The 108,379-nt window shown below is 63.7% G+C and carries 118 protein-coding genes, 3 tRNA genes, 2 rRNA genes and 4 pseudogenes (2 of these 127 cut by a window edge); 81 read left to right on the forward strand and 46 right to left on the reverse strand.

Features of this window, described 5'->3' with window-relative positions; translation table 11 throughout:
* The 6 genes from G7077_RS07870 to G7077_RS07895 all read left to right on the forward strand — a co-directional run.
* A 23S ribosomal RNA gene (locus G7077_RS07870) occupies nt 1-1,050 on the forward strand (it extends 1,743 nt beyond the left edge of the window).
* 111 nt (nt 1,051-1,161) lie between these two features.
* Nucleotides 1,162-1,276 (forward strand): 5S ribosomal RNA (gene rrf / locus G7077_RS07875).
* A gap of 113 nt (nt 1,277-1,389) precedes the next feature.
* A tRNA-Met gene (locus tag G7077_RS07880) sits at nt 1,390-1,466 on the forward strand.
* 95 nt (nt 1,467-1,561) lie between these two features.
* On the forward strand, nt 1,562-3,421 hold the full coding sequence (locus G7077_RS07885) for an ABC-F family ATP-binding cassette domain-containing protein (RefSeq protein WP_166411217.1): 1,860 nt from the start codon (nt 1,562-1,564) through the stop codon (nt 3,419-3,421).
* A 35-nt stretch (nt 3,422-3,456) separates the two neighbouring features.
* The gene (locus tag G7077_RS07890; protein WP_166411218.1) at nt 3,457-4,473 is read left to right on the forward strand and encodes an ATP-dependent DNA ligase; all 1,017 of its coding nucleotides are present in this window, start codon (nt 3,457-3,459) and stop codon (nt 4,471-4,473) included.
* The gene (locus G7077_RS07895) at nt 4,470-5,069 is read left to right on the forward strand and encodes an alpha-ketoglutarate-dependent dioxygenase AlkB (RefSeq protein ID WP_246167109.1); all 600 of its coding nucleotides are present in this window, start codon (nt 4,470-4,472) and stop codon (nt 5,067-5,069) included. Before G7077_RS07890 ends, G7077_RS07895 begins: the two co-directional genes overlap by 4 nt.
* Here the strand turns inward: G7077_RS07895 and G7077_RS07900 are convergent.
* The gene (locus tag G7077_RS07900; RefSeq protein ID WP_166411220.1) at nt 5,054-5,929 is read right to left on the reverse strand and encodes an arginase family protein; all 876 of its coding nucleotides are present in this window, start codon (nt 5,927-5,929) and stop codon (nt 5,054-5,056) included. The genes G7077_RS07895 and G7077_RS07900 overlap by 16 nt on opposite strands.
* A gap of 39 nt (nt 5,930-5,968) precedes the next feature.
* Here G7077_RS07900 and hutI point away from each other — a divergent pair, with 39 nt between their 5' ends.
* From hutI to hutH, 5 genes are read left to right on the forward strand one after another with little or no spacing between them, the layout of a single operon-like run.
* Nucleotides 5,969-7,174: an imidazolonepropionase gene (gene hutI, locus G7077_RS07905; RefSeq protein ID WP_166411221.1), complete on the forward strand. Its 1,206-nt coding sequence runs from the start codon at nt 5,969-5,971 to the stop codon at nt 7,172-7,174.
* Nucleotides 7,167-7,772 carry a Pr6Pr family membrane protein gene (locus G7077_RS07910; protein WP_206367606.1) on the forward strand — a complete coding sequence of 202 codons (606 nt, stop codon included), beginning with the start codon at nt 7,167-7,169 and terminating at the stop codon, nt 7,770-7,772. Before hutI ends, G7077_RS07910 begins: the two co-directional genes overlap by 8 nt.
* Nucleotides 7,772-9,430, forward strand: coding sequence for a urocanate hydratase (hutU, locus tag G7077_RS07915; RefSeq protein WP_166411222.1), 1,659 nt, complete (start codon nt 7,772-7,774; stop codon nt 9,428-9,430). The genes G7077_RS07910 and hutU overlap by 1 nt, the downstream gene beginning before the upstream one ends.
* The gene (locus G7077_RS07920; protein WP_166411223.1) at nt 9,427-10,122 is read left to right on the forward strand and encodes an SDR family NAD(P)-dependent oxidoreductase; all 696 of its coding nucleotides are present in this window, start codon (nt 9,427-9,429) and stop codon (nt 10,120-10,122) included. The genes hutU and G7077_RS07920 overlap by 4 nt, the downstream gene beginning before the upstream one ends.
* 31 nt (nt 10,123-10,153) lie before the next feature.
* Nucleotides 10,154-11,659: a histidine ammonia-lyase gene (gene hutH / locus G7077_RS07925; protein WP_166411224.1), complete on the forward strand. Its 1,506-nt coding sequence runs from the start codon at nt 10,154-10,156 to the stop codon at nt 11,657-11,659.
* Here hutH and G7077_RS07930 read toward each other — a convergent pair.
* On the reverse strand, nt 11,656-12,054 hold the full coding sequence (locus G7077_RS07930) for a DUF2147 domain-containing protein (protein ID WP_166411225.1): 399 nt from the start codon (nt 12,052-12,054) through the stop codon (nt 11,656-11,658). The two genes, hutH and G7077_RS07930, sit on opposite strands and share 4 nt — an antisense overlap.
* 470 nt (nt 12,055-12,524) lie before the next feature.
* Here G7077_RS07930 and G7077_RS07935 point away from each other — a divergent pair, with 470 nt between their 5' ends.
* The 4 genes from G7077_RS07935 (at nt 12,525) to G7077_RS07950 (ending at nt 14,940) form a co-directional block, all read left to right on the forward strand.
* Complete coding sequence (locus G7077_RS07935) at nt 12,525-12,683, forward strand: Flp family type IVb pilin (protein WP_166411226.1); 159 nt, start codon at nt 12,525-12,527, stop codon at nt 12,681-12,683.
* Between the two features lie 132 nt (nt 12,684-12,815).
* On the forward strand, nt 12,816-13,223 hold the full coding sequence (locus G7077_RS07940; protein WP_246167110.1) for a BLUF domain-containing protein: 408 nt from the start codon (nt 12,816-12,818) through the stop codon (nt 13,221-13,223).
* 96 nt (nt 13,224-13,319) lie between these two features.
* On the forward strand, nt 13,320-14,216 hold the full coding sequence (locus G7077_RS07945) for a hypothetical protein (protein WP_166411228.1): 897 nt from the start codon (nt 13,320-13,322) through the stop codon (nt 14,214-14,216).
* Between the two features lie 145 nt (nt 14,217-14,361).
* Nucleotides 14,362-14,940: a DUF3732 domain-containing protein gene (locus tag G7077_RS07950; RefSeq protein WP_166411229.1), complete on the forward strand. Its 579-nt coding sequence runs from the start codon at nt 14,362-14,364 to the stop codon at nt 14,938-14,940.
* A 20-nt stretch (nt 14,941-14,960) separates the two neighbouring features.
* On the opposite strand, the gene lepA is transcribed toward G7077_RS07950, so the two are convergent.
* Nucleotides 14,961-16,796, reverse strand: a complete 1,836-nt coding sequence (gene lepA, locus G7077_RS07955; RefSeq protein WP_166411230.1) for a translation elongation factor 4 — start codon at nt 16,794-16,796, stop codon at nt 14,961-14,963.
* 158 nt (nt 16,797-16,954) lie between these two features.
* Here lepA and G7077_RS07960 point away from each other — a divergent pair, with 158 nt between their 5' ends.
* The 5 genes from G7077_RS07960 (at nt 16,955) to G7077_RS07980 (ending at nt 23,040) form a co-directional block, all read left to right on the forward strand.
* Nucleotides 16,955-17,743 (forward strand): CsgG/HfaB family protein, encoded by a 789-nt coding sequence (locus tag G7077_RS07960; protein ID WP_166411231.1) that lies wholly within the window; start codon nt 16,955-16,957, stop codon nt 17,741-17,743.
* Nucleotides 17,744-17,756: 13 nt separating this feature from the next.
* Nucleotides 17,757-18,980, forward strand: coding sequence for a hypothetical protein (locus G7077_RS07965; protein WP_166411232.1), 1,224 nt, complete (start codon nt 17,757-17,759; stop codon nt 18,978-18,980).
* A 98-nt stretch (nt 18,981-19,078) separates the two neighbouring features.
* Nucleotides 19,079-21,928, forward strand: a complete 2,850-nt coding sequence (locus G7077_RS07970; RefSeq protein WP_166411233.1) for a M16 family metallopeptidase — start codon at nt 19,079-19,081, stop codon at nt 21,926-21,928.
* A 90-nt stretch (nt 21,929-22,018) separates the two neighbouring features.
* A complete protein-coding gene (locus tag G7077_RS07975) occupies nt 22,019-22,267 on the forward strand; it encodes a hypothetical protein (protein WP_166411234.1) in 249 nt (82 codons plus the stop codon).
* A gap of 158 nt (nt 22,268-22,425) precedes the next feature.
* The gene (locus G7077_RS07980) at nt 22,426-23,040 is read left to right on the forward strand and encodes a PEPxxWA-CTERM sorting domain-containing protein (protein ID WP_246167111.1); all 615 of its coding nucleotides are present in this window, start codon (nt 22,426-22,428) and stop codon (nt 23,038-23,040) included.
* Here the strand turns inward: G7077_RS07980 and G7077_RS07985 are convergent.
* Entirely contained in the window at nt 23,037-24,098 is a 1,062-nt protein-coding gene (locus tag G7077_RS07985; RefSeq protein ID WP_166411235.1) for a 5-(carboxyamino)imidazole ribonucleotide synthase, read from the reverse strand. The genes G7077_RS07980 and G7077_RS07985 overlap by 4 nt on opposite strands.
* Nucleotides 24,095-24,580 carry a 5-(carboxyamino)imidazole ribonucleotide mutase gene (purE, locus tag G7077_RS07990; RefSeq protein ID WP_166411236.1) on the reverse strand — a complete coding sequence of 162 codons (486 nt, stop codon included), beginning with the start codon at nt 24,578-24,580 and terminating at the stop codon, nt 24,095-24,097. Before purE ends, G7077_RS07985 begins: the two co-directional genes overlap by 4 nt.
* A gap of 140 nt (nt 24,581-24,720) precedes the next feature.
* Here purE and G7077_RS07995 point away from each other — a divergent pair, with 140 nt between their 5' ends.
* Nucleotides 24,721-25,302 (forward strand): GGDEF domain-containing protein, encoded by a 582-nt coding sequence (locus tag G7077_RS07995; protein WP_166411237.1) that lies wholly within the window; start codon nt 24,721-24,723, stop codon nt 25,300-25,302.
* Here G7077_RS07995 and gpmA read toward each other — a convergent pair.
* The gene (gene gpmA / locus G7077_RS08000) at nt 25,299-25,988 is read right to left on the reverse strand and encodes a 2,3-diphosphoglycerate-dependent phosphoglycerate mutase (RefSeq protein WP_166411238.1); all 690 of its coding nucleotides are present in this window, start codon (nt 25,986-25,988) and stop codon (nt 25,299-25,301) included. The genes G7077_RS07995 and gpmA overlap by 4 nt on opposite strands.
* Nucleotides 25,988-27,121, reverse strand: coding sequence for a M14 family metallopeptidase (locus G7077_RS08005; RefSeq protein ID WP_166411239.1), 1,134 nt, complete (start codon nt 27,119-27,121; stop codon nt 25,988-25,990). The genes gpmA and G7077_RS08005 overlap by 1 nt, the downstream gene beginning before the upstream one ends.
* Nucleotides 27,122-27,275: 154 nt before the next feature.
* Here G7077_RS08005 and galE point away from each other — a divergent pair, with 154 nt between their 5' ends.
* From galE to G7077_RS08025, 5 genes are all read left to right on the forward strand, one after another.
* Entirely contained in the window at nt 27,276-28,286 is a 1,011-nt protein-coding gene (galE, locus tag G7077_RS08010) for a UDP-glucose 4-epimerase GalE (protein WP_166411240.1), read from the forward strand.
* On the forward strand, nt 28,283-28,600 hold the full coding sequence (locus G7077_RS14145) for a hypothetical protein (RefSeq protein WP_246167112.1): 318 nt from the start codon (nt 28,283-28,285) through the stop codon (nt 28,598-28,600). The genes galE and G7077_RS14145 overlap by 4 nt, the downstream gene beginning before the upstream one ends.
* A gap of 8 nt (nt 28,601-28,608) precedes the next feature.
* The gene (locus G7077_RS08015; protein WP_246167113.1) at nt 28,609-29,892 is read left to right on the forward strand and encodes a M20/M25/M40 family metallo-hydrolase; all 1,284 of its coding nucleotides are present in this window, start codon (nt 28,609-28,611) and stop codon (nt 29,890-29,892) included.
* 111 nt (nt 29,893-30,003) lie between these two features.
* Nucleotides 30,004-30,129, forward strand: coding sequence for a type B 50S ribosomal protein L36 (gene ykgO, locus G7077_RS08020; protein ID WP_118857849.1), 126 nt, complete (start codon nt 30,004-30,006; stop codon nt 30,127-30,129).
* A gap of 265 nt (nt 30,130-30,394) precedes the next feature.
* A complete protein-coding gene (locus G7077_RS08025) occupies nt 30,395-30,853 on the forward strand; it encodes a PilZ domain-containing protein (RefSeq protein WP_166411241.1) in 459 nt (152 codons plus the stop codon).
* A 19-nt stretch (nt 30,854-30,872) separates the two neighbouring features.
* Here the strand turns inward: G7077_RS08025 and G7077_RS08030 are convergent, their stop codons facing one another.
* Both G7077_RS08030 and G7077_RS08035 read right to left on the reverse strand, forming a co-directional pair.
* Complete coding sequence (locus tag G7077_RS08030) at nt 30,873-32,981, reverse strand: putative bifunctional diguanylate cyclase/phosphodiesterase (RefSeq protein ID WP_166411242.1); 2,109 nt, start codon at nt 32,979-32,981, stop codon at nt 30,873-30,875.
* 691 nt (nt 32,982-33,672) lie between these two features.
* Nucleotides 33,673-34,161 (reverse strand): helix-turn-helix domain-containing protein, encoded by a 489-nt coding sequence (locus G7077_RS08035; protein WP_166411243.1) that lies wholly within the window; start codon nt 34,159-34,161, stop codon nt 33,673-33,675.
* A gap of 1,621 nt (nt 34,162-35,782) precedes the next feature.
* Here G7077_RS08035 and G7077_RS08040 point away from each other — a divergent pair.
* Both G7077_RS08040 and G7077_RS08045 read left to right on the forward strand, forming a co-directional pair.
* Nucleotides 35,783-35,859 (forward strand) — tRNA-Arg (locus G7077_RS08040).
* 122 nt (nt 35,860-35,981) lie between these two features.
* Nucleotides 35,982-36,506 (forward strand): hypothetical protein, encoded by a 525-nt coding sequence (locus G7077_RS08045; protein ID WP_166411244.1) that lies wholly within the window; start codon nt 35,982-35,984, stop codon nt 36,504-36,506.
* A gap of 174 nt (nt 36,507-36,680) precedes the next feature.
* On the opposite strand, the gene G7077_RS08050 is transcribed toward G7077_RS08045, so the two are convergent.
* Together G7077_RS08050 and G7077_RS14515 are read right to left on the reverse strand one after the other, a co-directional pair.
* Complete coding sequence (locus G7077_RS08050; protein WP_166411245.1) at nt 36,681-37,055, reverse strand: hypothetical protein; 375 nt, start codon at nt 37,053-37,055, stop codon at nt 36,681-36,683.
* A gap of 346 nt (nt 37,056-37,401) precedes the next feature.
* Entirely contained in the window at nt 37,402-37,875 is a 474-nt protein-coding gene (locus tag G7077_RS14515; RefSeq protein ID WP_166411246.1) for a PilZ domain-containing protein, read from the reverse strand.
* A 114-nt stretch (nt 37,876-37,989) separates the two neighbouring features.
* Here G7077_RS14515 and G7077_RS08060 point away from each other — a divergent pair, with 114 nt between their 5' ends.
* Entirely contained in the window at nt 37,990-38,190 is a 201-nt protein-coding gene (locus G7077_RS08060; protein WP_166411247.1) for a hypothetical protein, read from the forward strand.
* Between the two features lie 94 nt (nt 38,191-38,284).
* The gene (locus tag G7077_RS08065) at nt 38,285-38,905 is read left to right on the forward strand and encodes an SOS response-associated peptidase (protein WP_166411248.1); all 621 of its coding nucleotides are present in this window, start codon (nt 38,285-38,287) and stop codon (nt 38,903-38,905) included.
* On the opposite strand, the gene G7077_RS08070 is transcribed toward G7077_RS08065, so the two are convergent.
* The gene (locus G7077_RS08070) at nt 38,902-39,111 is read right to left on the reverse strand and encodes a hypothetical protein (protein ID WP_166411249.1); all 210 of its coding nucleotides are present in this window, start codon (nt 39,109-39,111) and stop codon (nt 38,902-38,904) included. The two genes, G7077_RS08065 and G7077_RS08070, sit on opposite strands and share 4 nt — an antisense overlap.
* Nucleotides 39,112-39,521: 410 nt before the next feature.
* Between G7077_RS08070 and G7077_RS08075 the strand changes: the two genes are divergently transcribed.
* From G7077_RS08075 to G7077_RS14315, 7 genes and pseudogenes are all read left to right on the forward strand, one after another.
* Nucleotides 39,522-39,764 (forward strand): helix-turn-helix domain-containing protein, encoded by a 243-nt coding sequence (locus tag G7077_RS08075; protein WP_166411250.1) that lies wholly within the window; start codon nt 39,522-39,524, stop codon nt 39,762-39,764.
* Between the two features lie 205 nt (nt 39,765-39,969).
* The gene (locus G7077_RS08080) at nt 39,970-41,010 is read left to right on the forward strand and encodes a glucokinase (RefSeq protein WP_166411251.1); all 1,041 of its coding nucleotides are present in this window, start codon (nt 39,970-39,972) and stop codon (nt 41,008-41,010) included.
* A 531-nt stretch (nt 41,011-41,541) separates the two neighbouring features.
* Nucleotides 41,542-41,679, forward strand: a pseudogene (locus tag G7077_RS14520) (hypothetical protein); the annotation flags it as partial.
* A gap of 188 nt (nt 41,680-41,867) precedes the next feature.
* On the forward strand, nt 41,868-42,137 hold the full coding sequence (locus tag G7077_RS08095; protein WP_166411253.1) for a TetR-like C-terminal domain-containing protein: 270 nt from the start codon (nt 41,868-41,870) through the stop codon (nt 42,135-42,137).
* A gap of 124 nt (nt 42,138-42,261) precedes the next feature.
* Entirely contained in the window at nt 42,262-43,224 is a 963-nt protein-coding gene (locus G7077_RS14305) for a CSS-motif domain-containing protein (RefSeq protein ID WP_281347064.1), read from the forward strand.
* A complete protein-coding gene (locus tag G7077_RS14310) occupies nt 43,164-43,769 on the forward strand; it encodes an EAL domain-containing protein (RefSeq protein ID WP_281347065.1) in 606 nt (201 codons plus the stop codon). The genes G7077_RS14305 and G7077_RS14310 overlap by 61 nt, the downstream gene beginning before the upstream one ends.
* The gene (locus tag G7077_RS14315) at nt 43,769-43,891 is read left to right on the forward strand and encodes a hypothetical protein (RefSeq protein WP_281347024.1); all 123 of its coding nucleotides are present in this window, start codon (nt 43,769-43,771) and stop codon (nt 43,889-43,891) included. Before G7077_RS14310 ends, G7077_RS14315 begins: the two co-directional genes overlap by 1 nt.
* 287 nt (nt 43,892-44,178) lie before the next feature.
* On the opposite strand, the gene G7077_RS08110 is transcribed toward G7077_RS14315, so the two are convergent.
* Genes G7077_RS08110 through G7077_RS08120 form a run of 3 tightly spaced genes read right to left on the reverse strand, consistent with a single transcriptional unit; the run spans nt 44,179 to nt 46,548 of the window.
* Nucleotides 44,179-44,745, reverse strand: a complete 567-nt coding sequence (locus tag G7077_RS08110) for a DUF5681 domain-containing protein (RefSeq protein WP_166411256.1) — start codon at nt 44,743-44,745, stop codon at nt 44,179-44,181.
* Complete coding sequence (locus tag G7077_RS08115; protein ID WP_166411257.1) at nt 44,738-45,271, reverse strand: DUF5681 domain-containing protein; 534 nt, start codon at nt 45,269-45,271, stop codon at nt 44,738-44,740. Before G7077_RS08115 ends, G7077_RS08110 begins: the two co-directional genes overlap by 8 nt.
* A complete protein-coding gene (locus G7077_RS08120) occupies nt 45,268-46,548 on the reverse strand; it encodes a site-specific DNA-methyltransferase (protein WP_166411258.1) in 1,281 nt (426 codons plus the stop codon). The genes G7077_RS08115 and G7077_RS08120 overlap by 4 nt, the downstream gene beginning before the upstream one ends.
* Nucleotides 46,549-46,718: 170 nt before the next feature.
* On the opposite strand from G7077_RS08120, the gene G7077_RS08125 reads away from it, so the two are divergent.
* The 4 genes from G7077_RS08125 to G7077_RS08140 all read left to right on the forward strand — a co-directional run bounded on the left by G7077_RS08125 (nt 46,719) and on the right by G7077_RS08140 (nt 49,325).
* Nucleotides 46,719-47,624 carry a YqaJ viral recombinase family protein gene (locus G7077_RS08125; protein WP_166411259.1) on the forward strand — a complete coding sequence of 302 codons (906 nt, stop codon included), beginning with the start codon at nt 46,719-46,721 and terminating at the stop codon, nt 47,622-47,624.
* On the forward strand, nt 47,621-48,406 hold the full coding sequence (locus G7077_RS08130; RefSeq protein WP_166411260.1) for an ERF family protein: 786 nt from the start codon (nt 47,621-47,623) through the stop codon (nt 48,404-48,406). Before G7077_RS08125 ends, G7077_RS08130 begins: the two co-directional genes overlap by 4 nt.
* Nucleotides 48,381-48,710, forward strand: coding sequence for a DUF968 domain-containing protein (locus G7077_RS14650; RefSeq protein WP_484592835.1), 330 nt, complete (start codon nt 48,381-48,383; stop codon nt 48,708-48,710). The genes G7077_RS08130 and G7077_RS14650 overlap by 26 nt, the downstream gene beginning before the upstream one ends.
* Nucleotides 48,711-49,037: 327 nt before the next feature.
* On the forward strand, nt 49,038-49,325 hold the full coding sequence (locus tag G7077_RS08140) for a hypothetical protein (RefSeq protein ID WP_166411262.1): 288 nt from the start codon (nt 49,038-49,040) through the stop codon (nt 49,323-49,325).
* Here the strand turns inward: G7077_RS08140 and G7077_RS08145 are convergent.
* Nucleotides 49,322-49,708: a hypothetical protein gene (locus G7077_RS08145; RefSeq protein WP_166411263.1), complete on the reverse strand. Its 387-nt coding sequence runs from the start codon at nt 49,706-49,708 to the stop codon at nt 49,322-49,324. The two genes, G7077_RS08140 and G7077_RS08145, sit on opposite strands and share 4 nt — an antisense overlap.
* A 98-nt stretch (nt 49,709-49,806) precedes the next feature.
* On the opposite strand from G7077_RS08145, the gene G7077_RS08150 reads away from it, so the two are divergent.
* A complete protein-coding gene (locus G7077_RS08150) occupies nt 49,807-50,703 on the forward strand; it encodes a peptidylprolyl isomerase (RefSeq protein ID WP_166411264.1) in 897 nt (298 codons plus the stop codon).
* A 1-nt stretch (nt 50,704) separates the two neighbouring features.
* On the opposite strand, the gene G7077_RS08155 is transcribed toward G7077_RS08150, so the two are convergent.
* From G7077_RS08155 to G7077_RS08165, 3 genes are all read right to left on the reverse strand, one after another.
* The gene (locus G7077_RS08155) at nt 50,705-50,959 is read right to left on the reverse strand and encodes a hypothetical protein (RefSeq protein ID WP_166409927.1); all 255 of its coding nucleotides are present in this window, start codon (nt 50,957-50,959) and stop codon (nt 50,705-50,707) included.
* An 87-nt stretch (nt 50,960-51,046) separates the two neighbouring features.
* The gene (locus G7077_RS08160; protein WP_166411265.1) at nt 51,047-51,364 is read right to left on the reverse strand and encodes a PilZ domain-containing protein; all 318 of its coding nucleotides are present in this window, start codon (nt 51,362-51,364) and stop codon (nt 51,047-51,049) included.
* Nucleotides 51,365-51,377: 13 nt separating this feature from the next.
* A complete protein-coding gene (locus tag G7077_RS08165; protein WP_166411266.1) occupies nt 51,378-51,683 on the reverse strand; it encodes a PilZ domain-containing protein in 306 nt (101 codons plus the stop codon).
* A 199-nt stretch (nt 51,684-51,882) separates the two neighbouring features.
* On the opposite strand from G7077_RS08165, the gene G7077_RS08170 reads away from it, so the two are divergent.
* A complete protein-coding gene (locus tag G7077_RS08170; RefSeq protein WP_166411267.1) occupies nt 51,883-53,142 on the forward strand; it encodes a L,D-transpeptidase family protein in 1,260 nt (419 codons plus the stop codon).
* A gap of 81 nt (nt 53,143-53,223) precedes the next feature.
* Here the strand turns inward: G7077_RS08170 and G7077_RS08175 are convergent, their stop codons facing one another.
* Nucleotides 53,224-53,850 carry a murein L,D-transpeptidase catalytic domain family protein gene (locus G7077_RS08175; RefSeq protein WP_246167115.1) on the reverse strand — a complete coding sequence of 209 codons (627 nt, stop codon included), beginning with the start codon at nt 53,848-53,850 and terminating at the stop codon, nt 53,224-53,226.
* A 342-nt stretch (nt 53,851-54,192) separates the two neighbouring features.
* Between G7077_RS08175 and rpsU the strand changes: the two genes are divergently transcribed.
* On the forward strand, nt 54,193-54,399 hold the full coding sequence (gene rpsU / locus G7077_RS08180; RefSeq protein ID WP_166411269.1) for a 30S ribosomal protein S21: 207 nt from the start codon (nt 54,193-54,195) through the stop codon (nt 54,397-54,399).
* A gap of 30 nt (nt 54,400-54,429) precedes the next feature.
* Nucleotides 54,430-54,933, forward strand: coding sequence for an FKBP-type peptidyl-prolyl cis-trans isomerase (locus G7077_RS08185; protein WP_166411270.1), 504 nt, complete (start codon nt 54,430-54,432; stop codon nt 54,931-54,933).
* 3 nt (nt 54,934-54,936) lie between these two features.
* On the opposite strand, the gene G7077_RS08190 is transcribed toward G7077_RS08185, so the two are convergent.
* From G7077_RS08190 to pyrE, 5 genes are read right to left on the reverse strand one after another with little or no spacing between them, the layout of a single operon-like run.
* Entirely contained in the window at nt 54,937-56,058 is a 1,122-nt protein-coding gene (locus G7077_RS08190; protein ID WP_166411271.1) for an AI-2E family transporter, read from the reverse strand.
* Complete coding sequence (lepB, locus tag G7077_RS08195) at nt 56,058-56,987, reverse strand: signal peptidase I (RefSeq protein ID WP_425505274.1); 930 nt, start codon at nt 56,985-56,987, stop codon at nt 56,058-56,060. Before lepB ends, G7077_RS08190 begins: the two co-directional genes overlap by 1 nt.
* Nucleotides 56,988-57,395: a holo-ACP synthase gene (gene acpS / locus G7077_RS08200; RefSeq protein ID WP_166411272.1), complete on the reverse strand. Its 408-nt coding sequence runs from the start codon at nt 57,393-57,395 to the stop codon at nt 56,988-56,990.
* A complete protein-coding gene (locus tag G7077_RS08205; protein ID WP_166411273.1) occupies nt 57,392-58,117 on the reverse strand; it encodes a pyridoxine 5'-phosphate synthase in 726 nt (241 codons plus the stop codon). The genes acpS and G7077_RS08205 overlap by 4 nt, the downstream gene beginning before the upstream one ends.
* A complete protein-coding gene (gene pyrE, locus G7077_RS08210; protein ID WP_166411274.1) occupies nt 58,114-58,698 on the reverse strand; it encodes an orotate phosphoribosyltransferase in 585 nt (194 codons plus the stop codon). Before pyrE ends, G7077_RS08205 begins: the two co-directional genes overlap by 4 nt.
* A 169-nt stretch (nt 58,699-58,867) precedes the next feature.
* On the opposite strand from pyrE, the gene coxB reads away from it, so the two are divergent.
* Complete coding sequence (gene coxB / locus G7077_RS08215; protein WP_166411275.1) at nt 58,868-60,040, forward strand: cytochrome c oxidase subunit II; 1,173 nt, start codon at nt 58,868-58,870, stop codon at nt 60,038-60,040.
* 15 nt (nt 60,041-60,055) lie between these two features.
* The gene (gene ctaD / locus G7077_RS08220; protein ID WP_166411276.1) at nt 60,056-61,744 is read left to right on the forward strand and encodes a cytochrome c oxidase subunit I; all 1,689 of its coding nucleotides are present in this window, start codon (nt 60,056-60,058) and stop codon (nt 61,742-61,744) included.
* 59 nt (nt 61,745-61,803) lie between these two features.
* Here ctaD and G7077_RS08225 read toward each other — a convergent pair whose 3' ends face one another.
* Genes G7077_RS08225 through G7077_RS08235 form a run of 3 tightly spaced genes read right to left on the reverse strand, consistent with a single transcriptional unit; the run spans nt 61,804 to nt 64,389 of the window.
* Nucleotides 61,804-62,397, reverse strand: a complete 594-nt coding sequence (locus G7077_RS08225) for a peptidylprolyl isomerase (RefSeq protein ID WP_166411277.1) — start codon at nt 62,395-62,397, stop codon at nt 61,804-61,806.
* A 42-nt stretch (nt 62,398-62,439) separates the two neighbouring features.
* Entirely contained in the window at nt 62,440-62,853 is a 414-nt protein-coding gene (gene mce / locus G7077_RS08230) for a methylmalonyl-CoA epimerase (protein ID WP_166411278.1), read from the reverse strand.
* A 9-nt stretch (nt 62,854-62,862) separates the two neighbouring features.
* Nucleotides 62,863-64,389, reverse strand: a complete 1,527-nt coding sequence (locus G7077_RS08235) for an acyl-CoA carboxylase subunit beta (RefSeq protein ID WP_166411279.1) — start codon at nt 64,387-64,389, stop codon at nt 62,863-62,865.
* A gap of 305 nt (nt 64,390-64,694) precedes the next feature.
* On the opposite strand from G7077_RS08235, the gene G7077_RS14160 reads away from it, so the two are divergent.
* The 5 genes from G7077_RS14160 (at nt 64,695) to G7077_RS08260 (ending at nt 70,802) form a co-directional block, all read left to right on the forward strand.
* Nucleotides 64,695-65,780, forward strand: coding sequence for a glycosyltransferase (locus tag G7077_RS14160; RefSeq protein ID WP_246167116.1), 1,086 nt, complete (start codon nt 64,695-64,697; stop codon nt 65,778-65,780).
* Nucleotides 65,777-66,949, forward strand: a complete 1,173-nt coding sequence (glf, locus tag G7077_RS14165; protein WP_166411281.1) for a UDP-galactopyranose mutase — start codon at nt 65,777-65,779, stop codon at nt 66,947-66,949. Before G7077_RS14160 ends, glf begins: the two co-directional genes overlap by 4 nt.
* Before the next feature lie 52 nt (nt 66,950-67,001).
* A complete protein-coding gene (locus G7077_RS08250; RefSeq protein ID WP_206367607.1) occupies nt 67,002-69,110 on the forward strand; it encodes a family 1 glycosylhydrolase in 2,109 nt (702 codons plus the stop codon).
* Nucleotides 69,111-69,171: 61 nt separating this feature from the next.
* A complete protein-coding gene (locus G7077_RS08255) occupies nt 69,172-69,936 on the forward strand; it encodes a histidine phosphatase family protein (protein ID WP_166411282.1) in 765 nt (254 codons plus the stop codon).
* A complete protein-coding gene (locus G7077_RS08260) occupies nt 69,933-70,802 on the forward strand; it encodes an NAD(P)H-hydrate dehydratase (protein ID WP_166411283.1) in 870 nt (289 codons plus the stop codon). Before G7077_RS08255 ends, G7077_RS08260 begins: the two co-directional genes overlap by 4 nt.
* On the opposite strand, the gene pyk is transcribed toward G7077_RS08260, so the two are convergent.
* Nucleotides 70,788-72,266, reverse strand: coding sequence for a pyruvate kinase (gene pyk, locus G7077_RS08265; protein ID WP_166411284.1), 1,479 nt, complete (start codon nt 72,264-72,266; stop codon nt 70,788-70,790). The two genes, G7077_RS08260 and pyk, sit on opposite strands and share 15 nt — an antisense overlap.
* A gap of 125 nt (nt 72,267-72,391) precedes the next feature.
* On the opposite strand from pyk, the gene G7077_RS08270 reads away from it, so the two are divergent.
* Genes G7077_RS08270 through G7077_RS08315 form a run of 10 tightly spaced genes read left to right on the forward strand, consistent with a single transcriptional unit; the run spans nt 72,392 to nt 79,250 of the window.
* Nucleotides 72,392-72,634 (forward strand): DUF2312 domain-containing protein, encoded by a 243-nt coding sequence (locus tag G7077_RS08270; protein ID WP_166411285.1) that lies wholly within the window; start codon nt 72,392-72,394, stop codon nt 72,632-72,634.
* Nucleotides 72,635-72,643: 9 nt separating this feature from the next.
* Complete coding sequence (locus G7077_RS08275; RefSeq protein WP_166411286.1) at nt 72,644-73,387, forward strand: YebC/PmpR family DNA-binding transcriptional regulator; 744 nt, start codon at nt 72,644-72,646, stop codon at nt 73,385-73,387.
* Nucleotides 73,384-73,881, forward strand: coding sequence for a crossover junction endodeoxyribonuclease RuvC (gene ruvC / locus G7077_RS08280; RefSeq protein WP_166412407.1), 498 nt, complete (start codon nt 73,384-73,386; stop codon nt 73,879-73,881). The genes G7077_RS08275 and ruvC overlap by 4 nt, the downstream gene beginning before the upstream one ends.
* Nucleotides 73,878-74,474, forward strand: coding sequence for a Holliday junction branch migration protein RuvA (gene ruvA, locus G7077_RS08285; RefSeq protein ID WP_166411287.1), 597 nt, complete (start codon nt 73,878-73,880; stop codon nt 74,472-74,474). The genes ruvC and ruvA overlap by 4 nt, the downstream gene beginning before the upstream one ends.
* Nucleotides 74,471-74,866, forward strand: a complete 396-nt coding sequence (locus G7077_RS08290; protein ID WP_166411288.1) for a GFA family protein — start codon at nt 74,471-74,473, stop codon at nt 74,864-74,866. The genes ruvA and G7077_RS08290 overlap by 4 nt, the downstream gene beginning before the upstream one ends.
* Entirely contained in the window at nt 74,866-75,897 is a 1,032-nt protein-coding gene (gene ruvB, locus G7077_RS08295; RefSeq protein ID WP_166411289.1) for a Holliday junction branch migration DNA helicase RuvB, read from the forward strand. Before G7077_RS08290 ends, ruvB begins: the two co-directional genes overlap by 1 nt.
* A gap of 2 nt (nt 75,898-75,899) precedes the next feature.
* The gene (locus G7077_RS08300) at nt 75,900-77,036 is read left to right on the forward strand and encodes a DUF3089 domain-containing protein (RefSeq protein ID WP_166411290.1); all 1,137 of its coding nucleotides are present in this window, start codon (nt 75,900-75,902) and stop codon (nt 77,034-77,036) included.
* Nucleotides 77,033-77,485, forward strand: coding sequence for a YbgC/FadM family acyl-CoA thioesterase (locus tag G7077_RS08305; RefSeq protein ID WP_166411291.1), 453 nt, complete (start codon nt 77,033-77,035; stop codon nt 77,483-77,485). Before G7077_RS08300 ends, G7077_RS08305 begins: the two co-directional genes overlap by 4 nt.
* A 2-nt stretch (nt 77,486-77,487) precedes the next feature.
* Nucleotides 77,488-78,780: a Tol-Pal system beta propeller repeat protein TolB gene (gene tolB / locus G7077_RS08310; protein WP_166411292.1), complete on the forward strand. Its 1,293-nt coding sequence runs from the start codon at nt 77,488-77,490 to the stop codon at nt 78,778-78,780.
* Between the two features lie 2 nt (nt 78,781-78,782).
* Nucleotides 78,783-79,250, forward strand: coding sequence for an OmpA family protein (locus G7077_RS08315; protein WP_166411293.1), 468 nt, complete (start codon nt 78,783-78,785; stop codon nt 79,248-79,250).
* Here the strand turns inward: G7077_RS08315 and G7077_RS08320 are convergent.
* Together G7077_RS08320 and panC are read right to left on the reverse strand one after the other, a co-directional pair.
* A complete protein-coding gene (locus G7077_RS08320; protein WP_166411294.1) occupies nt 79,247-79,552 on the reverse strand; it encodes an SEL1-like repeat protein in 306 nt (101 codons plus the stop codon). The two genes, G7077_RS08315 and G7077_RS08320, sit on opposite strands and share 4 nt — an antisense overlap.
* 75 nt (nt 79,553-79,627) lie before the next feature.
* A complete protein-coding gene (gene panC, locus G7077_RS08325) occupies nt 79,628-80,461 on the reverse strand; it encodes a pantoate--beta-alanine ligase (protein ID WP_166411295.1) in 834 nt (277 codons plus the stop codon).
* Nucleotides 80,462-80,552: 91 nt separating this feature from the next.
* On the opposite strand from panC, the gene G7077_RS08330 reads away from it, so the two are divergent.
* The 3 genes from G7077_RS08330 to G7077_RS08340 all read left to right on the forward strand — a co-directional run bounded on the left by G7077_RS08330 (nt 80,553) and on the right by G7077_RS08340 (nt 83,528).
* Complete coding sequence (locus tag G7077_RS08330) at nt 80,553-81,341, forward strand: division plane positioning ATPase MipZ (protein WP_166411296.1); 789 nt, start codon at nt 80,553-80,555, stop codon at nt 81,339-81,341.
* Between the two features lie 33 nt (nt 81,342-81,374).
* Nucleotides 81,375-82,754 (forward strand): phosphoglucomutase/phosphomannomutase PgmG, encoded by a 1,380-nt coding sequence (gene pgmG, locus G7077_RS08335; RefSeq protein ID WP_166411297.1) that lies wholly within the window; start codon nt 81,375-81,377, stop codon nt 82,752-82,754.
* 84 nt (nt 82,755-82,838) lie between these two features.
* Nucleotides 82,839-83,528: a DedA family protein gene (locus G7077_RS08340; RefSeq protein ID WP_206367608.1), complete on the forward strand. Its 690-nt coding sequence runs from the start codon at nt 82,839-82,841 to the stop codon at nt 83,526-83,528.
* Here G7077_RS08340 and G7077_RS08345 read toward each other — a convergent pair.
* The 5 genes from G7077_RS08345 to G7077_RS08365 form a co-directional block, all read right to left on the reverse strand.
* The gene (locus G7077_RS08345; RefSeq protein WP_166411298.1) at nt 83,525-83,665 is read right to left on the reverse strand and encodes a hypothetical protein; all 141 of its coding nucleotides are present in this window, start codon (nt 83,663-83,665) and stop codon (nt 83,525-83,527) included. The genes G7077_RS08340 and G7077_RS08345 overlap by 4 nt on opposite strands.
* 15 nt (nt 83,666-83,680) lie before the next feature.
* Complete coding sequence (locus G7077_RS08350) at nt 83,681-83,821, reverse strand: hypothetical protein (RefSeq protein WP_166411299.1); 141 nt, start codon at nt 83,819-83,821, stop codon at nt 83,681-83,683.
* Entirely contained in the window at nt 83,818-84,375 is a 558-nt protein-coding gene (locus tag G7077_RS08355; RefSeq protein WP_206367609.1) for a hypothetical protein, read from the reverse strand. The genes G7077_RS08350 and G7077_RS08355 overlap by 4 nt, the downstream gene beginning before the upstream one ends.
* A 13-nt stretch (nt 84,376-84,388) precedes the next feature.
* Nucleotides 84,389-85,528: a zinc-dependent alcohol dehydrogenase gene (locus tag G7077_RS08360; RefSeq protein ID WP_206367610.1), complete on the reverse strand. Its 1,140-nt coding sequence runs from the start codon at nt 85,526-85,528 to the stop codon at nt 84,389-84,391.
* A 91-nt stretch (nt 85,529-85,619) separates the two neighbouring features.
* Nucleotides 85,620-86,609 carry a ligase-associated DNA damage response exonuclease gene (locus G7077_RS08365; protein WP_206367741.1) on the reverse strand — a complete coding sequence of 330 codons (990 nt, stop codon included), beginning with the start codon at nt 86,607-86,609 and terminating at the stop codon, nt 85,620-85,622.
* Between the two features lie 60 nt (nt 86,610-86,669).
* Between G7077_RS08365 and G7077_RS08370 the strand changes: the two genes are divergently transcribed.
* From G7077_RS08370 to pdeM, 5 genes are read left to right on the forward strand one after another with little or no spacing between them, the layout of a single operon-like run.
* On the forward strand, nt 86,670-86,858 hold the full coding sequence (locus G7077_RS08370) for a hypothetical protein (protein WP_166411302.1): 189 nt from the start codon (nt 86,670-86,672) through the stop codon (nt 86,856-86,858).
* Nucleotides 86,812-89,271, forward strand: a complete 2,460-nt coding sequence (locus G7077_RS08375; RefSeq protein ID WP_166411303.1) for a ligase-associated DNA damage response DEXH box helicase — start codon at nt 86,812-86,814, stop codon at nt 89,269-89,271. Before G7077_RS08370 ends, G7077_RS08375 begins: the two co-directional genes overlap by 47 nt.
* Before the next feature lie 44 nt (nt 89,272-89,315).
* Nucleotides 89,316-89,573 carry a hypothetical protein gene (locus tag G7077_RS08380; RefSeq protein ID WP_166411304.1) on the forward strand — a complete coding sequence of 86 codons (258 nt, stop codon included), beginning with the start codon at nt 89,316-89,318 and terminating at the stop codon, nt 89,571-89,573.
* Nucleotides 89,574-90,026, forward strand: coding sequence for a hypothetical protein (locus tag G7077_RS08385; protein ID WP_166411305.1), 453 nt, complete (start codon nt 89,574-89,576; stop codon nt 90,024-90,026).
* Nucleotides 90,027-90,054: 28 nt separating this feature from the next.
* Entirely contained in the window at nt 90,055-90,717 is a 663-nt protein-coding gene (gene pdeM / locus G7077_RS08390; protein WP_166411306.1) for a ligase-associated DNA damage response endonuclease PdeM, read from the forward strand.
* Here the strand turns inward: pdeM and G7077_RS08395 are convergent.
* Entirely contained in the window at nt 90,714-90,959 is a 246-nt protein-coding gene (locus tag G7077_RS08395; protein WP_166411307.1) for an aminotransferase class IV, read from the reverse strand. The two genes, pdeM and G7077_RS08395, sit on opposite strands and share 4 nt — an antisense overlap.
* A gap of 83 nt (nt 90,960-91,042) precedes the next feature.
* On the opposite strand from G7077_RS08395, the gene G7077_RS08400 reads away from it, so the two are divergent.
* From G7077_RS08400 to G7077_RS08425, 6 genes are all read left to right on the forward strand, one after another.
* On the forward strand, nt 91,043-91,708 hold the full coding sequence (locus G7077_RS08400; protein WP_166411308.1) for an MBL fold metallo-hydrolase: 666 nt from the start codon (nt 91,043-91,045) through the stop codon (nt 91,706-91,708).
* A gap of 134 nt (nt 91,709-91,842) precedes the next feature.
* Complete coding sequence (gene rpmF / locus G7077_RS08405) at nt 91,843-92,022, forward strand: 50S ribosomal protein L32 (protein ID WP_166411309.1); 180 nt, start codon at nt 91,843-91,845, stop codon at nt 92,020-92,022.
* Nucleotides 92,023-92,048: 26 nt separating this feature from the next.
* Nucleotides 92,049-93,104 carry a phosphate acyltransferase PlsX gene (gene plsX / locus G7077_RS08410; protein WP_166411310.1) on the forward strand — a complete coding sequence of 352 codons (1,056 nt, stop codon included), beginning with the start codon at nt 92,049-92,051 and terminating at the stop codon, nt 93,102-93,104.
* Nucleotides 93,101-94,060 carry a beta-ketoacyl-ACP synthase III gene (locus G7077_RS08415; RefSeq protein ID WP_166411311.1) on the forward strand — a complete coding sequence of 320 codons (960 nt, stop codon included), beginning with the start codon at nt 93,101-93,103 and terminating at the stop codon, nt 94,058-94,060. The genes plsX and G7077_RS08415 overlap by 4 nt, the downstream gene beginning before the upstream one ends.
* Nucleotides 94,061-94,166: 106 nt before the next feature.
* Nucleotides 94,167-94,496 (forward strand): integration host factor subunit alpha, encoded by a 330-nt coding sequence (locus G7077_RS08420; protein ID WP_166411312.1) that lies wholly within the window; start codon nt 94,167-94,169, stop codon nt 94,494-94,496.
* A gap of 7 nt (nt 94,497-94,503) precedes the next feature.
* On the forward strand, nt 94,504-94,866 hold the full coding sequence (locus G7077_RS08425; protein WP_166411313.1) for a MerR family transcriptional regulator: 363 nt from the start codon (nt 94,504-94,506) through the stop codon (nt 94,864-94,866).
* Here G7077_RS08425 and G7077_RS08430 read toward each other — a convergent pair.
* Nucleotides 94,804-97,523, reverse strand: a pseudogene (locus G7077_RS08430) (ATP-dependent DNA helicase). The gene G7077_RS08425 and the pseudogene G7077_RS08430 sit on opposite strands and share 63 nt — an antisense overlap.
* A gap of 71 nt (nt 97,524-97,594) precedes the next feature.
* On the opposite strand from G7077_RS08430, the gene G7077_RS08435 reads away from it, so the two are divergent.
* The 3 genes from G7077_RS08435 to G7077_RS08445 all read left to right on the forward strand — a co-directional run bounded on the left by G7077_RS08435 (nt 97,595) and on the right by G7077_RS08445 (nt 101,293).
* On the forward strand, nt 97,595-99,145 hold the full coding sequence (locus tag G7077_RS08435; protein WP_246167526.1) for a lysine--tRNA ligase: 1,551 nt from the start codon (nt 97,595-97,597) through the stop codon (nt 99,143-99,145).
* Nucleotides 99,146-99,155: 10 nt separating this feature from the next.
* A complete protein-coding gene (locus tag G7077_RS08440) occupies nt 99,156-100,193 on the forward strand; it encodes a glycoside hydrolase family 43 protein (protein ID WP_166411315.1) in 1,038 nt (345 codons plus the stop codon).
* Between the two features lie 77 nt (nt 100,194-100,270).
* Complete coding sequence (locus G7077_RS08445) at nt 100,271-101,293, forward strand: hypothetical protein (protein ID WP_166411316.1); 1,023 nt, start codon at nt 100,271-100,273, stop codon at nt 101,291-101,293.
* 120 nt (nt 101,294-101,413) lie between these two features.
* On the opposite strand, the gene G7077_RS08450 is transcribed toward G7077_RS08445, so the two are convergent.
* From G7077_RS08450 to G7077_RS08475, 8 genes and pseudogenes are all read right to left on the reverse strand, one after another.
* Nucleotides 101,414-103,243, reverse strand: a complete 1,830-nt coding sequence (locus G7077_RS08450; protein ID WP_166411317.1) for a DUF885 domain-containing protein — start codon at nt 103,241-103,243, stop codon at nt 101,414-101,416.
* 97 nt (nt 103,244-103,340) lie between these two features.
* The gene (locus G7077_RS08455; RefSeq protein ID WP_166411318.1) at nt 103,341-104,147 is read right to left on the reverse strand and encodes an RcnB family protein; all 807 of its coding nucleotides are present in this window, start codon (nt 104,145-104,147) and stop codon (nt 103,341-103,343) included.
* 17 nt (nt 104,148-104,164) lie between these two features.
* Nucleotides 104,165-104,686, reverse strand: coding sequence for a (2Fe-2S)-binding protein (locus G7077_RS08460; RefSeq protein ID WP_166411319.1), 522 nt, complete (start codon nt 104,684-104,686; stop codon nt 104,165-104,167).
* A 43-nt stretch (nt 104,687-104,729) separates the two neighbouring features.
* The gene (locus G7077_RS14170) at nt 104,730-105,113 is read right to left on the reverse strand and encodes a UDP binding domain-containing protein (RefSeq protein WP_246167530.1); all 384 of its coding nucleotides are present in this window, start codon (nt 105,111-105,113) and stop codon (nt 104,730-104,732) included.
* Between the two features lie 96 nt (nt 105,114-105,209).
* Nucleotides 105,210-105,308 (reverse strand): annotated as a pseudogene (locus G7077_RS14175) (hypothetical protein); the annotation flags it as partial.
* A 94-nt stretch (nt 105,309-105,402) separates the two neighbouring features.
* A pseudogene (locus G7077_RS14180) lies at nt 105,403-106,011 on the reverse strand (nucleotide sugar dehydrogenase); the annotation flags it as partial.
* A gap of 69 nt (nt 106,012-106,080) precedes the next feature.
* A tRNA-Ser gene (locus G7077_RS08470) sits at nt 106,081-106,173 on the reverse strand.
* Nucleotides 106,174-106,232: 59 nt separating this feature from the next.
* Nucleotides 106,233-107,117: an aldose 1-epimerase gene (locus G7077_RS08475; protein WP_166411320.1), complete on the reverse strand. Its 885-nt coding sequence runs from the start codon at nt 107,115-107,117 to the stop codon at nt 106,233-106,235.
* 133 nt (nt 107,118-107,250) lie between these two features.
* Here G7077_RS08475 and G7077_RS08480 point away from each other — a divergent pair, with 133 nt between their 5' ends.
* On the forward strand, nt 107,251-107,514 hold the full coding sequence (locus G7077_RS08480) for a hypothetical protein (protein ID WP_166411321.1): 264 nt from the start codon (nt 107,251-107,253) through the stop codon (nt 107,512-107,514).
* Between the two features lie 19 nt (nt 107,515-107,533).
* Nucleotides 107,534-108,379: the 5' portion of a TonB-dependent receptor gene (locus G7077_RS08485; protein ID WP_166411322.1), read on the forward strand. It continues 1,167 nt past the right edge of the window; 846 of the gene's 2,013 nt are visible here — the first part of the coding sequence; the start codon lies at nt 107,534-107,536; its stop codon lies beyond the right edge, outside the window.

Here is a 108,379-nt window from a genome sequence, read left to right on the forward strand (position 1 = left end):
CTGACGCCTGCCCGGTGCCTGAAGGTTAAGAGGAGGAGTGCAAGCTCCGAATTGAAGCCCAGGTAAACGGCGGCCGTAACTATAACGGTCCTAAGGTAGCGAAATTCCTTGTCGGGTAAGTTCCGACCTGCACGAATGGCGTAACGACTTCCCCACTGTCTCCAGCACATGCTCAGCGAAATTGAATTCTCCGTGAAGATGCGGAGTACCCGCGGTTAGACGGAAAGACCCCGTGCACCTTTACTGCAGCTTCAGAGTGGCTGTGGGAAACAATTGTGTAGAATAGGTGGGAGGCTTTGAAGCTCGGGCGCCAGCTCGGGTGGAGCCGCAATGTGAAATACCACCCTGTTGTTTTCTACAGTCTAACCTCGCACCGTTATCCGGTGCAGGGACCCTCTGTGGCGGGTAGTTTGACTGGGGCGGTCGCCTCCTAAAGAGTAACGGAGGCGCGCGATGGTGGGCTCAGGACGGTTGGAAACCGTCTGTTAGAGTGCAATGGCATAAGCCCGCCTGACTGCGAGACTGACAAGTCGAGCAGAGACGAAAGTCGGTCATAGTGATCCGGTGGTCCCTCGTGGAAGGGCCATCGCTCAACGGATAAAAGGTACGCCGGGGATAACAGGCTGATAACCCCCAAGAGCTCATATCGACGGGGTTGTTTGGCACCTCGATGTCGGCTCATCACATCCTGGGGCTGGAGCAGGTCCCAAGGGTTTGGCTGTTCGCCAATTAAAGTGGTACGTGAGCTGGGTTCAGAACGTCGCGAGACAGTTTGGTCCCTATCTGCCGTGGGCGTCGATACTTGAGAGGAGTTGACCCTAGTACGAGAGGACCGGGTTGAACATGCCTCTGGTGGACCTGTCGTGGCGCCAGCCGCGCAGCAGGGTAGCTATGCATGGACGGGATAACCGCTGAAAGCATCTAAGCGGGAAGCCTCCCTCAAGATAAGGTATCATCGAGCCGTGGAAGACCACCACGTTGATAGGCCGGGTGTGGAAGCGCAGTAATGCGTGGAGCTAACCGGTCCTAATTGCTCTGTTCGCGCTTGAGAGTCCCACCATCATCGACAGCTCTGCTGCCGATTGGTTGGTTCTCAGCTAGATGACGCCAGTAAGGTCAAAAGCACGGTTTCTAGATCTCTTGTTTGCGCCGTCACCATAGCTTGGTGGCCATAGCGTCTGTGACCCACCCGATCCCATCCCGAACTCGGCCGTGAAACCAGACAGCGCCGATGGTACTACTGCTTAAGCAGTGGAAGAGTAGGTCGTCGCCAGGCTTTGCTGGCGGCGTAAGCAAGAACCCATTCACAGTTTCAAAAAGCCGCTGCCGGCCTAGCCGAGCGGCGGCTTTTTCTTTTTCATCGAAGTTCTACTTCGGTGAAGACGGTGACGCGGGATGGAGCAGCCCGGTAGCTCGTCAGGCTCATAACCTGAAGGTCGTAGGTTCAAATCCTACTCCCGCAACCACCACAACAGCCCGCCTAACCGGCGGGCTTTTTTGTATCTGGCGTCTGCGCATCGCCGCCTTGGGCGCGCCGCATTCCGCTGCTAAGGGCGCGCTTATGCTTTCGATTAGCGGCATCACGGTTCGCCTTGGCGGGCGAACGATCCTCGACCGCGCATCCGCGGCCATCCCGCCGGGCAGCAGTGTCGGGCTGATCGGCCGCAACGGGGCGGGCAAGTCGACGCTGATGAAGGCCATCATCGGCCAGATCGAACCGGACGGCGGTTCGATCGACATGCCTAAGCGAACCCGCCTCGGCTATATCGCGCAGGAAGCGCCGAGCGGCACCAGTACGCCCTTCGAGACGGTTCTTTCAGCGGATACCGAGCGCGCCGCGCTGATGGCGGAGGCAGAAAGCTGCGAAGATCCGGACCGTCTGGGCCATGTCTACGAGCGGCTGATCGCCATCGATGCCTACACGGCCGAGTCCCGCGCCGCGCGCATCCTCCTCGGCCTCGGCTTTGACGAGGAAATGCAGGCCCGGCCGCTCGACAGCTATTCCGGCGGCTGGAAGATGCGCGTTGCGCTCGCCAGCCTCTTATTCTCCGGTCCCGACCTCCTGCTGCTCGACGAGCCTTCCAACCACCTCGACCTCGAAGCGACGCTGTGGCTCGAGAATTTTCTGAAGAGCTATCCTGGCACACTGGTGGTGATCAGCCACGAGCGCGACCTGCTCAACAATGTCGTCGACACGATCCTCCACCTCGAGGGCGGCAAGGTGACGCTGTACAGCGGCGGCTACGACAGCTTTGAGCGGCAACGGGCCGAGCGGGCCGCTCAGATCGCGGCGGCGCAGGCTGCGCAGGATGCCCAGCGTGCCCGGCTTCAGGATTATGTCGCCCGCAACAGCGCCCGCGCTTCGACCGCCAAGCAGGCGCAGTCCCGCGCCAAGATGCTGGCCAAGATGCAGCCGATCGCGGCGCTTGCGGAGGATCCGAGCCTCAGCTTCGATTTCCCAAGCCCGTCCGAGCTACGCCCGCCGCTGATCACGCTCGATATGGCGTCCGTCGGTTACGGCGACACACCGATCCTGCGCCGCCTCAACCTGCGCATCGATCCCGACGACCGCATCGCTTTGCTCGGCCGCAACGGCAACGGCAAGACGACGCTTGCCCGCCTGCTTGCCGCCCAGCTCGCCCCCATGGAGGGGGAAATGCACGCAACCGGCAAGATGAAGGTCGGCTATTTCACCCAGTACCAGGTGGAGGAACTGCACGGCGACGAAACACCGCTGCAGCACATGATGCGTGCAATGAGCGGCGCGACGCCCGGCGCCGTGCGGGCGCAACTCGGCCGCTTCGGCTTTTCCGGCGACAAGGCGACAACCTTGGTCGGCAAGCTGTCGGGCGGCGAGCGCGCCCGGCTGGCGCTGGCGCTGATCACCCGCGACGCGCCCCACCTCCTGATCCTTGACGAACCGACCAATCACCTCGACGTCGACAGCCGCGAGGCGCTGGTTCAGGCGCTCAACGGCTATGACGGTGCGGTGATCATCGTCAGCCACGACCGCCACATGGTCGAGCTGACCGCCGACCGGCTGGTGCTGGTGGACGGCGGCGCTGCCACCGAATTCACCGGCAGCATCGACGATTACATCGACTTCGTCCTCGGCCGGGGCCAGCCGTCGGAAGCCAAATCGAAGGGGGCCAAGCAGGATCGCAAGGCTGCCGCCAAGGATCGCGAGGACGCCCGCGCCCTCAAGAAGGCCGCTGCCGAAGCCGAAGCGGAAAGCGCTCGGCTGGCGGAGCAATGCTCGGCACTGGACCGAGCAATGTTCGACCCCAAGTCGGCGCCGCCGGAACTCGCCGAACTGCCGATGAGCGAGCTCAGCCGCCGCCGCGCCAAGCTCGCGGCGGCGCTGGAAGAGGCCGAGGCGCGCTGGCTGGAGATGAGCGAGCGCTTCGAACAAGCGGCCTGACGGAACAGGGCGCCCGGCGGGCGATTGTTTCCGCCATGTCGGATGACGTCCCCGCACCGATGGAAGCCCTACTCGCCGCCGAACTGCCGGATGGCGAAGGCTGGCAGTTCGAACCGAAATGGGACGGCTTCCGATGCCTCGCGCGCCGGCAAGGCCATGAGGTGACCCTCACCTCGAAGTCCGGCAAGCCGCTCGCCCGCTACTTTCCTGAAGTCATTGCGATGCTTGCGGCTCTAAAGGACGACGACTTCCTCCTCGACGGCGAACTGATCATCCCCGTTGGCGACGCCCTGTCCTTCGACGCGCTTCAACTCCGCCTCCATCCAGCCGAAAGCCGCATCCGCAAATTGTCGCAGCAGACGCCCGCCGAGCTGATGTTGTTCGATCTTCTGTTGCTGGATGGCGAATCGTTTACGGACGAACCCCTTTCCAAACGGCGCAATGCGCTGGAGCAGTTCCACAAGCGCAATCCTGCAAAGTCGCTGCACCTGTCGCCGCTCACCCACGATCGCCAAACCGCGGTCGGATGGCTTCAACGCAGCGGCGGTGCGCTCGACGGCGTCATCGCCAAGCGCACCGATCAGGACTATCGCTCGGGTGAGCGGGCGATGGTCAAGGTCAAGCAGATCCGCACTGCCGACTGCGTAGTCGGCGGCTTCCGCTACGCCGAGAAGAAGCGAGAGGTGGGGTCGCTCCTGCTCGGCCTCTACGACGACGAAGGATTGCTCCACCATATCGGCTTTACCTCCGCGCTCAAGGCGGAGGACCGTCCCGAACTTACCGCCAAGCTGGAGAAGCTGATCCAGGCACCCGGTTTCACCGGCGACGCACCCGGCGGGCCAAGCCGCTGGGCCAACGCCCGCTCGGCCGAATGGCAGCCGCTCAGCCCCGAGCTGGTGGTGGAGGTGAAGTACGACCAGGTCACTGGCCGCCGCTTTCGCCACGGCACCGGCTTCGTCCGCTGGCGCCCCGACAAGGCGCCGCGGCAATGCACCTTCGACCAGCTCGCCCCCGAACTGCGGCCGTCCGAGCTGAAGGAGCTGTTCGGGTGACGGCCACGGGCGACCTGTTTGACGAGCCCCTGCTTGCGGGCCTCCAGTACCAAGCCGACCTGCTTACCCAAGACGAGCATGACGCGCTGATCGCGCAAATGTCCGCAATCGACCTGCCGCCCTTCATGTTCCAAGGTTGGGAGGGCAAGCGCCGAACTCAAAGCTTCGGCTGGCGATACGATTTCAACGACGCCAGCTTCATGCGCGCCGACCCGTTCCCCGATTGGCTTGTCGCGGTGCGCGACAAGGCGGCGGCGTTCGCAGGCCTGTCATCCGACGCCTTCATTCATGCTTTGCTCGCCCGCTACGATCCCGGCGCCGGCATCGGCTGGCACCGCGACCGGCCGGTGTTCGAGCAAGTGGTCGGTATTTCGCTTGGTTCGCCGGCGACGCTGCGCTTCCGTCAGCGCACCTCGACTGGGTTCAAGCGCGCGAGCCTGCACGTGGCCCCGCGCTCCTCCTACCTCCTCTCCGGCCCTGCGCGCCATGAATGGGAGCACAGCATCGTGCCCGGCGAGCTTCAGCGTTTCTCCATCACGTTCCGGACCATGTCGGCGCTCGGCCGCCGCAAGGCTGAGGCTCAGCGCATTTCGTAACCCGCGAGGCACTCCGCAAACCAGCGCGCCGCCGTAAGCGCGCTGAGGTCGCCGGCATCCAGCGACGGGTCCCATTCCACCAGGTCCATCACCCGCACGCGCGGGCCGGACGCCAGCTTGCGGACTGCCCAGAAGAAGTCGTCGACCGCCATTCCGCCGGCGCGTGCGCCCGGTGCGCCTGGAAACTGCGCCCGATCGATCACGTCGATGTCGCAGTCGATCACAAGTGCGTCGCAATGGGCGACATGGTCGAGGGCTCGGGCGACCGCATGTTCGATCCCGGCCCGCCGCACGTCGCCGATCGTCACAACACAATTACCTGCATCGATCGCGTCGCGGTGCATCGCTTCGCTGTTCGCGAATGGCGCCAGTCCAATTTGGACGACGTTCGCGCCCGGCAATCCATCCGTGATCAGCGCCCGCACCGGATTGCCGTTGCTGAGGCCCGCATCCAAGTCGCGCATGTCGAAGTGGGCGTCCAGCGTGATCAGTCCCACCGTCGACAGGTCGCCGCCGACCGCCAGCACCCCTGGCCGGGTCACGGCATTGTTGCCGCCGATCAACAGGGTCAGCCCATGCGCCTCGACTGACGCCGCTGCCGCCTCGCGGATCGGCGCCGTCGCCTGCTCAATCGTAAGCCCCTCAAGCGCAATGTCACCGCGGTCGGCGACCCGCGTGCTCAGCGACCGCCTGGTCTCGACATCGTACAGCCCGATCCGCGCAAGCGTCCGCCGAAGCATTGCTGGCGCCAGATCGCATCGCCCATTCGTCACCGACCCGGCGGCCAGAGGCGCACCGAGCAGTGCCACGGGTGCGTCACCACTCGTCAGCAAGTCCGCAAGGTTCGGCCAACCGCCCATGGCTGGACCCTACACTCGGGCCGTCCTAAGCCCAAGCCGATGTGGGATCGCCTGCTTACCGACTGTCACGTCGCCACGCTGGAGCCCGTCGGCGACGGCCCGCTCGGGATCATCACCAACGCTGCGATCGGCATCCAGGACGGGCGCATCGTCCGCGTCGGGCGGCGCGCCGAGCTGGCCGGCTACCGCGCGCAGGAGGTAGTGCCGCTGGGCGGCGCCTGGGTCACGCCAGGCCTGATCGACTGTCACACCCATCTCGTCTTCGGCGGCACCCGTGCCGACGAACATGCCATGCGCCGCGCCGGTGCGAGCTACGAAGAAATCGCGCGCGCCGGTGGCGGCATCGCTTCGACGGTCGAGCGCACACGCGCATCGTCCGCGACCGAACTGCTTGAGTCCGCGCGCCGGCGCCTACGCGCCCTGATGGCGGGCGGCTGCACCACGGTGGAGGTCAAGTCCGGCTACGGCCTCGACACCCGTGCCGAGCTTCGCCTGCTCAATGTCGCCAAGGCACTTGGGAGCAGCGAACCGGTTCGCATCGTCGGCACCCTGCTCGCCCTTCATGCCATGCCGCGCGGTAAGGACCGCACGGCCTTCGTCGACGAAGCAATCGACGAGATGCTGCCCGCCGTGGCCAAAGCCGGGCTCGCCACCAGCGTCGACGCATTCTGCGAAGGCATCGGCTTTCTTCCGCACGAGGTCGAGCGCCTGTTCGATGCCGCCCAAAACCACGGGCTGGAAGTTCGCCTTCACGCCGAACAGCTCAGCAACCGGGGCGGCGCCAAGCTGGCCGCCCGCTACCATGCGCTATCGTGCGATCACCTCGAACATGTGGACGAGGATGGCATCGCGGCGATGGCTGAAGCGGGCACGGTTGCCGTGCTCCTCCCCGGCGCCTTCTACGCGCTCCAGGAAACCCGCAAGCCGCCAATCGACCTGCTCCGCGCCTATGGCGTGCCGATCGCGGTCGCGACCGACTGCAATCCCGGCACTTCGCCTTTGCTGTCGCCGACCCTGGCAATGAACATGGCTTGCACCCTCTTCGGCCTGTCGCCGGAGGAAGCCATCGCAGGCATGACGATCAACGCCGCTCGCGCGCTCGGGCTGGAGCGGCAGATCGGCAGTCTCGCGCCGGGCAAGGATGCGGACCTTTGCGTCTGGCGGGTCGAGAGCCTGGCCGAGCTCGGCTATTGGATCGGCTTGCCCGGGCCGGAACGGCGTGTGGTCGGAGGACTGGATGCCTAGGTATTTCGCAGCGGTCGTCGCCATCACCTGCTGGATGGGCGTGTCGATCCAGTTCGCGGCGAGCTACGCCAACATCGGCGACGTCACCGGTACCCTGTGGGTGATCCTGCGCTTCTTCACCATCATCACCAACCTGCTTGTCGCTATCGCGATGACCTTGGTGGCGGTCGGCCGCCCGCTTGGACCGGTGGTGCTTGGCGGCCTCACCATGGCGCTGGCGCTGGTCGGGATCGTGTTCGCCGTCCTTCTGGAAGGATTGAAGCCGCTGGGTGGCGCGGCGGCGGTCGCCGACTTCCTCAACCATAAGGCCTCGCCTGTGCTGATGACCCTGTGGTGGCTGTTCTTCGCCCCGCGCGCCCGCCTCGCCTGGAGCGCACCCTTGATCTGGGCAGCCTACCCGATCGCCTATTTCGCCTATGCGCTGGCCCGGGGGCAGGCGGACGGCAAATATCCATATCCCTTCATTGATGTCGCCAAGCTCGGCTGGAGCCAGACGTTGCTCAATGCCGGTGGCATTGCCCTGGCCTTTCTGATCGTCGGCACGCTTGTGGTCGCGTTCGAACGCTGGCGTCATGGCGGCAAATTGAAGAGGCGCTGATGACCGACCGCCGCGACAATAGCCGCCACATTCGCGCCCGCCGGGGCAGCGGAATCGTGGCGAAGCACTGGACCACCGAAGCCGCCGTGCGGATGCTGATGAACAATCTCGACGAGGAGGTCGCGGAGGATCCGCAGAGCCTGGTCGTCTACGGCGGCATCGGCCGCGCCGCGCGCAATTGGGAATGCTTCGACAAGATCGTTGAGACCCTCGAGCGGCTGGAACAGGACCAGACCCTTCTGGTGCAGTCGGGCAAGCCGGTCGGTGTCTTCCGCACCCACCCCGACGCGCCCCGCGTGTTGATCGCCAACTCCAACATCGTTCCCAGGTGGGCGACGTGGGAGACGTTCAACCAGCTCGATCGCGCCGGGCTGATGATGTACGGACAGATGACCGCGGGCAGCTGGATTTACATCGGCACGCAGGGCATCGTCCAAGGCACGTACGAGACCTTCGCCGAGATGGGACGTCAGCATTTCGGCGGCGATCTCAGCGGCAAATGGATCCTCACCGCCGGCCTTGGCGGAATGGGCGGTGCGCAGCCCCTCGCGGCAGTGATGGCCGGCGCCCACTGCATCGCCATCGAGGTGCAGGAAAGCCGCATCCAGAAACGGCTGGAGACTCGCTACCTCGACCGCCGCGCCGACAGCATCGACGAGGCGCTGGAGATCATCCAGTCGGCCACCGAGCCGACCAGCGTCGGCCTGCTCGGCAATGCCGCCGAGCTGGTGCCGGAAATGCTCGCGCGCGGCATCCGCCCCGACGCGCTGACCGATCAGACCAGCGCCCATGATCCCGCCAACGGCTACTGCCCCGCCGGTTGGAGCGTCACGAAGTGGCAGGACATGCGCGAACGCGACCCCGCTGCGGTCGCTTATGCCGCGCGCATCTCCATCGCCCGCCATGTCGAGGCGATGCTGTCGTTCAAGGATCTCGGCATCCCGGTCTTCGATTACGGCAACAATATCCGGCAGGAAGCGAAGGACACCGGCGTTTCCCATGCTTTCGACTTCCCCGGCTTCGTTCCCGCCTACGTTCGCCCGCTCTTCTGCCGCGGCATCGGCCCGTTCCGATGGGTGGCGCTGAGCGGCGATCCGGAGGACATCTACCGCACCGACCAGCGCGTCAAAGAGCTGATACCCGACGACCCGCACCTCCACCGCTGGCTCGACATGGCTCGGGAACGGATCGCCTTTCAGGGCCTTCCGGCGCGCATCTGCTGGGTGGGTCTTGGCCAGCGGCACCGCCTCGGCCTCGCCTTCAACGAAATGGTCCGCAATGGCGAGGTCAGCGCCCCGATCGTCATCGGCCGCGACCATCTCGACAGCGGCAGCGTCGCCTCGCCCAACCGTGAAACCGAAGCGATGCAGGACGGCAGTGATGCCGTCAGCGATTGGCCCCTGCTCAACGCCCTCCTCAACACCGCGTCGGGCGCCACTTGGGTCTCTCTTCACCATGGCGGCGGTGTCGGCATGGGCTATTCGCAGCACGCCGGGATGGTGATCGTCGCCGACGGCACCGACGATGCCGCCCGCCGACTTGAGCGCGTGCTCTGGAACGACCCCGCCACCGGCGTCATGCGCCATGCCGACGCCGGGTATGAGGCGGCGGTCGCCTGTGCTCGCGAGCAGGGCCTTGACCTGCCAATGCTCGGGTGAGCGCGCGTCGCGCAGCGGTAATCGGCGCGAACGGTGGGCTCGGCGCGGCACTCTGCGACGGTCTTGAAGCCCGCGGGTTCGACGTAGTGCGGCTCTCCCGCAATGGAGATGATGGAGTTCACGTCGATATCGAAGCCGAGGCGAGCATTGCCGCCGCGGCCGCTCGCGTCGCTGAGCAGGGCAGCCTGACCCGCATCATCGTCGCCGCCGGCCTGTTGCATAACGAAGGGCTGTCGCCGGAACGTTCTCTCAAGGACTTGCAGCAGGATCGGCTGGCGAAGCTCTTTGCGGTGAATGCGATCGGACCGATATTGGTCGCGAAACATTTCGTGCCCTTGCTTGCGCGCGACGCGCCATCGTTGTTCGCTGCGCTGTCTGCCCGCGTCGGCAGTATCGGGGACAATCGGGTCGGCGGCTGGTACGGCTATCGCGCGTCCAAGGCGGCACTCAATATGTTCATCCGCACGCTCGCGATCGAGGTTGCCCGTACCCGACCGCTGGCGGTCTGCGCCGGCCTCCATCCCGGCACCGTGGACACCGCGCTCAGCAAGCCGTTTCAGCGCGGCGTCGCCGCCGGCAAGCTTTTCACGCCGGCGCAATCCGCCGGATATCTGCTGGACGTCATGGATGGCCTCACACCGACGCAAAGCGGCCGCTGCTTCGCCTGGGACGGGCAGGAGATCGCGCCCTGACAGCGGCGCCGGAATCTGGCACCGTCCCACCATGTTGATCCTCGATCCCGAACAGCTCGACCTCGCCCAGTTGCGGCGGATCTGGTTGGGCAGCGCCTGCAGGCTCGACGACACGTCGATGCAGCGCATTGCCGCCTCCGCCGCGGCCGTCGACCGCATCGTCGCTGGCGGTGAGACCGTCTACGGCGTCAACACCGGCTTCGGCCTGCTTGCCAACACCCGCATTCCCGATGCGCGGCTGGCGGAGCTGCAGACCAACCTCATCCTGTCCCATAGTGCCGGCATCGGCGATCCGCTGCCGCGGCACGTCGTCCGGCTGATGATCGTGCTGAAGTTGCTGGGGCTGGGGCGAGGTTACTCGGGTGTTCGGCCGGCGGCGACCGAGGCGCTGCAGGCGCTGGTCGACAATGACGCGATGCCGGTGATCCCGAGCCAGGGCAGCGTCGGTGCTTCGGGCGATCTCGCACCGCTGGCGCACCTGGTTGCCGCGCTGATGGGTCACGGCCGGATCGACCTGGCGAGCGAGGTGATGCCGGCGGCCGCGGCGCTGCAGAAGCTGGGCCGCGAACCGCTGCAGCTTGGCCCCAAGGAAGGCCTGGCGCTGATCAACGGCACGCAGGCGAGCACCGCGCTGGCGCTCGACGCTTTGTTCTCCGGCGAGCGGGTGTTCGCGGCGGCGGTGACGGCGGGGGCGATGTCGGTGGATGCGTTGAAGGGCTCGGCCAAGCCCTTCGACTCGCGCATCTCTCAGCTTCGCGGTCAGCCGGGGCAGATCCGGGTGGCTTCGGCGATCGCTGGGCTGCTCCACGGAAGCGAGATCCTCAGCTCGCATGGCCGCTGCGGGCGGGTGCAGGACCCGTACAGCTTCCGCTGCCAGCCGCAGGTGATGGGCGCCGCGCTCGACCTGCTGACCAACGCAGCCCGAACGCTAACGATCGAGGCGGGGGCGGTGACGGACAATCCGATCGTGTTTCCCGATACGGACGAGGCGATTTCGGGCGGCAACTTCCATGCCCAGCCGGTGGCCTTCGCGGCGGACACCATCGTCATGGCGCTGTGCGAAGTGGGCAGCCTGTCGGAACGGCGGACGAGCGTGCTGGTCGACCCGAAGATGAGCGGCCTGCCGCCCTTCCTGACCGAGGACAGCGGGGTCAATTCAGGGTTGATGATCCCGCAGGTCACCGCGGCGGCGCTGGTTAGCGAGAACAAGAGTCTCGCCTTCCCGGCAAGCGTCGATTCCATCCCGACGTCGGCGGGGCAGGAGGATCATGTGTCGATGGCACCGATCGCGGCGCGCAAGGCGGGGCAGATCGCCCGCAACGCCGCCGGAGTGATCGGCGTCGAGCTGATCGCGGCGGCGGAGGGCATCGATTATCACGCGCCGCTGACAACCAGCGCCGGGATCGCGGCGATCCACGGCAAGGTGCGGGCGCTAACCCCGCATTTCACCGCCGACCGTTACTGGGCTGACGATATGGCGGCGTTGCAGGCGGCGGTGCTGGGCGGCAGCTTCGGCGGCGAAGGCTGGCTCGATTAGCCGGCGCGATACCAGCGCTGCGTCTTGCAGATCAGGCCGGCGAGCGCGCAGCCCTTCACGACCAGGGTATTGCTGCCTTCCTGGCGGATGGTGGCGTTGCCGCTGAGCTTGCGCTTGGGTTCATAGACCCGGCCGCGATAACCGCCGCGGCCGTCGGGCCGGAAGCCGCTCATCAACTGCTTGCCGACCAACGGCCCCTCGACCTTGTCGTCCGCCTTTTTCGAGGCCCAGACGACCTTGCCGCAATAGGAATTGCCCGCGCAGCGATCGACGTCGATGACGACGTTCCGCTTCGGGTTGGTCCACTTGCCTTCCAGCGAGCTTTGCGCGGTTGCGGAAACGGGCGCGGCGAAGGAAAGCGAAAGAAGCGCGAGTCCGGAGAGAATCTTCTTCATGGGCAGGCATATAGGCATTGTTTGTGGCGAATTTGGTGCGTTCAGCTGTCCAGCTGATGAACACCGAGCGCAAGGCGAACGACGCGAAGCGACGCTTCGACTTGCGCGTAGAGCGTTCAAGCACCCGGCCGGGCTGCGGCGGTACGCCGACAGCTTCGACGTCATGGAATTCACTTCCATGACGGCTTCTCGCCGTTGGTCAAAAGCGACACTCGGGGACGGACCACGATTGGCTGTAGGACTTTTGCTCTGGGGAAGTTGACTCGGGTGACGCGCTGACGCGGGTTGGACGGCGCGCATGTGTCGCCTTTGGCAAGGCGGAGCGAGGTGGAGGGGGGTTAAGCGCGGCCATCGCGAGAGCCTGTCAGCGCAAATCCAAATAGGACAGCCCTTTCGAGCCGCGCTTAACCCGTGGCAAGTTGCAGCTTCTAAGCCCCGACACCGCCGGATCGTTGATGAAGTGGACAGCCATGTCATTCTTCCGTTTGCTCGCTGACGAGCACGGCGCGACCGCCATCGAATATGGGCTGATCGTGGCGCTGATCGCCCTGGCCTGCATCGTCGCCTTTCAGTCGCTGGGGCTGAACCTGGCCGACGTGTTCCTGACCATCGGCAACGCGATGGGGTGAGCGCTTCGGATGGTTAACACCATTGCACACCATCTTTTTGTCAGCTGTTGCGGTGCGGCGTGCCGGGGCAATGAGCGGCGTCAGCGTGCCGGAACCATGCTGCCGGGTGGGGACAGTGAAAGGCGTTCAGACGTGACCTACCTCCAGCTTTGCTACATTTCGACCATGCGCGCGCCCGTCGGACCGGCGGAGTGCGAAGACATTCTCGCCGTGTCCCGCCGCAACAATGGGCGCGACGGGATCACCGGCCTGCTGGTGGTCGGCACCACCCGCTTCCTCCAGCTGCTGGAAGGCCCGCCGTCCGCCGTCCGCGCGGCCTATGCCCGGATCAAGGCCGACCCGCGCCACTATGCCGCGGTGGTGGTCTCCGAACGGCAAGTCGAGGAGCGCGACTGCCCGGATTGGGCGATGGGCTATGTGCCAGGCGGGGCGGACAAGAGGGCGGAGCTGCAGGCGCTGGTGGAGCGGCTGGCGGCGCCGATCGCCAACAAGAATGTGCGGGCTCAGTTTACGGGCTTCGCGGCTCTTCAAGCCGCGTAGCACCTCCGCCGTTTGACATAAGCTGGATGAAGGTGCGCTTGGGTCGCAGTAAGTCGTAGGATTGACTTCTACGATCAACAGCACCGTAATAGCGGCATGTCGACCGCAATTCCAAAGTCCGGATCGTCGTCGGCATCTGGACCAGCAGCCGGTTACTTCTACCAGCTTCGTTACGGGCTTCTACGCGCGCTACAGTTACATAAGAAGCATCCAACTGGTCGCATCGTCATCGAAACCATTGATGATGTGACGTTTGTGGGTGGGAACCTTCAGATCGACAGTCAGCTGAAGCACAGCGTTCAAGCTGACACTTTATTCAGCAAGTATAATCCTGGGCTTTGGAGAACGCTCGCCATTTGGCTGGACCGAATGAATGAGGGGATCTCAGACCAGCACGAATTCCATCTCGTAACCACATCCGAAGTCAGCCCTCATGATCCCTTGGCAAAGCTGATGCCCGGGTCGGATGATCTGGCCGTGTCGGCAGCACTTGCGGAGCTTGAGCTAACAGCGACGAATTCGACGAACTCTACAAGCCAGAAGGATCGATCCAAATTCATGGCGGCAGACCCAGGAGATCGATTGTCTCTTATCCGCCGGATTCAAGTTGTGAGTGGAACGCCCGACATCGCAGCGATCGCGGCCGACATTGAAGCCGAGATACACTTCGCTTGTGAAGCAGCTCGGAGGAAAGAATTCAGGGAGGACTTAGAAGGCTGGTGGGTAGTTCGCATCTTGGATGGTTGGAAAGCGGCGAAAGGAGCTACGGTTGAGCTAGAAGAGGTTGCTGGTCGCGTAAGCTATCTTCGAGAGCGCTTCGAGCCTTCAGCACTTCCTATCGACGTGCCTGATGAAGACTGTGGGGACCTCATGGAGGAACGCGTCTTTCTGAAGCAAATTCGGCTGGTAACTGATAACGAGCGGCGGGCCACGTCTGCAGGCCCATATTTCGGAACTGGAAAAGCGCCAATCGAACCTGCGAGCCCGAATTAGCGAAAGTCAGGCTCAGATTAATCGCATCGTTGAGCAAACTGAGGCGCTCCGCGACGCTCGAGACCTCAGATCCCGTCAAGCCCGCGTTCAAGGCAGGCTAAGCGCTTTTCTGGAGCAGCAAGCTACGGCGGACGAGCAGAGTGCTTTGGAGCAGCAAGTCGAAGAACTGAGACGGACAGTTCGGAGGCTTGAGTCGGATCTTGACGGAGAAAACTATCTTTCCCGGCTACGCAACGCCGAGGCGAACCTTGAGGAGAAGATCACGCAATACACCAGGGAACTGGAGCTAGAGCATGCGCACGGAAGAACACGATTAGACGTTCGGAAGCTGACGGTTATCTCCGAAACACCGCGTGGCTCCATTCCGCTCGAAGACATGGGAAGCGGAGACACCTGGGTGGGTTGTCACGTGGCAACACACATGGCGCTACACTCTTGGTTTCGCGAAAGGTCGCGCCCCGTTCCTTCCTTTGTGATCTTCGATCAGCCTTCGAAAGCGCACTATCCGCCTGAAACGGATAACACGGAGGCTGTGCAGGACGACGACCGGCGATCCGTCCTAAGGTTATTCCGCTTTCTATTCGAGAGATCGGCTATGTCTGCACCATTTCAGACGATCGTTTTGGACCATGCGGACGAGAAGGAGGCGTGGTTTCAGGACAGCGTAACCGAGCGCTGGCGCGATGGATTGAAACTCGTCCCTAGTCATTGGCCCGACAGATGACACGTTGGGCGACAGCGCCGCTAGGCGTCGTCACCCATACGCAAAGCAGCAATAAACGCCTCTTGGGGTATGGAAACACTCCCATACTCCCGCATCCGCGCCTTGCCCTTCTTCTGCTTCTCCAGCAGCTTCCGTTTGCGCGTCGCGTCGCCGCCGTAGCATTTCGCCGTCACGTCCTTGCGCAGTGCGGCGATCGTCTCGCGGGCGATGACCTTGCCGCCGATGGCGGCCTGGATGGGGACCTTGAACATGTGGCGGGGGATGAGCTCTTTCAGGCGCTCGCACATGCCGCGGCCGCGTTGCTCGGCGGTGCCGCGGTGGACGATCATGCTCAAGGCGTCGACCGGCTCCTCGTTGACGAGGATGCTCATCTTGACGAGGTCGCCCTCGCGGGTGCCGATCTGCTCGTAGTCGAAGCTGGCATAGCCCTTGGAGATGCTCTTCAGGCGGTCGTAGAAATCGAACACCACTTCGTTGAGCGGGAGCTCATACTTCAGCTGGGCGCGGGTGCTGGCGCCGTGGCCGACGTAGGTGAGCTCCTTCTGGATGCCGCGGCGGTCCTGGCAGAGCTTCAGGATGGCGCCGAGATATTCGTCGGGCGTGTAGATGGTCGCGGCGATCCACGGCTCCTCGATGCTGACGATCCGGTTGGGATCGGGCATGTCGGCCGGGTTGTGGAGGTCGATGTCCTTGGCGTCCTCATTCTTCGTGTGGCTGAGGTGGATCTTGTAGACCACCGAAGGCGCCGTCGTGATAAGGTCGAGGTCATATTCGCGGGTCAGCCGCTCCTGGATGATCTCGAGGTGGAGAAGGCCGAGGAAGCCGCAGCGGAAGCCGAAGCCCAGGGCGGCGCTGGTCTCCATCTCGAACGAGAAGGAGGCGTCGTTGAGGCGGAGCTTGTAGAGGCTGTCGCGGAGCTTCTCGAACTCGGCGGCGTCGACCGGGAAGAGCCCGCAGAAGACGACCGGCTGCACTTCCTTGAAGCCGGGGAGCGCCTCGGCGGTGGGGCGCTTCACGTCGGTGATGGTGTCGCCGACGGCGGTCTGGGCGACCTCCTTGATCTGCGCGGTGATGAAGCCGATTTCGCCGGCGGCAAGCTCGGGCAGCTCGATGCGCTTGGGGGTGAAGCAGCCGACGCGGTCGACGAGGTGCTGGGTGCCCGCGGCCATGAAGCGGATGTTCTGGCCCTTCTTGAGGACGCCCTCGATCACGCGGACGAGGATGACGACGCCGAGATAGGGGTCGTACCAGCTGTCGACGAGCATGGCCTTCAAAGGCGCGTCGCGGTCGCCCTTGGGGGCGGGGATCTTGTCGACGATGGCCTGGAGGATCTCGTCGATGCCGATGCCGGACTTGGCGGAGGCGAGGACGGCTTCGGAGGCGTCGAGGCCGATGATCTCCTCGATCTCCTCGCGGACCCGCTCGGGCTCAGCGGCGGGAAGGTCGATCTTGTTGATGACGGGGACGATCTCGTGGTCGTGCTCGATCGACTGGTAGACGTTGGCGAGGGTCTGCGCCTCCACGCCCTGCGCGGCGTCGACGACGAGGAGCGCGCCTTCGCAGGCGGCGAGGCTGCGGCTGACCTCGTAGGCGAAGTCGACGTGGCCGGGCGTGTCCATCAGGTTGAGCGTGTAGGTGTCGCCATCCGCCGCCTTCCAGTCGAGGCGGACGGTCTGCGCCTTGATGGTGATGCCGCGCTCCTGCTCGATCTCCATATTGTCGAGCATCTGGCCATGGGTCATCTCGCGGTCGGTAAGGCCGCCGGTGCGCTGGATCAGCCGGTCGGCAAGCGTCGACTTGCCGTGGTCGATGTGGGCGATGATGGAGAAGTTACGGATCTTGGAAAGGTCGGTCATTTGAGGGCGCGGCTAGCAGACGGCGAGGGCGCTGTGTAGCCGCTCGGCTGGATGCGGGGCCGAAACGATGCTATATGCCGCAGCAAGGGGCAGCGACCAGGTGGGGGAGACCTGGGCGCACACGTCCCCGATTCTACCTTTCAGGGGGCATGACATCCATGAAGCTTTTCACCGTTTCCGTCGCCGCGGCGGCGCTCCTCGCAACCAGCCCGGCACTGGCGCAACGTTCGTCCGAGGCAAGCTCGGGCCGCAAGGACCAGGCTCGCGGCACCGCCGAGATCCCGCGCTGCAGCAAGAAGCTGGGCACCATCGCCATCGTCGAGCCGGACCAGCAGTGGTGGCGGGAGTATAACCTCGGCAGCCCCGAGGCCATTTTGAAGGTTTTCATCCAGCAGTCGGGCTGCTTCGGGATCGTCAACCGTGGCGGTGCCATGCGCAGTCGCGCAATGGAGCGCGCAATGGCGGACGCGGGCGAGCTGCAGGAGGGTTCGAACCTCGGACGCGGCCAGGTCAAGGCGGCGGATTACTACCTGGAGCCGGGCATCGTCAGCGCTAACAAGAACAGTGGCGGCGGCGGGATCGGTGCGGCTGCGGGTGGCGCTCTCGGCGGACTGTTCGGTGGCGCTGGCCGGGCGATCGGCGGACTCGCGGGCGGTATCAGCATCAAAAAGGGCGAGGCCAACGTGACGCTGTCGATCGTCAATGCGCGCACCACAGAGGAGGAAGCGCTGACGGAAGGCTATTTCCGTAAGCGGGACCTCAGCTGGGCGGGCGGCGGCGGTGCCGGCTGGTGGGGCGGCTTCGGCGCGGTTGGCGCAAGCGGATACCAGAACACGGAGATCGGGCAGATCATCGTGCTGGCGTATCTTGACGCCTACAAGAAGCTGGTGACGCAGCTTGGCGGCCTGCCGGCTGATGCGGCACCCGCGGCGCCGTTGGCACGCTAACAAGGGGCACATCATGTACAAAGCGTATTGGGCCGCGGGCGCGGCTTCACTGGCCGTGCTTGCGGGTGCGGCATATGCGGCGGCACCGGCCAAGGCGCCGGCGCCGATCGCCAATTACTGGATGGATGTGGCGACCACGAGCGGGTTCGGCGCGGGTATGGGCGGCGGCGGACGGCCGAGCATGGGCGCGATCATGGGCATGATGCGCGGCGGATCGTCGGTGATGCACTCGCTGGAGCTGCGGCTGGCGTCGAAGCAGAAGGCGGCCGGAACGCCGGACGCGCAGCACTTCGTGCCGCCGTCGCTGCAGATGGGGCCGACCCTGCCGCTGGTGACTCCGGTGATCGAACGGACGGCCGGGACGCCGCACACGGAAACGCCGGGAACCTACGAGAAGCCCAAGGGGCGGATGCTGATCTACTGGGGGTGCGGCGAGCATGTGTCGGCGGGGCAGCCGACGGTCATCGACTTCGCCAAGCTGGCGAGCGGTCAGATCCCCAAGGAGTATCAGAGCCTGGCCCGAATGGGCGCGATGATGGGCCGGTCGGCGACCCCGCCGCAGGTGGGGCAGTCGGCGGGCTATGGCGAATGGCCGAACAAGCGTGACAGCCGGCCGGTGCCGGCGGCAGGCTCGCTGCTCGGCGCGCACCGGATCGAGGGCAATTACTCGCCGCCGATCAGCTTCACCGTTGGCGCAGGTCAGGACTTCATGCCGGCGCTTGGCCTGCGTGAGGCCGGGGCATTGCCGTCCGGTGCGCAGACGCTGAGCTGGCAGGCGGCGCCTCAGGCCACCGGCTATGCACTGTCCATGTTCGGGTCAGGCCAGAATGGCGACGTCATCATCTGGACCTCGGCCAAGGGCGCGGCGATGAGCCCGAATTTCGATTATCTTTCGCCCGCGGAAGTGAAGCGGCAGGTGACCGCGGGGGCGGTGCTTGCGCCGAGCGTGACGCAGTGCGTGCTTCCGGCCGAAGTCGCGACGGCGTCGCCGACAGGCATGGTGATGGGCATCGGCTACGGTCCCGAGGTCTTCTTCGCCGAGGCGCCCAAGGCGCCGAAGTGGAGCACACGTCTTCGCTACAAGAGCACGGCGACCCTGATGCGCGGCATGGGCGCGATGATGGGCGGCGACGAGGGCGGCAATCCCCGTGGGCAGGCGCCCGGCCAGCCGGCGAAGAAGAAAAGGCGCGGGCTGGGCGGGCTCGGCGGCGTTCTGGGCAACCTTCCCATTCCCTGATCGCCCGTTGATCGAACGGGCGCGCCCCTTGGCGGAGGGGCGTTGCGCAAGAGCGGCACAGGCGTAAGGTCATCCGAACCCAAGTTTCGGAGTCACTGATGCGTCACCTTCGCCTGCCACTTCTTCTTGCAAGCGCCTCCGCCTTGGCAGCCTGTGCCACCACGCCGCGCAACGCTGCCGTGACAGGAGCTGGTGCGCCGGCGAACGTGGCGGCCGCCGCCAATCCCGCCGAGCCGGTGCCGCTGCCGGCCTTGGTCAGCCAGGTCACGATCCCGCATTCCAGCTTCAAGCTGGACAACGGCCTGACCGTGATCGTCCATGAAGATCGCAAGGCGCCGGTGGTGGCGGTCAGCACCTGGTACAACGTCGGGTCCAAGGATGAGCCGAAGGGCAAGACGGGCTTTGCCCACCTGTTCGAACATCTGATGTTCAATGGGTCGGACAATCTGCCGGGCGACTTTTTCGAATATCTCGAGCAGATCGGTGCGACCGATTACAACGGCACCACCTGGTTCGACCGCACCAACTATTTCGAGACGGTGCCGAAGGCGGCGCTCGAGCGGGCGCTGTTCATGGAAAGCGATCGCATGGGCTATCTGCTCGGATCGGTCACTCAAGCAAAACTGGATAACCAGCGCGGCGTCGTTCAGAACGAGAAGCGGCAGGGTGACAATCAGCCGGGCGGGCTCCTGGAATATGAAGTGCTCGGCAATCTCTTCCCGGAAGGTCACCCGTATCATCACTCCACCATCGGCTCGATGGCCGACCTCGACGCCGCGAGCCTGGCCACGGTGAAGGAGTGGTTCATCGATAAATATGGCCCCAACAATGCCGTCGTGGTCATCGCCGGCGATGTTACCGCCGCCGAAGCGAGGCCGTTGGTCGAGAAATATTTCGGGGCCATCAAGCGCGGGCCGGTCAACACGCCCGCGGCCGCGGATGTCCCGACACTGGCGGCCGAGAAGTCGATCGTGATGAAGGATCGCGTCGCCGCAACCCAGGTACAGCGGCAGTGGGCGGTCCCGGGGCTGCTTTCCAATCAGTTGGCGGCGCTGGACCTTGGCGGTGAAATCCTCGGCGGGCTTGCAAGCTCCCGGCTCGGCAAGGTTCTGGTGCGTGACGAGAAGCTGGCGGTCAGCGTGACGGCAGGGCTTCAGCCGTTCCACCGCATCGGCCTGTTCGAAATTAATGCGACGGTGAAGCCGGGCGTCGATCCCGCGCTTGTCGAGCGACGGCTGGACGAGTTGCTTGCGGACTTCATCGCCAACGGTCCGAGCGAGGACGAAGTCCGGCGCGCCGCGACCAGCGAAGTGGGAACGCGGATTCGCGGGCTGGAGTCGGTCGGCGGCTTCGGCGGCAAGGCCGTCGCTCTGGCCGAGGGTCAGGTCTATGCCGGCAATTCGAACTTCTACAAGGCGACGCTCGATCAATATGCCGCCACCGGTCCGGCCGAGATCAAGGCCGCGATGCAGCAATGGCTGACCCGGCCGGCGCTCAAGATCCGGCTCGAGCCGGGCGAGCGGCCGCCGTATGAGGAGGCGAAGGGCGCAGCGAAGACGGGCAAGAGTGCCGACATCCTGACCCCCAAGGTCAAGCGCGACGTGCCGCCGGTTGCCGCGAACGTTCCGCTCGACTTCCCCGACATTGCGCATGTGCAGCTCTCCAATGGGATCAAGGTCGCCTATGCGCAGGTGACAGCAGTTCCGGTGACGCAGGTCGCCCTGTCGTTCGACGCCGGCTATTCTGCCGACGCCCCAGAGACGCGGGGCCTTCAGAACCTGACCATGAGCCTTCTCGACGAGGGCGCGGCCGGGAAGAGCTCCCAGGAGTTGGCCGAGGAAGAGGAGCGTCTTGGCGCAGAAATTTCGGCGGGCGGAAGCGCCGATCGGAGCACCGTCTCCCTGTCTGCACTGAGCGCCAATCTGGGGCCGTCGCTGGACCTTCTTGCCGACATCGTTCAGCGGCCGACCTTCGCTCCGGCCGAGGTGGAGCGGGTGCGGACGCAGGTGCTGACGACGATCGCCCAGGAGCAGAAGGATCCGGCGGGCATCGCCAAACGCATCCTGCCGGCCGTTCTGTACGGGGAGAACCATCCCTATGCGACCACCGCGTCGGGGAGTCCGGATGCGGTCAAAGCCGCGAGCCGCGACGACCTGATCGCATTCCAGCAGCGCTGGCTGCGGCCCGACAATCTGGAAGTCTTCGTCGTATCCAGCCTGCCGCTGGCCGAGGTGCAGCAGCAGCTCGAGCAACGTTTCGGTGCCTGGGCTGCTCCCGCCGTTCCGAAGGGCGTCAAGGCATTCGACGCCAGGCCGGCACGCCCGACGGCCGAACGGATCATCCTTGTGGACCGTCCTGGATCGCCGCAATCGGTGATCCTTGCAGGTCAAGTCACGCCCGTCGATCCGCGCGGCGACATCACCGGCATTGCAAGCGCCAACGACGTCCTTGGCGGAAGCTTCCTCAGCCGCCTCAACACCAACCTGCGCGAAACCAAGGGCTGGTCCTACGGAGTGTCGGGAACGCCGCTGCTCAATGCCAAGCTGGTCCCTTATGTCGTCGACGCGCCGGTTCAGGCCGACCGAACCGGCGATGCCATTAGCGAGCTGCGCAAGGACATCCGCGCCTTCCTGTCGACCAAGGGTGTCACCCAGGAGGAGATGAGCCGGACCATCGCCAACCGGATCAACCGGCTGCCCGGCCAGTTCGAGACATCGGCGGATGTTCTGAGCGCCATGCAGACCAACGCTCTGCTTGGGCGGCCAGACAATTATTTCGAGCTGCTTGCCGACCGGTACCGGGCGAAGACCCGCGCAGGGCTGGATGCCGACCTTCGCGGCGCGCTCGATCCGAACGGCTTCGTATGGATCGTGGTCGGCGATGCGGCCACTGTTCGGCCCCAGCTCGCCAAGCTGAAGCTGCCGATCGAGGTTGCGCAGGCGCGCTAGACCGTTGCCGGTCCGGAACAGAGGCCGGGCGACAAGCGTAGACGTTGTTCCGGCACAGCGTGCCGGGACCGTTTCGTGAGGGGACTAGAGATGAACAAAGTGACGATCGCCGCCGTTGCCCTGGGCCTGGGCGCACTAGCCGCGTGCAGCAAGAGCCCGGAAGAAGCGCAGGCCGACAATATCGAGGCGAATGCCGAAGCCGCCGCCGACAATTTCGAGGAAGCGGCGGACAATGCCGCGACCGAGAATGAGGAAGATGTGCTGGAAAACACGGCCGACCAATTGCGCGAAGGTGGCGAGAATCTGGCAGAAGCCGTTCGGGACAACGCTGCCGAGTAAACGACCTCGTTGCGTTGACTCCCCGTTAACTTACCATTTACCATGCCTCCACACTCAAACGTGTGGGGGCACATGTTCAACGGATTCCTGAGGTTTCGGCCCTTGCTTTTGCTCTTGGCCTGACGATCACTCAACCGGTCGCCGCACAGACTGTCACGGTGAACTTCCGTGGCAGTATCCCCGAATTTAACGCCTTCTTCGGCTCCGGATCCGACTTCAACTTCACCCAATATCAGCGCGACTATATAGCGCGCATGAATCTCGCATCGGGCAGCACGCCTGGCGCACCATATGATTTCACATTCCGCTACGACGCATCGTCAACGCCGACGAGCGGACGCTATGCGCTCACATTGGTATCGGGCAATGCCGACGGGCTGAGCAACTTCAGTTCCTTTACGCCTTATCTGCAGTTCGCCCAGGCCGGGGCTTACACCTATCTCAACTTCGTTCTGCACCGGCAGGAGAGCTTGGGCGAGTCGACCTATGCCTTCTTCGCGCTAGGTGATAACGATGGCAGCATCTCGTCGGGCGTTCTTCCGACCGCGATTACACCGACGCAGTACGACTTCATCAATGCGTCATTCGAGGTTTACGGCCGCAATGGCGCCTACCGGAACATCGTCGATTCGCAGTCGCGCGGCCTTACCCAAGTGGTATCGGGAGTGCCTGAAGCGTCGACCTGGGCGATGATGATTGCGGGTTTTGGCGCGGTGGGCTTTGCAATGCGCCGGCGGAACCGGAGCGCTGGGGCTGCCGTGGCCGCCCGTTAAGCGGCGGTCAGCCTTGTAACGTGGCCCATCTTACGGCCGGGGCGTGGCTCGCCTTTTCCATATAAGTGAACGGACGCACCCGGCTCGGCAATCAAGTCGGGCCAGCGCAGCACGTCGTCGCCGATGAGGTTGTCCATCGTCACGCGCAAAGCGCGGCGCTCGGTGGATCCGAGCGGGAGACCGCAGATGGCGCGGATGTGCTGTTCGAACTGGGAGGTCGCGGCGCCTTCGATGGTCCAGTGACCGCTGTTGTGGACGCGCGGCGCGATCTCGTTGACGATCGGGCCGTCGGCTGTCGCGAAGAACTCGGTGGTAAGGACGCCGACATGGTTCAGGGCCTCGGCGATGGTGCGGGCGATGGCCGTCGCTGCCGCTGCCTGGTCCAGGATCGACGCGGGTGGGGGCACGCTCGACCGGCGAAGGATGCCGCCGTCGTGATGATTGTGCGGCGCGTCCCAGGAGGCTGTGTCGCCGAACTGCGATCGGGCGACGATGATCGAGAATTCGGCGTCGAAGCCGACAGCTGCTTCGGCCACCGCGGGCTGGCGGTCGATGCTGTCCCAGCCGGCAATCCCGCTGCCCGGTTCGCGCACCCAGGCCTGGCCCTTGCCGTCATAGCCGAGACGCCGGCTCTTGAGCACCAAAGGCAGGCCGAGCGCCTGCTCGGCGGCGATGACGTCCTCCTCGCTGTCGATCATCCGCCAGGCGGCGACGCGGGCGCCCTGCTTTTCAAGGAAGCTTTTTTCGACGCCGCGATCCTGCGCGATCTCCAGGGAAGCGGTGCCCGGCATCAGCTTGGCGCCGAGCGCCGCGAGCGACGCGGCGGGGAGATTTTCAAACTCGTAGGTGGCGACGTCGACCTGGTCGGCGAAGGCGCGCAGCGCCGCTTCGTCGTCATAGTTCGCACGGGTGACCGCGGCGGCGACATCGCCTGCGGGCAGGCTCGCTTCGGGCGCGAAGATGTGGGTGCGGTAGCCGAGCTGGGCGGCGGCGATGCTCAGCATTCGGCCAAGCTGGCCGCCGCCAATGATGCCGATGGTGCCGCCCGGATCGATCATTCGGGCTGTTCGGCCACGGAGCGGGTTTGCTCGTCGCGGAAGGCGTCGAGGCGGGCTGCGAGCGCTTCATCGGCGGTGGCGAGGATGGCGGCGGCGAGGAGGCCGGCATTGGCGGCACCGGCCTTGCCGATCGCCAGCGTGCCGACCGGAATGCCGGCGGGCATCTGGGCGATCGACAGCAGGCTGTCCATGCCCTTGAGCGCCTGGCTTTCGACCGGAACGCCGAGCACGGGCAGGCTGGTCATGGACGCGGCCATGCCCGGCAGGTGGGCGGCACCCCCGGCGCCGGCGACGATCACCTTGAGACCACGCTCCTTGGCGGAGCGCGCATAATCGTAGAGCCGTTCGGGGGTCCGATGCGCGGAGACGACGCGCGTTTCATGAGGCACGCCAAGCTTGTCGAGCATGTCGGCGGCGTGGCGCATCGTCTCCCAATCGGAGCGGCTGCCCATGATGATCCCGACCAACGGCGCGCCCGACATGCCTGTATCTGCCCCTGCATTACCTCAAGAGCGCGTCCGTTTAGGTCCCGTTGCTTATGTTCGCAACGGCGGTAACCATGTCTGGATATTTTCAAGCAAGCGAATCGCGGTAAATCTCGGCTCGGGAGATAGTAGCGTAGATGAGCGAACAGGGATCAGATTCGCTAGCGAGCGGTTCCGGCATGATGGCCGAGGTGGAACGGTTGCGCGCCCAAGTTGCGCAGCTGGAGGAGCGCGTCGCGCACCTCGACCGGATGGCGCACGAGGATGTGCTGGTGCCGCTGCCTAACCGCCGTGGCTTCATGCGGCACCTCGGCCGGCTGATCGACCGGGTGCGGCGCTATGAGGACAGCGCCGCTTTGTTGTTCGTCGACATCGATGGGCTGAAATTGATCAACGACAGCTTCGGCCATCAGGTCGGGGACGAGGCGCTGATCAAGGTGTCCGAATTGCTTCAGGACGGAGTGCGCGGCAGCGACTGCGTGGCGCGCATTGGCGGCGATGAGTTTGCAGTGCTGCTCGAGCATGCCGATGAAGCAGCGGCGCGCGAAACGGCCGACCGGCTGGCCGACATGGTCGCCACCTGCGAGTTCCGGCGCGGCGGCAAGGCGTTACCGCTGAGCATTGCCATCGGGGTGGCGGTGATCGACGGCGACGAGGATGCCGAGGCGGTGATCGCCCGCGCAGACGCCGAAATGTACGAGGCTAAAGAAGCGGCCTAAGCGCGCTCGGACAGATAATAGCGGTCCTTGACGGACAGGTCGTCGCCGAGCTCGTAGACGATCGGCTGTCCGGTCGGGATTTCCAGCCCGACAATCTCGTCATCGCCAATGTTGGAGAGGTGCTTCTCCAACGCACGCAGCGAGTTGCCGTGGGCGGCGACGATCACGCGCTTGCCGGCCTTCAGCGCCGGCGCGATCTCCGCCTGAAAATAGGGAAGCGCGCGGGCGATCGTGTCCTTGAGGCTTTCGGTATTCGGGACCGGCAAGCCGGCGTAGCGGCGATCCTGCGCGACATCGAACTGGCTTCCGCTTTCGAGCGGTGGGGGCGGGATGTCGAACGAGCGCCGCCAGATCTTGACCTGTTCGGCCCCGACCTTGTCGATCATCTCCTGCTTGTTGAGGCCGGTCAGCCCGCCATAGTGGCGCTCGTTGAGGCGCCAGTCCTTGGTGACGGGAAGCCACAGCCGGCCCATCTCCTCCAGAACCAGGTTGAGCGTGCGGATTGCGCGGCTTTGGAGCGAGGTGAAGCAGCAATCGAAGTCGAGGCCCCTGGTCGTGAGCAGCCGGCCGGCGGCGCGCGCTTCCTCCACGCCGAGATCGGTAAGGTCGACGTCCCACCAGCCAGTGAAGCGATTCTCAAGGTTCCACTGCGACTGGCCGTGGCGGAGCAGGACAAGCGTGGGCATCAGCGGCCTTCCTTCAGCTGAGGCAAGATGGCGTGCAGCGCGTCGATGCAGGCGCGCGCGAGGTGGCGGGACCGCTCCGGCGACCAGCCGTAGACGGGGTCGGGCAGGTCGACATTGTCCTTGAACGGCATTTCGAGCGTCATCGACACGCAGCCGTAGCGTTCGGCGAGCTGGGTGGTGGACATGGACATGTTCGCCTCGCCCGGTGCGGCGACCTCATAGCCCTGCGCTGTCTGGAAGTCGGGCGAGATGCGCTCCAGCGCGTCGCTGAACTCCTTGAACAGGACGGTCTGGCGGTCCGTCAGCGAGGGAATGCCTTCAAACCCTGCAAGGAAGTTGGCGGGGATCGCCTCGTCGCCGTGGACGTCCATCGCGAAGTCGACGCCTGTTTCGTCCATCGCATCGCGGACGCACAGCACTTCGGGGCTGCGTTCCGCCGACGGCGCATGCCATTCGCGGTTGAGGTTCACGCCGACGGCATTGGTGCGCAGGTGCCCACGGCGGGAGCCGTCCGGGTTCATGTTGGGAATGACGTGGAAGGTGCATTCGCGGCGAAGCACACGGGTGACGGGATCGTCCTCGTCCGTCAGCTTTTCGAGCGCGCCTTCCATCCACCATTCGGCCATGGACTCGCCCGGATGCTGACGGGCGTAGAGCCAGACCTGCAGCGGTCCCTCGCCGAACTCCAGACAGTCCATTTCCTGGCCGTCCAGCGTCTGCCCGAGCGAGCGGTAGCGGACACCCTCCAGCGACGCGACCGAGGTAACCAGGTCGTTGTGCCGCTCCATCGAAAAAGGTGCGAAATATGCGACCCAGACGAGGTCGGTCGGCGGTGTTAGACGAATGGTGAGCACGCCGTCCGCATAGCTCGTCTGCTCCACCCGAACCCATTGCTCCCGGTCGTAGGAGATGCAGGCGCGGTAGTCGGGCCAGCCGTTCGGGTAGGCCGAGCCCGCGCTATTCGTGATGCGCAGAGTCAATGCCTTCCCGGCGGCGCCGGACAGCCGGAAATAGAACCACTGGTAGAAGTCCGAATCCTTGTCCTGCACGATCTCGAGATCGGCGCCGTCCTCACGAAGGGCAGTGACGCGGATGTTGCCGGCGTCAAACGAACTGGAGATGCTGATGGGCATTCAAAAACCTTGCTACGCTGCCTTACGGTTGCGGGCCTGATAGTCGTGCGGTGCGGGACTGCAAACCCCGTCGGAGGCAGCGGGCGAAAGGCGCACTGGCAATCGCGTGCGTCCTTGATTAGCGGAGCTGCCGACAGCCAGTTCAGGAGAGATTATGACTGACAAGCCCCCCGTCCTTGTTACCGGCGGCGCCGGTTATATCGGCAGCCATGCGGTGCTTGCGCTCAAGGACGCCGGTTGGTCCGTGTCCGTCATCGACAATCTGTCCAACGGCAGCCGCGATGTCGTGCCCGAAGGCGTTGCCTTCTACGAAGGCGACATTGCCGACCGCGCGCTGGTCCGGCGAATATTCCAGGAGCAGGGCATAAAGGCGATCATGCATTTCGCCGGGTCGATTGTCGTTCCGGAATCGGTCGAAAAGCCGCTGGAATATTACCGCAACAACACGGTCGCGACCCACGCGCTGATCAGCGAGGCGGTGGAGAACGGCCTGGAGCACATCCTCTTCTCGTCGACAGCCGCAACCTACGGCGCGCCCGAGCGGGTACCGATCGAGGAGGACGATCCCCAATTGCCGATCAATCCCTACGGCCAGTCGAAGCTGATGACCGAGCATATGCTTCGCGATGCATCGGCGGCGCTGCCGTTCAACTATGGCGCGCTTCGCTACTTCAATGTCGCCGGCGCCGACCCGGAGGGCCGATCGGGCCAGATCGGTAAGGGGTCGACCCACCTGATCAAGGTCGCGGTCGAAGCAGCCGTGGGCAAGCGTCCGCACGTCTCCGTGTTCGGCACCGATTATCCGACGCCGGACGGCACCTGCATCCGCGACTATGTCCACGTCAGCGACCTTGCCGACGCCCATGTGGTCGCACTGGAATATCTGATCGCAAACCCGGAGACCAACCTGACCGCCAATTGCGGCTATGGCCAAGGCTTGTCGGTGCTGCAGGTGCTGGACGCGGTCGACAAGGTCAATGGCACGCCGCTGAAGCGCGACATGGGACCGCGCCGCGCCGGCGATCCGCCTTTGCTCGTCTCCTCCAACCGCCGTCTCGTCGAAACGGTCAACTGGACTCCCCGCTTTGCCGATATCGAGACGATCGTGACCCATGCGCTCGCATGGGAGAGGAAACTCCAGACACGGAACCGGCCTTTCGAATGAAGCTTAGAAACATCCTGCTTGGCGCTTGTGCAGCAAGCCTGATCGCTGCTGCGCCGCCGGCGGTCGACCCGGCTGCCGTCAACCGCATTCGCGGTCATGTGCAATTCCTCGCCAGCGACGAGCTGGAAGGACGTGATACGGGCAGCGCCGCCTACCGCGTCGCGGCCCAATATGTCGCAAGCCAGTTCCAGGCGGTCGGTCTGCAACCGGGCGGAGCGAACGGCAGCTGGTTCCTGGATGTGCCGTTTCGCCGAGCGACCCATGCGGCCCCGCCGAAACTCACGCTTGTGCAGGGCGGCAGGCGCACCCCCTGAATGTCGGGGTGGACGCCAACATTCGCCCAAGCGTTCGTCAGGCAAAGCGTAATGCGGAGGCGCAGCTGGTGTTCGCCGGCCGCGGAATCACCGATTCTGCGCTGGGCATCAACGATTATGCGGGCCTCGATGCCCGAGGAAAGATCGTGGTGGTCCTGGCCGGCGCGCCCAAGGGGCTCGCCTCCGACGTTGCATCCCATTTGCGCGGCTCAAAGGAAGAGGCCGCTCTGAATGCCGGCGCGATCGGCCTGATCGAGCTGCCCGTCCCGGGCACTCAGTCTTCGCGGCCACTGCGGCTCACCGCCAAGGCGCCACGCGTCGACCTCGTTCCGAAGCCGGGCAGCCGAGCCTATCGCCGCGTAGACCTGGAACTGGCGGTATCGAAGGCGATCGGCGCGCGGCTGTTCGCCGGTTCCGGCCACAGCGTCGATGAACTGACGAAGCTTGCCCAGAAGGGTGAGCGGCTCCCGACGTTCAATCTGACCGGCAGCCTGGCGATCGAGGCGGAGAGCAAGTGGGAAGATTTCTCCAGCCCGCAGGTGATCGGAAAATTGGCTGGTGCCGACCAACGGCTGTCTGCCGAGCATATCGTGCTGATGGGCCACCTCGACCACATCGGCATCGAGGCGGACCCCAAGCCGGGTCAGGACCGGATCAACAATGGCGCCCTGGACAATGCGTCGGGTATCGCCACGATGCTTGAAGCCGCGCGTCACTTCACGACCTCCGGAACGCCGCCGAAGCGCTCGCTCATGTTCGTCGCCAACACGGGCGAGGAAAAGGGGCTGCTCGGCGCCGATTATTTCTCCGAAAATCCGACGGTGCCGGCGAGCAGCATCGTGGGCCTGGTCAACCTCGACATGCCGTTGCTGTTATACCCGTTCAGCGACGTGATTGCGTTTGGGGCCGAACATTCCACCATTGCCAGCATCGCCGCGACCGCGGCCGCGTCCATGAACGTGAAGATCGCGCCCGACCCGATGCCGGGCGAAGGGCTGTTCGTCCGGTCCGACCATTATCGTTTCGTCGAGCGTGGAGTCCCGTCCATCTTCCTGATGACGGGCTATGCCAGCGGCGGCGAGGCGCAGTGGAAGAAGTTCCTGTCGACCAACTACCACAAGCCGAGCGACGATCTGAAGCAGGGCATCGACTGGATCGCGGCGGCGCGGTTCGCGGATCTGAACTACCGAATCGCCCGCGCGCTGGCGGACGCACCGCAGCGCCCGCTGTGGTATTCGGGCAGCTACTTCGGCAATCGCTTCGCACCAACGCAGCCCAAGGCGCCTCGCTGAGCGGACAATCTTGACTAGGGCGCTCTCCACCTCTAGGGGAGCGCCTCGGTTTTCACCTCGGTGAAGACAATCCAGACAATCGATCACGAGACAACGAGCAGGCGCCCGGCCATGAAGATTCGCAATTCCCTGAAGTCGCTTAAGGCGCGTCATCGTGACTGCCGCGTGATCCGCCGCCGCGGCCGCACCTACGTCATTAACAAGACGAATCGCCGCTTTAAGGCTCGCCAGGGCTAGTACTTAAAGCAGGTCGTCTGACCTGCTCTCTTTCGAGCGTACCAAATGGCAGTGCTTGGCACGCCTAAATGCGTCAGACGCGTCGAACCTGACGGCGAGTAAACGCACGATGTCGACGTCTCGCCAGATCCTTGATCCATTGGCGAGGATGAGGGCGCAATCCGCTAAGATCGCTGAAGTTAAGGTCGTATGCGGGCCTTCCAGCACCGCTATTCAACGGGCGTGCTGAAAGCACATATTAACTTGTCCACGACAGCGTGCCTGCATGACAACCGTTCGTGCACATTTGGAAACATTGGCAACCGCCATCAATCGACGTGGAAGTCTCAGGAAGCAACTTCGTCTCTTAACCGACGGAGCAACCGAGGACGGCGTCGAAGAAGTTTTAATCCTCAACATTTCCAGGACGGGGATGCTCATTGAAGTCGAAGGTGAGCTGACGGCTGGTGACACGATCGAAGTTGCGATTCCTGAAGCGGACGGCGCTCGCGCTATCGTGCAGTGGACAGACGGCAAGCTGTTCGGCTGCAAGTTCGACAAGCCTATTCCTTTGTCAGCTGTCAGCGCTGCATTGTTGCGAGCTGAACCTTCTTCCCAAGTAGAGGCGGCATTAAGTTGGGATTACGAGAAGGCACCTACTGGAAGCACACTGAGATGGGCGATGGGCATCTCGCTCGCGGGTTGGCTAACTTTAGGCGGCCTCGTCATGCTTCTTGCTGGCTAAGCTTTGCTATTTAACGAAGCTAACCCGCATATCTGCGCCGGCTCGGCTCAGCGCGGACGCAGAATTCGTCGACCTTTGAGGCTGGAAGGGCGGCTGCGTAAAAGAAGCCTTGTGCAAAGTCGCACTTCTTGGCCCTCAGTCGAGCTACTTGCTCGAGCGTCTCAACTCCTTCCGCAACCACCTTCATGCCCAAGCTGTGCCCAAGGCTAATGACAGCTTGGATGATCGCATCGTCCTGACTAGACGAGAGCATTCGTTGCACAAACGACCGGTCGACCTTGAGAACCTTCACGGGGTACTGGGCGAGGTGGAGCAGCGAGGCATAACCCGTTCCGAAGTCGTCCAATGCGATACCCACGCCGGCTTGATTTAATGCTGTAAGCGCAGTCTCAACATAGCGGCTGCCTCGACCTAGGAACACTGTCTCGGTGACCTCTACCTGCAGCTTAGACGGAGGAACGTCTGCTCGGCTAAGTCGCTCAAGTAGCCGGTCCGCGAAGTCGCCAGTACGGAACTGCGCAGGTGACGCGTTGATTGCCACGTGGTTGAACGGGGTGCCGTGATCCAACCAGTCGCGCATATCGTTCACGACGCGGCCGATCATCTGCTCACTTAATTGCGCTGCGAGAAGCGGATCATCAAACGCCGCGGAAATCTGATCAGGTAGCTCAAGCCGACCACCTGGACCTTCCCAACGTAGAAGTGCTTCGAAGCCGGTTATTGCTCCCGACCCAAGATCTACCTGAGGCTGATAATGAGGAATGATACCACCTCGCTCAATGGCTGAGCCAGCGAGGGCAAGCATTGAGCTTCTGACCTGTAGTTCGTTCAGCATACTGTTCGAAAACAGCTTCAGATTTCCCCGACCAGCAGCTTTCGCTGCGTATAGCGCAATGTCGGCATTTTTGAGGAGTTCCGTCCAAGTTTTGCCGTGCGGACCAAAGATGCTGGCCCCAACACTTACCGATGCAGCAAGCAGTCCCAAGTCATTCTCGATTGGGGCCGAGAGAGCCTCGATGATACGCTTGCCAAGCGCACCAAGGTCTTGGGTTCCTCCGTCGTCAACAAGGATGGCGAACTCATCGCCGCCAAGCCTTCCGACTGTGCCATCGCCACCAATCACCGCACTAAAGCGACGTGCAAACTCCTTCAAAAGAGCATCGCCGGCTGAATGCCCTAGCGTGTCATTGATCCGCTTGAAGTCATCAACGTCCAGCAGAAGGACAGCAAAGGTTTTATCACCTGCGGCGATCTTGGCTCTTACGAGCTCTTCCAAAAGGACGCGATTAGGTAAACCTGTTAGTGCGTCATGATTGGCCATCCAGCGAGTTCTCGCCTCGGCACTTTTGGCGTCGGAGATGTCCCAGATGAACCCTTCTAAAAATTTAGCTTCGCCATTGTCATAGTGCGCTCGTCCGCGTTCCTGTACCCAACGTTCGGATCCATCTGCGGAGCTTAGGCGGTAGGAGACATCAAATGAGCGTTGCTCATGAACGGCCCGATCAACTTCGGCCGCGACGGCTTTTAAATCGTCTGGGTGCATAATGTCTGCCCAGCCGATCCGGCCAGAGATGAAGTCCGTCACTGAGTAGCCAGTTAAAGCCTGCACACCTTGGCTTACGTAGGTCATTGGCCATGGGTCAGCGAGCGCACAGCGGTAAGCTACGCCAGGAAGATGATTAACTAAGGTGCTGAGCTGCCGCTCGCTCTCAACAATTCGGGCCTGAGCCTCCTTCTCCGCGGTGAAGTCAGTGACAATGCCCACTAAATACCGCGCTGCGCTGCCTTCATAAACGGTCGGTCGACCGCAAGCCTTGACCCAACGAAGTACTCCGTCCGCTCGCAGGATCCGCACGGCGAGCGGTTCGGCGCCTAGCCCTTGAGCTGCTCGCTTGAGACGGGCCTGTGCGACAGGTTGGTCATCGGGGTGGATAGGAAGCGTACAGGGTGTCGTCTGTGGAGCGGTGGTGCCGTTGATTATACGAGACGCGACGCTGTCCCAAGTGGCAAGACCTGTGTGCAGATCCAAACGCCACGCCCCAACATCGGCGGCGTCCAAAACGCCGGAAAGTTGACCGCGGATGTGCTGCCAACAAGCATCTTCATTGCTTATGAATACTTCGTTCAAAACACACCACCCCAAAGTTCATCCTAGAGCCGCGGTCTTAACGGGTGCTTGCAATTTGCCGCCAAAATGGTTGCGATAGCGTCGGTCAGTAGCAACAGGCTTATCGAGCAAGCTAGCTGGGCTTACCAATTGAAGGGATGCAAAGCAGTAAGCTTCTGTGCGTTGACCTTTAGCGGACCTTTACAGAGCTCTCGCCTTCAAGGCTTTCGCCGGAAGGCCCAGACTAGTGCAGATAAGCTCGTCAGCAGCGCTGACAGTCCAGCAAGGAATGGCGGATCAAGAACGAGCATAAGAACGACTCCTTCAGGCATCGGTTCTCATAATGTTCCGTGTGTAGGAAAGCTCTTTTTCCATTTGAGACTGTTGTCTAAGACGTTCGCCTTTCCCTGGCCGACGCTTAGCAAGCGCGCACTTTATTTATTACTCGCGAACTCTAGCTACTTCCGCCTTGCCGCAGGCGTGTTCAGGTGAGAAGGCCGTGTCGCCCAGTGGAGCCCACGACCCTACAATGGTAACCGCCAACCCTTCCCTGTCTGGCATTTCGCGCTTGGTTCCTGTCTTGGCCGCCTCGTAAACCGGCCGCTCTTAACGTTGAAGACGCACGTAATTGATCGCTCGCGAACCTTCGTACAACGTCTACAAAGGGCCGGAATTGGAACTATGCTTTGCCTGCCCAAGCAGAGCGCCACGATCAAACTACTCGCATCAACGCGTTGGAATGCAGATGCTGGATGTATGCATCTAGTTGCGCCACTCCGTTGGAAGTAAGCGCCACGAGATCACCTTCGGACTGTTCAACTAGGCCAGCGTCGATGAGAGCGCTCAGCCATCTCCTCGCCGAAGATTCTTGCACATCTGACGATCTAACGACGTCCGCGACGGTCGTCGGCCGAGCGGCCAAATATTCCCGGAACATAGCTAGGAGTATGTCCCAAGCAGGCTCTGCGAACAGGTTTGATGCGAAGAATAACGGACGAGCGCGGCGTGCTTCATACGCTTGGCAAACGAGCCGGTACTTGCCGATGCTATTAAGACCTGTCTTCGGTATGCTCGAGATCTGCAGGCTCTTGGCTATACGATGGATCGCCTCATCGGCCTCGCGCTTCAGAATGGACAGAAGGTCATCCGAACCTTCGTTGCTATTCGCGGGCTTTTCAGGTCCTGAACTCAGATCGGCCATGGCTCGGCCCTTTGTTATCGTTCGGCCGCCAAACGGCAGCTGCCCACTCCAAAATGTCTACCGCTCAAACGATCAACATTTAATGCAGGTCAGTGTTCCTGCTGAACCCAGACGGGGCCCAGCTGGCCTTTGCAAGCACATCTGTAAGCCTGTTAATGGCAAGGTCGAGATGAGCCCCTACGTCAGCCGCATTCCCACTTTCATCCAGTAACTCAAGGGCGACCTGCATATGACTGAGCGCGCCTTTCAGCTTCTGTAAAACGTCATCCATGTAAACACCCGAGCAGTGCAGCGCATTCGGCACGCTGCGAACGCCAAACGAAATAGTCCGACAAATGGTCCATTACGGAAGCCGTGGGAGCGAGCATCACGGAGTTGTTCGGCGCTTCGTTGCCGTGGGTGCAAGCACGTCAATCGAGTGACCGGCTCGCAGTTCCAGAGGATGTTCAGCCATGACTACGGAGCAGGGGATGCCGCCAAGATGCTCCGCTGCTCACAATGTGGTCACAAGGGCGCGGAGATTGCTCCCATGGCGGGAGACGGCTAGCGGAGTCTTGCTTTGGCCACAAACTATGGAGCTAAATATTTGGATGACATCGAGGCCGATGTGAGGCGCACCGTCGCTACTCACGTTGCAAATCTGATCAGTCAGCTTGAGCGGATCGGCCTCAGACGCGACCTGATCCTAGACGGACTGGAACAGGGTGTTCGCGAGATGCGAGAACAAACACGGCGCGAGATTAGCTGAGTCGCTGACCCGTTAACCTGGGCCCTGATTCTGCCTACGGTACTCTTTGTAAGTTGGTAATTCTTCGAAGGGAGGGCGGAGACCACTCGCTTCGTAGTGGAAGCGAGGCATTAAGGCTTGGAAGGTCTTGATGCTGCCCCAGTCCATGAAGACAACCTCGCCAGCCTCTTCATCTAAGTCTTTGTACAAGCCCCTCGTAGTCATCGCTGCTCTACCCTTGTGCTGTCGAACTGCGGCCACCCAAGTGTCAGTTGTAAGGTTGCACACCATCATGTCAGGATAGGAGCGGCACAGCAGGCAAGGACAACCGCGACAATGGCGCAGATCATTGCAATACGACGTCCGTTTGCCGGCATAGCTAGCCTCCCCTGGGGAGTGGCATGTCAGCTTGCCGGAAGGTGCGCAAGGGTTGCGGGCCGACGTTCCCCGAACGTCTGTTCCGGGTGGGAGCGCACATTCGCTGGGTCTCCGCTTGGCACCGTGAAAAGTGAGATGCAGTTGACCAGGACGGCAGATCACTTAACGTCAGCAAAGGGTCGTAAATAGACATTTTCCGAACATGCGCCTCGGGTGAAATGCCGACGTCGAGCGGGTGGGGCAAGAGAGCGGCGGCGGGGCAACACTCCCGCCATTTCCGTCGAGCCCGCAGCGGCTTAGCTTTCGTGCACCGCAGAGATCGCTAAGTTGCCGCGTATGGGCTTAAAATGTCTCTTCAATATTCATCGTCCTCTGTTGGCCTCGATCATCACCCGTCGCGGCGGCTATGCGGCGCTGTGCGACGGATGCGGCCTGCCGATCGAGCGGTCGCAGGAAGGTCGCTGGGCCCCCCGCAGCCGCTCGCGAGACGTCAGGACAAGGCTGCCTGAGGATCGTCCGCTCCTAGCTCAACTGGATAGAGCGTCGGGCTTCGAACCCGAAGGTTGGGGGTTCGAGCCCCTCGGAGCGGGCCAACTCTGGATATCTACAATGGTGGAAAGTAGTCATTGGAGACTGGCATGGCGGAGCGCTTGGGATTGTTCAGTCCGAAGCTATTTTGGAGAGAACGTTAATCTCTTGGCGGCATGGCCGCAGGATGATCCGCGCCTACGATAGCCGCCTTTCCAATCGCAAGAACATGTTCGTCGTAGCTCAGCTAAGCTGGGAGAACGGCAACGCCCCCGTGCGGATCAGAAACATTTCTTCTGTGGGCGCACTGCTTGAGGGAGCAGGGATACCCAGCATCGACACGAGAGTGACACTAAGCCGCGGGGCACATTCGGTGCCAGGCCAAATAGTTTGGATGAAAGGCCAGCAGGTGGGCTTTGAAGCCCTGGAGCCGATTGTCCCGGACGATTGGCTCCCCATGCACTCACGCACCCGCAAAGGTGACATTTCGGCTGCGTCCGCAGATCACCAAAGCTCCAGTAAAGCTTCAACCTCCCATCTGAATCGAGACCACATCATGGCAGAGAACCTCATCAGGATCAGGGCCATGGTTGAAGATGTTCGGGTCAGGCTTTCAACTCAGCAGGGCGTGCAACAGACCGACCAGATCACAACCACACTGGACCACATCCATAGATTGCTGACTTGGCAAGTTGGTGAGCTTCAATCCTAATATTCATGAACCCCAATCGGTTGCCGCTAATGGGTCTTTTTCAAACCTACAGCGAACGCCGGCTTTGCGTTGGAAGCGGACACTTTCGATCTGCCAAAGTAAGCCCCGCCAGAGACTGATCTTTGGCGGGGCAACTCGCTGCTGACAACCAGCGTCAGTGATGCGATCGCTGAGCTACCAGCGATAGCTGCGCTGGCGACCGTCGCGGACATCACGAGCGATCCGCTGTTCAAGCATGACGATCCGGCGTTCAATGTTATTGGCTTCTTGCTGGTTGAAGCCTCGCCCGTCTCTCGCCTGTCGATACAGCCTCTGCTCGATCTCACGTGACTGGCTGGTAAGATTGTTGAACTCGTTACGAGTGATCAGTCGACGCTGACCAAGCTGAGCAATCTGCCGCTGAAGACGATCAACCCGCACCTGAAGAGCACGAGCCTGGCCCTGATTTACCTGGCCATAGGCATTCCGCTGCGGAACCCACTGGGCTGATGCCGGCGCGATTGCCGTCATGCTCGCCAGAGCGGTCACGGCGATGAGGATCTTGCGCATAAACAGTTCCTTCCTGCTGCCGTCCTGAGAACTCTTTGGAGCGGCGTTAAGTGGAGATTATGCGCCTAAAGGAGTGGGACACGGCTGAATGGGTCGTTGGCAAGCGTTCACCTGCTCACGCCTCGGCAATGACTGGAGAGCGGCCGCTCAGCGCGGCGTGAAGCAAAGGGCAGCGGCTAAGAGATGAACCGATTAGCGCGACTAAAATCCCCAGCACTGCCCGAGCGGCTAAGGTAGCAAAGCGATTAGCATTAGGCTGCCAAGTCGACGTGAATAAGAGTGAAACGGGAAACGTCTGCTTGCCACCAAAACAGACACTGCCGAAGCGCTAATTCGAGATCCTGTGTTAGGAAGCTCGCAGGAGGTCGGCAGCCACGTACATTGCTAAGATTATCAGCACGGCGATCGTGCTTGCCAGTGTGCTGTAGAAGAGAAATTGCCTCCGCGGTGAACTCCAGCTTGGCCGCACGAACGACGTATGATCGGCGCTTCTAATGGTCAGCGTCGGACTTTGGAGCAATGCGGCGCTCACCCCGGCAAGGGAGATTGGTATTACGAAGTTGCAACCGAACTGCTGACCTCTGCTCCAGATTACCTCCGCTTCAGCCTTGCCCGTCTCGGGCAGCTCAAGCACAAGTCGATCGCCGGCTGACAAATCCGCGGATGTTTGAACCAGCATCCCAGTACGTGAGATGTTGCTTATCTCAACTTGGATGCCTGGCGTACGCTCCGTTGAACCTTCTACGATGAGCTTGAGCGTCCGCCGTTCTGTTCGCCGGCGGTTTCCTCCGACCTGAAATGTTTCGAGGAAAGCTAACATTCATCAATCTAGCGCCTGAAATGGTTAAGGGAGTCTTGCTGAGGTGACCGATCAGCGCGTGCTTTCATCCAAAGCGGACGTTCCGCTTCCGTCATCGGCATGTTAGCTTGGAGAATGGAAGAAGCCCCTGATCATCGTCCGGCTTACATATTCACCGGCCCAGACGAGAATGGTGCAGTGCGTCTGGAGATGCCCAGCCTTGATCCAAAACATGGCGGCGAGTTCTTCTGCGTCACCTTTGGTACGGACAAGGATGCGATAGCCAAAGCGATGTGCCTCTGGCCCTGCGAGAACGGGTACGGAGAGATGGAATGAGCGGCCTTCTGAACTCAAGGGAGTTCAAGATCGGGTTCTATTCAACCTGCTTGTTTCAGATCGTCTTTCTTCTTGTGGTCGCTTCGTTCGGCTGATGTGCAATCTCTACCGCTTGTCACCCGCTCGTGAGGAAGTCGCCCGACTGTTCAGCGTTTCTATTGGGCAGATAGGTAACTGGGCCAGTGGTGAGGTCTACCCTGGCTACCCTGGCGTTGTTGTCGCCCAGGGCGAGCTGCGGAGCATGGTTTGGGGCTTTCCGCTCGTGTTCAAAGGAAAGAACGGTCAGCCTCTCAAGCCCAAGGCGGTGAACAACACACGCGCTGACAAGCTCGACACCTTCATGTGGCGCTACAGCTTCCAGGAGCGGCGATGCTTAATCCCGGTAAGCGCGTTCGCTGAGGCTGAAGGTGAGAAGGGAGCGAAGACGCGCACCTGGTTCACGCTGCCGGACGAGGAAGTCTATGCCGTCGCTGGGATTTGGCGGGAGACGCCAGAGTGGGGCCTCGCCTACTCGATGGTCATGACTGAGGCCTGCATCCACGTTGCTGACGTGCACGATCGGATGCCGGTGATCCTGAAGCGGGAGCAATGGGCTGACTGGCTGGATGGTCCACCAGATGCGGCGAGCTTGCTCTGTCGACCTTACCCTGACCTGGTGGTTTGTGATCGAACGACGGACAGCTGGGTCCGGCGCTCCTCAACTCAGACCAACTAGTTCCTGAGCGGAAGAGATGTTCGTGAACTCCAATCGGTGCCATCGAGCAGAACGCTCTCAGTTTCCAGATGCTCTTTCAAATGACAGATGCCCAAGTCCACATGTGCCCCTATGTGAGCGGGCGCATCATGCGCATCGAGCAGCGTCAGCGCCGCCTTTAGATACTGAAGCGCCTCGGCCAAATGGCCGCTGATTGCAGAGCCCATGTTTTCCCCCTGACCTGTAGCCGCGAACTCAGTTTCAGAGTGCGACATAGCAGCCCATTACGTCCCCGAGCCGCCAACTGCCTCCATAACGAAGCAATCCTGAAAGAACCGTTTACCACTTTCAGCAATTTAGGTTCATATTCGAAACTGCTCGGTCAACATTGGAGGCCGCAATGACAAATCACCATGGCAAGTTCAGTTCAGACCAGCCCCCGTTTGCTCCTGTCCAAGAAGTTCGCGAGAAGCTTCACTCGGTACTTTCGGTTTTAGAATCCATGGCTCCCGCACCCAAGTGCAGCGGAGATCCCTCTGATCGACCCACTGAGCAGCAGGTTCGGGCCATCTTGAAAGCACGAAGGAACCGTGACCGGTACTTCCCTGCGGAGCTATTTGCGGACCCGGCGTGGGACATGCTGCTCGAACTCTACTCTGCACACCTTGGGCAGCGTCGACTTTCCGTAAGCAGTCTTTGCGGTGGCTCTGGCGTTCCACCGACGACGGCGCTGCGCTGGATCACAACGCTGGAAAAGCAGCGGCTAATCGCCCGTCGAAACGATCCTATGGATGGCCGACGGGTTTTCGTTGAGCTTTCGTTCAGCGGCGTGGAGGCGATGGACGCGTACTTCCAAGCTAACCTGCCGGCCCCGATCTAAGTCGATAGCGCGTCTCATTGCAGGTCGCCCACCTAGCTCAGAACCTGTCCCTCAGTGGTCACCAGACATGGGGGCAATCTCCGCACCCTTGTGACCGCATAGCGAGCACCTTCCCAGCTTCGTCCAGTTCGGACATGAGCTAGACAACGAATTAACCCGCTGTCGGCCATCTCTGATTGAACGCAATCAGGTGCTCGGAATTAAGATGGCATTCCAGAAGTTATTTCCGCGCTTACAGGCAATCGTAGCCGACGTCGGAAGGAACGTGGTCAGGGTTGGGCTGACCGACGATCTAGGCCGCCTAAACCATGAAACCGTACGGGAGTATGATCCCGCTGCCCAATCTACCATCTCGACAGCGATCTCAGCCTTTGCGCGAGATGTTGGGCTAAGGTCATTCCCGCCCCGAGCCGCTTTTGCGGTTTCCGGAGTGCCTCGGGGAGAGACAATCTCCATCACCAAAAGCCGGTGGATACTGTCGAGAGCCGGACTGACTGCGATGTTTAGGGCACCACCCCTCATCATCAATGACTTCGCGGCGAATGCATGGGCAATGAGCGATCCGAAGTGCAGCGGGCGTATGGAACCCATGACACCAACGATCGTGCGCCCTGACCTGCCAGGAACCTATTGCATTCTAGGGCTCGGCAGCGGTCTTGGTGTGGCTATCGTATCCCGTGACGAATACGGCCTCGTGAACGTCGTCCCTACTGAGGGCGGCCACTTGGGACTGATGCATGGGCTCAGTGGAGCGGACCGCATCCTCAACAAACTTCAAGCAGGAGGCACACCGGTCACAGCCGAGACTTTATTCTCCGGTCTTGGCCTTCTTTCCACATACCGCGCAGTTTGCGAGCTTCGCGGACAAGCTCCCCGTTGCACCTCACTCGCAGAGTTACTCGCCCCGGCAATGATGACGCACGATCCCGCGGTACTTGAGACACTTGAGTTCGTTGGCAGAGGCTTCTGGCACTTCGCCGGGAATATGGTCATGGCATATGGTGCCTGGGACGGTCTGATTTTGACCGGAAGCGTCGCCGCTGCTCTGAAGAGCGTCCTTCGCCGGCCTGACCTTGCGGCATCGTTCAACGTCAAAGGACCTTGGATGCGTCAGCTTGCTAGTACGCCGAAGGCCAGCATCTCGTTCAAGCACGCAGAACTCGAAGGTGCTGCTGTGGCACTGCTAATGAATGATCGTCGGCAGCAAGCTGCTGAACAATTGTCAGTAGCAGCAAGGGCTGCCTGACGACACCGAACACAGCTCTACCAGCGGGGAACGTCTGCTTTGGGTCGAAAGCGAAAGCGGAAGTTCGGCGGTGTGAGTTTTACGCGCCCGGCCCGCCCCTGAAATAGCCATTTATCGCTGCCTGGCCCTTGCTGGTGAGCTTCACTGATACAAGCTTTGGGTCTGACGGCTGAACCGCGCGAGTAACTAAGTTCTCGGCTTCCAGAACCTTGATCCACCGCAGAACGGTCGAGGTGGGCACATCTATGATGTCCGCGATACGAGTAGCAGTGGCCTGCTCGTACGACAGTTCAGAAGCATAGAGCTGTAGAAGCGTGTCCCATGCCGGATCAGCAAACAGGTCGGCTCTAAAATACCCTGACCGCCTCTTCCGTTCGCGGATCAGCTTCCTGATGCGGGCTGCCCGCAAGTCAGCAACCTCCGACGAAAGTGTCACGTCGAGGCCTGATCGGACATGCGGTTCATCTATAGACATTGTGATGGCATTCAACTAAAAGCAACAGTATGTAGCATTAAGGATGTTCCACCCGAATGTCAAACCGAGCACAAACAAGTTCAGCGCGGCGTCCGGGAGGGCGCACCGCTGAGGTTCGTGCTCGCATCAACCACGCCGTGCTTGAACTCTTGTTTGAAGGCGGCACGGATGCCTGCTCGTTCAAGGCCGTAGCCGAACGCGCCGGTGTGGAGCGGTCCACTCTGTATCGACGGTATCCTGACCGCTGGGAGATGATGATCGACTCCTTTGTTGGGCGTGCTTCGGAAGAAGTAGTGTCTGAGCCCGGACTGACCTTTCGGGCTGCCCTCACCTCGGTTCTCACTAAGCTCGTGGCGCAGCTGGAATCGCCTGTTGGCCCGCAATGCTTGTTGTTGCGGCTGAGGCTCGCGCAAGATCGGGCACGGATCACACTCGGTCCTACTTCGATGGACGCATGGCGCAGCTTAGCCCCATGTTCGACGATGCGATTGCGCGGGGAGAGTTACCGTCCACCGTTGACCGCGAGGGATTGTTCACGCTTGCGGCTGGTTCAATCTACTTCCGATTGTTCATCGCTGCTCGGAAGGTGGACAATGACTTCATCCACTCGCTGGTCGATCGGGTTTGCTCCATATTCTGTGTGCCTAAGTGAGCTGCTCTAAGCTTCGCGCGACCCTTGAAGTTGCTCCCGGACAATGACTGCCTCAAGCCGTCGTGCGTTCGCGCTGGTCGTAGGTGTCTGCGTCACAACAGCATTGCCGATCCTTGCGGCGGTCATGTTGGTTCGTCAGCAGACGGCCGCAAGAGATGAAACGGTCGCGCAGGGTCTGGCTCGCAGTGCCCTTCTAAGTGCCGAACGAAGCGGAGCTCAGCTCTATGCCGCAGCCACTTCAATCAACAGGATGACGCAAGCTCAGGCATGCTCTCGTGCCGGGCTACAAAACATGCGTGAAATCGATCTGGGCTCAACGCTGCTACAGGGTGTCGGTTGGGCGGAAGGTAATACCCTTCGGTGTTCCTCGTTTGGAGCCACGGACCCCATCGAACTTGGACCAGCAAACTTCGTGTCCACAACTGGTTCGATCTTCAGGACCAGGGTGAAGTTGTCGGACCCGGACCTCAACTACGTGATCGTTCAGACAGGATCTTCAGTAGGAGTTATTCACAAGGATCTGGCGCTAAGTTTCGTCGAGAACGTCCCTGGGCTGGCAGTGGGCGTTTTCTCCTGGTCGACGAGCGAGCCAATAATCAGTCGCGGCGAGGTTGATCCAAAGTTCCTACGGCTTGGAGGCGGCGGCGACGCAATCTTCAGAGACGAAGGCCACACAGTTGCCATTGTTCGGTCTGGCAAACACGACATTGGCGCAGTCGCCGTGTTACCTGCGGCCCACTCGGCCAACTTCGCAGCACAAGCCGCTAGGATCCTAATACCGACCGGCGTCTTAGTAGGTCTGCTGCTCTCCACGTTCCTGGTTCGATATGCTCGAGCCCGCGCGTCGCTGCCAATGCTGATTCGAGCGGCTCTGAAACGTAGAGAGTTTTATTTGGTGTATCAGCCAATCGTCGAACTCGTATCCGGCAAGATGGTAGGCGTCGAAGCACTCATCCGCTGGGACCGGGGGATGCATTCCCGATCCCGCCCGACCGTTTCATACCGGTTGCTGAAGAAGCTGGTCTTATTCCTCAAGTTGCCGCGCGTGTGCTTGAGCTTCTCGTCCAAGATGCCAAGCACATCCTGATGCTCAGCCCTCTGTGTCACTTTGCAGTGAACTTCGCAGCTGCTGATCTGCACCGTACCAACATTTTCGAGGAAGTGAGTGCCTTGGTGGAGTCCTCCGGCATTCGCTTCACCAGCCTTGTTATCGAAGCCACCGAACGCAGCTTGGTCGAAGTTGAGCGAGCAAGTGAGTCAATGCAGCGGCTACGGGCAGCTGGCATCAAGGTTGCTATCGATGACTTCGGCACGGGATACTCTAGCTTGGCGTACCTCGCCCAGCTCGAGGTAGACTTCCTCAAGATCGACAAGCTCTTCGTGCAGTCCCTCGGAACCGACTCTGCGACGAGCCATGTTGCCCTGCGGATCATCGATATGGCCAATGACCTTTCACTATCAATCGTCGCAGAAGGCGTGGAGACAAAGGAGCAGGAGCAATCCCTAAAAGAACTCGGCGTCGGACATGCTCAAGGGTATCTCTATGGCCGGCCGATGGTCTTAGATGACCTACTGGATGATCTCCGGAGGCAGCGTGCTGCTGCAAAGTGCCGGGGTCAGTCGCAGCTTTGATGAAGTCCTACTGCGGCCGTCTAATTGCTTGGCTGCTCGCAGCCGAGGTGCTGGCGCAAACGAGCGATCGCCAAGTCGAGATGAGCGCCAGCGTCCGCGGCCTCGTCGGCCCGGTCGATTAGCGCTAGCGCTCGCTCCATAAACTCAAGGGCCTCGTTCAAGGGTTCTACGGCTTCACTCACACCAACATCCGAGCAAATTCCTGAAGAAGCTCGGCTTAATCGAAAGTGTTGAACTTTAGCAAAAAGGCGGAATGGGCGGCCCCAATTTAGCACAGGCAACCTATCGCCTCCAATTAGGAGCAAGTTGATGTGCTTGCTGCGGTCCAGCGGCTCAATGTCTGCGTTGGGTCGTTTGCGGAAGTTCCGCTTTAGGACGAAAGTTGTTGTAATCGGAACTTACGGGGCCGCTATCGACTAATGGCCCACCATTCCGGCCAGCGCACGGTTCCCGGCTTATGGGTCGCATCGACAACGATTCTTTGCTCTTCGATAGACAGCCGACGAGACCCCAGTCGCTCCAAAGCCAATTCGATAAGCCAGGGTTTTAGCTCATGACGTGTGTTATCGCCGTATTTGTCCCGCTTAACGGCCATACCAAGATTATCGAGGGTACATCCCACACCTCCCGGTGTGACGCCTTTGCAGATAATTGCAGTGATCTCCGGTCCCGCGGGCTCACGCTTGGATCGAGCTAACTCGATCGCGGCCAACGAAGCTCGAGCTGAAGCGCTATCGCCCTGAAGACCTTTCCTGGTGAGCTGGAGCATGAACGCTTCAGCAGCCGTTACTCTGCGCTCTCTTCCATCCTCGCGGATGGTCACCATTTGCCCAAGCACGTGGTCGTACGGGATTTCCCGGCGGCTGTTTCTTGGGCGCCCCTTTGGATTACCGCTCCTGACCTTCTGAAAGCGCGTTGACCTTGGAGGTCGGCCGTAGCCTACCTCATCCTCACGATCGTTGATGTCTTCACTCACCGCGTGCTCCCCGCGGCCACCTGAGTTTGTCAGGTTCGAACGCACTCCACTTCACAGAGTCGATTTGGTTTTGGGAAAGCTTTCGCCTGCCTGGCCTACTGAGACCCGCTTGGACTGCCCAGTTCGCCATCTTCATTCTTACGCCGTACTGACATGGCTGCGTCCAGCTTGGATCACGAACAGTGATGCCCAGGAGCAGCATGGCCTCGTCGGCATTCCTAGCGTCATTCTCCCATTGGAACTTGATTGGTTTGCTGCGAGGAGCAGGCGCTGCTTTGGCAAGAGCGACTTCTCGCGCCTCGATCATCTTGAGGACATGCCGCACTGCCATTTTGCTGCCCTTCAGCGCTGCTTGATAGGTCTGCAACTGCAGCGCCTCATCGATCGTAAGTTCGCGCTCAACCCCGTTTTGAGTGACGGTCAGGGTCTTATCGATGATGACGTCGAACGCAGAGATGTGCGGCCGGCGCGCCTTGGGCCGACCGGCAGGATTCCCGCTCTGCCCTTTCTGGAACCGCCCGCTCATTCGGGCCGCTCCAGCACCGGCGTGCCGCCGGTCATCTGCACCCAGCGCTCCACGGCAACATCGACATAGGCCGGATCGATGTCGCAGCCGCGGAACGTGCGGCCGGTCCGCTCGGCAGCAATCAACGACGTTCCCGAGCCCAGGAACATGTCGAACACCAAATCTCCGCGTCGGGTCACGTCCTGATAGGCATCGGCAACCATGGCGACCGGCTTGACGGTCGGATGCAGCGCCAGGTCTTCTCGCCGGCTGCCGGCCATCGAGTTGACCGATGGGTAGTCCCATACGTTGGTCCGATTACGGCCGTGCTTCCCAAGCTGGACCATGTTCGCGTGCGGCGCATCGCCGACGCGATACACGAACACCATCTCGTGCTTGGAACGGTAAAGCGAGCCCATCCCCGCGTTGCTCTTATTCCACACGCAGATGTTCAAAAGGTCGTCATAAACTTCGCGACCGACGGCAGCCACATCGTCAATGTGCCGCCAGTCCATGCAGACGAAGTGGACCGCGCCTGAGCGTGAGACCGCTTCCGCCGCCGTCAGTGTCTGGCGCAGGAACTCACGGAACTGGTTCTCGGTCATCTCGCCGGACGCCATGGCGAACTCGCGGTGGCGCCCCTTTGCGTTGGCGTGGCCGTTGATCTTCACGTTATATGGCGGGTCCATGAATGCTGCGTCGATGGCAGCGCCCTCACCCACAACATGCTTCAGGAACTCGACGTCGCGCCCATCGCCGCAGCCGATGCGATGCTCACCCAGCACCCATATATCGCCAAGCTGCGTCTTCGGCTCAGAGGGTACCGCCGGGATGACCTCCTCGTGGGGGTCATTTGCCGCCTTCAGCACGATATCGATCTCGCCGCTCGCAAAGCCGGTGAGCGTCAGATCGAAGTCGAAGTCCAGGGTGGCAATGTCGGCAAGCTCCAGCTTGAGGATCTCCGTGTCCCAGCCAGCATTCAGAGCGATCTTGTTATCCGCGAGCCGAAGTGCCTTCTTCTGGACCTCTGAGAGGCCACTCAGCTCGATGACGGGCACCTCAGCAAGGCCCATTTCCCTGGCAGCGCGTAATCGGCCGTGCCCCGCAATGAGCATCGACTGCTCATCAACGAGCACTGGGTTCGTGAACCCGAACTCCCAGATACTCGCGCAGATCTGATCGATCTGCTTTTTGGAATGGGTCCGCGCATTGCGTGGATCCGGACGAAGGTCACCGATCGGTCGATACACGACCGTCAGCGAGCGAGTGGGTAACGCCCCCGCGACACTCTGCTTCATGCTTGCGGAACATAGCATGAACATGCAGCAAAGTCAATGTCCTGGCGAGTGCGTTTAGACTTATCCCCGACATTCACTGGCCAACATCAGACACTGTTCGATGTTCTGGTGGATGTGTCTAAGAACCAGAGCAATCACCCAGCTCCCACGCAGTAGAGGGAGCAACCTACATGATCACGCAGTCACCTGGATCCGCGATCCGCGAGCCTGATCCACAGCAATCGTTCGACCTGGCCGCGGCTGAGCAGCCTGTATCGGCCCACTGGCCAATGCTTGGCTCCTTGGGCTTGTCCCCGGGCCAGCTTGCAGCGAGGCGCGAGAGCATCGGCGGCTCGGATGCCAACATCATCCTGTCGGGCGATCCGAAGCGTGTTCTGGAGCTGTGGGAGCAGAAGACCGGTCAGCGCGAGCCTGAGGACCTCAGTGCCAAGCTGCCGGTGATGCTTGGCTGCTGGACCGAGCCGTTCAACCGGCAATGGTATGAGCAGGTCAGCGGCGAGCGGGTCGTGTTTGCCGGCATGACCATGACCTGCCCGACCTATGGCTGGCGCACCTGCACGCTGGATGGGCTGGTGGAGCGAACGGGCGCCGTGTGGGAGGCCAAGCACACGGGCGCGTTCGTGAAGGGCGAGGAGGTGCTGGAGCGCTACATGCCCCAGCTCCAGCACAACATGGCGATCGCAAGGGTCGACCGTGCGATCCTGTCGGTCATCTACGGAAACCACAAGCACGAGGTGATGGAGGTTGCCGCCGACTGGCTCTACCAGCTCGATCTGCTTGAGGCAGAAGAAGCGTTCTGGAGCGCGGTGGTGGATGGCACGCCGCCGGTGGTGGTCGCCCCTCCCCCGCCGCCACGCGTGTTCGGCTCCCGCGAGATCTGCCTCCAGGGCAACAATGCCTGGGCAGCGGCAGCCGACGACTGGCTGCAGCACAGGACCGCTGCGAGGCTGTTCGGAGAAGCTGCATCCGCGATCAAGGGCATGGTTGATGACGATGTCGGACGAGCGTTCGGCCATGGTGTTGAAGCGAAGCGATCGAAGGCCGGTGCGCTGACCATCCGCGAGCTTGTGCCGTGAGCGGGGCCCTCGTGTACCAGGCGATCAGCGGCGTTGCTGCCGATCTTGCCAACCTCGGGCTGGCCAAGTCGATGATCAACACCGACGATGGCTATGGCTATCGCTCGATCGACCAGCTGATGAACCGGCTGGCGCCGATCCTTGCCGTGCGCAAGCTGTGCATCCTCCCCCGGGTGCTTGAGCGCAGCTCGGCCGAGCGCCGGCAAGGCGATGACCTCCTCACCAACGTCACGTTGAAGGTTGCCTATGACCTGGTCAGCCCGGAGGATGGCTCAAGCCACACCGTGGAGGTCTATGGCGAGGCCCTCGACCGCAGCGACAAGGCCACGCCCAAGGCGCTCACCGCTGCCTACAAGGCCGCCATGCTGCAGACGTTCTGCGTGCCGGTGGCCGGAATGGAGGATGCGGACGCAAGCTCGCCAAGGCTGAACGGCGCAGCTGCAACCAGCGCGGCAGCAACCATCAACGACACTGAGCCGCCGCAGGGCTGGCAGCAATGGTCAGCGGACATCACGGCGCTGATCGCCAGCTGCGAGAGCATCGAGGCACTGGAGCGGCTGCAACATACGCATCGGCCGCTGCTGCGGCGGCTCAGCCGAGCATGGCCCGAGCTCTATACCGAGCTTGGCCAGGCCTTTGCAGCACGCCGGAGCAACGTCGGGTCCACTGAGCCGAAGCCCAAAACGTCCGAACGCCGCTCCTCGCGTACACGTAAAGCACGGATCACCCCATCTACCCCTAGGACGAGCAAGGCCAATGGCCCGGCTGCCCCGCTACATTAAGCGCATCAGGGCGCCATCACCCGAGCGCTCCTGCCCCGCTCACCGCGCCTGGGTTCGCCATCACGCCTGCTCGGTCCCGGGCTGCGCCAACCACCCCTGCGAATGTGCTCACGTGCGCCGCGGCACCGACGGCGGCACGTCGCTCAAGCCCTCCGACAAGTGGGTGATCAGCCTTTGCCCCGACCACCACATGGAGCAGCACCGGATCGGAGAACCCGCGTTCGAACGGAAACACGGCATCTGCATGGCAGAGCTGGCGGAAGAGTTTGCGAGAAGATCACCGCACTGGACGAAGCTGCTCTGACTGGCTTGGGCGCGGGCCAAGCTTCCAACTGTTATGACGAACAAACACCCTGCTCGTGCCGATTGGAGCTCCTGTTACGCTGATTAAACGCCCCTGTTCCGTCGAATAACAGGAGGACCGTTTTTCCAGCGTCGAAGAGGCTAAAATCTGCCCCTTTCTGGGCCGAAGCAAGCATTAGAAGGCTTCAATCTTCCTGTTCAGCGACCCGAAACGTGCGATTTTCCCTGTTATTCCTTTGATGGCCACATGCTGCCGGCGCTTCCCGGCTCCTTGATGTCGTGGCCCCACCACCTCATCTATGATATGATGCGTACGAGGAGTCGAACCATGTCGAAGAAGCTTGCGATGCTTGGACTTGCCCTGATCGGCGGGACCGGGTTGGCGCTTGCCTGGTCGGCGTCCGCCACTGCCCAGTCGCAACCGGCCGAGCGCAGCCGCTCCGTTCCCGACAGCTTCGCCTGGAAATATGGTCCCGACGGCAGGCCGGTGAAGAAGGCCAAGGTGACCAGCAACCCAGACGGCAGCACGCGCGAGGAAGTGCCGCTTGGCGGCAAGTGCGTTCGGGTCGTCGAGCGCGGTGCCGACGGAACCGTCAAGCGTACGGACCAGTGCTAGCGGGTGACCTTTGCGTTCTCGGCCCACGCCGGGCAGCGCGGTAGCTTGATCTCGGCGAGGCCGCGGCAGTCGCGGACCTGAACCGTGTCGTCCTTGCCGATGAACAGAGCGAACCCACGACCATTGTTGCAGGACACCGCCCACATATCGAGGGTCCCGTACCGCTGGACAAACGCGCTACGATCAATGCGCTGGCATTGCTTGCCGGAGCCGTGGATCGCCCGTTTCAAGCCGATGGCACGATTATAATCGTTGAGGGCAGCAAGCTCCTGCTGCCCCTTGCTCTGGACGAGCGTTCCGTTGACGGTCTCCTCCTGCTGCTGGGAGGGTCCGCATGCGCCCGCAAGCAAGGCGACCGCGGTGACGAAAGCCAGAGACCGCATCTTTTTCTCCTCTCCACGGTAACGCGCCAACCATTTGGAAGGTGCAAGATAGCCGCTGCGCCAAGCATGAGCTAGACGAAGGGCAAAGGAGACGGCGGATGCGCAACTTGGTGATCGCGGGCGTGATGTTGGCGGCGGCAACGGGAATGTCCGCAAGGGCCCAGCCCCCCAAGCCGCTGACGCCGGGGGACATCGTGGCAGCTGCGCCGGCGTCGGCCTGGAAGGATATCTCGCCCGACGACCTGCTGGTGATGCAGATGGGCACCCGCCGGATCGTCATTCAGCTGGCGCCGGCCTTTGCCCCAGTCCACGTCGCCAACATCCGCACGCTTGCGCGGGGCAATTGGTGGGAGGGCGCAAGCGTCTACCGGGTCCAGGACAATTACGTCGCGCAATGGGGCCAGAACGAAACGGAGAAGCCCTTCCCAGCCGGGATCGTCGCACGCCCGCCGCATGAATATTGGCGCGCGCTGAGCGGGATTGCGCTGACGCCGCTTGGCTCGCCCGATGCCTACGCGCCGGCCGCCGGCTTCTGGCAGGGCTGGCCGGTCGCAACCAGCCCGGCCGAGGGCTGGGCGACCTTACCCCATTGCTACGGCTATGTCGGTGTCGCGCGCGATCTGGCGCCTGACACGGGAACGGGCGCGGAGCTATATGCGATCATCGGCCATGCGCCCCGGACGCTGGACCGCAACATTGCGGTCGTCGGCCGCGTGATCGAAGGCATCGACGCTCTCAGCAGCCTGTCGCGCGGGACCGGCACGATGGGATTCTACAAGGAAGGGGCGGAGGCAGCCGTGCCGCTGACCTCGGTCCGAGTGGCGAGCCAGTTGCCGGCGGGCGAGCGGCCGCGGTTCCAATATCTGGACACGGCGAGCGCAACCTTCACGCGATATCTGAAGCTCCGGGCCAATCGGAACGACGACTTCTTCAAGGTCGCGGCGGGCGGCGTCGACCTGTGCGGCGCCAGCGTGCCGGTGCGCAAAACGCCCTAGGTCAGGCGGCCCAGGAGGAGAGTTCGGCGCGGTTCTTATGCTGGATGATCACGGGGGCGGCGTGGGATCGCATGCTGGCCTCGGCCAGCGGCAAGGCTGTCGTGCAGAACGCGCATTCGGCTGACATGCGGCCGATGATCCAGTGGGTCCGTCCGCAGCCGGGGCAATGGTTCACTTCATGCTCGCGGTAGACGACATGGTAGCCGCGGCCGCTGAGATCCATCGCGCCCGCAAGATCGGGAAAGCTGCTCGCCATCGACATGATCCTTTCGGCCGGTGAACGACCGGACGGCGAAGATGGTTTCATTGCTGAAGCTGGCGAAGTCCGCGGGCAGGGCGCAGATCAGGAGCGGATGATGCCGTGGAGCGAGATGGGCTGCGCGAATTCCGCGCCAAGTTTATCGCCCGCAGTCCAGCGGATGACGGCATTGGCGCGGGGCCGTCCGGGGAGCATCAGCCAGACCCGGGCGCCAACCTCGAACTTGCCCTCCGACTGGGCCATGAAGCCGCGTTCGGAGATGTTGAGGATGCGCGCGTCCAGCCCGGTCTCGCCGAGCTGGCGCATGGTGGCGCCGAGTTCGATGGGAAGGCGGTCGAAACGACGCCGGTCGCTGGGATCGTCGGCTTCCGAAATACGCGCCTGAAGCAGGGAAAAGTTCATGTTCATCGGCCCGCTACCCGACCTTGCCCAGGAAGGTAAGACCGATTTTACCATCCCGGACCCAGCGCACCTGGGCGCGTTCCGACGCTCTCTCCTGGCTTCGGAAGCGGAGGGTCTCGCCGATGTTGGGCGTACGTTCGAAGCGGATCATGGCACCTGACGCGGACTGATTGACCAGCTGGACGACATGGTCCTGACCGCGGAAGGAGAGGATCGCCTTGTCGGCCGGGCAATCGATCCGCGGTTCCGACCGTTGATCGAACATGCGCTTGACCCGGCGCGGGATGATGCTTCCGTCGAGGATGAAATTGCTCGCCAAGGTTACGCTTCCACTCGTTGTTACTCTCCGGATTAAAGGAACGAGCTTAAGGATTGGTTGAGTGACGCCGGCAACGATTTGGCGCCTCTGTGCTTCGACGACCACTGGCAGGCGCCGTTCATCGGGTGTAAGGTGAGTGCCGCCATATAGGGCTTGGGCAGGACAGCTTTGTCCTTGAAAACGAACAGGTTTGTTGAAAATGACGGCGCGCTTCACTTCCTTGGCCATTTTGTCGGTCATGACGTCATCGGCGGCACTGGCGATCCAGACGCCGGCGCCGGTTCCCATTGCGCCGGCTCAGCCTCAGGCGAGTTCACCGCAGGACCCGTTGGCGCCCGCCCCCATTCAGCTGCCGCCGCCGATGTGGCAGGCCGGCGATGCCCAGCAGTTGCTGGATTACATCGGCCGTGTCGCTGGGGAAGGTTTGAACCCCATCAACTACGATCCTGCGGGTCTCGCAGCGGCGATCCGGAGCCAGGATCCGGTCGCAATCTCGGCGGCGGCCAACGACCGCTTCAACCGGCTCTCCTCGGATCTGGCGCTCGGTTATGTGCCGCGCAAGGAGCGCAAGGACTGGTACGTCAAGGATCCGGACCTATCGTCCGAGCAGCGCGACGCGCTTCTCCGATCGGCGCTGGCCCAGCATCGGGTCGCCGAAGCGCTGGACGGGCTGCTGCCGACCCATCCGCAATATGGCGCGCTCAAGAATGCACTGAAGTTGGCGGGCGCGGGCGACGTCGCCAAGGCGAACCGGATCAAGCTCAACATGGAGCGTTGGCGCTGGCTGCCGCGCGAGCTCGGCGACAAATATATCATCGTCAACGTTCCGGGCTTCTACGCGACCCTGGTCGAGAACGGCCAGAACCGGTGGAAGCAGCGGGCGATCGCCGGTGCAACCAAGACGCCGACGCCGCAGCTGTCCGTGATGGCGACCGGCGTGGTCGCCAATCCGTCCTGGGAGGTGCCGCCGAGCATCACCAGGGAAGTCGCCGGAAAGCCTGGCTATGTGCCGGTGAAGAAGGATGGCAAGATCATCCGCTGGAGTCAGCCGCCGGGGCCGTCGAACGCGCTGGGGCAGCTGAAATTCGTGATGTACAATCCGCACAATATCTACCTGCATGACACCAACGCCCGCAGCCGCTTCTCCAGTCGCATGCGGGCGCTGAGCCATGGCTGCATCCGCACCGAGAACATCCTCGACCTGGCAAGCGAGCTGCTGGCCGACGATGGCGGCGAGTGGACGCCGGACAAGTTCCAGGAGGTGTTGGCCGCCAAGAAGACGAAGCAGCTGAACTTCGTGAAGCCGCTGCCGGTCTACATCGTCTATTTCAGCGTCGCGGCGCTCAACGACGGGCGGATCGTGGACTATAGCGACATGTATGCGCGCGACGGCAAGGTGCTGGCGTCGCTTCAGGCGCCGCGTGGATTGGCGCCGAAGACGCAGGTTGCGGCGCGTTAGAGCTTCTTTTCGCTTAGGAGCCGGATACGAGAACGGCGCCGGAGGGTTGCTCCGGCGCCGTTTCAGTTTCCGTTCTAAATCTTAAGCGGCAGCAAGTTTATCGGCATAAATCATTCGGCCGCCCGCGAGCTTGCGCATGATCGCCCACTGATCGTCGCGGCTGAAGGCGAAGCAGCCTTGGCTGCGGCCAAGCTTGCCGTGAGCCTCGATCACTTCCGGTTCGGCATACCAGGCATTGTGGATGACGATGGCGCGCGCCTCGGCATTGTTGTTCGACCAGTCGTGGCCATGGACCTTCATCGAAAGGCCATACTTGCCGTGGTAATAATCGCCCGTCGTGTAGGTGCCATTGGACGATGCTTCGGACCCGAACACGTTCGAGAAATGGTCGAGATAACCGCTGTGGGCCTGATCCGAGCCCTTGCCGTGAGCGACGCGGTAGCTTTCCACCGCACCGCTGCGCAGGTCGACGACGTGGAAGCGGGGGTCGCGCGATGCGAGCGAGAAATCGACGATGCCGATGCTATCCCTCGCGGCGATGCGATGCTGGTCGAGCGCTGCCTTGGCACGCTGGAACAGGGCCGGATCGACGCCCTGCGGCGCCAGGGGCGCGCGCGGCTGGGCCGGCAGCGGACGGGTCATCGGACCCGTGCCGGTGATGATGTTGATCGGACCGCCGAACTGCGGGCGAGCGGCGGACGAGAGCATGGCAGCGCCTGCTCCAATCGTACCCATCCGCAAAATTTCCCGACGATTCAATGACATGTATGCCCTCCGGTATGGAAAGGGCTTGTATCAGGCGAAAGGTTAATCGCCGATAACCCAAGCAGGGTTCGTTGCTCGGCTTACCGTTGCATCGTTGCAACTCATCGCAAAGGAGTGAAACGGCGTGCGGGTTGAACTGGTTGAACCCCGCTGCTATGGGCCCGCGACCGCCACAGGTGCGCCTGCGGTGAACCATTTCCATTTGATTCGGATCGGGTGCGGCATCGGGGCTGCCTTCGGTCGCGGTTGGGCCGACAAGGCTAACGAGGAGTTTGACTGAGGTTTATGCAGATCATCGTTCGCGATAACAATGTCGAGCAAGCGCTGCGCGCGCTCAAGAAGAAGCTGCAGCGCGAGGGCGTGTATCGCGAGATGAAGCTCCGCCGTCATTACGAGAAGCCGTCGGAAAAGCGCGCTCGTGAGCGTGCCGCCGCGATCCGCCGCGCCCGTAAGCTCGAGCGCAAGCGCGTCGAGCGCGAAGGCGCGCGCTAAGCGCTGCCTCGCCTCAGCAGCGCCCCTTCCATGTCCGCAGCCACCGCTGATTCGCCAAAGGCACGCCGTTCGGGCGGCCTGAAGCTTTGGCTCGGCCTCCTGACCGTGATTGCTGCCGGCGTTGCGCTGGCCTGGTTCGGCGCGGGATCCTTGCGCCCCGTGGTCACTCAGAGCGGCCTCGAGTTCCGGGTCATCAAGGAAGGTTCGGGCGGGCCGATCACCGACCAGGATGCGGCGATGATCGATTATGTGCTGACCGGCGACGACGGAACGGTGATTGACAGCAGCCAGGGCCGCCAGCCCCAGCCGTTCGTCACCGCGGGCGTCTTCCCGGGCTTCGCCGAAGCGATGCGGCGGATGCAGGAAGGCGGGCAGTACAACTTCAAGATGCCGCTTCGGCTGGCCTTTCCGGACGGCAAGGCGCCCCCGGGGTTCCCATCCAAAACCCAGAACCTGACGTTCGACGTTCGGGTTCAAAAGATCGTGCGCAACGGCGCGGCCATGGCCGCGATGATGCAGCAACAGCAGCAGTAAGGGTCAGGCGGCCGGGTTGCCGCCGACCAGTTCCGGGCCTTCGCCTTTCTCCGCCGAGCGCTCCTTGCTTAATTCCTGCAAGGTCACCTTCAGCGACGCCAGAATCGAATCGGCGAGCAGCAATCCCAGGAATCCGAACAAGGCGCCGAGGATCAGCTGCGCGGCGAGGACTATTGCCGGCGCGAGGTCGACCGTTCGGCGCGCGATGTAGGGCAGCACCAGATAGCCGTCGATATTCTGCACCGCGAAGTAGACGAAGATGGCGAAGAAGCCCTCGTTGGGCCCGGCGCTGAAGCCGACCGCCACCATCAGCAAGCCCGACACGATCGCGCCGATGTTGGGGATGAAGGCGAGGATCCCGGTGATGAGGCCGAGCAGTGCCGCCATGGGGATCGGACCGATGCCGATCAGGCGGCTGACCCAGGCCAGCATGAACCAGGTGAACAGGCCTTCGAAGATCATCCCGACGATGCGGCCGAACAGGAGGCGGCGAAGGGTGAAGCCGACGCGGTTGGTGATGCGGTAGAAATGGTCGCGGTGCCGAAGCGGCAGCATCCAGGCGACCCCGCGATCGTAAAGGCGCGGTTCGATGGCGATGAAGATGCCGATGACGAAAATGAGCAGGGCGCTGGTGAGTGCTCCAAGCGCGCTGCCGACCGCGGTGGTCAGGCGGCCCACCGAGCCCATCAACTGCTGACCGATGGTGCCGGGCGTCGGGTCCGTGATAAGCCCGGCGTTCTGCGCCCAGGCGTATAGCTTCAGTGCCTGGGTTTCGACGACCATGCGGAGTGCGCCCGCCTGCGCCGCGAAGGTCGTCCCGGCGTAGTAAAAAACCCAGGCGACGAAGCCGATACCGATCAGGATCGCCAGCGAAAGCCGCCAGCCGCGGCCGATCGGCAGGAATCGACCGAGCGCCCGAGCCCCGCCGTCCAGCACGACGCCGAACACCAGCCCGCCGAGGATCAGCAGCAGCGGCTGGGCAAGGAAGATGACGCCGGCGACGACGAGTGCCAGGCCGATCCAGACGGAGGCGCGGCGAAGCTCCTCCCGCAACAAGGGATCGCGGAATTCGGCAGGGCCGGGCTGCTCGACGTGCGGTTCAACCGTCGGCGGCGACTCCGCCATCAGTTGGCCGAGCCGCGAAGCGAGTTGCCGGCGCGGCCGGAGCGGAAGGAAGTGAACCAGCTGGCCGGGTTGAACAGGCTGGTGGTGCCGTCGAGCGAGAAAGTGATGAACTCCGCGCGCCCGCCGATATTCTCCCAGGGCACCGGACCACCAAGGCCTTGCTCCTCGAGCGCGAAGCGGCTGTCGGCGCTGCTGTCGCGATTGTCGCCCATCAGGAACAGGTGGTCGGCGGGCACTACCGTCGCGGGGTAATTGTCCCCCGTGCTGACGGGGGTCAGGTCCACCGTGTCATAGGTGGGTCCGCCGGGCAGCGTCTCGCGGACGATGGGCAGGCTGCAATATTGTTTGCCGTCGGAGCCGGTGACGTCAAAGCCCGGGAATTTGTCGGAACAGGGGATGTTTGCGTCGACAGGGATCAGGGCATTGGGCCGGCGCTGCGCCTGGACCGGCGTTCCGTTGAGGATCAGGCGGCCCGCGCGGACCTCGATCGTGTCGCCGGGCAGCCCGATCACGCGCTTGATATAATCCTCGTTGGCGCCCGGTGGCGTGACGATGACGATGTCGCCGCGCTTGGGCATCTTGCCGAACAGCCTGCCCTTTTCGAACGGGAGGGTCACGCCCCAGCCCTCGCCGGTGCCGAGCACGAGCGAGCGGAAGATCGCCGCCGGATTGGGGATGGTCGGCGACACGAACGACCAGCCGTAGGGATATTTGGTGACCACCAGCCGGTCGCCTTTCAGCAAAGCCGGCATCATCGATTCCGACGGAATGTAGAAGGGCTTGGCAACGAAGCTGTGGAAGGCGAGGACCGCCAGCAGCACCCACAGCAGGCCCTTGAGCTCCCGCCACACGGCAGAGCCCTTGGACTCCCGCTTGGCCGGGACCGCCGCATCACTCTTGGCGGTCACATCCGTCGCAGTGTCGGTCAATCAAAGCTCCATCTTGCGTGCGTAGAGAATGACGAAGGCCTGCGCCCAGGGGTGATCGTCGGTCATGGTCAGATGTATGTCGATTGCGTGGCCCTCCGGCGCAAGGGCGTCAACCCGCGCCGCGGCGCCTCCGGCGAGCTTCAGGGTGGGCGCGCCGGACGGTGCGTTGACGACGCCGATGTCCTTCATGAAGACGCCGTGCTTGAAGCCGGTGCCGACCGCCTTGGAAAACGCCTCCTTGGCGGCGAAGCGCTTGGCGAGGGTTCCGGCCATGGTGAACGGGCGGGATGCGGCCTTGGCGCGCTCGGTCTCCGTGAAGACGCGGTGAAGGAAGCGCTCTCCGAAGCGGTCGAGTGAATTCTGGATCCGCTCGATGTTGCACAGGTCGGAGCCGAGGCCGACGATCACCGCGCCGCGTCCATCAGCTCGCGCATCCGGATGACGCTGGCGTCGATGCCGGTGAAGATCGCTTCGCCGATCAGGAAATGGCCGATGTTGAGTTCGGCCAGCTGCGGAATGGCGGCAACCGGCACGACATTATCGTAGGTGAGGCCGTGGCCCGCGTGCGGCTCGATGCCGTTCTTGGCGGCAAGCGCCGCTGCGTCCGTCACCCGCTTCAACTCGTTTGTCCGATCTTCGCCATCCGCATCGGCATAGCTGCCGGTGTGGAATTCGACGACCGGCGCCTGAAGGCGCAAGGCAGCGTCGACCTGGCGGTCGGATGGTTCGATGAACAGGCTGACCCGGATGCCGGCGCCGCCAAGCTCGCCGACGAAGCGCTTCAGCGCCTCGAACTGACCGGCAGCGTCGAGGCCACCTTCCGTGGTTCGCTCCTCGCGCTTTTCGGGAACGATGCAGGCGGCGTGCGGACGGTGGCGCAGCGCGATGGTGAGCATCTCCTCGGTGGCTGCCATTTCCAGGTTCAGCGGCAGGTCGATTTCGCCCATGAGCCGGGCGATATCCGCGTCAGTAATGTGGCGGCGATCCTCGCGGAGATGGGCGGTGATTCCGTCGGCGCCGGCCCTTGCGGCGGCATGGGCGGCCCGCACCGGATCGGGGTGCGCGCCGCCCCGGGCATTGCGAATGGTGGCAACGTGATCGATGTTCACGCCGAGGCGGAGCCTGGTCACGCCGCGGCCCGACTGCCGGGCTTGATGGCGGGAATGGCCGCAAGTTCCGCCGGCAGGGAATCGGCATCATAGGTGGGAACGTCGATGCGAATGAGTGCGGTGTAAGGGACACCAAGATCGGCGGTTCCGCCCGAACGGTCGACCAATGAGCAGGCGCCGACCACCCTGCCGCCCGCCTGCTCGATGGCCTTGATGGCTTCACGGGAGGAAAGGCCGGTGGTGACCACGTCTTCCACCATCAGCACGCGCGCGCCCGGATCGAGGCGGAAGCCGCGGCGAAGTTCGAACGTGCCTTGAGGGCGCTCGACGAACATGGCGGGCTTGCCCAGCGCGCGGCCCATTTCATGGCCGATGATGACTCCGCCCATCGCCGGTGAGACGACGGCGTCGACGGCGTTACCGACCTCGGCCGGCAGCTTGGCGGCCAGTGCCTTCGCCAGTCGCTCCGCGCGCGCGCCGTCCATCAGCACTCGGGCGCACTGAAGGTATTTGGGGCTGCGTAGGCCGGAGGAGAGGATGAAGTGGCCTTCGAGGAGCGCGTCGGCCGCGCGGAACTCGTTCAGCACCTCGTCGTCGGTCATTGCTTCAGGCACCCCTTTCGGGCGCCGTCAATACGGGCCTCTTTGCCCCTGTTCAACTCATCGAGACAAGCGCTTGAGAGAGTGAAAACCCGCGCCTATAAGGCCGCCCAAACGTGGGGCCAGACCAACGGCGCGGCCCAGTCCCAAACCCATGGATCCCGGGGTGAGAATGAAACTGTTTGGATGGGCGATTGTCCTGGCTGCGGCTGGGCTGACACCTGCAGCGGCGCAGGAGCCGCAGGCTTCGGCGCAAGCGGCAGCACCGCAAGCGGGCGCGCCGGCGACGCCGGCCGCGCAGCCGGCAGTCGCTTTGCCTGAAGGTAGCCCGACGAGCCCCCGTGCCGTGGCGCAGCAGCCGGGCGGCGCGGCCGATCCGGCCGCCGGCACGCCTTCCGCGCCCGCCCAGGCCGATGCGAATGTGCTTCCGGACTCGCCGCTGGTCGGCGTTCCAAACGGTGGCAAGGGCATTCAGGAGCAGGTGACCGCGATCGGTCAGGAAGCCGCCGCCTTTCACAACAATTGGCTGCTGCTTCTGTGCGTGCTGATCAGCATCGTCGTCCTCGTGCTGCTGGTCTATGCGATGGTGAAGTTCCGCCGAAGCGCGAACCCGATCCCGTCGCGCAATTCGCACAACACGGTGATCGAGGTGATCTGGACGGTGGTTCCGGTCCTGATCCTGGTTGCGATCGCCATCCCCTCGATGCGCCTGCTGCGCCACCAGTATAGCCCGCCCAAGGCCGACCTCACCGTCAAGGTGATCGGCAACCAGTGGTATTGGACCTATCAGTACCCCGACAATGGCGGCGTCGAGATCGTGTCCAACATGCTCAAGGAGCAGGGCGACGTTCCGGCCGGCCAGCGCTTCCGCACCGACAAGGACGGCCCGCGCCTGCTGGCGGTCGACGAGCGGCTGGTGATCCCTGCCGGCAAGGTGGTAAAGTTCATCGTCACGTCCAACGACGTGATCCACGCCTTCTGGATCCCTGCTTTCTGGAACAAGATCGACGCCAACCCGGGTCAGCTCAACGAGACGTGGGTGAAGGTGGACAAGCCGGGTGTCTATTTCGGCCAGTGCACCGAATTGTGCGGCGCCCGCCACGCCTACATGCCGATCTCGGTCGAGGTGGTCCCGCAGGACCAGTTCAACCGCTGGATGGCAGCCAAGGGCGGCACGATTGCCGGTGCCCGGCCCGCTGCAACGCCGGCCGCCGCTCCGGCAACAGGCGGCACCGCCGGACTTCCGGTTCCGCCGCCGCCGGCAACGCCGGGCACCGTGCAGGGCAATCCTGCGCCCGCCCCGACCAACCCAGACGTCGCGAACCGCGCGACGACCAGCAATTAAGCCGAGTCCAGTCCTATGAGCACCAACGCTGCAGACGCGCTCCACCTCAAGGCTCACGAGAGCCATGACGCGCATCACGACCATCCCAAGCTGGGCTTCTTCGCCCGCTGGTTCATGTCGACGAACCACAAGGACATCGGTACGCTCTACCTGATCTTCGCGATCCTTGCCGGCATCATCGGCGGCGCCATCTCGGGCATCATGCGGGCCGAGCTTGCGGCGCCGGGCATCCAGATCCTCAACCAGGCCTGGCCAATCGGCGCGGGCACGGCGAACTTCGACGAGTGGACCCACCACTGGAACGTGCTGATCACCGCGCACGGCCTGATCATGGTCTTCTTCATGGTCATGCCGGCGATGATCGGCGGATTCGGCAACTGGTTCGTGCCGATCATGATCGGGGCGCCGGACATGGCCTTCCCGCGCATGAACAACATCTCGTTCTGGCTGCTGATCCCCGCCTTCATCCTGCTCCTGGGATCGGCCTTCGTGAGCGGCGGCACCGGCCTTGGCGCCGGCACCGGCTGGACGGTCTATGCGCCGCTTTCCACATCGGGCTCGGCAGGTCCGGCGGTCGACATGGCGATCTTCTCGCTCCACCTTGCGGGCGCCAGTTCGATCCTGGGCGCGATCAACTTCATCACCACCATCTTCAACATGCGCGCGCCGGGCATGACCCTGCACAAAATGCCGCTGTTCGTCTGGTCGGTGCTGGTCACCGCCTTCCTGCTGCTCTTGTCGCTGCCGGTTCTGGCGGGTGCGATCACCATGCTGCTGACCGACCGCAATTTCGGCACCAGCTTCTTCGACGCCTCGGGCGGCGGCAACGTCGTCCTCTACCAGCACCTCTTCTGGTTCTTCGGTCACCCCGAAGTGTACATTATGATCCTGCCGGGCTTCGGCATCGTCAGCCAGATCATCGCGACCTTCAGCCGCAAGCCGGTGTTCGGCTATCTCGGCATGGCCTACGCCATGGTCGCGATCGGCGTCGTCGGCTTCGTCGTGTGGGCGCACCACATGTTCACGACCGGCATGGACGTGAACACCAAGATGTACTTCACGGCAGCGACCATGATCATCGCGGTCCCGACCGGCGTGAAGATCTTCAGCTGGATCGCCACCATGTGGGGCGGCTCGATCACTTTCGAGACGCCGATGCTGTGGGCGATCGGCTTCATCTTCCTGTTCACGGTCGGCGGCGTTACCGGCGTCGTGCTGTCGAACGGCGGTGTCGATAACTACATGCACGACACCTACTACGTCGTTGCGCACTTCCACTATGTGCTGTCGCTCGGCGCGGTGTTCGCGCTGTTCGCCGGCTTCTATTACTGGTTCCCGAAGATGAGCGGGAAGATGTACAACGAGTTCCTCGGCAAGCTTCACTTCTTCGTGATGTTCATCGGCGTGAACACCATCTTCTTCCCGCAGCACTTCCTTGGCCTAGCCGGCATGCCGCGTCGTATCCCGGACTATACGGAGGCCTTCGCCTACTGGAACCACATCTCGACGATCGGTTACGGGATTACGATCCTTGGCGTCCTGGTCTTCTTCGTGAACATCGCCTGGTCGCTGGCGGCCGGTAAAAAGGCGGGCGACAATCCGTGGGGTGAGGGTGCGACAACGCTGGAATGGACCCTATCCAGCCCACCGCCGTTCCACCAGTTCGAGACCCTTCCAGTCATCGAAGACACCAAGCACCACTAAGCAAAACGCCCCGGCTCAACACCGGGGCGTTTTCTTATCGAGCAGAGCAGACTTCCCGGTCAGGGAAGGCGTTTGGCTGCCCTGATCTTGACCACCGGCTCCAGCATCTGACCCTTCATCGCGCCTTCGCCCTTGGTAGGCGATACGGGCGAAGCCATGATCTTCTCGACCACGTCCATGCCTTCGACCACGCGGCCGAATGGGGCGAAGGACTGGTCGAACGAGGGCACGTCGACCGTCAGGATGAAGAAGTCCGACTGGGCGGTGCCAGGCGCATTAGACGCCATCGACACCGCCCCGCGCACATGGCTGAGGCCGGTCTGGCTTGGCGGTTCATGGGCGATCGCCTTGCCGAGCTTGCGCGCGTCGGAGGTGATGCCGGCCTGAATCAATCCGCCGCCGGTCAGCGGCATCGCGCGGTAGAAGCTTTCGCCGACGAACTTGCCGCTGTCGACGTAGGACAGGAAGTTCTTGGCGGTGACCGGCGCGTGGCCGCGGTCGACGGCGATGACGATGCGGCCCGCAGATGTGTCCAGGGCGACGCGGACGAGATCGTCCTTCGGAGCCTCGGCCGCAGGCGCGGGCGCGGCTTGCGCAAAGAGAGGTGCAGCGGAAGCGCCGAGCAGCGCGGCGAGCAGGAGTCGGTAGGTCATGGCGGCCAACCTAACTCGCAGAACCTTGACCCAACAAGAACGCTAATGGGCCGGCGCTTCCATGATCTCGGTCAGCATACCGCCCATGTCCTTGGGGTGGACGAAGAAGACGAGGGTGCCATGGGCCCCAAGGCGGGGTTCGCCCAACACCCGCGCGCCCTTGGCCTCGAACTCGGCCCTGGCGGCATGGATGTCCGGCACCTCGAAGCAGATATGATGCTGCCCGCCGAGCGGGTTCTTCTCGAGGAACTTGGCAATGGGCGAGTCGGGGCCGAGTGGTTCGATGAGTTCGATCTGGCTGTTGGGAGTGTCGATGAAACAGACACGGACGCCCTGCGCCGGAAGATCGAAGGGCGCGCCGTGGGGCTCGGCGCTGAACAGGGTGCGGTACAGTTCGAGGCTCTGCTCGATGGAGGGCGTGGCTACGCCGACGTGATTGAGACAGCCGAGTTTCACCGCACGGCCTTACAGTGGAATATTGTCATGCTTCTTCCACGGGTTCTCGAGCTGTTTGTTCCTCAGCTTTCTTAAGCCCAACGCAACCCGCCGCCTGGTGGAGTGCGGCATGATGACTTCGTCGATATAGCCGCGGCTTGCGGCGACGAAGGGGTTGGCGAAGCGCTCTTCATATTCCTGCGTCCGTTCGGCGATCTCCTCCGGCGTCTTGCCCCGGAAGATGATCTCCACCGCGCCCTTGGCGCCCATCACCGCGATCTCAGCCGTCGGCCAGGCGTAGTTGAGGTCGCCGCGCAGGTGCTTGGAGCTCATCACATCGTAGGCGCCGCCATAGGCCTTGCGAGTGATGACGGTGATCTTGGGAACCGTCGCCTCGGCGTAGGCGAACAGCAGTTTGGCGCCATGCTTGATGATTCCGTTATGCTCCTGCGCGACGCCGGGCAGGAAGCCGGGGACGTCGACGAAGGTCAGGATGGGGATGTCGAAGGCGTCGCAGAAGCGGACGAAGCGCGCGCCCTTCTTCGACGAATTGATGTCGAGCACGCCGGCCAGCACCGTCGGCTGGTTGGCGACGACGCCGACGGTGCGGCCCTCGATCCGGCAGAAGCCGATGATGATGTTGCCGGCATGGCCCGGCTGAAGCTCGAAGAAGTCGCCTTCGTCGGCGACCTTTCGAATGAGCTCGTGCATGTCGTACGGGGTACTGGCGGACGGCGGCACCAAAGTGTCGAGGCTGTCCTCTTGCCTGTCCCACGGGTCTTCCGACGGCCGCGAGGGGACGTCGTGGCGGTTGGAGAGCGGCAGGAAGCCGAAGAATTCGCGGGCCGCAAGCAGGGCGTCGATGTCATTCTCAAACGCGACGTCCGCTACGCCCGACCGGGTGGTGTGGGTGACGGCGCCGCCCAACTCCTCCTGGGTGACGACTTCGTTGGTGACGGTCTTCACCACGTCCGGGCCGGTCACGAACATGTAGGAGCTATCCTTCACCATGAAGATGAAGTCGGTCATCGCCGGCGAATAGACGGCGCCGCCCGCGCACGGGCCCATGATCAGGCTGAGTTGGGGCACCACGCCGCTCGCCAGGACGTTGCGCTGGAACACCTCGGCATAGCCGGCGAGGCTTGCGACGCCCTCCTGGATTCGGGCACCTCCAGGGTCATTCAGCCCAATAACGGGCGCTCCGACCTTCATTGCGGCGTCCATGATCTTGCAGATCTTCTGAGCATGTCGCTCGCTCAAAGACCCGCCGAACACCGTGAAGTCCTGCGCGAAGACGAACACGAGTCTTCCGTTGATGGTCCCGGACCCGGTGACTACGCCGTCGCCGGGGTATTTCTGTGCCTCCATGCCGAAGTCGGAACAGTTATGCTCCACGAACATATCGACTTCTTCAAATGACTCTGGGTCCAACAGGACGGACAGACGCTCGCGTGCGGTGAGCCGACCCTTGGCGTGCTGCGCTGCAATACGTTTTTCGCCGCCGCCCAGGCGCGCCTGTTCACGTCGTTTTTCCAGTTCCGCAATTGTCGTCGCCATGGGGAAAGCCTCTCTTGAAGGAACTTTCCCACGGCCTCGGCTTTGGGTCAACGGCGCCGGTTTGTTGCTGCGCCGCAACATTGCTGCTAGATTAACATGCGTCATGTTGCGGAACCGTAATGCCCTGTCGCCGTTCTACTTGAGAATTCCAACAACTACAGAAGGGTACACACGAGATGTTGACCGGTGTCCGAGTGCCTGTTGAGTCGCTGACAAGAGTGGCGGCCCCGGACCCCGAGCCGGTTACCCTGCTGTGCTTTTCGCACCTGCGGTGGAATTTCGTGTTCCAGCGGCCCCAGCATCTTATGAGCCGGTTCGCGGAAGAGATGAAGGTCATCTACTGGGAAGAGCCGATCGTGATCGCTCCCGGCGAGACGGCCTTCGTGCAGGTTCGCCAGGCCGAAGACTTCCCCGATGTCACCGTCGCCGTTCCCCACCTTCCGGAAGGCCTCAGCATGCCCGAGGCGGAAGCCACACTGACCCGTCTGGCGACTAACTATGCGGCGTCGCTCAAGGGTGCGCTGGTGAAGTGGTACTACACGCCGATGATGCTGCCGTTTTCGCGGCAGATCGAGGCGGACACCATCGTCTACGACTGCATGGACGAACTGTCCCAATTCAAGTTCGCGCCGCCGATGCTGCTGGAGCTGGAGCAGGAGCTGATCGACAGCGCCGATCTCGTCTTCACCGGTGGATCGAGCCTGTTCGAAGCGAAGAAGGACCGCCATTCCTCGGTTCACCTATTCCCGTCGTCGGTCGATCGCGATCACTTCGCCCTTGCCCGCAGCGGTGCGACCGATCCGCAGGACCAGGCGAACCTGGCCCGGCCGCGGCTTGGCTTCTACGGCGTGATCGATGAGCGTTTCGACATCGATCTGCTCCGTCAGATGGCCGATGCCCGTCCGAACTGGCAGTTCGTGATGGTCGGCCCGGTCGTGAAGATCTCCGACGAAGACCTGCCGCGGGCGGCCAATATCCATTACGTCGGCGGCAAGACGTACGAGCAGCTCCCGCACTATCTGTCGGGCTGGGACGTGGCGCTGATGCCGTTTGCGATCAATGAGGCGACCCGCTTCATCTCGCCGACGAAGACGCCGGAATATCTGGCGGGCGGAAAGCCGGTGGTCTCGACCCCGATCCGCGACGTGGTTCGCCATTATGGGCATCTCCAGGGTGTTCAGATCGCTTACGACGCCGATGGCTTCGTCGCCGCCTGCGAAAAGGCGCTGGAACTGGCCAAGGATCCGAAGGGTCAATGGCTGGCCGAAGCCGATCTGCTGCTCTCCGCGACTAGCTGGGACACGACCCAGGCGCGTATGTCGGGCCTGATCCACGACGTGCTCGGTGAACGCACCGGCGTTCAGCAGAACATGCTGGTGGCTGCCGAATGAGCGCCGAGACCGACGCGCAGCAGCAAGAGCGTTACGATTATCTGGTGGTCGGGGCTGGTTTTGCCGGCTCCGTCATCGCGGAGCGCCTTGCAAGCCAGCACAATGCCAAGGTGCTGCTGATCGACCGCCGTCCCCACGTCGCGGGCAATGCCTATGACGAGCCGGACGAAGCGGGCATCCTGTACCACAAGTACGGGCCGCACATCTTCCACACCAACGCCCAGTCGGTGGTCGACTATCTGTCGCAATTCACCGAGTGGCGGCCGTACGAGCATCGCGTTCTCGCGCAAGTACGCGGGCAGCTGGTGCCGATCCCGATCAACCGGACGACGCTGAACAAATTGTTCGGGCTCGACCTGAAGACGGACGAGGAAGCAGCCGACTATCTGGCTTCGCGCGCCGAGCCGGTCGCCGAGATCAAGACGTCCGAGGACGTGGTGATCAACGCCGTCGGGCGCGAGCTCTACGAACTGTTCTTCCGCGGCTACACCCGCAAGCAGTGGGGCCTCGATCCGTCGGAGCTCGACAAGCAGGTGACGAGCCGGATCCCGACGCGGACTAACACCGACGACCGTTATTTCGGCGATACCTTCCAGGCGATGCCTAAGGATGGGTTCACCGCCATGTTCGAGAAGATGACCAATCATCCGAACATCACCAAGCGGCTCGGCGTCGACTATCGCGATGTGAAGGATGAGGTCGAGTACGGCCATCTGGTCTTCACCGGACCGATCGACGAATATTTCGACTTCCGGTTTGGCAAGCTGCCCTATCGCAGCCTGAAGTTCGACCACCAGACGCTCGACCAGGAGCAGTTCCAGGACGTGGCGGTGGTCAATTATCCGGCCGAGGACGTGCCCTACACCCGCATCAGCGAGTATAAGCACCTCACCGGGCAGCAGCACCCCAAGACGACCATCACCTACGAATATCCATCGGCGGAGGGCGATCCTTATTATCCGATCCCGCGGCCGGAAAATCAGGAGCTGTTCAAGAAGTATGAGGCGCTTGCCGACGCGACCGAGGGCGTGACCTTCGTCGGCCGCCTGGCGACCTACCGCTACTACAACATGGACCAGATCGTGGGTCAGGCCCTCGCCACCTTCCGCCGCATGGACGAGCGGAAGAGCCAGGGAGAGCTGCAGGAGACTGCAGCAGCGGCTGCATGATTACCAACGGCCTAGGCGCCCCCCTGGAACTCTGGGGGGCGTCGAGTGCACCGTGGTGCGGATCGGCGATGAGTTCCGCAACCAGGTGCTTGAGACGGGCCATGCCGCCCGCATGTCCGACATCGAGGAAATGGCGCGTCTTGGCGTAAAGGCCGTTCGTTACCCGATCTTGTGGGAAACGGTTGCACCGGAGAGCCCGAACGAACTCGATTTCTCCTGGCACGACGCGCGGCTTGCGCGGCTACGCGAGCTCGGGATCAAGGTCATCGGCGGCCTGGTCCACCATGGCTCCGGCCCGCGCTACACCAATTACCTCGACCCTAAATTCGCCGACCTGCTGGCCGACTATGCGGCCAAGGTCGCCGCGCGATATCCTTGGATTGAAGCCTGGACCCCGGTCAACGAGCCGTTCACGACCGCGCGCCTGTCCTGCCTCTACGGCCATTGGTACCCGCACAAGACGGACATCAACGCGACCTTCCGCGCCACGGTCATCCAGTGCCTGGGGATCAAGAAGGCGATGGAGGCAATCCGCCGGGTTATCCCGCATGCCGAGCTGATCGTCACGGAGGACGTCGGCCACAGCTTCTCCACGCCGGAGCTCGCTTATCAGGCGGAGCATGAGAATGAACGGCGGTGGCTCAGCTTCGACCTGCTCACCGGCCGCGTTAAGCCCGGTCACTATTTCTACGACTGGTTGCTTGAGCTTTGCGCCTCAAAGGAAGAGCTGGACGAGCTCGCCACCGGCGGGGGAACGCCCAGCCTGATTGGCTTCGATTATTACCTCACCAGCGAGCGCTTCCTCGATCACCGGGTCGAGCGCTACCGAGACGTGCAGCCTGGCTCCAACGGCAAGGACACGTACGTCGACGTGGAGGCGGTGCGGGTCGACCGACTGCGGCCGAAGCTTGGTGCCGTGCACCGGCTGCAGGCGGCGTGGGAGCGGTATGGAATCCCGATCGCCATCACCGAAGTGCATCACGGCTGCACCCGCGAGGAGCAGGTCCGCTGGCTCAACGAAATCTGGACGGCTGCGGAGGCGGCGCGCCGCAACGGCGTCGATGTCCGCGCGGTCACGGTTTGGGCCTTGTTCGGCATGGTCGATTGGCGCTCGGTCCTGACCCGCCGCGAAGGCCATTACGACGTCGGCGCCTTTGACATGCGCGGCGAAAAGGCGCGCCGGACGATGCTCGGAACGGCTGCGGCTGCACTCGCGCAGGACGGCAAGTTCGAACATCCCGTGCTCGATCTGCCGGGCTGGTGGCGACGGCCTGGCCGGACCCATGCGCGGCGGCGCTTCGACATGCTTCCGAAGAGCGCGGTTCATGCGCGGCCGATCCTGATCACCGGGGCTACCGGAACGCTGGGACAGGCTTTTTCGCGGATTTGCGCTCATCGCGGCCTTGCCCATGTGCTGACCAGCCGCGCCGAACTCGACATTGCCGACGAGGAATCGATCGCCGCCGCAATGGAGCGTTACAAGCCTTGGGCAGTCATCAACACTGCCGGCTTCGTCCGCACTTGGGAAGCGGACGAGAAGCAGGACGAGTGCTTCGCCGCCAACGCTAAGGGACCGGAGTTGCTGGCCAATGCGTGCAAGCTGCACGGCGTCCCGCTCGTGACCTTTTCATCGGACCTGGTGTTCGACGGCAAACTCGGCCGGCCCTATGTCGAGACGGATTCGCCCAACCCCGGTTGTGCCTACGGCCGAAGCAAGGCCGAAGCGGAGGCGCGATTGCTGGAGATGGACAGCGATGCCCTGATCGTCCGCACCAGCGCCTTCTTCGGCCCCTGGGATCGCTACAATTTCCTCGTCAATACGATCGAGCAGCTCCGCCGCGGCGACGAGGTGATCGCAAGCGATCGCAAGGTGGTATCGCCGACCTACGTGCCCGACCTGGTCCATGCCTCGCTCGACCTGCTGCTCGATGGTGAAAAGGGCATCTGGCACCTCACCAACAAGGGGGCCGTCAGCTGGCACGACCTTGCCTGCGAGGTCGCCGATTGGGCAAAGCTCGGCCGCGACCGAATTCGTCGGCCCGAGCGCGAAGAGGCGGTGGACACCAGCATGACCAGCAATCGCGGCATCGTTCTTCGCTCGCTGGACGGCGGCCTCAACGATTTCTTCGATCACAGCGAGGCGCTTCGGGCCATCGCCTGAGCCCAAGGGCTTGGCACCTCTTGCCCAGTCGTGCTTTTGCACCTGCAAGCAGGAGACGTGAATGGCGCAGAATTGGCCCGCTCGATTGTGGCTAGTCCGGCATGGGCAGAGCCAAGGCAATGTCGCGCGCGATGCGGCCGACCTCGCCGGTCTGCCGACCATCGATATCGATGTGCGGGACGTCGACGTGCCGCTGTCGGCGCTGGGCCATCAGCAGGCGGAGGCAACGGGCCGCTATTTCGCAGAATTGCCGGATAACGAACGTCCGGAGGTCATCCTGTCGTCACCCTACCTGCGTGCGCGGCAGACCGCCGAGGCGATCTGCAAGGCGGGTGCGTTGGCCGGCGGGCCCGCCAAGACCATCATCGACGAACGGCTTCGCGAGCGTGAGTTCGGCATTTTCGACCGCCTGACCACCATCGGGATCAAGAGCCAGTTTCCGGAGGAGGCCGAGCATCGCAAACGGCTCGGCAAATTCTACCATCGTCCACCGGGCGGGGAGAGCTGGGCCGATGTCATCCTGCGGCTTCGGTCCGCGCTCAACACCATCAACCTACATTATTGCGACCGCCGGGTGCTGGTCGTTTGCCACCAGGTGGTGGTGCTGTGCATGCGCTACATCCTGGAGGAGCTGGACGAGGGGCAAATCCTGGCGATCGACAAGCAGGCCGAAATCCTGAACTGCGGGATCTGCGCCTACGACTTCCGCGACGAAGCGCACGGCCTGTGCGTGCCGACCTTGTCCTTGTGGAACCACGGCGCGCCGATGGATGCGGAGGAGACCCCCAAGACGTCCGAAAAGGATGCGGTGTCGGGGTCGCGATGAGCGATACCGTACCGCTCGACCGGCAGGCGCTCGATACCCACCCGCTGCCGCCGGTGGTCGACGGCGACAAGGAAACGAAGGGCCGGATCCTGATCGTCGCCGGCAGCCGGCAGGTTCCTGGTGCCGCCCTGCTTGCCGCACAGTCGGCAATGCGGGCGGGCGCCGGCAAGCTGCGCATCGCGACGGCTGAAAGCATCGCCATTCCCATCGCGATCGCGATGCCCGAAGCTTACGTGGTGGGCCTTCCCGAGGAGCGGGACGGCGGCTTTGCGCGCACCGCGGTCGACGATCTCGCGGCGGCGGCGAACCACAGCACTGCGATCGTTGCTGGGCCGGGCATGGAGGCAAGCGAAGCCTGCCGCACCATCGGCGAGGCGCTGCTCGCTAGCCCGGCGCAACTGGTGCTCGATGCGGCGCTGCTGCACAGCTTGCAGCCGCTTGGCGAAGCGGAGCGCCCCGCCGAGCGGCGCCCCATCCTGCTTCCCCATAGCGGTGAGCTCGCCTCGCTGCTCGACTGCAACGAAGAGCGAATCGAGGCCGACCCGATCGGCTGTGGAATCCGAGCCGCCAAGCTCTACCGTGCACTCGTGCTGGTTAAGGGGAGCATCAGCCACGTCGTCACTCCGGAGGGAGGCTGCTGGACCTACGCTGGGGGGGCGCCCGGCCTTGGTGTTTCCGGAAGCGGAGACACGCTGGCGGGGATCGTCGGCGGGCTGCTCGCGCGCGGTGCCGATCCGCTGACTGCATTACTGTGGGGCGTGTGGCTGCACGGCGAGGCGGGAGCGGCGCTTGCCCACAAGGTGGGGCCGATCGGGTTCCTTGCCCGCGAGATCCCGGGCGAGATCCCGGCCTTACTGCCCCGCTAGGTCGTCGGTTCCCTTGTAGCTCGACAGCTCGTCGCCGACCAGGCGGACGACGTGGATGACGTTGGTCGAGCCTGCGGTTCCGAAAGGGACGCCTGCCATCAGCACCAGCCGGTCGCCGCCTTGGGCAAGCTTGTGGCGGAGCGCCATGCGGCGGGACTTGGCAACCATCTCCTCGAAGCTCGACACGTCGCGGGTGTGCACCGCATGCACGCCCCACAACAGGCCGAGCCGGCGCGCAATCGTCTTCGAGGCGGTCATCGCCAGCAACGGCACCGGCGGGCGCTCGCGCGCGATCCGGCGGGCGGTCGAGCCCGAGCTGGTGTAGCAGAGCATGGCTGTGGCCGACGTGGTGCTGGCGATCTGCCGCGCCGATCCGGCGAGCGCATCCGCGGTCGTGGGCTCCAGATGCGTCTTCGTAAAATGGATGCGCGCAGTGTAGATGGGGTCGCGCTCGGTCGTGGTGCCGATGCGATCCATCATCTGCACCGCTTCGCACGGAAATTGACCGGCAGCGCTTTCCGCCGACAGCATGACGGCATCGGCGCCGTCGTAAATGGCATTGGCGACGTCGCTGACCTCGGCGCGCGTTGGAGTCGGCGAGCTGATCATGGATTCCAGCATCTGGGTCGCGACCACCACCGGTTTGCCGAACTGGCGGGCCGTGGCGATGATCCGGTTCTGCATCGGCGGCACGCCTTCGGGCGGAAGCTCGACGCCGAGATCCCCGCGCGCCACCATCACCGCATCGGACAGAGCGATGATCTCGTTCAGCTGATCGAGCGCGGCCGGCTTTTCGATCTTGGCGAGCAGCGCCGCCTTGTCGCCGATCAACGCCCGCGCTTCGGCGACGTCTTCGGGCCGCTGGACGAAGGAAAGGGCGATCCAGTCCGCGCCTTGCGACACCGCGAACTGAAGGTCGCTCCGGTCCTTTTCGGTCAGTGCCGGGATCGGCACCAGCACGTCGGGGACGTTGACGCCCTTGTTGTTGGAAATTCGGCCGCCGACCTGCACCTCGGTGACAAGCCGGTCGCGCTCGTTGGCGATGACCTTCAGCCGGATCTTGCCGTCATCGACCAGCAGCCGTGCACCCTCGGTGATTGCGTCGAACAATTCGGGGTGCGGCAACTGAACGCGTTTGAAGTTGCCGGGCGCCGGATCGCGGTCGAGGATGAAAGTGGCGCCGTTCTCAAGTTGAGCCGCGCCGTCCGCGAACTGGCCGACGCGCAGCTTTGGACCCTGAAGATCGAACAGGATGGTGGTCGGCCGCTTGAACTCATCCTCGAGCCCGCGGATCGCGTCCACCAGGGCCGCTTTCGACGCCTGATCGCCATGGCTCATGTTGATGCGGAATGCGTCCGCGCCGGACAGCATCAGCTTGCGGATCATCTCGGGGCTGCTCGACGCCGGGCCGAGCGTCGCCAGAATCTTGACCTTGCGGGAACGGGGTCCGAGTGTCTCGGTCAAGTTGATGTCCTTCTGCGCTGAGCCCGCGCTGCCAATAACCCGTCCGCCGCATGGTTCAACCCGCTTGAGCCATGCCGCCCGCTCGCTTATCAGCCGCGGCTCAACCGGAACCGGAGATTACACGCATGGCGGAGGGGAACGTCGCGGCCGATCAGCTGCGGCTATTCATCGAGCGGATCGAGCGCTTGGAGGAAGAGAAAAAGGGCATCGCGGACGACATCAAGGACGTCTACGCGGAGGCCAAGGCCAACGGCTACGACACCAAGACGATGCGGGCCATCGTACGCCTGCGCAAGATGGAGACCCATGCGCGCCAGGAAGCCGATGCACTGATGGAGACCTATCGCAACGCGCTGGGGCTGGCATAAGGTCGCACCATGGCAGGTCATTCCAAATTCAAGAACATCATGCATCGCAAGGGCGCGCAGGATAAGAAGCGCTCGGCGATGTTTTCGAAGCTCAGCCGCGAAATCACGGTCGCGGCGAAGATGGGTCTGCCCGACCCCGACATGAACCCGCGCCTTCGCGCCGCCGTTCTGGCGGCCAAGGCGCAGTCGATGCCGAAGGACAATATCCAGCGGGCGATCGACAAGGCGTCGACCGGCGACACGGAAAGTTACGAGGAGGTCCGCTACGAAGGGTTTGGCCCGGGCGGGGTTTCGCTGATCGTTGAGGCGCTCACCGACAATCGCAATCGTACGGCGACCAACGTTCGAACCGCGTTTTCGAAAAACGGCGGCAATCTCGGTGCATCGGGTTCGGTCAGTCACGGCTTCGAACGGCTTGGCCTGATTGAATATTCCGCTGCCGCGGGCGATGCCGACAAGGTGTTGGAAGCCGCGATCGAAGCCGGCGCGGACGATGTCGAGTCCGACGAGGACGGTCACCGCATCTGGACCAGCGTCGAGAATTTGCACGAAGTCTCCAAGTCGCTGGAAGCCGCGCTCGGCGACGGAGAGGGTGCCAAGCTCGCCTGGAAACCGCAGACGGATGTACAGGTCACGGGTGACGCCGCCGCCAGCCTCCTGAAGCTGATCGATGTCCTGGAAGAGGATGACGACGTCCAGACCGTCTGGGGCAATTACGACGTCCCCGACGAAGAGCTGGAGAAGCTGGCCTGATCGTTCTGGGCTTGGACCCCGGTCTCGGTACGACCGGCTGGGGTCTTATCCGGGCCGAGGGCAATCGGCTGAGCCACCTCGGCAATGGCCAGCTGAAGACGGTTACCACGGCACCTTTGCCGGACCGGCTCGCCGATCTTGCTTCCCAGCTCGACAGCCTGCTTGCTGAGTATGCGCCCGCTGCGGCCGCGGTCGAAGAGATCTTCGTCAACAAGAACCCGCAATCGACACTGAAGCTGGCGCAGGCGCGCGGCGTCGTCCTGATGTGTGCGGCGCGGCGCGGGCTGCAGGTCGGCGAATATGCACCGCGGCTGGTCAAGAAGGCGGTGGTCGGCACCGGGACGGCCGAAAAGGCGCAGGTTGACGCCATGGTCGCGCGGCTGCTGCCAGGTGCCAAGATCGCCGGGCCTGATGCGGCGGATGCGCTGGCAGTCGCGATTACCCATGCACATCACTTGGCGGCGGCCCGCGCGGGCATTACGCACGGGGCATGATCGCCCGCCTCTCCGGTAAGCTCGCCGAAAGCACCGCCGACAGTGCGGTGATCGACGTAAACGGGGTCGGCTATCTCGTGCTCGCCAGCAGCCGCACACTCGACGCCATCGGCCCCGCCGGCGGCGACGTGCTCCTGCTCACCGAATTGCAGGTGCGCGAGGACAGCATGACCCTGTTCGGCTTCGGCACCGCCGGCGAGCGCGAAGCGTTTCGGGCGCTGACCAGCGTCCAGGGCGTCGGCGGCCGCGTTGCACTGGCGATCCTGTCCGTGCTTGGTCCGGATGAGCTTTCGCGGGCTGTGTCGACCGGTGACAAGGCGATGATCGCGCGCGCCAATGGCGTCGGGCCGAAACTGGCCCAGCGGATCGCAAACGAGCTTGCCGGCAAGCTGGGCGCGCCCGGTCTCGCCGGCGCCACTGGTTCGCCGGCGCCCCGCGCCGGAGCGGCGGCGGATGCGCTCTCGGCGCTAGCGAACCTCGGCTTCAAGCCGGCGGAGGCAAGTGCGGCCGTGGCTGCGGCACAGGATGAGTTGGGCGCAGACGCCGGGCTCGACGCTTTGGTCCGCCTGGCGCTCCGAAAGGCAGCGAAGTGAGCGTTAGGGCGTCATGCTCCTGCGGCCAGCTTCGCGCGACGGCGAACGGCACGCCGGTTCGCGTTTCCGCCTGTCACTGCAATGCCTGCAAGAAGCGCACGGGAAGCGCCTTTTCCGCGCAGGCACGATGGATCGAGGCGGATGTCACGACCGAAGGGCGCTCGACGGTCTTCACCCGCATCGCTGAAAGCGGAAATCCTGCCGACTTCCACTTCTGTTCCGATTGCGGCGCCACGGTCTTCTTCTCGACCCGGAACCTGCCGGGTACGGTCGCCATCCCGCTCGGCGTCCTCGACGATCCATTCGCTCTGCGCCCGAACATCTCCATCTTCGAGGAAGTGAAGCAGTCCTGGGTCACGATCCTCGGCGATGATGTGGAGCATATCGACTGATGGCCACCGACGCGGATCGCCTGACAACGCCCGAGCGGACGGCGGAGGATGCCGATGCAGCGCTCCGCCCCAAGAGCCTCGACGAGTTCGTCGGGCAAAAGGCGGCGCGCGAGAACCTGCGGGTTTTCGTCAATGCCGCGAAGGCGCGTGGCGAAGCGCTTGACCATGTCCTGTTCTTTGGACCCCCCGGACTTGGCAAGACGACCCTGGCGGGCATTCTCGCGCGGGAAATGGGGGTCGGCTTCCGGGCAACCTCCGGGCCGGTCATCGCCAAATCCGGGGATCTTGCCGCCCTGCTGACCAACCTTGAGGACGGTGACGTCCTGTTCATCGATGAAATCCACCGCCTCAATCCAGCGGTGGAAGAAGTCCTCTATCCGGCGATGGAGGACCGCGCGCTCGACCTGATGATCGGCGAAGGGCCGTCCGCGCGGTCGGTCCGGATCGACTTGCCGCGCTTCACATTGGTGGGGGCGACGACTCGGCAAGGGCTGTTGACGACTCCGCTTCGCGACCGCTTCGGGATCCCGGTCCGGCTGAACTTCTACACGGTCGAGGAGCTTGAGCAGGTTGTCGGCCGGGCGGCCCGTCTGCTGGGAGCGCCGACCACCAGCGAAGGCGAGCATGAGATCGCGCGCCGGTCACGGGGAACGCCGCGGATTGCCGGGCGCCTGCTCCGCCGGGTGCGCGATTTCGCCCATGCGGCGGGCTCGGACGCGATCGATGCACAAACCGCCGATCGCGCCTTGTCTCGGCTCGAAATCGACAGTCTGGGCCTGGACGCGATGGACCGGCGTTATCTCCACATGATCGCGGACTTGTACGGAGGCGGGCCGGTCGGGGTGGAGACGCTTGCGGCGGGCCTCAGCGAGCCGCGCGACACGATTGAGGACGTCATCGAACCCTATCTCATTCAGCTCGGCCTCATTGCCCGGACGGCACGTGGGCGGTGCCTCAACGGGCGCGGCTGGACTCACCTCGGGCTCAACCCGCCGGCAGGCTCACAGAGCGGATTGTTCGAAGCAGAGTAGACGTGGGCCGTTTGCGGATCATCCTGACCCTTGCGCTGCTTGCCGCAACGCCGTCCCGAGCGCCCGCGCAAACCGCGGCGACGCCGGACTACAACAAGCCGGCTGCTTGGCTCTGCCTTCCCGGGCGCACCGATCCCTGCTCGACGCCGCTGCCGACGGTGGCCTTGAACCCGAACGGCTATGGCTCGGTGGGTCGCAGCACGGTAGCGCTTAACCCGCCGGTGGATTGCTTCTATGTCTACCCGACCGTGTCCAACGACCGTGGCATGAACAGCGACCTGATTCCCGACGAGGCGGAGCGGACAACGGTGCAGATGCAGTTCGCGCGCTTTGCCGGCGTCTGCCGAACCTTTGCGCCACTGTACCGGCAACTGACCGTCAGCAGCGTCACGGCGTCGGCATTCGGCGCGAACATTCTCCCGTCATCGAAGATCGCCTACGGCGACGTGGCATCGGCCTGGCGCACCTATCTCGCCCGCTACAACAAGGGCCGGCCCTTCGTGTTGATCGGCCACAGCCAGGGCTCGGCCATGCTGATCGAGCTGATCAAGCGGGAGATCGACGGCAAGCCGATCCAGAGGCAATTGCTTCGTGCCTACCTGCCCGGGTTCAACGTGCTGGTGCCGGTGGGCCGGCGCGTGGGCGGCGATTTCCGGTCGGTGCCGCTGTGCGCCGCATCGGCCAGCCGAGGCTGCGTCATGAGCTGGGTCAGCTACCGGGAGCGCAACATCCCGCCGGTCGGCGCCCTGTTCGGCTATGCCGCAAGGCCCGGCCTGACCGTCGGCTGCACCAATCCTGCCAGACCCGGCGCGACGGGCTGGGAACGGCTCGATTCCTACTTCGACACACGTGCCAGCTACCCGGTTGCAGGTGGGCCGATCCGCTGGTCGTCGCAAGGCAGTCCCCCCGTGCGCTTCGTTCGGACCGAGGGGCTGGTCTCCGCGCGGTGCGTGAATGACGGGCGGCTAGGTTACCTGTCGGTGCGGACGAACGCCGATCCCAAGGACGCGCGCACCGACCGCATCGGTGGAGAGGTCGGCGCACTTGGTTTCTTTCTGCCCGGCTGGGGCATGCACCTGGCCGATGTCGCAATCGCGCAGGGCGACATGATCCGGCAGGTTGAGGAGCTGTCGCGATGACCGATCTCAGCAAACCCTATCGCGGCGGGCTGGTCGGCAAGACACACCAGTTCGCGCTGACCGTCTATTTCGAAGACACGGACACGGCGCAGATCGTTTATTACGCCAATTATCTGAAGTTCATGGACCGGGCGCGAACGGATATGCTCCAGTGCGTCGGTATCGATCATGCGGCGGTCCATATTGAGGGCGGCGGCGCCTATGCGGTGGCCGAGGTGAACATCCGTTACCTGCGGTCGGCTCATGTCGGCGACGACCTGCTGGTGCTGACGGAACTGCGCGAGGTGCGGGCGGCGTCCATCCGGGTTCATCAGCGGGTCATGCGCGGGGCCGAAAAGCTTGCCGAGGCAGAAGTCACCGCGGCGTTCCTGACTCCGCAGGGTCGGCCACAGCGGCAGCCGAGGGATTGGATGGACACGTTCAATTCGCTGGTTGTGCAGGAAGGATGAGAGTGCGTTTTCTAGGTTGGGCTGCATTGTTGGTCGCGGGTGCGGCGTCCGCGCAGCAGCCGGCGGCGCCCGATGCCGGCGGCGTACCGATGGTGGCTGTGCCGCCGCTTCCCACTCCCAAGATCGAACAGACCTCGGCAGGGCAGACCCACGCCATCGGCCTTCAGGTCGCGGAGGTCATCGTTTCCGACCTGCGCACCACCGGCGCCGCGGCTCCGGTTGGGCCGCAGAACCTGCGCGTCTACTCATATCCGGAAGTTACCGGGCCGCTGTTTCAACAGTGGAAGAGCATCGGCGCCAAATATCTGGTCACCGGCTTCGTCCAGGCACGCGAAGGCGATCGGCTGACGATCGGCTGCTACCTTTACGACATCAACCTGCGCCGCGAGGTCGCGCGCAAGGGATTCGTGGTGCCGACGGGGGAGTGGCGAACCGCCGCCCACCGCTGTTCCGACGCCATCTACACCGGCATCACCAAGAAGCCGGGCATGTTCGACGCGCGGATCGCGTATGTGTCGGAAAGCGGCGCCATCGGCGAGAGGCAGAAGAGGATCGCGGTGATGGACAGCGATGGATCCAACCATCGCTTCCTGACCACCAATACGCGCACGGTGATCGAGCCGACCATGGCGCCGAGCGGCGAGGTGGTCGCCTACACCTCACTGGACCAGCGGCTGCCGCAGATCCGGATCGTCACTATGGCCGACGGGTCGGATCGGCCGCTGCTGCCGGGAGCCGCCATGACCTTCGCGCCGCGGTTTTCGCCCGATGGCGAGCGGATGTTGTTCTCGATGGACGTCAACGGCAACACCGACCTCTACATCGTCAGCCTTGCCGGGGGAGCGCCGGTGCGGCTCACATCGACGCCGGGATCGGACACCGCCGGCAGCTTTTCTCCGGACGGGTCGAAGATCGTTTTCGAAAGCGAGCGGTCCGGGTCGCCGCAACTCTATGTCATGAACGCGGACGGCTCGTCCCAGCAGCGGATCAGCTTCGGCCAGGGCCGCTACAGCGCGCCGGTGTGGAGCGCGTCGGGCGACCTCATCGCCTTCAGCCGCGGCGCCGGCATCGGCGTGATGACGGCAACCGGCGGCGACGAGCGGATGATCACGGGCAATCCCTATGACGAGGAGCCGAGCTGGTCGCCGAGCGGCGACCAGTTGCTGTTCCAGCGCTACGATCCCGCAACCCGGCGGATGTCATTGATGTCGGTGGCGGCGAGCGGCGGTGAGGCGCGGGTCAGACTGACGCCCCAGGACGGGTCGGACCCCGATTGGTCGCAGGTGCAGGAATGAGGATGGTTCGGATCGTTTTGCTGGCGGCACTTGGCATCACGCCGGCCGTGTCGGCTCAAGCCCCCGTGCCGGTTGTGCCGCCCGCCGCGGGCGGTTTTCAGGAGCTGCCGATGCTCCAGAACGACCTGATCCTGCGAACCGGATCGGACCGTATATTCTATTCGGGCAGTGAGTATGCCGTGCCGGCGGCGGGCCGTTCGACCCTGACCGCACAAGCGCGCTGGCTGATCGCCAACCCGAGCGTCCGGGCGATCGTCGAGGGCCATGTCAGCGACCGCGACACGCGCGACCATGCGCTGGCGCTGGGTGCTCGCCGCGCGGTGGCGGTGCGCGATTTCTTAGTTGCGCAGGGCGTGCAGCCGGGGCGACTGATCGTCACCAGCATGGGCAAGGAGCGGCCGGTCGTGCCGCTTCCGGGCGTACCGGCGTCCGGTGTCAGCGACCGCGTCGTGCTGGTGATCGTCCGCTAGGCGGCGTAGCGCTGAGTATTGGTGGAGGCGAGCCAGGCGCGCGCCTGGCGCTGCGCTTCGGCGATTTCACGAGCCGTCATTTCGACCGAAATCTCGGCGCGGCATTGCTGGCCCCGGCTGCAGCCGTTGAGCGCGGCCAAGTTGAACCATTTATGCGCTTCGATGAGGTCCACGGGGACACCATTCTCGCCGGTCGAATAGGTTACCCCAAGTTCGAACAACGCATCGACATCGCCGCCAGCGGCGTCGGCAAGCCGGCTACGGATAAGGAAATCCGCGCCCTTCTGACTGATTGCACCCATTGATCCACTCCCTGTTTGATGGGGTGAATTCAGCAGGCAGAGGAAAACAAATGGTTAACGCTGCGGTGACCATTTTCAAACCGGCATATTATCGATGAGGCGCGTCTTTCCAATCACAGCGGCGGCGATCAGGCGCATGTCTCCGCGGGCGGCGTCCAGCGGCTCCAACGTCGCGGCATCGACCAGCGCAAGATAATCGATCGGATCGAAGCCGGCGTCGGCAAGCTTTGCCTTTGCGGCGGCCAAGGTGACCGGGACGTCCGCACCTGCCCGGATGCTTTGGGCAGCGTCGGTGAGGGCTTGCGGCAGCGCTAACGCGTTTGCCCGCTCTTGCGCGGAAAGGTGAACGTTGCGGGAGGAAAGGGCGAGGCCATCCTCCTGCCGGACGGTCGGTACCCCGACGATGTCGATGCCGAGTCCGAGATCGGCGACCATTCGGCGGATCACCGCCAATTGCTGCCAATCCTTTTCGCCGAACAGTGCCACGCCGGGTCGAAAGGCGATCAGCAATTTGGCGACGACGGTGGCCACTCCGGCAAAATGGCCGGGGCGGTGCTCGCCCTCCCAACGGTCCGAAACGCCGGCGACGCTGACGGTGGTTGCGAAGCCTTCCGGGTATAGATCCTGCGGCGCCGGCAGCCAGACGAGCGCGCAGCCCGCCTGCTCAAGTGCAGCGAGGTCGGCATCCTCGGTCCGTGGATAGCGGTCGAGGTCGCCGGGATCGTTGAACTGCAGCGGGTTGACGAAGATGGTGGCCGCGACGGCATCCGCGCGCTTCAGTCCTTCCGCGATCAGCGACAGGTGCCCAGGGTGCAGCGCCCCCATGGTCGGCACCAAGGCGAGGCTGCCCCGGCGCCGAAGCGCTTCCGTCGCATTTTCAAGCTGTTGAACGTCACGGATGATTTGCACCCGCCGGATCCCTTCGGTAGACCGTGTGGCGAAGGCGCTTGCACCGGCGCCGCGCGAAATAGCAAGGCTTGGGGGAGCCGCAACAAAAGCCATGAGCAACACCCACTTCATCGTCTTCGCCAATGAAAAGGGCGGGACGGGCAAGTCGACTACCGCCGTTCATACCGCCATCGCGCTCGCCGCCTCCGGGCATCGCGTCGCGGCGCTGGACCTCGACAGCCGGCAGCGGACGACGACGCGCTACCTTGAGAACCGCGCTGCAACAGCGCGGCGGCTTGGGCAGGACTTGCCGCAAGCGCAGTACGAAGTTCTGGAGGAGCAGAGCGAAGAGGCGCTTAACGCCGCCGTCGATCGGCTGAGCGCGGAGGCCGACGTGGTAGTGATCGACACGCCGGGCCGCGACGACCCGGTAGCGCGCGCGGCCATCCTCAAGGCCGATACGCTGGTCACGCCGATGAACGATAGTTTCGTCGACCTCGACCTGATCGGCCAGGTGCATCCCGAAAATTACAAGATCACCAAGCCCAGCTTCTATGCCGAGCTCATCTGGAACAGCCGGACGCAGCGGGCGAAGGTCACCGGCCGATCAGTCGACTGGGTGGTGCTGCGCAACCGCCTGCAGCACATCGAATCGCACAACCTTCGCCGCGTCGGGGCCGCCTTGGACGAGCTTGCTCGCCGGGTCGGCTTCAGGGTGATCCCAGGCCTGGGCGAGCGCGTGATCTACCGCGAACTCTTTCCAAAGGGCCTGACTTTGCTCGACCTCAAACAGATTGGCGACGTTGGGATCGGTCATATCGCCGCGCGTCAGGAACTGCGCGAGATGATCGCGGGGCTGGCTATTCCCGGCGCCGGCGCGGAAACAGCCAAGGTCGCCTGAAACCAACTTCAACAAAGAGTGTTCGGCAGCGTAATGACTCACAAATTTCATGCATCCATCCTCCGCGAATATGATGTTCGCGGTATCGTCGGAAACACGCTTCACGCGGCGGACGCGCGCGCGCTGGGCCGAAGCTACGGAGCCTTGGCGGTCAGCGAGGGGGCGAAGCGGATCGCCTGCGGCCGCGACGGCCGGACCCACTCGCCGGAACTTCAGGACGCCCTGATCGAAGGGCTGACGCAGAGTGGTCTGGATGTGGTGAACATCGGCATGGGGCCAAGCCCGATGCTTTACTTCGCGACCGCCACGCTGAGTGTGGACGGCGGCATTCAGGTCACCGGCAGCCACAATCCCTCCGACTATAACGGCTTCAAGATGCTGCTGAAGGGCCGCTCGGTATTCGGCGAGGAAATCCAGGCGCTCGGCCGCCGCGCCGTCGCCGCCGAATGGTGCGAAGGCGAAGGCAAGGTCGAGCATGCCGACGTCATCGACGCTTATGTCGACCGGCTGGTCGAGGACTTTCAAGGCGGTGAGTTCCGAATCGGCTGGGACGCGGGCAACGGTGCCGGTGGGCCTGTCCTGGAGAAGCTGATCAAGCGCCTACCGGGTGAGCATCACGCCATTTACACGGACGTGGACGGCAATTTCCCGAACCACCATCCCGATCCCACGGTCGAGAAGAACCTGGCAGACCTCAAGAAACTGGTTGCCGAGAAGGGTCTCGACTTCGGTATCGCCTTCGACGGCGACGCCGACCGCATCGGCGCGGTCGATGGCAAGGGCCGGGTGGTGTGGGGCGACCAGCTCGTCGCCATCCTCTCCGAGCCGGTGCTCAAGGCTAATCCGGGCGCGACCATCATCGCCGATGTTAAAGCCAGCCAGGTCCTGTTCGACCGTATCGCCCAGCTGGGCGGCAAGCCGTTGATGTGGAAGACCGGTCACAGCCTCATCAAGTCGAAGATGAAGGAAACCTCCGCTCCGCTCGCTGGCGAGATGAGCGGCCATATCTTCTTCAAGCATCGCTGGTACGGCTTCGACGATGCACTCTACGCGTCAGTCCGCCTGATCGAGGCGGTTGCGGAGTCGGGCAAAAGCCTCAACCAGATCATGGACGAGATGCCGTCCACGACGTCGACCCCGGAGATGCGCTTCCAAGTCGACGAAAGCCGCAAGTTCGCGGTGGTCCAAGAGGTGCTGGAACGCCTGTCGTCGCAAGGCGCAACCGTCGATCCGACCGACGGCGCGCGCGTCAACACTGCCGACGGCTGGTGGCTGCTGCGCGCATCCAACACCCAGGACGTTCTGGTCGCCCGCGCCGAAGCCCGCGACCAAGCCGGTCTGAACCGGCTGATGGCGCAGATCGACGAGCAGTTGGGCTTGTCCGGCATCCAGCGCACGGAAGCCGCGCACTAGGCACTTGGGAAAGCCGGCCTACTCCCGCTAAAGGGGCCTGTCGTTGCTGGGGCAGCAACGACAACTCCGGAGATAAGATTGCAATTGCTGCCGCCAGAACTTGCCGAGTGGGTGCATCTGATGATGCAGAACTACGGCCTGTGGGCGGTGTTCGTGCTCGTCTTCCTGGAAAGCAGCGGGCTGCCATTGCCGGGCGAAACGGCGCTGGTGACCGCGGCGATCTATGCGGGAACGACCGACGGCTTCGCGCTTCACGAAGTGATTGCCGTGGGGACCGCGGCCGCGGTGCTCGGCGACACGATGGGCTTCTTCATCGGGCGGACTCTCGGGCTGAAGGCGATGGAGCGGCTGGCGCGCCGGTTTCCAAGCGCCGAGCGAAGGCTGTTGGTGGGCGAGTTCCTCTTTCTTCGCCACGGCGGCAAAATCGTCTTCTGGGGCCGCTTCGTCGCTCTGCTCCGCGTGCTGGCCGCGCTACTGGCAGGCGCAAACAAAATGCCGTGGCGGCGGTTCGCGGTCATGAATGCGCTAGGCGGGCTGTGCTGGGCGACCTTCTTCTCGGTCGTTGCCTATGCCTTTGGTGACGTAATTCGCCGCATCGAGGGGCCGCTGGGGCTCACCCTGCTTGGGCTGACCTTATGCGGCATCGTCATCGGGTTCGTCCTGTTCCGCCGCTACGAGCAGCGGATCATCGACCATGCCATCCGCGAAATGGAGAAGGCGAACAGCGCCCGGGTCGAGGCACCCGAACTTCGGTCGGCGTCCAGCGAGGCTTAGCCGCCCTTACCTGTCTTCTTGCTGTTCCCGGAGCCGCTGCCGCCCTTGCCGCCACCGCCGCGGCCGCCCGCACCCGCCTTGGTTCCGCCTTTTGCGTTGACCGACGCCTGCTCGCCGCCTGCCGTCTTCTGAGCCATCTCAACCTCTCCTGTTTACTTGTGCCCGCCGTGACCGGCGTTCTGTTTCGATCCGGTGCGGCTGTCGCTCTCGCCCTTGGCGTGCGCCTTCTTGTTGCCGCCGATGTCGCCGGTGCGCTCCTGGTCGAAATCGCCCTTTTTCTTGTGATCGGTCATTCGCTCCTCTCCTTCGAATCGCGGTTGCCGGCGCGGGACAAGGCGAACAGGGCGCCGCCGATCGCGGCTGCGACCGCAACCTTCTTCACCAGGCCGGTCTTGTTGTGCCGCCACTCGGCGGGCACGCCCATTTCCTTGGGAATGTTGGGCACCTTGCCCCGAGTGAGGTCCTCCACGAGGCCCTCGACCATGTTCACCCGGTCGGCGCCCATCAGCAGCATCCAGTGCGCCCAGTTGGACTCGCTCCAGCGGAACGCAACGCGGCGGATCATGCCACTAAGGTACCGCGGCGGACTCGCGGTTCCGAACACTGCCGGAAGCTGCTTATGCTCGACCGACTGAAGCAACTCAACGTCGGGCTGCTGCTGGGCCGGCCGGACCCACTCGCCGCTGTGATCGTCGCCCGAGCGGTCGCGATATGGGTAGGTGGGATCGTTTTGCGGGTTTGCGTCCACGCCCCAGCCGACAATGCTGGACGTGTCGAGCGCCGTTGCTGACGTTTCGATCACCTTCGGCCCTGTGGCCGGGCGGACGATCAGGTCGGTGTCGCTCATGTGTCGTCCTCCTTTAAGCGCCCGCCGGAAGCAGAACCGGCTTGATCATATTGTCGAGCTTGTCCGAGAACATGTGATAGGCATCGCCGATATCCTCGAGCGGCACCCGGTGGGTGATCATTTTCTTCGGCTCGATATGCCCGCATTTCACATGCTCGATGAGGCGGGGAAGCAGGCGCTTCACGCTGGCCTGGTTACCGCGCAAAGTCAGACCCTTGTTCACCACATTGCCGATGGGCACGACATTGCCGGTTGGGCCGTACACGCCGACCACGGAAACGACGCCGCCCTTCTTCACCGAGTTGATCGCCCAGTGAAGCGCAATGGCCGAGCCGGCCTCCATCTTCAGGCGCTTGCCGAAAATGGTCTGGAGGATGCTTCCGGTCGCCTCGGCACCGACAGCATCGATGCACACGTCGGCGCCTAAACCGTCCGTGGTCTTCTTCATGAAGACGACGACGTCGTCCAACTCCTTGAAGTTGTAGACCTCGGCCGGTGCGAACTCGCGCACGAACTCCAGTCGGTAGTCGATATGATCGAGGACGATTACGCGGCCGGCGCCGAATAGCCAGGCGCAGCGCGCGGCCATGATGCCCACCGGGCCGGCGCCGAACACGACCACCGTGTCGCCCTTCTGGATGCCGGCCATTTCCGCTGCCTGATAGCCGGTCGGAACGACGTCGGTCAGAAGAACTGCGTCGTCCGGGTCCATCCAGTCGGGGATGATCTCCGGCCCGAAGTCGGCGTAGGGCACGCGCGCATATTCCGCCTGGCCGCCATGGAAGCCGCCGGCCGTGTGCGAATAGCCGAAGATGCCGCCGACCGCCGTCGCAGAAGGATTGGACTCGTGGCAGTTTCCGAACAGGCCCTGCTTGCAGAAGTGGCACTGACCGCAGGCGATATTGAACGGCACCAGCACATGGTCGCCTACCTTGAGGTTCTGCACCTCGGGGCCGACCTCCTCCACGATGCCGGTGAATTCGTGTCCAAAGGTGGTCCCAACCCGGGTGTCGGGCACCATGCCATGGTAGAGGTGGAGGTCCGATCCGCAGATGCAGCTGCGCGTCACGCGCACAATGGCGTCGCGCGGATGCTGGATCGTCGGCATGGGCTTTTCATCAACGCGCACGCGGTAGGGGCCGCGGTAATCCATTGCTCGCATTTGCGCCTCGCGGATCGAGATAGAGCGGGGCTAACGCGTTCAAATCAGGGCAGTTGCGCCTTCTAACCTGGATCAGGCGCGATTAATCGTCCTCATCTTCATAGCCGACCAAGTTCAGCTCCCGCGCCTTGATCTGGTGGGTCATGCACCAGTGCATCAGCGCATCCTCACGGCCATGAGTGATCCACACCTCCTTGGGCGCGACCTCGCGGATGGTTTGGGTAAGCTCGTCCCAGTCGGCATGGTCGGAAACGATCAGCGGCAGCTCGACGTTGCGCTGGCGGGCGCGCTGACGGATGCGCATCCAGCCTGAGGCCATGGCGGTGACCGGGTCGGGCAGGCGGCGCGACCAGCGGTCGTTTAGCTGGCCAGGCGGGCAGATGACGATATGCCCGGCCATCTCCGCTTTGGTCGCCTCGCCGCAATGACGAAGCTCGCCGAGCGGGACTCCGAGTTCCTCGTAGAGGCGGCACAGGCGTTCCAAAGCGCCATGATAGTAGATCGGGTCATGGTGCCCGCGATTGCGGATTTCGCAGATGAGCCGCTGCGCCTTGCCGAGCGCATAGGCGCCGATGAGAATGCAGCGGTCCGGCTCGTCGTGGAGTCGCTGCAGCAGCTTGTCGACCTCACTGCCGGTGTCCGGGTGACGGAAGACAGGGAGGCCGAACGTCGCCTCGGTGATGAAGATGTCGCACGGCACCGGCACGAAGGGCGCGCAGGTCGGATCGGGACGGCGCTTGTAGTCGCCGGAAACGACTACCCGCTCACCGCCAAATTCGAGGACGATCTGCGCTGAGCCGAGCACATGGCCGGCGGGAACGAAGCTGACGTCCACCTCGCCGATGCGTGTGCTTTCGCCAAAAGCGACGGGCCGGGCATTCTGCTCGCCATAGCGGACGCCCATGATCGCGAGAGTCTCGGGCGTGGCCCAGACCTCGCCATGGCCGCCGCGGGCGTGATCGGCATGGCCGTGGGTGACCAAAGCCTTCGCCTTTGCATCGGACGGATCGACCCATGCGTCGGCGGGACGCACGTAAATGCCTTCAGGAAATGGCTCGATCCAGGAACCCAGGCGCCCCATCGGGAGATATAGCATCCGAAACGAAACGAGGTTCCGGATAGGAGACGGCAAGTGGACGAAGGTTTGTGGACATCGGTGACCATCGTCGGCGCGGCGATCCTCGGCATCGTGATGTTGTGGGTGGTGCTGAAGAACCGCAAGGCGACGCGCGGCCCCTCCAACGATCGGGCCGAAGCGGCTACGCACAACCTCTATGAGCAGGAGGAACAGCGCCGGCGCGAGGGCACCGACGGTCTCTGAGCCGGCCAAGCTGCCGGACGTCGTCCAGCGCTGGTTCGACCAGCGCGGATGGACGCCGCGGCGGCACCAGTTGGAAATGCTGGAGCGTGCGCGGGCAGGTCGCCACGCGTTGCTGGTGGCGGCGACCGGTGCCGGCAAGACGCTGGCGGGCTTCCTGCCGACGATCTGCGACCTTGCCGAGGCGCCGGTCGACGGGCTTCACACGCTCTACGTCTCGCCGCTGAAGGCGCTCGGCGTCGACGTTCAGCGCAACTTGCTCGGCCCGATCGAAGAGATGGGTCTCGCGATCAGGGTCGAGACCCGCAGCGGCGACACGCCGTCCGACCGCAAGGCGCGGCAGCGGGTGCGACCGCCCAACATCCTGCTGACCACGCCCGAATCGCTGAGCCTGCTGCTGAGCTATCCGGACAGCGTGACGATGTTCGCGGGGCTGAAGACGATCGTCATCGACGAGATGCACGCCTTCGCCCGCGACAAGCGCGGTGACCTTCTGGCGCTGTCGATGTCTCGGCTACAGACGCTCGCGCCGGAACTGCGGCGGGTCGGCCTGTCCGCCACGATCGCGGACCCCGATGCCTACCGCAGCTGGCTCGCGCCTGACGCCGATATGGAATTGGTCGACGTATTGCAGGGAGATCCGGGTGCCGAGCCGGACCTGTCGATCCTGATCCCCGACGGCCGGATCCCGTGGTCCGGCCATAGCGGCCGCCACGCGGTACGCGAAGTGATGGAGCTGATCGAGCAGCATCGCACCACCCTTGTCTTCTGCAATACGCGCAGCCTCGCCGAGCTGATCTTTCAGGATCTGTGGGGGGTCAACGACAAGAGTCTGCCGATCGGGATTCACCACGGCAGCCTTGCACTGGAGGCGCGGCGCAAGATCGAAGCGGCGATGAGCGACGGCAAGCTGCGCGCGCTTGTCGCGACCTCCAGCCTCGACCTCGGCATCGACTGGGGCGACGTCGACTTGGTGGTGCAGATGGGGGCCCCCAAGGGCAGCTCACGCTTGCTGCAGCGGATCGGCCGCGCCAACCACCGGCTCGACGAGCCAAGCAAGGGCATCATCGTTCCCGGCAACCGCTTCGAATATCTCGAGGCACGCGCGGCGCTGGATGCGGTGGGCAACCGCGAGCTCGATCCGGAAAGCTTCCGCCCCGGAACGCTCGACACATTGGCACAGCATATCCTCGCCTGCGCCTGCGCCGTCCCGTTCGAGCAGGCGCAGCTGCTTCGCGAAATCCAGGGAGCCGCGCCATACGCGGGGCTGACGCAAGAGACGTTTGAGCGAGTCATGCAATATATCGCGACCGGCGGCTATGCCCTGCGCGCCTACGACAAGTTCCGACGGCTGGTGGAGGAGCCGGAAGGTTCCGGTCACTGGCGGATCACGCGCCCGGCGGTGGCGGCGCAGCACCGGCTGAACGCCGGCATCATCGTCGACAATCCGATGATGGAGGTGCGGTTCAAGAATGGCCGGCGGCTCGGCAAGGTGGAGGAGGGCTATGCCTCGACGCTGACGGTCGGCGACCACATCTTCTTCGCCGGTCTGAGCCTGGAGGTTGAGCGGTTCCAGGACAGCGACATCATCGTGCGCGCCTCTTCGAAGGACGCGCGGCTGGTGACCTACGGCGGCCAGCGCATGTCGATGACGACGCACCTGGCGGACCGGGTGCGCGCCTTCCTCGCGGAGCCGGAGCAGTGGCAGCGCTTCCCCGAGGGCGTGCGCGAATGGCTGGAGGTGCAAGAGCGTCGGTCGCGCCTCCCGCAGCCGGATGAGTTGCTGGTCGAGACCTTTCCGCTGGAGGGCCGTCACTACATGGTGATGTACAGCTTCGAAGGCTGGAACGCCCACCAGTCGCTCGGCATGCTGATCAACAAGCGCATGGAAAAAGCGCGGCTGAAGCCAATGGGCTTCGTCGCCAACGACTATGCGATCGCGGTCTATGGGCTGGAGCCGATCACCGACCCGGCGGCCTTGTTGTCGCCCGACATCCTTGAAGCCGAGTTCACGGAGTGGGTCGAGCAATCGATGCTTCTGAAGCGCGCATTCCGAGAGGTGGCGGTGATCGGAGGGCTGGTCGAACGGCAGCACCCCGGCAAGCGCAAAACGGGCAAGCAGGTCAGCTTCTCAACCGACCTCATTTATGACGTACTGAGGCGCTACGAGCCTGAGCATCTCCTGATGACCGCAGCCTGGGATGACGCCCGTGCCCGCATGACGGAGCTCGGCCGTCTCGTCCGCCTGGTGGAGCGGGCGGCGCAGCAGATGGTGCATGTCTCCGCCGAACGGGTGACGCCCATGGCCGTGCCGCTGATGGTGATCGTCGGCCGCGAGGCGATGCCGCCGGGCGGAGAGGCGGACGAAAGCTTGCTGATCCAGGCCGAAGCGTTGGCTCAAGAGGCGATGGCTTAAGCTTATTCATTGCCGAGCCACATCGCCTGTGCGACCCTACGGGCATGAAATTTCTCCTTATCGCGCCTGCATCGTTGATGTTGTCCGGCTGCATTGTCGGCACCGCCGTCGACGCGGTGACCCTGCCGGTCAGGGTCGTTTCGAAGGGCGTCGATCTCGCCACCACCAGCCAGGCCGAGGCCGACCAGAAGCGCGGCGCCGAGCTTCGCAAGGAAGAGGAACGCCGCGGAAAGGAAGTGCGGGCGATGGAGGAACGTTGCCGGCGCGGACGCGCGCTGCCGACCGACTATTGCGCCCGCTAGGTGCGCTACTTCCTCGATACCGAATTCAACGGTTTTGGCGGCGCGCTTCTTTCCCTTGCCCTGGTGCCGGACGATGGCGAGGAGCTTTATCTCACACTGCAGTGCGCCGACACGATCGAGCCATGGGTCGAGCGGCATGTCGTGCCTTACCTAGACACGGTGCCCGACGCGCTACGCAACCCGCCGCTGACCCGCGCCGAGGCTGCCAAAACGGTGGCGCATTATCTGCAAGCTGACGAAGCGCCCTACATCACGGCCGACTGGCCGGAGGACATCGCCCTATTCTGCATGCTGCTGATCACCGGTCCGGGTCAAATGGTGCCGGTGCCGCCGCTGCGGTTCGAGGTGCTGACCCTGTTCGGCTTCAGCACTGCGGCGAATAGCGCCGTGCCGCACAATGCGCTGCACGACGCCAGGGCGCTCAAGGACCATGTGCTTACCCTCTTGGAATAGGCTGGCTTTTCGGGTTTAAGCCGATTCCATGGTTCCCCTTTCGTTCGCCGGCCACGATTTCCTTGCAACCCCCGAAGGCGCGCTGTTCTGGCCGGCACGAAAGGCGTTGCTGGTCGCCGACCTGCACCTCGAAAAAGCGAGCTGGTTCGCGCGGCTCGGCCAGTTCCTTCCGCCCTACGACAGCCATGCGACCTTGTTGGCGCTGAAGGGCGAGGTCGAGCGGACGGGGGCGGAGCGGCTCTACTGCCTGGGCGACAGCTTTCACGACAAGTTCGGGTGCGACCGGTTGCCGGACAATGCCCGCGCGTTGCTCCTGTCACTGACGGGCAGGCTCGACTGGACCTGGATCCTCGGCAACCACGATCCCGGCTTTGCCGATCACTGCGGCGGCACGCTGATCGAGGAAATGGAGGTCGACGGCATCATGTTGCGCCACGAAGCGGACCCGGCTGATCCGCGGCCCGAGATGTCCGGCCATTTCCACCCGAAGCTGCGGCTTCAGATCAAGGGCCGGCGCGTGTCGCGCCGCTGCTTCGTTGCGTCCGAGAGCAAACTGATCCTGCCGGCGTTCGGCTCTCTGACCGGCGGGCTCGACGCGGCGCACCCGGAAATCGTCCGCAATGTCGGTGCCCAGGCATCGGCGCTGGTGCCGGTGTCGGACCGGCTGCTGCGCTTCCCGATCGCCGCCTAAAGGCTGCGAACCTCGATCGCCATCGCGCCGGTCGGCGATAGCACCAGCCGCACGTCTGCCGGTGTGCGGCGCCCGAACGTCGCCGCTTGGAGCTCGTTGCGGGCACCATGCCGGTCGAAGCGGTAGCCCTCCGCTTCCGCCGCCTCGGTGATCCGTCGCAGATGTTCGTCGAGATTGACGATGGCTTCTTCCGGATCGAACCGCATCATTTCCTGAATATCGCGCGGGTGATCGGTTGCCATCTGCCACCGTCATCGACGGGAAAGGAGCGCGCGGCAAGCCCCTTCGCGTTGTGCCGGCCCCGGCCGCGCCTTAGATGAGGGTCATGTCCAATCCTCAACCGCCCCTTCAGGCGGCGATCATTCCCGTCACCCCGTTGCAGCAGAATTGCACCTTGCTGTGGTGCACCAAGACGATGCGGGGCGCCTTTGTCGATCCCGGCGGCGACCTTCACAAGCTGCGCGCCGCGGCCGCGCAGGCGGGCGTCACCATCGAGAAGATCCTGCTGACCCATGGCCATATCGACCATTGCGGGTCCGCTGGCATATTTGCCGAGGAGCTTGGCGTTCCGATCGAAGGTCCGCACGAGGACGACCTGTTCTGGATCGCCCAGCTCAAGGAGGACGGGCATCGCTACGGGATCGAAGGGCGTCCGTTCACGCCGGCGCGCTGGTTGGAGGACGGCGATCAGGTCCAGGTGGGCGAGCTGACGCTGGACGTCCGGCACTGCCCCGGCCACACGCCCGGCCACGTCGTCTTCCACCATCCTGAATCACAGCTCGCCTTGGTCGGCGACGTGCTGTTTCAGGGCGGCATCGGCCGCTGGGATTTCCCGCGCGGCAATCATGACCAGTTGGTCGGGTCGATCACCGGACGCCTTTGGCCGATGGGGGATGAGACCGCCTTCGTGCCAGGTCACGGTCCCATGTCGACCTTCGGGCGGGAGCGGGCGAGCAACCCCTATGTCGGCGACCGGGTTCTTGCGCGTTGAGCGGCTTGCGCTTTTTCCGGCTTTCGCTATAGGAGCCGCGGTTCGCGACGATCCCCCCGCCGCCGTCGGGCTTGCCTGACGAGACTCGGCGACGATCGTCGCAATTTTTATTGTTTCATTGAGCAGGTGCCGGAATGGCTGTCCCTAAAAGAAAAACGTCGCCCTCCAAGCGCAACATGCGCCGCAGCCATCACGCGCTGTCGCCCGTGAACTTCCAGGAATGCCCGAACTGCGGTGAGCTTCGCCTGCCGCACAACCTGTGCTCGTCTTGCGGCCACTATAATGGTCGTGAGATCGTCTCGAGCGAGGCCTGAGCCTAAACGGGAGCGAAAGCGCGCTGATGCCAACCGGCCCGCGCATCGCAATCGACGCCATGGGCGGAGACTCCGGACCGGCAGCGATGCTGGCCGGAGCCGCGCGTGCATTGCGCAAGGACAAGACGCTCCATTTCCTCGTCTTCGGTGACGAGGCTGCGGTTCGCGCCGAGCTTGCCAACCACAAGACGCTGACGCCCAACGTCACCATCGTCCATTCGCCCGAATCGATCTCTTCCGAGGAAAAGCCGAGCCAGGCCATCCGCCGCGCTCGCACCACCTCGATGGGAATGGCGATCGGCGCGGTTAAGGACGGCCATGCCGATGCCGCCGTGTCCGCCGGCAACACCGGGGCCCTGATGGCCATGTCCAAGCTGGCGCTGCGGACGATGCCGGGGATCGACCGGCCTGCGCTTGCGGCCCTGCTGCCAACCATGGGCGAACATGACTGCGTAATGCTCGACCTTGGCGCCAACACGGAATGCGACGCACAGAATCTGGTTCAGTTTGCGGTCATGGGTTCGGCCTATGCCCGGACGGTGTTGTCGATTTCCAAGCCACGGGTGAAACTGCTCAACATCGGCACGGAAGAGCTGAAGGGCACGGACGAGCTCAAGGAAGCCGCCGCCTTGCTTCGCGACGCCAACTATCTGCCGCTGAAATTCGACGGCTTCACCGAGGGCGACCAGCTGTCCAGGGGCAATATTGACGTGGTCGTCACCGACGGTTTTTCGGGCAATATCGCGCTCAAGACGGCGGAAGGCACCGCCCGCTTCGTCACCGACCTCCTGCGCCGGGCGTTCAAGAGTTCGCTGCGGTCGAAGGCCGGCTTCGCTTTGTCCAAGCCGGCGCTGAACCTACTCAAGGTTCATCTCGACCCCAACAATCACAACGGCGCCGTCTTCCTTGGGCTCAACGGCCTGATCGTGAAGAGCCACGGCGGCGCGAACCCGAAGGGCGTGGCCAACGCCATCTTCGTGGCCTCCAGCATGGTCCGCAACGACATCACTCGCCGGATCGGCGAGGATCTCGACAACTTCCGGGCCCATGCATTCGCCGCGGCGGAGCAGGCCGCGCAGTGACTCTTCGCTCCGTTGTTCTCGGCACCGGCTCCGCCCTTCCCGCGCGGCGTGTCGACAATGCCGAACTCGCAAAGACGGTCGACACGTCTGATGAGTGGATCGTCGAGCGCACCGGCATCCGCAGCCGCCACATCGCCGGCGAGGGCGAGACGACCGCAAGCCTTGCGACCGACGCCTGCCGCCAGGCGCTCGCAGCGGCCGGGCTCCAGCCGCAGGACATCGACCTCATCGTCCTGGCGACCGCTACGCCCGACCAGACATTCCCGTCGGCCGCGACCAAGGTGCAGGCGACGCTCGGCATCAATGATTGCATCGCTTTCGACGTCCACGCGGTGTGCACCGGCTTCCTCTATGCGCTGAGCGTCGCCGACTCGATGCTGCGCTCCGGCAATGCCACCACGGCGCTGGTGATCGGTGCCGAGACCTTCAGCCGCTTGCTCGACTGGAAGGACCGCGCGACCTGCGTCCTCTTCGGTGACGGTGCGGGCGCGCTGGTGCTCCAGGCGCAGGAGGGCGAGCGCGGCATTCTTGCCACCAAGCTGCACGCCGACGGGCGCCATAATGACCTGTTGTTCGTCGACGGCGGTCCGTCCACCACCGGCACCGTGGGGAAGCTGCGGATGAAGGGCCGTGAGGTCTTCCGGCACGCGGTCGTGAACCTTGCCGAGGTGTTGTCGGAGGTGCTCGCCGCCGCCGGGCTTTCTCCGGACGATGTCGACTGGGTCGTGCCGCACCAGGCCAATGCGCGGATCATCGACGCGACCGCCCGCAAGCTCGGCCTTCCGGCTGAAAAAGTGGTCATGACGGTCGACAAGCACGCCAATACGTCCGCCGCCTCGGTGCCGCTGGCGTTCGACGTTGCGGTCCGCGACGGCCGCATCAAGCGCGGCGACCTGGTGGTGCTGGAAGCGATGGGCGGTGGCTTTACCTGGGGCGCCGCCGCGCTCAGCTATTGATAAACATGAGGAATCAGGCGACAACTCGCATTGTCGGGCGCGCTGAATTCCGTTACGTTAATGTAACTGACTGGCGAGAGACTCGGCATAGGGGGCGGAGGAATTGATGGCGGATCTTGGCATCGCGCGTCTTGGCAAAGATGAAACGGCGGGTGGCACGCTGACCCGCGCGGACCTTTCGGACCGCATTCACGGGCAACTTGGCCTGTCCCGCGCCGAGTCGTCGAGTTTCGTGGAGCGAATGCTCTACCACATGTGCCATGCGCTCTCTGAGGGCGAGAACGTCAAGATTTCTGGTTTCGGCAGCTTCATCCTGCGCGACAAGGGACAGCGGGTCGGCCGCAATCCGAAGACCGGTGTCGAAGTGCCGATCGCACCGCGTCGTGTCATGACCTTCCGCGCCAGCCAGATCATGCGCGACCGGATCGCGAAGTAAGCCGCTTATGGCTTCCGGCGCGAAGTCACCGGACGCGTTCAAGACGATCGGCGAACTTTCGGCCGAACTGGGCGTCGCCCAGCATATCCTGCGTTATTGGGAGACTCGTTTTCCCCAGCTGAAGCCGATGCAGCGCGCGGGCAACCGCCGCTACTATCGCCCGGCCGATGTGGAGCTGGTGCGCCGGATCGACCGCCTCCTCAACCGCGAAGGCTATACGGTGCGGGGCGTCCAGCAATTGCTGAAGAACGGCACCGCTCCCGAGCCTACCCCGGCACCGGTTTCCCCTGTTGCGGAGCCGAAGCCGTCACTGGACGTCGACCGCCTGGTCGTGCTTCGCGACAAGCTCGCCGCTGCCCTGAACGCCTGACCGGAACGCGGCGACCCGGGCGATTGCCTCGTCGAGCGGGATACGCCGGACCGGCACCCCGGGTGGAAAGGCGCTGAGCAGCCGCGACGGCATCGCCGCCGACAGGATCACGAACTGGCCGCGGTCGCCTTGCCGCCGGATCAATCGCCCGAACGCCTGCGCCAGTCGGTCGCGCACCGCCCGGTCATCGTAGGCCGTGCCGCCACCGGACATGCGCCGGGCACCATGAAGCACGGTCGGGCGCGGCCAGGGCACGCGTTCCATCACCACCAGCCGCAGCGACTCGCCCGGCACGTCGACGCCATCGCGCAGGGCGTCGGTGCCGAGCAGTGACGCTTTGGGATCGTCGCGGAAGATGTCGACCAGGGTGCCCGCGTCCATCGGGTCGACGTGCTGGGCCAGCAACGGCAGTCCCGCCCGTGCGAGCCGGTCGGCGATGCGGGCGTGTACCGCCTTCAATCGCTGGATAGCGGTGAACAGGCCCAGCGTGCCGCCGCCGGATGCCTCGATCAACCGAGCGTAGGCGCCGGCGAGCGCGGCCGTGTCGCCCGCCTTCACGTCGGTGACGATCAGCACTTCGGCCGAGTTCGCATAATCGAACGGGCTTTCGGCCAAGAAGGTTTGCGCCGGCAAGGGCAGGTGCGCCGCGCCCGTACGCGCCTCGGCAACGGGCCAACCTTCGCCGCCGGTCAGGGTCGCGGACGTGACCAGCACGCCGTCCGCATTGGCCAGCACCGCAGACGCCAGCGGGCGGGTCGGGTCGAGCCAGCGGCGATGGATCGCAACGTCATATTCGCGGCCGTCCACTCGCTCGATCGCCAGCCAGTCGACGAAGTCCGGATCGGCCGCACCGCCGATCCGGGCCAGCAGACCGATCCATGCAGCCAGCGTCTCGCGCCGCCAGGACAAACCGCGAATGGCCCCTTCGACCCGCGCACGCGCCTGTGCATCAAGCCAGTCCGGCGCGTCCCCAAGCACGGCATCCAGGCGGCGTTCCAGCGCCGCAAGCGGCTTCTGCAGGGCTTCCAGCGTGACCACCGCCGCCTCGGCAGCGGAGACCAGCGCCCCGTCGGGCTCGGCCAGTTCCGTCTCCAGGCCGTAGCCCGCCTCCTGGGCCTTGGCCCGCGCGTAAACCATGCTCCGCACCTCGGCGAGCAAGGCCTCGCACGGCCCGAACGGCATGCCCTCCGCCAATCTTCCGAGCCAGCCGTCGGACGGCAGGTTCCGGGCGGCATCAACGGCTGCGTCCAGCGCCCGCGCGCCTTCGTCGTCATAGGATGCGACATCCATCAGCCGCGCCGCAAGCCCCCGCCGGCGTCCGCGCGCGCGGCCCTCCGGACCGACGATCCAGCGCCGCATCTCGATCGACTCCTGGCCGCCGAACGCGACGGCGAAGGTTGAATCGGAGGCGTCGAACAGGTGGTGACCCTCGTCGAACACGATCCGCGCCGGTGCATCCTCCCGCGCCCGGGCGGCGTTGATCATGACCAGCGCATGATTGGCGATCACCAGGTCCGCCTCGCGTCCCGCGCGCTCGGCCCGTTCAATGAAGCAGCGGCGGTAATGCGGGCAGCCGGCATAAACGCATTCGCCTCGCCGGTCAGTGAGCGCGGTTGCGCCCGCCCGTCGAAACAAGGTCGGAAGCCAGCCGGGCAGGTCGCCACCGACCATGTCGCCATCTTTCGAGTAAGCCGCCCAGCGCGCCACCAGCTGCGCCAGCACCGCCGCCCGCCCGGCGAACGCGCCCTGCATCGCGTCCTCAAGGTTCAGCAGGCAGAGGTAGTTCTCCCGCCCCTTGCGTACGACGATCTTCTTCTCGCGCGTCGCCTTGTCGGCGAACAGGCGCGGCCCTTCGGCATCGAGCTGCCGCTGCAACGCCTTGGTGAAGGTCGATACCCACACCGTCCCGCCCGCCGCCTCTGCCCACAGTGACGAAGGCGCGAGATAAGCGAGGGTCTTGCCGATCCCCGTCCCTGCCTCGGCCAGCACCATGTTCGGTGCCCCCTGCTTGGTCTTTTGCGCGAAGATCGCCGAGGCGGCCGCCGCCATCGCCTTCTGCCCCTCCCGCACTTCCGACCCGCCGCCGGTCAACTCCGCCAGCTTGTCGCGCGCGGCCTGGGGCGGAATGGTCATCGGCCGGGGCGGCGGCCGCTCGGCGCTTTCTTCCCACTGCGGCAGGCGGGAGAAGAGCATGCGTTCGCCCCGCTCGGGCCGGGGAGGCGTGAACCGATGAGCGGCGCCCAACCCCAGCCGAGCCGGTGCAGGGTGGCATTGCTGGTCCATGCGCCCTCCCGCTCGGGCCAGTCGCAGTCCAGCACGGCAAGCAGCCGATCGGCGATGTCCCGCAAGGACGCTGCGGCCTCGGCATCGCTGGCAGGCGGCGTCAGGCCAAGTTGCTTGGCGAGGCCGGCGGGTGTCGGGACGGCAAAGCGCGCCGGGTGGATGAAGGCGAACAGCTCCAGCAGGTCGAGGCCGGACAGTTCTGGATATCCGAGGCGCTGCCCGATAAGCGGCGCATTGAGCACGATATGCGGCGTCTCCGCCGCACGCGCGATCGCTTGGCCCCGTTCGATCTCGCGCAACGGGCCGTCCGACAGCGCGAGCCAGATGCCCGCATGGGTTGCGTGCAGGGCTGGAAGAGGCAATGGAGCGGCCATCCTCCGCACCCTGTCCCCAAGAGAACAGAAGAGCAACGATTTTGGACGCCGAACAGCTTCGATCCGCCGCAATGCAGTCCAAAGCCTGGCCCTACGAGGAGGCGCGCAAGCTCTTGAAGCGGTGGCCAGACGGGAAGCCGGATAGTGCGCCGGTGCTGTTCGAGACGGGCTACGGCCCCTCGGGCCTGCCGCACATCGGCACCTTCAACGAGGTCGCGCGCACCAGCTTCGTCCGCCGGGCCTATGAGGAACTGACCGGCGGTGCGCCAACGCGGCTGGTGGCGTTCAGCGACGACATGGACGGGCTCCGCAAGGTGCCGGACAATGTGCCCAATCAGGCGATGCTGGCTGAGCACCTCGGCAAGCCGCTGACCAGAATTCCCGACCCGTTCGGCACGCACGAAAGTTTCGCGCATCACAACAATGCGATGCTCCGCCACTTCCTCGACCAGTTCGGCTTCGATTACGAGTTTCTGTCGGCGACGGATTGCTACTCAAGCGGCCGCTTCGACGAGATCGTCCGCCAGGTGCTGCGCCAATGGGACGGCGTCATGGGCGTGATGCTGCCGACCCTGCGCGAGGAGCGGCGGCAGACCTATTCGCCGGTTCTTCCGGTCTCGCCGTCGAGCGGCAAGGTGCTTCAGGTTCCGGTCGAGGTGATGGATGCGGAAGCGGGCACGATTGCCTTCACCGACGAGGACGGATCGCGGGTCGAACAGTCGGCTCTGAGCGGCATGTCGAAGCTGCAGTGGAAGGTCGACTGGGCTGCGCGCTGGGTCGCGCTTGGTGTCGATTACGAAATGGCCGGCAAGGATCTGATCGACAGTGTCGTCCAATCGTCCAAGATCGCCCGTGTGCTCGGCGGCCGTCCGCCGGAAGGCTTCAATTATGAGATGTTCCTCGACGACAAGGGCGAGAAGATCTCCAAGTCCAAGGGCAACGGGCTGAGCATCGAGGAGTGGCTTCGCTACGGCAGCGAGGAGAGCCTGAGCTTCTATATCTACCGGGAGCCCAAGAAGGCGAAGAGCCTGCACCTGGCGCTGATCCCGCGCGCGGTGGACGAATATTGGCAGTTTCGCGGCAATTACCCGGCGCAGCCGATTGAGCAGAAGCTCGGCAACCCGGTCCACCATATCCATCGCGGTGCAGTGCCGGAGCCGACCAGCCTGCCGCTGACCTTCGGGCTATTGCTCAACCTCGTCAGCCTGCCTGGCGTCAACGATCCTGAGACGGCGTGGAAGTTCGTGAGGCGCTATGCGCCCGACACCTCGCCCGAAACGCACCCGGAACTGGACGAGCTGATCGGCCTTGCGGTTAATTACGCACGCGACTTCGTTGCGCCGACGCTGCAACGGCGCGCGCCGGCGGAGCAGGAAGTCGACGCCCTCAGGGAGCTGGACAGCGAACTGGCCAAACTTGACCCCGACACGCCGGGCGATGAGATCCAGAACATCGTTTTCGAGGTCGGCAAGCATTACGAGTTCGAGAGCCTGCGCCACTGGTTCCAGGCGCTCTACGAGACCTTGCTTGGCTCCAGTCAGGGACCGCGCATGGGCAGCTTCATCGCCCTTTACGGCATCGACAACAGCCGCAGGCTGATTGCGGAAGCGATTGGCGCCTGATCCAGCCGGGATGACGAGCAAGTCGGCCCGGAGCTTTCGTCGAATCGCGCTAGCCATCCTGGGTGCGATGATGCCGTGCGCGGCCGGTGCGCAGGCCTGGCCACAACCGGTCTATCGTGAAGATTTCCCCGACCCCTTCATCATCGAAACGCGGGGTCGCTATCTCGCATATTCGACCAACACCGCGGTCAACGTACCGATGCTGCAATCGTCGGACCTCCGTCATTGGTCGCCGCTTCTTGAGCCCAGCACGTCCGGCAAGCTGCGCGATGCACTGCCGCAGCTCGGCCCTTGGGCGCGCGCGGGCTTCACATGGGCACCGGAAGTGATCCGCATCGGCCGCCGGTGGAGGCTTTATTACACGGCGCGAAGCCGAACGTCCGACCGGCAGTGCGTCGGCGTGGCATCGGCCGATCGCCCCGACGGACCGTTCCGCGACCGATCGCCGACACCCTTGGTTTGCCAGGACGATCTCGGCGGTTCGATCGACGCCAGCCCTTTCCGCGATCGGTCGGGCGCGCTTTACCTCCTCTACAAGAATGACGGCAACAGCATCGGGGCAGCGACATCCATCTGGTCGCAGCGGCTGACGCCCGACGGACTGAGGCTGCGCGGCCGTGCTGCGGCGTTGCTGACCAATCGTGTGGACTGGCAGGGTGGGGTGATCGAGGCCCCGACCATGATTCGGCGCGGCGGCGCCTATCAGCTTTTCTTTTCCGGCGGTGCGTTCGGCTGGCCGGCCGATGCCGCAACCTCGCCCTACGCCATCGGCTACGCCACCTGCCGCGGGCCGATGGGTCCGTGCACACCTTTGGACGAGCCCTTGCTCGCCAGTTCGGTAAGCAGCGGTGCCAGCGCCTGCCTGAGTGGACCGGGGCATCAGGCCTTGTTCGAATCGCGAGGCCGGACGTTCATCGCCTTTCATGGATGGGCCGTTACCGACGATTGCCGACGAGGCGCGGCGAAGCGCCTGCTCTACATCGCTCGGCTGCGTTGGGTGGACGGTGCGCCCGTGATCGGCCCTGTACCGTCGACGGCTCGACGCTAAGCAGCACCGAAGGACCTCGTCTACGATCGCTTAACCCTCGGCTGCTAATTTGCCTGCGCTGGCCGACACCGAGGGTGATGATCGAAGTGAACCTGCAGTCGAACCTCGGTGCCTCGCACCCGCAGGCGGCGAACATACCGTCGGCAGGGACGCAAGGAGTTCGGGCCTATTCCGAGCCTGACGTCCCGCATCCCCTGCAACTAACGTTCCTCCACGAAGCGGGTGAGGCCGCCTGGGTTGAGGAGCTGCGGGGACTGCTCACAGCCGGAAGAACAGGCGACGCGGATGCCCGGCTCTGCGAAGCACTGGACGGGTTCCAAGGTTCGCTTGCCCGTCTGTGCAAAGGGATCTCGGCAGATGGCGTGGCGCTTGAGGGGTTTGAGGACCTGCTGCCCGTTCTGGAGGAATGGGAAGGTCCGGCGATCACCGCGATCACACTGGGTCTTACCAATCCCCCCGACCTCGCCTTTGAAGCCGGCCGGCTCCACGACCCGGAGCTGCTTCTCGGCCTCTATTCGGACGAAAGCTATCCGTTCAGCAGCGTCAGCAACGCCGACCTTCTCGCCGAATGCGCGAAGGAGATGCCGGCCTGGGTCGGGGCCGAAGAGGATGTGGAGTTCCACCTGTCGATCCAGGGATTGGCCGAACTCAACACCGCGCTGATCCATTGCAAGCACCGCCGCTTTCTTCGCGACGGCCGCGACGGCGTCGAGGCGCGCGCGCCCGGCGGCTATGTCGAATATGTTCTCGGCTGCTGGCTGCTTGCTACCCGCTTGCTTCAAGCGGCCGAGCGGGCGGTCGATGCGGGCGTGCTTCCGCGCGGCTGCCGCCTGATCACGGGAACCGTCGACGTCAATGCCGATGTCGTCACCGTCTTCGGTGCCGAGCGCAGCAACGGTGGCCGGGCCTCGGCGACGGGCCAACCCGCCTTTGCGACCCTGACGGTCAAGCCCTGGGTTCCGCGAGAGGATCCTACTGCCGAGGCCGTGGCGCCGCCGGCAACGCTGCGGCAGCGCCTGTGTGCGACATCGGACGAGCCGGCGGCGCCCGCTCGCACCGGCCTCTTCGCTCGTCTGTTCGGCCGGATCCTCGGTCGCTGAGCTTTGATGCCCCTCCAGCGGGTCGGATGTGCTGGAGCACTCGCGCGATCGGCAGGACGGCCTTGCGTTTAAGTTCGCTTGAGACGCGAAGACCGTCACAATTGCGAGCTTAAGCGAAGGTCATTGCGCTCGGCGGGTTCCGATCCAGCGATCAATCTTCTGCTCGAGGATCGCGAGCGGCAGGGCTCCGGTCATCAGCACCTGGGCGTGGAACTCGCGGACGTCGAACTTGGGGCCGAGCTCCGCCTCCGCCTTGCGCCGCAGCCGCTGGATCGTCAGCGCGCCGATCTTGTAGGCCAATGCCTGGCTGGGAATGGCGATATAACGCTCCACCTCCGCGATGACGTCGGTGCGGCCCATATCCGAGTGATCCAGCATATATTTGATCGCCTGGTCGCGGGTCCAACCCTTGGAATGGATGCCTGTGTCGACCACCAGTCGCATCGCACGGAGCATTTCGTCGGACAGAGTGCCGAAACGCTGCATTGGGTCCTTGTAGAAGCCCATGTCGTAGCCGAGCGTCTCGGCATAAAGCGCCCAGCCCTCGACGAAGGCGGTGTTGCCGCCGAAGCGCATGAAGGACGGCAGCGCCTCATTCTCCTGCGCCAGGCTGATCTGGAAATGGTGGCCCGGCGATCCTTCGTGCAGGTAGAGCGTCGTCATGCCCGGCGTCGTGCGCGACGGCAGGTCATAGGCGTTGAAGTAGAACACGCCGGGGCGCGTGGCGTCGGCGGCGCCCTGCTCATAGCTCCCGCCCGCCTGGAACTTCTCGCGGAACGGCTCGACCGCGCGAATCTCCAGCTTCGTCTTAGGCATGGTGGAAAAATAGTCGGGGAGCTTCGCATCGACCGACTTTCCGATTGCGTAATAGCGCTGGGCCAGCGCCTCGCGGCTCTTCATCTTATACTTGGGGTTGGTCCGAATATCGTCGAAGAACTGCTGAAGCGTTCCCTTGAAGCCGACCTCCGTCCTGACCTTCTCCATCTCCGCCGTGATCCGGGCGACTTCGCTGAGCCCGAGATTGTGGATCTCCTCCGGGCTCATCGACAGCGTTGTCGTGGACGGGACGAGGTGGCGGTAGAGTTGATCCCCGCCCTTCATGTGCATCAGGCCGTGGCCTTCTCGCGCCTTCGCTAGATATTCGGCGCGCAAGAAATTCCGCAGGCGGGTCAGCGCCGGATAGAGTTCATCTGTCAGTTCGGCCTTGTAGGCCGCGGTCAAGCGCGCCCTGTCGGCGGCGCCGATGCTGTCCGGAAATTGATTGATCGGACCGAAGTAGGTCGACTCCTCCGGACGCTGACCAAGCTGGCCGTCGAGTTGCTCGATCATGTTGCGGACCGTCATCTTGGTATCCACGACGCCGCTTGCCTCACCCTGCCGGAACCGCTCGATCGCCCGGTCGAGATAGGTCGAGAATTCAGCGTGGCGCTTCAGGTTGTTTTCGTAATCCTCGACCGTCTTGAACGGGGCCGCGCCCTGGCCGCTGGCGATTGCGGGATAGTAGGTCTGATAGCCGCTGAAATGGTTTATCGGGCGAACGGCGGTCAGCGCGAGCAAGTCCGGCTGCAGTCCGCGCAGCGTGTCCTTGGTCGTATATTCGAAGACGTCGTAGGCCAGCTGGTCGGTGGAGTTGAGCTGGTCGCGCGGGATGGCTTTGAGCGCTGCAAGGTCCGCCTCGGACGCCGCGCGTTCGGCGGCGTAATATTCGTCGCTCAGATAGTCGCCAAAGTGGGCCGCGTAGCGCAGGTCGCCACGGATCAAGGCGTTCATCGGGTTGCGCTGAAGATTGGCCTCGTCGCTCGCCCTGAACAGGTCGAACAGCCGGTCGTGAGCGCTCGGTTGGACCGCCGCTGTTTGAGCGGCCGGCACCGTCATCGGGGCTTGTGCCACGGTGGTGCAGGCGGCAAGCGCCGAGGTGGAAAGCAAGGCGGCAAGCGGGCCGAATTTCATGAGCTACCCTTAGCTAGAACTGTCCTATATGGGTAAGACGGCTACGCTGAGGGTCGAAGGCTTGCAATGGGATGTTCGACCAGGGGCCGACGGCCTTCTACCAGAAGAATGCGTAGACGACGTCGATGACCTCGCCGCTCCATGTGTCCACCAGCAAAGCGTCGTCGTGGTAGCGGACCCAGCGCGTGCCTGGATAGGCAGGCGGCAAGCGGTAGAAGCCCGGATCGTTGATCCAATAGCGGCTTGAGTAATAGTCCGGCCACAATCGCCAGCCGACATTGAAGCGCTGATAGCTCCAGCCGAACGGGTCGAAGTAGGCGCCCAAGTGGAAACGCGAGCGATTGCGGTTGCGATAGTCGCGCCAGTCGTAGCGGCGATCGTGCCGCCAATCGCCGCTCCAGCGATGGTTTACCCGGCTGTCGTTGCGTCCGACCCGCACCGGAGCCTGGCTGCCCTGGCGAGGCAGGGAGGTGCCGGAACGTTCGCGCAGCCGTTCGTTCCAGACACCGTCGCTGGGCTGCGGGGCACGGCGGTCGCGAGACCAGCGTTGGCGGAATTCTTCGTTCCGGTCTGCTGGCGAAGGGTTGCGGGCATCGCGGTCGCCGCGACGCGCTTGCCAATCGGCGGCGTTTTCGGTTCCCCGAATAACGCGATCATCCCCGACCCGCCGGTCGCTTCGCCATGCGCCGGCGGCGGACGTATCGCGGCGGCCGCTGCCGCTCACCTGATCGCGGCTCCAGTTCCGCGGCGTGGCGGGCTCGCTGCGGCTGCCGCGCCAAGCACGGCTTTCATTCGCACCCGTGTCACGACTGGGCCGATCCACCCGATTGTTCTCCGTCTCAAGCTGCGCCAGCAGCGGCGTCGACGCGGACGCCAGCAGGCAGGAGATGACGAAGTTACGCACTACAAAGCCCTCGCTTGCTATTCAGGCGTCGGAGGTTGGTCCTTTGTAGATGAGCCGTCGCTTAACCGAGCCGGTGGCAACGCCGCCGGCGGCTGGACAAGGCGTGCGGCATGCTGGATGGCCCGGCGAATGCGCGGGTAAGTGCCGCAGCGGCAGATGTTCGGAAGCGCCGCAACGGCTTCCTCCGTCGGTGCCGGGCTGTTGGCGAGAAGGGCAGCAATGGCCATGATGAACCCGGGCTCGCAATAGCCGCATTGCGTGACCTGTTCGGCCGCCCACGCCTGCTGGACGGCATGCGTTCCGCCGCTGGACAAGCCTTCGATGGTGGTGACCTTGGCGCCTTCAAGGGAGGCAATGCTGGCCGTGCAGCTGAGCATCGCCTGCCCATCGACGATGACGGTGCAGGCACCGCAATCGCCGCTTTCGCAGCCATGCTTGGTGCCGGTGAGATTGGACGCGTCGCGCAGCGCCCAAAGGAGGGGCGTGTCGGGATCGAGGCGATAGTGGACCGCTTCCCCATTCACCGTCATGCGAGTCATGGATCAGCGCTTATCCGCAACGCGGACTGCCGCCAACGTGCCGTTAAAGCGACCAGCTCTTGATATCAGGGCGAAGCGCCGCCGGATCGATGGCGGAGCGAAGGTCGATGAAGATGCCGCCATCCGAAATCCGTGCGCCGATCGCTTCACCGTCCAGCGAAGCATAATCCGCATGGGAAACGGCGAGGACCAAGGCGTGGAGATCGTGGAACTCGGAAAGGTCCGACAGTTCGACGCCGTAATGGTCGCGCACCTCGTCCGCACGCGCGAGCGGGTCGTGAACGATGGGGTGCAGGCCGAACGCGCGCAGTTCCTCGTAGATGTCGATGACCTTGGAGTTGCGGATGTCGGGGACATTCTCCTTAAAGGTGAAGCCCAGGATCCCGACACGCGCCCCTTGTAGCGGCAGCCCGTTGCTGGCCAGCATCTTCACCAATTTCTGTGCGACGAAGCAGCCCATGCCGTCGTTGATCCGGCGTCCGGACAGGATCACCTGCGGCTGGTAGCCGAGCTGCTCCGCTTTGGCAGTCAAGTAGTAGGGGTCGACGCCGATGCAGTGGCCGCCGACCAGGCCCGGATAGAATTTCAGGAAGTTCCACTTGGTACCTGCCGCGGCAAGCACGTCGGAGGTGCGGATGCCGACCAGGTCGCAGATTTTTCGAAATCTCGTTCATCAGGGCGATGTTGAGGTCGCGCTGTGTATTCTCGATGACCTTGGCGGCCTCCGCCACCTTGATCGATGGTGCACGGTGAATGCCGGCCTCGATGATGGACCCGTAGAGCGCGGCGACCCGTTCCAACGTCGCCTCGTCCTGACCGGACACGACCTTGGTGATCTTTTCGATGCGGTGCACCTTGTCGCCCGGATTGATCCGTTCGGGGCTGTAGCCAAGCGTGAAATCCTTGCCGCAAGTAAGGCCGGACGCTTTCTCCAGCGCGGGGGCGCAGATTTCCTCGGTCACTCCCGGATAGACGGTGCTTTCGAAGACGACGATCGCGCCAGCCGATAGCGCCGGGCCGATCAGCGCGCAGGCGGAGTGCAAAGCGCCGAAGTCGGGGCGGTTGGCGTCGTCGATCGGGGTGGGTACGGTGACGATATAGATGTCGTTCCCGGCAAGGCCGGCCGGCCGGTCCGAAAAGCGCAGGTCCGACGCCGCGAGCTCCTCGTGATCGACTTCGTAGGTCCAGTCCTCGCCGGCTTTCAGCGCGGCAACACGGGGCGCGGAAATGTCGAAGCCCAGCACGTCATGCTTGCGGGCCAATGCGACGGCGAGCGGCAGGCCGACGTAGCCAAGCCCGACAACGGCAACCTTTTCCCGAGTCATTGTTCGCTGCCGTCCCCAGCCCACGGTGAAGCGGCTGATTGGCTGGCAACCCAACAATTGTCAAAGGAGTGGCGGAGACGGAGGGATTCGAACCCTCGGTACGGGAATCCCCCGTACGGCGGTTTAGCAAACCGCTGGTTTCAGCCACTCACCCACGTCTCCGGACAGCGGCAGAGGCGGGGCTATAGAGGGGCTTGCCCGGCGGTTCAACCGAGAAGCCGTCAGCGGGCGATTACCTCGAAGCGGCTCTCCAGAGTCATCGTCTCGCCCGGCTCCAGCACCTGGATGCCTAGCTTCGGCCAGTCCGCTTCCGGTGCGTTGAGCGCGGCATTGGCGTGAGTCACCGGCTCGGCAACGAAGAAGCCGCCCTGCGGCGGCGAATAGAGCTGGAAGAAGCGGGCTGTCGGCGAGGAGAAGGCGATGTCGAACGGCCATTCGGGGTCGCTGATCACCGTCCGCTGACCCCAGCCGCCGAAGCCGTGATCGAGATCCTGGGCGCATACCTTGCGGTCGACCATGGAGAAGCGGCCTTCGGCGGGCACCTTCTCGACCGGCAGAACAAGCTCGTCGATGGTCCAGACCACGTCGACCTTTGTGTCGAGCCGGGTCTCGGCACCGCAATGAAAGTAGGGGTGGTGGCCCAATCCGCACGGCATCGGCGTGTCGGCCTCGTTGGTGCAGCTCAGCCAGATGGTAAGCCCCTGCCCATCCAGTTCGAACAGCTGGCGCGCCGAGTAGGCCCACGGCCATTCGCCGGGCTGATAACGAAAGCCCAGCTCACACCGGCTCTCCTCCACTTGTTCGATGGACCAAGGCGATTTCCAGCCGTGACCGTGGAGCGGGCTCGGGTCCACGGCAGGGTCGGAAGTCAGGGCGATATGTCGGCCGCGGAAGTCGAAGCCATGGTTCTTGATGCGGTTGACCCATGGCAGCAGGGGGAAGCTGCCCATGTCCGTCACCTCCGTCCGGCCCGGCTCCGCACCGCGGAACACAGGCCAGTCGCGGCCATCGACGCTGCAGGTGAAGTCGGCGATGCTGCCGCCGATTGCCGGGTTCAGCGTTAGGGTCAGCGGCCCTTTGGAGATGGTCGGTAGCGATTGAGACATGGGAACCTGCACCTTTGGTTGCTTGTCGATTCAGTCTTCTGAAAGTTGGTTGGGGATAATTAGCGCTGATCCGGTTGCGCGACGATTTGCACCAAGGTTAATCGCGAATCCGCCAGCTGGGGAGGGTTCTGGTATGACGAGACGCGTAAAAGATTTTGTCGACATCAAGGATCACGCATCGCTTGACGACCTCATCGGCAGGTTGGTCGCGTTGCGCAACTCCCTTCCCGAAGATGCGAACGCCGAATTGCGGCTCCGCGGCGACGACGTGTTTGGCCGGAAATTGTCCATCTCCTACCTGCGCGAGCTGACGGCGGAGGAGGCGGCCTGCGAGGAGCGCTACGCGCATCTGAATGCCGTACCTGGCAACGAGGAGGGCTGGCGGGACGTCGCCTGACCTACCATAGACGGCCTGCATGATGCAGGCCTTACCACCGAACGAAGCACCCGCGATCATTGTCACCGGAACGGCCCTCCCGGCCGATCCGGCGGAGCGCGTTCTCCAGTCCGAGCGGTTGAGCCGGCGGGAGCTGGACCGTGCCGCGGGGCAGCCGCTGGACCGCCTGCTTTCCCGCCTCGCCGGCGCGGAGCAGTTTCGGCGGTCCGACAGCCGGAGCGCCCACCCGACCAGCCAGGGACTGACAATCCGAAATCTCGGCGGCAATGCGGCAAGCCGGGCGCTCGTGCTGCTCGACGGCGTTCCTCAGGCCGACCCGTTCGGAGGCTGGATCGCCTGGCCGTCCATCGGTGCGTTGAGCCTTGGGGAGGCACGGCTGCTGCGTGGCGGCGGCAGTGTCACGTCCGGACCGGGTGCGCTCGCCGGAGTTCTCGAATTGTCGAGCCGTACAGGCCCGTCGACGATCGCCACTGTTGAAGCCGGAAGCCGGCGGTCGCTGGAAGGCGAGATGTTGGTCGCGCGGGATGTCGGCAGCGGGTCGCTTGCACTCTCGTTACGAGGCAGCCGAAGCGACGGTTTCGTTCCGATCGTCGCGGAACGCCGGGGCGCTGCGGACCGGCCGGCTCCCTTCCGCACCGGCTCGGCGCGCCTGCGCTGGACTGCCGCCATAGGTCCGACCCAAGAGCTGCAGGCGAACCTGGCGACCTTCACGGACCAGCGCGAACGCGGTCTCGAATTGACCGATAACCGGACCCGCGGCACCGATCTTTCTCTGCGGCTGGTGTCGCGCGGCCAGATTCCCTGGGCGGCTACGCTTTACGCGCAGGCGCGTAACTTCCAGAGCAGCTTCGCCGGCACGGATGCA

Source organism: Sphingomonas piscis, assembly GCF_011300455.1.
Classification (GTDB): Bacteria; Pseudomonadota; Alphaproteobacteria; order Sphingomonadales; family Sphingomonadaceae; genus Sphingomicrobium; species Sphingomicrobium piscis.

Bases quoted from the DNA above. Each gene is read 5' to 3' on its own strand.
- G7077_RS08375 (WP_166411303.1), top strand. From the start codon at position 86,812: ATGAGCAGGAGGAACAGCGCCGGCGCGAGGGCACCGACGGTCTCTGAG.
- G7077_RS14145 (WP_246167112.1), top strand. From the start codon at position 28,283: ATGAAGCTTAGAAACATCCTGCTTGGCGCTTGTGCAGCAAGCCTGATC.
- G7077_RS07945 (WP_166411228.1), top strand. From the start codon at position 13,320: ATGTCGACCGCAATTCCAAAGTCCGGATCGTCGTCGGCATCTGGACCA.
- G7077_RS08275 (WP_166411286.1), top strand. From the start codon at position 72,644: ATGGCAGGTCATTCCAAATTCAAGAACATCATGCATCGCAAGGGCGCG.
- G7077_RS08480 (WP_166411321.1), top strand. From the start codon at position 107,251: ATGACGAGACGCGTAAAAGATTTTGTCGACATCAAGGATCACGCATCG.
- G7077_RS08445 (WP_166411316.1), top strand. From the start codon at position 100,271: ATGATCGAAGTGAACCTGCAGTCGAACCTCGGTGCCTCGCACCCGCAG.
- G7077_RS14315 (WP_281347024.1), top strand. From the start codon at position 43,769: ATGAAGTCCTACTGCGGCCGTCTAATTGCTTGGCTGCTCGCAGCCGAG.
- G7077_RS08050 (WP_166411245.1), bottom strand. From the start codon at position 37,055: ATGCGCAAGATCCTCATCGCCGTGACCGCTCTGGCGAGCATGACGGCA.
- G7077_RS14160 (WP_246167116.1), top strand. From the start codon at position 64,695: ATGAGCCGGTTCGCGGAAGAGATGAAGGTCATCTACTGGGAAGAGCCG.
- G7077_RS08140 (WP_166411262.1), top strand. From the start codon at position 49,038: ATGTCGAAGAAGCTTGCGATGCTTGGACTTGCCCTGATCGGCGGGACC.
- G7077_RS08005 (WP_166411239.1), bottom strand. From the start codon at position 27,121: ATGCCCATCAGCATCTCCAGTTCGTTTGACGCCGGCAACATCCGCGTC.
- G7077_RS14515 (WP_166411246.1), bottom strand. From the start codon at position 37,875: ATGTTAGCTTTCCTCGAAACATTTCAGGTCGGAGGAAACCGCCGGCGA.
- G7077_RS08400 (WP_166411308.1), top strand. From the start codon at position 91,043: ATGTCCAATCCTCAACCGCCCCTTCAGGCGGCGATCATTCCCGTCACC.
- G7077_RS08235 (WP_166411279.1), bottom strand. From the start codon at position 64,389: ATGGCGACGACAATTGCGGAACTGGAAAAACGACGTGAACAGGCGCGC.
- G7077_RS07975 (WP_166411234.1), top strand. From the start codon at position 22,019: ATGAACAAAGTGACGATCGCCGCCGTTGCCCTGGGCCTGGGCGCACTA.
- G7077_RS08345 (WP_166411298.1), bottom strand. From the start codon at position 83,665: ATGGCTCAGAAGACGGCAGGCGGCGAGCAGGCGTCGGTCAACGCAAAA.
- pdeM (WP_166411306.1), top strand. From the start codon at position 90,055: ATGGTTCCCCTTTCGTTCGCCGGCCACGATTTCCTTGCAACCCCCGAA.
- G7077_RS08070 (WP_166411249.1), bottom strand. From the start codon at position 39,111: ATGGGCTCTGCAATCAGCGGCCATTTGGCCGAGGCGCTTCAGTATCTA.
- G7077_RS08045 (WP_166411244.1), top strand. From the start codon at position 35,982: ATGATCCGCGCCTACGATAGCCGCCTTTCCAATCGCAAGAACATGTTC.
- G7077_RS08420 (WP_166411312.1), top strand. From the start codon at position 94,167: ATGGCGGATCTTGGCATCGCGCGTCTTGGCAAAGATGAAACGGCGGGT.
- ruvA (WP_166411287.1), top strand. From the start codon at position 73,878: ATGATCGCCCGCCTCTCCGGTAAGCTCGCCGAAAGCACCGCCGACAGT.
- G7077_RS07995 (WP_166411237.1), top strand. From the start codon at position 24,721: ATGAGCGAACAGGGATCAGATTCGCTAGCGAGCGGTTCCGGCATGATG.
- G7077_RS08190 (WP_166411271.1), bottom strand. From the start codon at position 56,058: ATGGCGGAGTCGCCGCCGACGGTTGAACCGCACGTCGAGCAGCCCGGC.
- G7077_RS07890 (WP_166411218.1), top strand. From the start codon at position 3,457: ATGTCGGATGACGTCCCCGCACCGATGGAAGCCCTACTCGCCGCCGAA.
- G7077_RS08330 (WP_166411296.1), top strand. From the start codon at position 80,553: ATGAGCAACACCCACTTCATCGTCTTCGCCAATGAAAAGGGCGGGACG.
- G7077_RS07930 (WP_166411225.1), bottom strand. From the start codon at position 12,054: ATGAAGAAGATTCTCTCCGGACTCGCGCTTCTTTCGCTTTCCTTCGCC.
- G7077_RS08270 (WP_166411285.1), top strand. From the start codon at position 72,392: ATGGCGGAGGGGAACGTCGCGGCCGATCAGCTGCGGCTATTCATCGAG.
- purE (WP_166411236.1), bottom strand. From the start codon at position 24,580: ATGTCGGGCGCGCCGTTGGTCGGGATCATCATGGGCAGCCGCTCCGAT.
- G7077_RS14305 (WP_281347064.1), top strand. From the start codon at position 42,262: ATGTTGGTTCGTCAGCAGACGGCCGCAAGAGATGAAACGGTCGCGCAG.
- G7077_RS08150 (WP_166411264.1), top strand. From the start codon at position 49,807: ATGCGCAACTTGGTGATCGCGGGCGTGATGTTGGCGGCGGCAACGGGA.
- gpmA (WP_166411238.1), bottom strand. From the start codon at position 25,988: ATGCCCACGCTTGTCCTGCTCCGCCACGGCCAGTCGCAGTGGAACCTT.
- G7077_RS08435 (WP_246167526.1), top strand. From the start codon at position 97,595: ATGCAGTCCAAAGCCTGGCCCTACGAGGAGGCGCGCAAGCTCTTGAAG.
- G7077_RS07965 (WP_166411232.1), top strand. From the start codon at position 17,757: ATGTACAAAGCGTATTGGGCCGCGGGCGCGGCTTCACTGGCCGTGCTT.
- G7077_RS08080 (WP_166411251.1), top strand. From the start codon at position 39,970: ATGGCATTCCAGAAGTTATTTCCGCGCTTACAGGCAATCGTAGCCGAC.
- G7077_RS14170 (WP_246167530.1), bottom strand. From the start codon at position 105,113: ATGCTGGCCAGCAACGGGCTGCCGCTACAAGGGGCGCGTGTCGGGATC.
- G7077_RS08225 (WP_166411277.1), bottom strand. From the start codon at position 62,397: ATGACCTACCGACTCCTGCTCGCCGCGCTGCTCGGCGCTTCCGCTGCA.
- G7077_RS07985 (WP_166411235.1), bottom strand. From the start codon at position 24,098: ATGATCGATCCGGGCGGCACCATCGGCATCATTGGCGGCGGCCAGCTT.
- galE (WP_166411240.1), top strand. From the start codon at position 27,276: ATGACTGACAAGCCCCCCGTCCTTGTTACCGGCGGCGCCGGTTATATC.
- pyrE (WP_166411274.1), bottom strand. From the start codon at position 58,698: ATGACCGACGACGAGGTGCTGAACGAGTTCCGCGCGGCCGACGCGCTC.
- G7077_RS08395 (WP_166411307.1), bottom strand. From the start codon at position 90,959: ATGGCAACCGATCACCCGCGCGATATTCAGGAAATGATGCGGTTCGAT.
- G7077_RS08360 (WP_206367610.1), bottom strand. From the start codon at position 85,528: ATGGATTACCGCGGCCCCTACCGCGTGCGCGTTGATGAAAAGCCCATG.
- rpsU (WP_166411269.1), top strand. From the start codon at position 54,193: ATGCAGATCATCGTTCGCGATAACAATGTCGAGCAAGCGCTGCGCGCG.
- ykgO (WP_118857849.1), top strand. From the start codon at position 30,004: ATGAAGATTCGCAATTCCCTGAAGTCGCTTAAGGCGCGTCATCGTGAC.
- G7077_RS08355 (WP_206367609.1), bottom strand. From the start codon at position 84,375: ATGAGCGACACCGACCTGATCGTCCGCCCGGCCACAGGGCCGAAGGTG.
- lepA (WP_166411230.1), bottom strand. From the start codon at position 16,796: ATGACCGACCTTTCCAAGATCCGTAACTTCTCCATCATCGCCCACATC.
- hutI (WP_166411221.1), top strand. From the start codon at position 5,969: ATGTGGGATCGCCTGCTTACCGACTGTCACGTCGCCACGCTGGAGCCC.
- G7077_RS08460 (WP_166411319.1), bottom strand. From the start codon at position 104,686: ATGACTCGCATGACGGTGAATGGGGAAGCGGTCCACTATCGCCTCGAT.
- G7077_RS08065 (WP_166411248.1), top strand. From the start codon at position 38,285: ATGTGCAATCTCTACCGCTTGTCACCCGCTCGTGAGGAAGTCGCCCGA.
- G7077_RS08155 (WP_166409927.1), bottom strand. From the start codon at position 50,959: ATGGCGAGCAGCTTTCCCGATCTTGCGGGCGCGATGGATCTCAGCGGC.
- rpmF (WP_166411309.1), top strand. From the start codon at position 91,843: ATGGCTGTCCCTAAAAGAAAAACGTCGCCCTCCAAGCGCAACATGCGC.
- G7077_RS07935 (WP_166411226.1), top strand. From the start codon at position 12,525: ATGTCATTCTTCCGTTTGCTCGCTGACGAGCACGGCGCGACCGCCATC.
- G7077_RS08185 (WP_166411270.1), top strand. From the start codon at position 54,430: ATGTCCGCAGCCACCGCTGATTCGCCAAAGGCACGCCGTTCGGGCGGC.
- hutU (WP_166411222.1), top strand. From the start codon at position 7,772: ATGACCGACCGCCGCGACAATAGCCGCCACATTCGCGCCCGCCGGGGC.
- G7077_RS08095 (WP_166411253.1), top strand. From the start codon at position 41,868: ATGCTTGTTGTTGCGGCTGAGGCTCGCGCAAGATCGGGCACGGATCAC.
- G7077_RS08350 (WP_166411299.1), bottom strand. From the start codon at position 83,821: ATGACCGATCACAAGAAAAAGGGCGATTTCGACCAGGAGCGCACCGGC.
- G7077_RS08305 (WP_166411291.1), top strand. From the start codon at position 77,033: ATGACCGATCTCAGCAAACCCTATCGCGGCGGGCTGGTCGGCAAGACA.
- G7077_RS08175 (WP_246167115.1), bottom strand. From the start codon at position 53,850: ATGCTCTCGTCCGCCGCTCGCCCGCAGTTCGGCGGTCCGATCAACATC.
- G7077_RS08075 (WP_166411250.1), top strand. From the start codon at position 39,522: ATGCTGCTCGAACTCTACTCTGCACACCTTGGGCAGCGTCGACTTTCC.
- G7077_RS08260 (WP_166411283.1), top strand. From the start codon at position 69,933: ATGAGCGATACCGTACCGCTCGACCGGCAGGCGCTCGATACCCACCCG.
- pgmG (WP_166411297.1), top strand. From the start codon at position 81,375: ATGACTCACAAATTTCATGCATCCATCCTCCGCGAATATGATGTTCGC.
- G7077_RS08120 (WP_166411258.1), bottom strand. From the start codon at position 46,548: ATGAAGCAGAGTGTCGCGGGGGCGTTACCCACTCGCTCGCTGACGGTC.
- G7077_RS08125 (WP_166411259.1), top strand. From the start codon at position 46,719: ATGATCACGCAGTCACCTGGATCCGCGATCCGCGAGCCTGATCCACAG.
- G7077_RS07885 (WP_166411217.1), top strand. From the start codon at position 1,562: ATGCTTTCGATTAGCGGCATCACGGTTCGCCTTGGCGGGCGAACGATC.
- coxB (WP_166411275.1), top strand. From the start codon at position 58,868: ATGAAACTGTTTGGATGGGCGATTGTCCTGGCTGCGGCTGGGCTGACA.
- G7077_RS08475 (WP_166411320.1), bottom strand. From the start codon at position 107,117: ATGTCTCAATCGCTACCGACCATCTCCAAAGGGCCGCTGACCCTAACG.
- hutH (WP_166411224.1), top strand. From the start codon at position 10,154: ATGTTGATCCTCGATCCCGAACAGCTCGACCTCGCCCAGTTGCGGCGG.
- plsX (WP_166411310.1), top strand. From the start codon at position 92,049: ATGCCAACCGGCCCGCGCATCGCAATCGACGCCATGGGCGGAGACTCC.
- G7077_RS07900 (WP_166411220.1), bottom strand. From the start codon at position 5,929: ATGGGCGGTTGGCCGAACCTTGCGGACTTGCTGACGAGTGGTGACGCA.
- G7077_RS08170 (WP_166411267.1), top strand. From the start codon at position 51,883: ATGACGGCGCGCTTCACTTCCTTGGCCATTTTGTCGGTCATGACGTCA.
- G7077_RS07970 (WP_166411233.1), top strand. From the start codon at position 19,079: ATGCGTCACCTTCGCCTGCCACTTCTTCTTGCAAGCGCCTCCGCCTTG.
- G7077_RS08320 (WP_166411294.1), bottom strand. From the start codon at position 79,552: ATGGGTGCAATCAGTCAGAAGGGCGCGGATTTCCTTATCCGTAGCCGG.
- G7077_RS08035 (WP_166411243.1), bottom strand. From the start codon at position 34,161: ATGGCCGATCTGAGTTCAGGACCTGAAAAGCCCGCGAATAGCAACGAA.
- G7077_RS08315 (WP_166411293.1), top strand. From the start codon at position 78,783: ATGGTTCGGATCGTTTTGCTGGCGGCACTTGGCATCACGCCGGCCGTG.
- G7077_RS08145 (WP_166411263.1), bottom strand. From the start codon at position 49,708: ATGCGGTCTCTGGCTTTCGTCACCGCGGTCGCCTTGCTTGCGGGCGCA.
- G7077_RS08160 (WP_166411265.1), bottom strand. From the start codon at position 51,364: ATGAACTTTTCCCTGCTTCAGGCGCGTATTTCGGAAGCCGACGATCCC.
- ruvB (WP_166411289.1), top strand. From the start codon at position 74,866: ATGGCCACCGACGCGGATCGCCTGACAACGCCCGAGCGGACGGCGGAG.
- G7077_RS08115 (WP_166411257.1), bottom strand. From the start codon at position 45,271: ATGAGCGGGCGGTTCCAGAAAGGGCAGAGCGGGAATCCTGCCGGTCGG.
- G7077_RS08060 (WP_166411247.1), top strand. From the start codon at position 37,990: ATGGAAGAAGCCCCTGATCATCGTCCGGCTTACATATTCACCGGCCCA.
- G7077_RS08025 (WP_166411241.1), top strand. From the start codon at position 30,395: ATGACAACCGTTCGTGCACATTTGGAAACATTGGCAACCGCCATCAAT.
- G7077_RS08255 (WP_166411282.1), top strand. From the start codon at position 69,172: ATGGCGCAGAATTGGCCCGCTCGATTGTGGCTAGTCCGGCATGGGCAG.
- glf (WP_166411281.1), top strand. From the start codon at position 65,777: ATGAGCGCCGAGACCGACGCGCAGCAGCAAGAGCGTTACGATTATCTG.
- G7077_RS07910 (WP_206367606.1), top strand. From the start codon at position 7,167: ATGCCTAGGTATTTCGCAGCGGTCGTCGCCATCACCTGCTGGATGGGC.
- G7077_RS08450 (WP_166411317.1), bottom strand. From the start codon at position 103,243: ATGAAATTCGGCCCGCTTGCCGCCTTGCTTTCCACCTCGGCGCTTGCC.
- G7077_RS08440 (WP_166411315.1), top strand. From the start codon at position 99,156: ATGACGAGCAAGTCGGCCCGGAGCTTTCGTCGAATCGCGCTAGCCATC.
- G7077_RS14650 (WP_484592835.1), top strand. From the start codon at position 48,381: ATGGCCCGGCTGCCCCGCTACATTAAGCGCATCAGGGCGCCATCACCC.
- G7077_RS07960 (WP_166411231.1), top strand. From the start codon at position 16,955: ATGAAGCTTTTCACCGTTTCCGTCGCCGCGGCGGCGCTCCTCGCAACC.
- G7077_RS08380 (WP_166411304.1), top strand. From the start codon at position 89,316: ATGAAATTTCTCCTTATCGCGCCTGCATCGTTGATGTTGTCCGGCTGC.
- ctaD (WP_166411276.1), top strand. From the start codon at position 60,056: ATGAGCACCAACGCTGCAGACGCGCTCCACCTCAAGGCTCACGAGAGC.
- G7077_RS08425 (WP_166411313.1), top strand. From the start codon at position 94,504: ATGGCTTCCGGCGCGAAGTCACCGGACGCGTTCAAGACGATCGGCGAA.